Annotated in this window: 96 protein-coding genes, 2 pseudogenes and 1 riboswitch (2 of these 99 only partly in view); of the genes and pseudogenes, 30 read left to right on the top strand and 68 right to left on the bottom strand. The window is 67.0% G+C overall.

Annotated elements, in window-relative coordinates:
* A protein-coding gene (locus N5D20_RS06805; protein ID WP_197578108.1) for an RtcB family protein crosses the window boundary here: on the top strand, nt 1–687 show its 3' portion. It extends 534 nt beyond the left edge of the window; the window shows 687 of its 1,221 coding nt (coding positions 535–1,221); its start codon lies beyond the left edge, outside the window; it ends in the stop codon at nt 685–687.
* 43 nt (nt 688–730) lie between these two features.
* Here the strand turns inward: N5D20_RS06805 and N5D20_RS06800 are convergent, their stop codons facing one another.
* Nucleotides 731–1,636, bottom strand: a complete 906-nt coding sequence (locus N5D20_RS06800) for an NAD(P)/FAD-dependent oxidoreductase (protein ID WP_197578109.1) — start codon at nt 1,634–1,636, stop codon at nt 731–733.
* Nucleotides 1,626–2,081: an Rrf2 family transcriptional regulator gene (locus tag N5D20_RS06795; protein ID WP_134958883.1), complete on the bottom strand. Its 456-nt coding sequence runs from the start codon at nt 2,079–2,081 to the stop codon at nt 1,626–1,628. The genes N5D20_RS06800 and N5D20_RS06795 overlap by 11 nt, the downstream gene beginning before the upstream one ends.
* A gap of 183 nt (nt 2,082–2,264) precedes the next feature.
* Between N5D20_RS06795 and N5D20_RS06790 the strand changes: the two genes are divergently transcribed.
* Nucleotides 2,265–4,385 carry a methyl-accepting chemotaxis protein gene (locus N5D20_RS06790; RefSeq protein WP_197578110.1) on the top strand — a complete coding sequence of 707 codons (2,121 nt, stop codon included), beginning with the start codon at nt 2,265–2,267 and terminating at the stop codon, nt 4,383–4,385.
* A 102-nt stretch (nt 4,386–4,487) separates the two neighbouring features.
* Here the strand turns inward: N5D20_RS06790 and N5D20_RS06785 are convergent, their stop codons facing one another.
* Nucleotides 4,488–5,390 carry a LysR family transcriptional regulator gene (locus N5D20_RS06785; protein WP_049435966.1) on the bottom strand — a complete coding sequence of 301 codons (903 nt, stop codon included), beginning with the start codon at nt 5,388–5,390 and terminating at the stop codon, nt 4,488–4,490.
* Between the two features lie 105 nt (nt 5,391–5,495).
* Between N5D20_RS06785 and N5D20_RS06780 the strand changes: the two genes are divergently transcribed.
* Nucleotides 5,496–6,710 (top strand): MFS transporter, encoded by a 1,215-nt coding sequence (locus N5D20_RS06780; protein WP_197578111.1) that lies wholly within the window; start codon nt 5,496–5,498, stop codon nt 6,708–6,710.
* 85 nt (nt 6,711–6,795) lie between these two features.
* Complete coding sequence (dkgB, locus tag N5D20_RS06775; protein ID WP_197578112.1) at nt 6,796–7,605, top strand: 2,5-didehydrogluconate reductase DkgB; 810 nt, start codon at nt 6,796–6,798, stop codon at nt 7,603–7,605.
* A 68-nt stretch (nt 7,606–7,673) separates the two neighbouring features.
* Here the strand turns inward: dkgB and N5D20_RS06770 are convergent, their stop codons facing one another.
* On the bottom strand, nt 7,674–9,419 hold the full coding sequence (locus tag N5D20_RS06770) for an ATP-binding protein (protein ID WP_197578113.1): 1,746 nt from the start codon (nt 9,417–9,419) through the stop codon (nt 7,674–7,676).
* A gap of 12 nt (nt 9,420–9,431) precedes the next feature.
* Nucleotides 9,432–9,824, bottom strand: coding sequence for a hypothetical protein (locus N5D20_RS06765; RefSeq protein ID WP_279914246.1), 393 nt, complete (start codon nt 9,822–9,824; stop codon nt 9,432–9,434).
* Between the two features lie 309 nt (nt 9,825–10,133).
* On the opposite strand from N5D20_RS06765, the gene N5D20_RS06760 reads away from it, so the two are divergent.
* Nucleotides 10,134–10,910, top strand: a complete 777-nt coding sequence (locus N5D20_RS06760; protein WP_197578114.1) for a YdcF family protein — start codon at nt 10,134–10,136, stop codon at nt 10,908–10,910.
* Here N5D20_RS06760 and N5D20_RS06755 read toward each other — a convergent pair.
* The 5 genes from N5D20_RS06755 to N5D20_RS06735 all read right to left on the bottom strand — a co-directional run bounded on the left by N5D20_RS06755 (nt 10,873) and on the right by N5D20_RS06735 (nt 15,978).
* Nucleotides 10,873–11,574, bottom strand: a complete 702-nt coding sequence (locus tag N5D20_RS06755; protein ID WP_197578115.1) for an alpha/beta hydrolase — start codon at nt 11,572–11,574, stop codon at nt 10,873–10,875. The genes N5D20_RS06760 and N5D20_RS06755 overlap by 38 nt on opposite strands.
* Before the next feature lie 128 nt (nt 11,575–11,702).
* Nucleotides 11,703–13,829, bottom strand: a complete 2,127-nt coding sequence (locus tag N5D20_RS06750; protein ID WP_197578116.1) for a peptidase domain-containing ABC transporter — start codon at nt 13,827–13,829, stop codon at nt 11,703–11,705.
* A gap of 402 nt (nt 13,830–14,231) precedes the next feature.
* A complete protein-coding gene (locus tag N5D20_RS06745) occupies nt 14,232–14,420 on the bottom strand; it encodes a Blp family class II bacteriocin (protein WP_099473850.1) in 189 nt (62 codons plus the stop codon).
* A gap of 51 nt (nt 14,421–14,471) precedes the next feature.
* On the bottom strand, nt 14,472–14,648 hold the full coding sequence (locus N5D20_RS06740; RefSeq protein WP_165931253.1) for a hypothetical protein: 177 nt from the start codon (nt 14,646–14,648) through the stop codon (nt 14,472–14,474).
* An 82-nt stretch (nt 14,649–14,730) separates the two neighbouring features.
* Nucleotides 14,731–15,978: an HlyD family efflux transporter periplasmic adaptor subunit gene (locus N5D20_RS06735; RefSeq protein ID WP_197578117.1), complete on the bottom strand. Its 1,248-nt coding sequence runs from the start codon at nt 15,976–15,978 to the stop codon at nt 14,731–14,733.
* A gap of 227 nt (nt 15,979–16,205) precedes the next feature.
* Between N5D20_RS06735 and N5D20_RS06730 the strand changes: the two are divergent.
* Nucleotides 16,206–16,313, top strand: a pseudogene (locus tag N5D20_RS06730) (heavy metal-binding domain-containing protein); the annotation flags it as partial.
* Between the two features lie 42 nt (nt 16,314–16,355).
* On the opposite strand, the gene N5D20_RS06725 reads toward N5D20_RS06730, so the two are convergent.
* Together N5D20_RS06725 and mgtE are read right to left on the bottom strand one after the other, a co-directional pair.
* A complete protein-coding gene (locus N5D20_RS06725) occupies nt 16,356–19,082 on the bottom strand; it encodes a bifunctional acetate--CoA ligase family protein/GNAT family N-acetyltransferase (RefSeq protein ID WP_279914245.1) in 2,727 nt (908 codons plus the stop codon).
* Between the two features lie 85 nt (nt 19,083–19,167).
* Nucleotides 19,168–20,538 (bottom strand): magnesium transporter, encoded by a 1,371-nt coding sequence (gene mgtE, locus N5D20_RS06720; protein WP_197578119.1) that lies wholly within the window; start codon nt 20,536–20,538, stop codon nt 19,168–19,170.
* A gap of 346 nt (nt 20,539–20,884) precedes the next feature.
* Between mgtE and N5D20_RS06715 the strand changes: the two genes are divergently transcribed.
* On the top strand, nt 20,885–22,663 hold the full coding sequence (locus N5D20_RS06715; protein ID WP_197576863.1) for a monovalent cation:proton antiporter-2 (CPA2) family protein: 1,779 nt from the start codon (nt 20,885–20,887) through the stop codon (nt 22,661–22,663).
* 75 nt (nt 22,664–22,738) lie between these two features.
* Here N5D20_RS06715 and N5D20_RS06710 read toward each other — a convergent pair whose 3' ends face one another.
* The 27 genes and pseudogenes from N5D20_RS06710 to N5D20_RS06580 all read right to left on the bottom strand — a co-directional run bounded on the left by N5D20_RS06710 (nt 22,739) and on the right by N5D20_RS06580 (nt 49,997).
* Nucleotides 22,739–26,077, bottom strand: coding sequence for an ankyrin repeat domain-containing protein (locus tag N5D20_RS06710; protein ID WP_197578120.1), 3,339 nt, complete (start codon nt 26,075–26,077; stop codon nt 22,739–22,741).
* Entirely contained in the window at nt 26,070–26,330 is a 261-nt protein-coding gene (locus N5D20_RS06705) for a YcgL domain-containing protein (RefSeq protein ID WP_197578121.1), read from the bottom strand. The genes N5D20_RS06710 and N5D20_RS06705 overlap by 8 nt, the downstream gene beginning before the upstream one ends.
* Nucleotides 26,331–26,490: 160 nt before the next feature.
* The gene (locus N5D20_RS06700; protein WP_010482305.1) at nt 26,491–26,931 is read right to left on the bottom strand and encodes a hypothetical protein; all 441 of its coding nucleotides are present in this window, start codon (nt 26,929–26,931) and stop codon (nt 26,491–26,493) included.
* A 62-nt stretch (nt 26,932–26,993) separates the two neighbouring features.
* Complete coding sequence (locus tag N5D20_RS06695; protein ID WP_010482307.1) at nt 26,994–28,232, bottom strand: beta-ketoacyl-ACP synthase; 1,239 nt, start codon at nt 28,230–28,232, stop codon at nt 26,994–26,996.
* Nucleotides 28,232–28,963 carry a 3-ketoacyl-ACP reductase FabG2 gene (locus tag N5D20_RS06690; protein ID WP_006401885.1) on the bottom strand — a complete coding sequence of 244 codons (732 nt, stop codon included), beginning with the start codon at nt 28,961–28,963 and terminating at the stop codon, nt 28,232–28,234. Before N5D20_RS06690 ends, N5D20_RS06695 begins: the two co-directional genes overlap by 1 nt.
* A complete protein-coding gene (locus N5D20_RS06685; RefSeq protein WP_197578122.1) occupies nt 28,960–29,415 on the bottom strand; it encodes a hypothetical protein in 456 nt (151 codons plus the stop codon). The genes N5D20_RS06690 and N5D20_RS06685 overlap by 4 nt, the downstream gene beginning before the upstream one ends.
* Nucleotides 29,412–30,596: a beta-ketoacyl-ACP synthase gene (locus N5D20_RS06680; RefSeq protein WP_279914244.1), complete on the bottom strand. Its 1,185-nt coding sequence runs from the start codon at nt 30,594–30,596 to the stop codon at nt 29,412–29,414. Before N5D20_RS06680 ends, N5D20_RS06685 begins: the two co-directional genes overlap by 4 nt.
* On the bottom strand, nt 30,593–31,150 hold the full coding sequence (locus N5D20_RS06675) for a DUF3261 domain-containing protein (protein ID WP_197578124.1): 558 nt from the start codon (nt 31,148–31,150) through the stop codon (nt 30,593–30,595). The genes N5D20_RS06680 and N5D20_RS06675 overlap by 4 nt, the downstream gene beginning before the upstream one ends.
* Entirely contained in the window at nt 31,138–32,388 is a 1,251-nt protein-coding gene (locus N5D20_RS06670; RefSeq protein ID WP_197578125.1) for an NAD(P)/FAD-dependent oxidoreductase, read from the bottom strand. The genes N5D20_RS06675 and N5D20_RS06670 overlap by 13 nt, the downstream gene beginning before the upstream one ends.
* Before the next feature lie 53 nt (nt 32,389–32,441).
* Nucleotides 32,442–34,796, bottom strand: a complete 2,355-nt coding sequence (locus N5D20_RS06665; RefSeq protein ID WP_197578167.1) for an MMPL family transporter — start codon at nt 34,794–34,796, stop codon at nt 32,442–32,444.
* On the bottom strand, nt 34,789–35,412 hold the full coding sequence (locus N5D20_RS06660) for an outer membrane lipoprotein carrier protein LolA (protein WP_180836324.1): 624 nt from the start codon (nt 35,410–35,412) through the stop codon (nt 34,789–34,791). Before N5D20_RS06660 ends, N5D20_RS06665 begins: the two co-directional genes overlap by 8 nt.
* A gap of 2 nt (nt 35,413–35,414) precedes the next feature.
* On the bottom strand, nt 35,415–35,846 hold the full coding sequence (locus N5D20_RS06655; protein ID WP_180836318.1) for an acyl-CoA thioesterase: 432 nt from the start codon (nt 35,844–35,846) through the stop codon (nt 35,415–35,417).
* The gene (locus N5D20_RS06650; RefSeq protein WP_010482319.1) at nt 35,833–37,383 is read right to left on the bottom strand and encodes an aromatic amino acid ammonia-lyase; all 1,551 of its coding nucleotides are present in this window, start codon (nt 37,381–37,383) and stop codon (nt 35,833–35,835) included. Before N5D20_RS06650 ends, N5D20_RS06655 begins: the two co-directional genes overlap by 14 nt.
* A complete protein-coding gene (locus tag N5D20_RS06645; protein WP_197578126.1) occupies nt 37,373–38,314 on the bottom strand; it encodes an acyltransferase in 942 nt (313 codons plus the stop codon). The genes N5D20_RS06650 and N5D20_RS06645 overlap by 11 nt, the downstream gene beginning before the upstream one ends.
* A gap of 1 nt (nt 38,315) precedes the next feature.
* Complete coding sequence (locus tag N5D20_RS06640; RefSeq protein ID WP_197578127.1) at nt 38,316–39,086, bottom strand: glycosyltransferase family 2 protein; 771 nt, start codon at nt 39,084–39,086, stop codon at nt 38,316–38,318.
* Nucleotides 39,076–40,761 (bottom strand): AMP-binding protein, encoded by a 1,686-nt coding sequence (locus N5D20_RS06635; protein ID WP_197578128.1) that lies wholly within the window; start codon nt 40,759–40,761, stop codon nt 39,076–39,078. The genes N5D20_RS06640 and N5D20_RS06635 overlap by 11 nt, the downstream gene beginning before the upstream one ends.
* Nucleotides 40,754–41,305 (bottom strand): membrane protein, encoded by a 552-nt coding sequence (locus N5D20_RS06630; protein ID WP_049436063.1) that lies wholly within the window; start codon nt 41,303–41,305, stop codon nt 40,754–40,756. Before N5D20_RS06630 ends, N5D20_RS06635 begins: the two co-directional genes overlap by 8 nt.
* 22 nt (nt 41,306–41,327) lie before the next feature.
* Nucleotides 41,328–41,585, bottom strand: coding sequence for an acyl carrier protein (locus N5D20_RS06625; protein ID WP_006402206.1), 258 nt, complete (start codon nt 41,583–41,585; stop codon nt 41,328–41,330).
* Nucleotides 41,586–41,602: 17 nt separating this feature from the next.
* Complete coding sequence (locus N5D20_RS06620) at nt 41,603–41,860, bottom strand: phosphopantetheine-binding protein (RefSeq protein WP_005411610.1); 258 nt, start codon at nt 41,858–41,860, stop codon at nt 41,603–41,605.
* Nucleotides 41,847–42,644 (bottom strand): lysophospholipid acyltransferase family protein, encoded by a 798-nt coding sequence (locus tag N5D20_RS06615; RefSeq protein ID WP_049435993.1) that lies wholly within the window; start codon nt 42,642–42,644, stop codon nt 41,847–41,849. Before N5D20_RS06615 ends, N5D20_RS06620 begins: the two co-directional genes overlap by 14 nt.
* Nucleotides 42,637–43,380 carry a beta-ketoacyl synthase chain length factor gene (locus tag N5D20_RS06610; protein WP_049435994.1) on the bottom strand — a complete coding sequence of 248 codons (744 nt, stop codon included), beginning with the start codon at nt 43,378–43,380 and terminating at the stop codon, nt 42,637–42,639. Before N5D20_RS06610 ends, N5D20_RS06615 begins: the two co-directional genes overlap by 8 nt.
* Nucleotides 43,381–43,597: 217 nt before the next feature.
* Nucleotides 43,598–44,611: a cytochrome d ubiquinol oxidase subunit II gene (gene cydB, locus N5D20_RS06605; RefSeq protein ID WP_010482330.1), complete on the bottom strand. Its 1,014-nt coding sequence runs from the start codon at nt 44,609–44,611 to the stop codon at nt 43,598–43,600.
* Between the two features lies 1 nt (nt 44,612).
* Entirely contained in the window at nt 44,613–46,010 is a 1,398-nt protein-coding gene (locus N5D20_RS06600; RefSeq protein ID WP_197578129.1) for a cytochrome ubiquinol oxidase subunit I, read from the bottom strand.
* A 129-nt stretch (nt 46,011–46,139) separates the two neighbouring features.
* On the bottom strand, nt 46,140–47,339 hold the full coding sequence (locus tag N5D20_RS06595; protein WP_279914243.1) for an ABC transporter permease: 1,200 nt from the start codon (nt 47,337–47,339) through the stop codon (nt 46,140–46,142).
* A gap of 1 nt (nt 47,340) precedes the next feature.
* Entirely contained in the window at nt 47,341–48,639 is a 1,299-nt protein-coding gene (locus N5D20_RS06590) for an FtsX-like permease family protein (protein WP_019661721.1), read from the bottom strand.
* A gap of 559 nt (nt 48,640–49,198) precedes the next feature.
* A pseudogene (locus N5D20_RS06585) lies at nt 49,199–49,630 on the bottom strand (sigma-70 family RNA polymerase sigma factor); the annotation flags it as partial.
* A gap of 37 nt (nt 49,631–49,667) precedes the next feature.
* Nucleotides 49,668–49,997 carry a hypothetical protein gene (locus N5D20_RS06580; RefSeq protein WP_197578131.1) on the bottom strand — a complete coding sequence of 110 codons (330 nt, stop codon included), beginning with the start codon at nt 49,995–49,997 and terminating at the stop codon, nt 49,668–49,670.
* A 167-nt stretch (nt 49,998–50,164) separates the two neighbouring features.
* On the opposite strand from N5D20_RS06580, the gene N5D20_RS06575 reads away from it, so the two are divergent.
* The 7 genes from N5D20_RS06575 to N5D20_RS06545 all read left to right on the top strand — a co-directional run bounded on the left by N5D20_RS06575 (nt 50,165) and on the right by N5D20_RS06545 (nt 58,913).
* Nucleotides 50,165–52,534 (top strand): S9 family peptidase, encoded by a 2,370-nt coding sequence (locus N5D20_RS06575; RefSeq protein ID WP_197578132.1) that lies wholly within the window; start codon nt 50,165–50,167, stop codon nt 52,532–52,534.
* On the top strand, nt 52,531–52,950 hold the full coding sequence (locus tag N5D20_RS06570; RefSeq protein WP_049480320.1) for an NUDIX domain-containing protein: 420 nt from the start codon (nt 52,531–52,533) through the stop codon (nt 52,948–52,950). The genes N5D20_RS06575 and N5D20_RS06570 overlap by 4 nt, the downstream gene beginning before the upstream one ends.
* Nucleotides 52,951–52,980: 30 nt before the next feature.
* Nucleotides 52,981–53,538, top strand: a complete 558-nt coding sequence (locus N5D20_RS06565) for a hypothetical protein (RefSeq protein ID WP_197578133.1) — start codon at nt 52,981–52,983, stop codon at nt 53,536–53,538.
* 35 nt (nt 53,539–53,573) lie between these two features.
* The gene (locus tag N5D20_RS06560; protein ID WP_197578134.1) at nt 53,574–54,692 is read left to right on the top strand and encodes a hypothetical protein; all 1,119 of its coding nucleotides are present in this window, start codon (nt 53,574–53,576) and stop codon (nt 54,690–54,692) included.
* A gap of 37 nt (nt 54,693–54,729) precedes the next feature.
* Complete coding sequence (locus tag N5D20_RS06555) at nt 54,730–56,346, top strand: hypothetical protein (RefSeq protein ID WP_197578135.1); 1,617 nt, start codon at nt 54,730–54,732, stop codon at nt 56,344–56,346.
* A 54-nt stretch (nt 56,347–56,400) separates the two neighbouring features.
* Nucleotides 56,401–57,297: an oxygen-dependent coproporphyrinogen oxidase gene (hemF, locus tag N5D20_RS06550; protein WP_197578136.1), complete on the top strand. Its 897-nt coding sequence runs from the start codon at nt 56,401–56,403 to the stop codon at nt 57,295–57,297.
* Between the two features lie 95 nt (nt 57,298–57,392).
* Nucleotides 57,393–58,913: a hypothetical protein gene (locus N5D20_RS06545; protein ID WP_197578137.1), complete on the top strand. Its 1,521-nt coding sequence runs from the start codon at nt 57,393–57,395 to the stop codon at nt 58,911–58,913.
* Between the two features lie 78 nt (nt 58,914–58,991).
* Here the strand turns inward: N5D20_RS06545 and N5D20_RS06540 are convergent, their stop codons facing one another.
* Nucleotides 58,992–59,471: a YetF domain-containing protein gene (locus N5D20_RS06540; RefSeq protein WP_032129193.1), complete on the bottom strand. Its 480-nt coding sequence runs from the start codon at nt 59,469–59,471 to the stop codon at nt 58,992–58,994.
* A 328-nt stretch (nt 59,472–59,799) separates the two neighbouring features.
* Nucleotides 59,800–62,574, bottom strand: coding sequence for a DNA polymerase I (gene polA, locus N5D20_RS06535; protein WP_197578138.1), 2,775 nt, complete (start codon nt 62,572–62,574; stop codon nt 59,800–59,802).
* Between the two features lie 98 nt (nt 62,575–62,672).
* Between polA and N5D20_RS06530 the strand changes: the two genes are divergently transcribed.
* Nucleotides 62,673–62,957 carry a DUF2782 domain-containing protein gene (locus N5D20_RS06530; protein ID WP_005411628.1) on the top strand — a complete coding sequence of 95 codons (285 nt, stop codon included), beginning with the start codon at nt 62,673–62,675 and terminating at the stop codon, nt 62,955–62,957.
* Between the two features lie 132 nt (nt 62,958–63,089).
* Here the strand turns inward: N5D20_RS06530 and N5D20_RS06525 are convergent, their stop codons facing one another.
* Nucleotides 63,090–63,536, bottom strand: coding sequence for a universal stress protein (locus N5D20_RS06525; protein ID WP_005411629.1), 447 nt, complete (start codon nt 63,534–63,536; stop codon nt 63,090–63,092).
* 183 nt (nt 63,537–63,719) lie between these two features.
* Between N5D20_RS06525 and N5D20_RS06520 the strand changes: the two genes are divergently transcribed.
* Entirely contained in the window at nt 63,720–63,866 is a 147-nt protein-coding gene (locus tag N5D20_RS06520; protein ID WP_197578139.1) for a hypothetical protein, read from the top strand.
* 88 nt (nt 63,867–63,954) lie between these two features.
* Here N5D20_RS06520 and N5D20_RS06515 read toward each other — a convergent pair whose 3' ends face one another.
* Together N5D20_RS06515 and N5D20_RS06510 are read right to left on the bottom strand one after the other, a co-directional pair.
* Entirely contained in the window at nt 63,955–64,509 is a 555-nt protein-coding gene (locus N5D20_RS06515) for a hypothetical protein (RefSeq protein WP_197578140.1), read from the bottom strand.
* 106 nt (nt 64,510–64,615) lie between these two features.
* Nucleotides 64,616–64,942, bottom strand: a complete 327-nt coding sequence (locus tag N5D20_RS06510) for a low molecular weight protein tyrosine phosphatase family protein (RefSeq protein ID WP_197578141.1) — start codon at nt 64,940–64,942, stop codon at nt 64,616–64,618.
* Between the two features lie 138 nt (nt 64,943–65,080).
* Here N5D20_RS06510 and N5D20_RS06505 point away from each other — a divergent pair, with 138 nt between their 5' ends.
* A complete protein-coding gene (locus N5D20_RS06505) occupies nt 65,081–65,791 on the top strand; it encodes a hypothetical protein (protein ID WP_279914242.1) in 711 nt (236 codons plus the stop codon).
* Between the two features lie 108 nt (nt 65,792–65,899).
* Here N5D20_RS06505 and uvrD read toward each other — a convergent pair whose 3' ends face one another.
* From uvrD to rpmB, 5 genes are all read right to left on the bottom strand, one after another.
* Nucleotides 65,900–68,092: a DNA helicase II gene (gene uvrD / locus N5D20_RS06500; RefSeq protein ID WP_197578143.1), complete on the bottom strand. Its 2,193-nt coding sequence runs from the start codon at nt 68,090–68,092 to the stop codon at nt 65,900–65,902.
* A 10-nt stretch (nt 68,093–68,102) separates the two neighbouring features.
* The gene (locus N5D20_RS06495) at nt 68,103–69,527 is read right to left on the bottom strand and encodes an FAD/NAD(P)-binding protein (protein ID WP_197578144.1); all 1,425 of its coding nucleotides are present in this window, start codon (nt 69,525–69,527) and stop codon (nt 68,103–68,105) included.
* A gap of 45 nt (nt 69,528–69,572) precedes the next feature.
* A complete protein-coding gene (cls, locus tag N5D20_RS06490) occupies nt 69,573–70,991 on the bottom strand; it encodes a cardiolipin synthase (protein ID WP_197578168.1) in 1,419 nt (472 codons plus the stop codon).
* A gap of 332 nt (nt 70,992–71,323) precedes the next feature.
* Nucleotides 71,324–71,491: a 50S ribosomal protein L33 gene (gene rpmG / locus N5D20_RS06485; RefSeq protein WP_170272460.1), complete on the bottom strand. Its 168-nt coding sequence runs from the start codon at nt 71,489–71,491 to the stop codon at nt 71,324–71,326.
* Nucleotides 71,492–71,501: 10 nt separating this feature from the next.
* The gene (gene rpmB / locus N5D20_RS06480; protein WP_005411638.1) at nt 71,502–71,738 is read right to left on the bottom strand and encodes a 50S ribosomal protein L28; all 237 of its coding nucleotides are present in this window, start codon (nt 71,736–71,738) and stop codon (nt 71,502–71,504) included.
* Nucleotides 71,739–72,016: 278 nt separating this feature from the next.
* On the opposite strand from rpmB, the gene N5D20_RS06475 reads away from it, so the two are divergent.
* Complete coding sequence (locus tag N5D20_RS06475) at nt 72,017–73,231, top strand: glycosyltransferase (protein WP_197578145.1); 1,215 nt, start codon at nt 72,017–72,019, stop codon at nt 73,229–73,231.
* 12 nt (nt 73,232–73,243) lie between these two features.
* On the opposite strand, the gene dnaQ is transcribed toward N5D20_RS06475, so the two are convergent.
* Nucleotides 73,244–73,753, bottom strand: a complete 510-nt coding sequence (gene dnaQ / locus N5D20_RS06470) for a DNA polymerase III subunit epsilon (protein ID WP_180876330.1) — start codon at nt 73,751–73,753, stop codon at nt 73,244–73,246.
* 55 nt (nt 73,754–73,808) lie between these two features.
* A complete protein-coding gene (locus tag N5D20_RS06465) occupies nt 73,809–74,702 on the bottom strand; it encodes a LysR family transcriptional regulator (protein WP_197578146.1) in 894 nt (297 codons plus the stop codon).
* A 108-nt stretch (nt 74,703–74,810) separates the two neighbouring features.
* Between N5D20_RS06465 and N5D20_RS06460 the strand changes: the two genes are divergently transcribed.
* The 5 genes from N5D20_RS06460 to N5D20_RS06440 all read left to right on the top strand — a co-directional run bounded on the left by N5D20_RS06460 (nt 74,811) and on the right by N5D20_RS06440 (nt 81,451).
* On the top strand, nt 74,811–75,209 hold the full coding sequence (locus tag N5D20_RS06460; protein ID WP_019661743.1) for a RidA family protein: 399 nt from the start codon (nt 74,811–74,813) through the stop codon (nt 75,207–75,209).
* A gap of 171 nt (nt 75,210–75,380) precedes the next feature.
* A complete protein-coding gene (locus N5D20_RS06455; RefSeq protein ID WP_010482368.1) occupies nt 75,381–75,713 on the top strand; it encodes a hypothetical protein in 333 nt (110 codons plus the stop codon).
* A gap of 56 nt (nt 75,714–75,769) precedes the next feature.
* The gene (locus N5D20_RS06450; protein WP_197578147.1) at nt 75,770–77,023 is read left to right on the top strand and encodes a TolC family protein; all 1,254 of its coding nucleotides are present in this window, start codon (nt 75,770–75,772) and stop codon (nt 77,021–77,023) included.
* Nucleotides 77,020–78,225, top strand: a complete 1,206-nt coding sequence (locus N5D20_RS06445; RefSeq protein ID WP_197578148.1) for an efflux RND transporter periplasmic adaptor subunit — start codon at nt 77,020–77,022, stop codon at nt 78,223–78,225. Before N5D20_RS06450 ends, N5D20_RS06445 begins: the two co-directional genes overlap by 4 nt.
* Nucleotides 78,226–78,235: 10 nt before the next feature.
* Nucleotides 78,236–81,451, top strand: a complete 3,216-nt coding sequence (locus N5D20_RS06440) for a CusA/CzcA family heavy metal efflux RND transporter (RefSeq protein WP_197578149.1) — start codon at nt 78,236–78,238, stop codon at nt 81,449–81,451.
* Between the two features lie 54 nt (nt 81,452–81,505).
* On the opposite strand, the gene N5D20_RS06435 is transcribed toward N5D20_RS06440, so the two are convergent.
* From N5D20_RS06435 to N5D20_RS06395, 9 genes are all read right to left on the bottom strand, one after another.
* Entirely contained in the window at nt 81,506–83,278 is a 1,773-nt protein-coding gene (locus N5D20_RS06435) for a DUF885 family protein (RefSeq protein WP_197578150.1), read from the bottom strand.
* Between the two features lie 161 nt (nt 83,279–83,439).
* Nucleotides 83,440–83,787: a lipid-A-disaccharide synthase N-terminal domain-containing protein gene (locus tag N5D20_RS06430; RefSeq protein ID WP_008267433.1), complete on the bottom strand. Its 348-nt coding sequence runs from the start codon at nt 83,785–83,787 to the stop codon at nt 83,440–83,442.
* The gene (locus tag N5D20_RS06425) at nt 83,787–84,509 is read right to left on the bottom strand and encodes a glycosyltransferase family 2 protein (RefSeq protein WP_019338305.1); all 723 of its coding nucleotides are present in this window, start codon (nt 84,507–84,509) and stop codon (nt 83,787–83,789) included. The genes N5D20_RS06430 and N5D20_RS06425 overlap by 1 nt, the downstream gene beginning before the upstream one ends.
* An 89-nt stretch (nt 84,510–84,598) precedes the next feature.
* Nucleotides 84,599–85,564, bottom strand: a complete 966-nt coding sequence (locus N5D20_RS06420; RefSeq protein ID WP_197578151.1) for an NAD-dependent epimerase/dehydratase family protein — start codon at nt 85,562–85,564, stop codon at nt 84,599–84,601.
* Nucleotides 85,565–85,615: 51 nt separating this feature from the next.
* Entirely contained in the window at nt 85,616–86,347 is a 732-nt protein-coding gene (locus N5D20_RS06415; RefSeq protein ID WP_197578152.1) for a suppressor of fused domain protein, read from the bottom strand.
* Between the two features lie 126 nt (nt 86,348–86,473).
* Nucleotides 86,474–87,397, bottom strand: coding sequence for a ParB/RepB/Spo0J family partition protein (locus N5D20_RS06410; RefSeq protein ID WP_049413186.1), 924 nt, complete (start codon nt 87,395–87,397; stop codon nt 86,474–86,476).
* Nucleotides 87,397–88,194, bottom strand: a complete 798-nt coding sequence (locus N5D20_RS06405) for a ParA family protein (protein ID WP_010482381.1) — start codon at nt 88,192–88,194, stop codon at nt 87,397–87,399. The genes N5D20_RS06410 and N5D20_RS06405 overlap by 1 nt, the downstream gene beginning before the upstream one ends.
* A 112-nt stretch (nt 88,195–88,306) precedes the next feature.
* Nucleotides 88,307–88,945, bottom strand: a complete 639-nt coding sequence (gene rsmG, locus N5D20_RS06400) for a 16S rRNA (guanine(527)-N(7))-methyltransferase RsmG (protein WP_049480335.1) — start codon at nt 88,943–88,945, stop codon at nt 88,307–88,309.
* A gap of 39 nt (nt 88,946–88,984) precedes the next feature.
* Entirely contained in the window at nt 88,985–89,584 is a 600-nt protein-coding gene (locus tag N5D20_RS06395; protein ID WP_049413189.1) for a 4'-phosphopantetheinyl transferase superfamily protein, read from the bottom strand.
* 84 nt (nt 89,585–89,668) lie between these two features.
* Between N5D20_RS06395 and N5D20_RS06390 the strand changes: the two genes are divergently transcribed.
* A complete protein-coding gene (locus N5D20_RS06390; RefSeq protein WP_005411656.1) occupies nt 89,669–89,920 on the top strand; it encodes a GlsB/YeaQ/YmgE family stress response membrane protein in 252 nt (83 codons plus the stop codon).
* A 72-nt stretch (nt 89,921–89,992) separates the two neighbouring features.
* Here the strand turns inward: N5D20_RS06390 and xth are convergent, their stop codons facing one another.
* The 4 genes from xth to N5D20_RS06370 all read right to left on the bottom strand — a co-directional run bounded on the left by xth (nt 89,993) and on the right by N5D20_RS06370 (nt 95,695).
* Entirely contained in the window at nt 89,993–90,760 is a 768-nt protein-coding gene (gene xth, locus N5D20_RS06385) for an exodeoxyribonuclease III (RefSeq protein WP_049454215.1), read from the bottom strand.
* A 170-nt stretch (nt 90,761–90,930) separates the two neighbouring features.
* Complete coding sequence (locus N5D20_RS06380) at nt 90,931–92,340, bottom strand: coniferyl aldehyde dehydrogenase (RefSeq protein ID WP_197578153.1); 1,410 nt, start codon at nt 92,338–92,340, stop codon at nt 90,931–90,933.
* A 155-nt stretch (nt 92,341–92,495) separates the two neighbouring features.
* Nucleotides 92,496–94,157 carry an MFS transporter gene (locus tag N5D20_RS06375; RefSeq protein WP_180844893.1) on the bottom strand — a complete coding sequence of 554 codons (1,662 nt, stop codon included), beginning with the start codon at nt 94,155–94,157 and terminating at the stop codon, nt 92,496–92,498.
* 110 nt (nt 94,158–94,267) lie between these two features.
* Nucleotides 94,268–95,695, bottom strand: a complete 1,428-nt coding sequence (locus N5D20_RS06370) for a DcaP family trimeric outer membrane transporter (protein WP_197578154.1) — start codon at nt 95,693–95,695, stop codon at nt 94,268–94,270.
* A 245-nt stretch (nt 95,696–95,940) separates the two neighbouring features.
* Between N5D20_RS06370 and acs the strand changes: the two genes are divergently transcribed.
* From acs to N5D20_RS06355, 3 genes are all read left to right on the top strand, one after another.
* Nucleotides 95,941–97,884, top strand: a complete 1,944-nt coding sequence (acs, locus tag N5D20_RS06365) for an acetate--CoA ligase (protein ID WP_191850348.1) — start codon at nt 95,941–95,943, stop codon at nt 97,882–97,884.
* Nucleotides 97,885–98,005: 121 nt separating this feature from the next.
* Nucleotides 98,006–98,671: a response regulator transcription factor gene (locus tag N5D20_RS06360; protein ID WP_005420420.1), complete on the top strand. Its 666-nt coding sequence runs from the start codon at nt 98,006–98,008 to the stop codon at nt 98,669–98,671.
* A gap of 180 nt (nt 98,672–98,851) precedes the next feature.
* Nucleotides 98,852–99,020: riboswitch (yybP-ykoY riboswitch) on the top strand.
* A gap of 10 nt (nt 99,021–99,030) precedes the next feature.
* Nucleotides 99,031–99,606, top strand: coding sequence for a manganese efflux pump MntP family protein (locus N5D20_RS06355; RefSeq protein ID WP_191850350.1), 576 nt, complete (start codon nt 99,031–99,033; stop codon nt 99,604–99,606).
* A 79-nt stretch (nt 99,607–99,685) separates the two neighbouring features.
* Here N5D20_RS06355 and N5D20_RS06350 read toward each other — a convergent pair whose 3' ends face one another.
* Both N5D20_RS06350 and N5D20_RS06345 read right to left on the bottom strand, forming a co-directional pair.
* Nucleotides 99,686–103,132: a PAS domain-containing hybrid sensor histidine kinase/response regulator gene (locus N5D20_RS06350; RefSeq protein ID WP_197578155.1), complete on the bottom strand. Its 3,447-nt coding sequence runs from the start codon at nt 103,130–103,132 to the stop codon at nt 99,686–99,688.
* A gap of 207 nt (nt 103,133–103,339) precedes the next feature.
* Nucleotides 103,340–105,487, bottom strand: coding sequence for a S46 family peptidase (locus N5D20_RS06345; RefSeq protein WP_197578156.1), 2,148 nt, complete (start codon nt 105,485–105,487; stop codon nt 103,340–103,342).
* A 145-nt stretch (nt 105,488–105,632) separates the two neighbouring features.
* Between N5D20_RS06345 and N5D20_RS06340 the strand changes: the two genes are divergently transcribed.
* The 3 genes from N5D20_RS06340 to N5D20_RS06330 are packed head-to-tail and all read left to right on the top strand — an operon-like array spanning nt 105,633 to nt 110,049.
* Nucleotides 105,633–107,321: a molecular chaperone HscC gene (locus N5D20_RS06340; protein WP_197578157.1), complete on the top strand. Its 1,689-nt coding sequence runs from the start codon at nt 105,633–105,635 to the stop codon at nt 107,319–107,321.
* The gene (locus N5D20_RS06335) at nt 107,318–108,730 is read left to right on the top strand and encodes a hypothetical protein (protein WP_197578158.1); all 1,413 of its coding nucleotides are present in this window, start codon (nt 107,318–107,320) and stop codon (nt 108,728–108,730) included. Before N5D20_RS06340 ends, N5D20_RS06335 begins: the two co-directional genes overlap by 4 nt.
* Nucleotides 108,727–110,049 (top strand): hypothetical protein, encoded by a 1,323-nt coding sequence (locus tag N5D20_RS06330; protein ID WP_197578159.1) that lies wholly within the window; start codon nt 108,727–108,729, stop codon nt 110,047–110,049. Before N5D20_RS06335 ends, N5D20_RS06330 begins: the two co-directional genes overlap by 4 nt.
* Nucleotides 110,050–110,136: 87 nt before the next feature.
* Here N5D20_RS06330 and N5D20_RS06325 read toward each other — a convergent pair whose 3' ends face one another.
* Together N5D20_RS06325 and N5D20_RS06320 are read right to left on the bottom strand one after the other, a co-directional pair.
* The gene (locus N5D20_RS06325; protein WP_197578160.1) at nt 110,137–113,997 is read right to left on the bottom strand and encodes a translocation/assembly module TamB domain-containing protein; all 3,861 of its coding nucleotides are present in this window, start codon (nt 113,995–113,997) and stop codon (nt 110,137–110,139) included.
* Nucleotides 113,994–115,343, bottom strand: partial view of an autotransporter assembly complex family protein gene (locus tag N5D20_RS06320; protein ID WP_197578169.1) — the 3' portion only. It continues 447 nt past the right edge of the window; the window shows 1,350 of its 1,797 coding nt (coding positions 448–1,797); its start codon lies beyond the right edge, outside the window; it ends in the stop codon at nt 113,994–113,996. Before N5D20_RS06320 ends, N5D20_RS06325 begins: the two co-directional genes overlap by 4 nt.

The following is a 115,343-nucleotide window of genomic DNA, read 5'->3' as shown; positions in this document are numbered from 1 at the left end:
GATACGGTGTGGGTGATGCTGCACAGCGGCTCGCGCGGCACCGGCAACCTGATCGGCACCTACTTCATCGAGAAGGCGCGCGAGGAACTGGCCCGCCGCGTGCTCGGCTTCCACCTCCCGGACAAGGACCTGGCGTTCTTTATGGAAGGCGAGCCGCTGTTCGACGACTACGTTGAGGCGGTGTCGTGGGCGCAGGACTACGCGCGGCAGAACCGCGAGGCGATGATGTCGCGGGTGCTGGCCGAGATGCGCCACCGCTTGCCGAAGTTCCAGCTGGCCGCGATGGCGGTGAACTGCCACCACAACTACGTGCAGAGGGAAACGCATCACGGCCAGGAGCTGCTGGTGACACGCAAGGGCGCCGTCAGCGCGCGCGAGGGCGAACTGGGCATCATTCCCGGCAGCATGGGCACGCGCAGCTACATCGTGCGCGGCAAAGGCAACGCGGACAGCTTCCACAGCTGCAGCCACGGTGCCGGCCGGGTGATGAGCCGCGGTGCCGCACGCCAGCAGATCACGCTGGCACAGCATCGCGAGGCCACCGCACACGTTGAGTGCCGCAAGGACAGCGGCGTGCTGGACGAGTCACCGGCGGCGTACAAGTCGATCGATGATGTCATGGCCGCCCAGCTGGACCTGGTGGACGTGGTGCACACCTTGCGGCAGGTGCTGTGCGTGAAGGGGTAATGGAACGGTGCCGACCAAGGTCGGCATCTACCAGAGCAGGTGGTCAGCGCGGCACGCTGTCCTCGGCCACCAGCGCATGATGCACGCCAATGCCCGCGCGCACGCCCTCGGCAGCGGCCAGCGTGATGTTGCCAACCGTGGTTGCATCGCCCGCGGCATACACGTTCGGCACCGAGGTCTGCTTCATCATGTCAACCTCGATCAGCACGCCCAGCGGGCTCTCGACCAATGTGCAGCCCAGTTGCTGTACCAAAGGCGTGGCCATCGCCTGGGTGGCCGGCACGAACAACGCACGCTGGGCGATGCGGCGGCCGTCGGCCAGCTCCACTTCCAGCCAGGTCGGCTGGTCGCCCTGCACGCCCAGCACGGGTGACATCTCGATCTGCACGCCGCGCTGCTGCATGGCGGCCCGTTCCTCATCGGTGATCGGCAGGCCCTGGCTGAAGAACGTGACATTGCCCCAGTCGGCGAACAGCGGCGCCTTGCTGGCGGACATCGGATGGCCGCCGAGCAGGCCGATGGCACCACCACCCACTTCATAGCCATGGCAGTACGGGCAATGCAGCACGGTGCTGCCCCAGCGCTCGGCCAGGCCCGGCAACGCCGGCAACTGGTCGGCAATACCGCTGGCCAGCAGCAGCTTGCGCGCGGCCAGGACCTGGCCATCGGCGGTATGCACTTCCACGCCTTCGGCGCGGGCGGCAGCCTGCACGGCTTCGGCATGCAACCAACGCACTGTGGGATAGTCCAGCAGCTGCTGTCGCGCGGTCTTCAGCAGCTCGGCCCCGCTGATGCCATCCAGCCCCAGCACGCCGTGCGAATGGCCGGCGAAACGGTTGCGCGGCGAACCGGCATCGATGATCGTGACCGGCCGACGGGCGCGCGCCAGGATCAAGGCGGCGGCGATGCCGGCATAGCTGCCGCCGACGATGAGCACATCAGGATTCATGGTGACCTTCCAGGGAGCGGTGATGGGCGAGATGACGGGCGAAGTCGGCGCCGAGCTGGTCCAGCGTGGTCGCCTGCAGCCGCTGTTCGAGAAGGCGCTGTGCTTCGCGCGCCCCTTCGAGCAGGGCGCTGTTGACCAGCTGCTGGATCGGGCAGCCGCCGCCGGAATCGCGGGCGCCGACCTGCACCAGCGGTGGTGCGCCCACGGCCAGATAGATGTCATGCAGGGTGATCGTTGCGGCATCGCGTGCCAGCAGGCTGCCGCCGCCGTGGCCGCGGGTGCTGCGCACCAGGCCGGCCTTGTGCAGCTGTGCCAGCAGGCGACGGATCACCACCGGATGCGTCGGCAGGCACGACGCCAGCTGCTCGGACGTACGCGGGGCAGCGTGGCCCACCAGATGCGCCATCACGTGCAGGGCGTCGGAAAGCGGGTTTGCTGATTTCATGTAACAACAATAGTTACATTTAAACCACCTGTCGAGAGTCCGTATTCGTTCCATATGGACACATTTGTCCTGTGAAACATCTCCTTCACATCTCTAAACAGAACGCGAATGTGATCGTTGTCGCACTTCAGGCGCGCAGGGCACGGGTCGATACCGCATTGCCCCTTCCCGAGAGTCCCTTCCATGAAAGCGTCTGTCCGTGCTCCGCGCCTGCAGTCCAAGCTGCTCGGCGCGGTTTCCGTTGGTCTGGCCGTGGTCCTGCTCTGCGCACTGGCGGGCCTGGCCTCCGCCTGGTTGAAGCTGTCCACCGAGGTTCCACCCGAAGTCGCGCACAGCCGCGATGCAGAACGCCTGCAACGCGAGTTCCGCGGCCAGGTGCAGGAATGGAAGAACGTATTGCTGCGCGGCCGCGACGATGCGCTGCGCCAGCGCCATCTGGATGCCTTCGACAGCGAGGGCAGCCTGGTCGAGCAGCTGGCCAAGGGCCTGCTGGCCAGCCCGGACGCGCGCACGCGTGATCTGGCACAGGCCTTCATCGGCCTGCATGCGCAGCTGCAGAAGGACTATCACGCTGCCCTGCAGGCATTTGCAGAGGCCGGCTACGACCCCGCCGCCGGCGACAACCTCGTGCGCGGCAAGGATCGCCCCGTGGCGAGCGCGCTGGATGCGTTGAGCGCGCACGCCACCCAGGTGGCCGAAGCAGCGGTGGCCGCGCGTTCTCAGCAGGCACGCCAGACCCTGCTGCTGTGTGCAGCGCTGACCGTGCTGGCTGCCGTGCTGCTGTTGATGGGCCTGGCCTGGTGGCTGCGGCGCGCGGTGGTGCAGCCGGTACTGGCGGTGGAAGCCGCTGCACGTGCAGTGGCTGCCGGCGACCTGCAACACGTGGTGCAGGTGCGCAGCCGCGACGAAATTGGCCGCCTCGCGCAGGCCATGCAGGCCGTGCAGTCCACGCTGCGCGGCGTACTGGACGCACAGGCAACGATGGCGCAGGCGCATGACGCCGGCAGCATCAGCCACCGCATGGATGCCAGTGCCTTCCCCGGCGCGTTCGGCACGATGGTGGCCGACAGCAACGCGCTGGTCGATGCGCACATCCAGGTGAAGCTGCGCGCGATCGCGATCATGGGCCGCTATGCCGTCGGCGACCTCAGCCAGGACATGGAACGCCTGCCCGGCGAGAAGGCCGTGATCACCAACGCATTGGATACGGCCAAGGCCAATCTCGGTGTGATCAACGGCGAGATCCGCCGCCTGGCCGAAGCGGCGGCCGCCGGTGACTTCAGCCAGCGCGGCGACAGCGCACGTTTCGAGCATGATTTCCGCGCGATGGTCGACGGTTTGAACCGCCTGATGCAGACCACTGAACTGAACCTGGGCGAGGTCTCCAGCATGTTGCGTGCGATTGCCGATGGCCGTCTCGGCGCGCGCATGCACGGTGATTTCCAGGGCGTGTTCGCGCGTATCGCCGGTGACGCCAACACCACCGCCGCGCAGCTGGCGACCATCGTCACCGACATCAAGCACGCCTCCGGCAACATCCACACGGCGGCGGCGGAAATCGCCGCCGGCAACAACGACCTGTCGCGCCGTACCGAACAGCAGGCGGCGAATCTGGAAGAAACCGCTGCCTCGATGGAGGAGCTGACCTCCACCGTGCGCCAGAACGCCGAACACGCGCGCCAGGCCAACCAGCTGGCCATCGGCGCGCACACGGTCGCCTCGCAGGGCGGCAGCGTGGTCGGCCAGGTGGTGGCAACAATGGGCGCGATCGAGACCTCGTCGCGGCAGATCGCCGAGATCATCAGCGTGATCGATGGCATCGCGTTCCAGACCAACATCCTGGCGCTGAACGCAGCGGTTGAAGCGGCACGCGCCGGTGAGCAGGGTCGCGGCTTCGCCGTGGTGGCCAGCGAAGTGCGCACGCTAGCACAACGCTCGGCCGGTGCCGCCAAGGAGATCAAGGCACTGATCGAAGCCTCTGTGGAACAGGTCGGCCACGGCGCGCAGCGCGTGCGTGAGGCCGGTGACACCATGGCCGAGATCGTGGCCTCGGTGCAGCGCGTGACCGACATCATGGCCGAGATTTCCGCCGCCTCGCAGGAACAGAGCGCGGGCATCGAGCAGGTCAGCCAGACCGTGATCCAGATGGACGGCACCACCCAGCAGAATGCCGCGCTGGTGGAGGAAGCCAGCGCCGCGGCACGCAGCCTGGAACAGCAGGCGAACCGGTTGATCGAGGCGGTGGATGTGTTCGATCTGTCGACCACGGCGGATGCGAAGGGCGGGTTGGCGCGCGCGGCCTGATTGGTCCGGTTGCCGGCCAGCGTCAGATGGGTAGCGCCCGACCGTTGGTCGGGCGATGGCAGGAGCAGTGCGGACCAACGGTCCGCACCCACCCGAATCCGATCAGCGCAGGTAACCGCTCTGCGCCATCGCTTCACCCAGGTAATCCAGGAACGAGCTGATCCGCGCCGACACCGCCGTGTTGCGGTAATACACCGCGTGGATCGGCTGGTACACATCCAGCGTCTGCGCCGCCAGCACCGGCACCAGCGTGCCAGCAGCGCGGTCGCGATCGGTGACGAAGTCGGACAGGCAGGTGATGCCGACACCTTCCACCGCCAGGCGGCGCAGTGTCTCGCCACTGGACACCGCGATATCCGGATGCACCCGCAGCAGGCCATCGGAATCGCCCGGCAACGGCCAGCGGTTGAGTGACTCCGGCTCGTTGAAGCTGAGCAGCGTGTGCTGGCCCAGCGCGGCGACGCTGGCCGGTTCGCCGTGTGCAGCCAGGTAGGCCGGGCTGGCCACCAGCCGCAGCTGGCACCGCCCCAGCGGCCGCGCATGCAACGTGGAGTCGGCCAGTGGCCCGATCCGGATCGCCAGATCGGTGCGCCGCTCCAGCAGGTCGATGTAGCGGTCGGAGCTGTTCAACTCCAGCTGCACTTCCGGGTAGCGCGCACGATAGCCGCTCACCAGCGGCGCGATCACGTGCAGCACGAACGGCATCGCCGCATCCACGCGCAGGCGCCCTGCCGGACGCTCGCGGCGCGCCGCCATCTGTTCCTCGGCCGATTCCACCGCATCGATGATCGCCCGTGCATGGCGCAGGAACACCTCGCCCTCGGCAGTCAGGTGCAGGCGGCGGGTGGTGCGGGTCAGCAGGGTGATCCCCAGCTTGTCCTCCAGCCGCCCCAGCGCACGGCTCACGCCCGAGGGCGTCTGCCCCAGCTGCTCGGCAGCGGCACTGATCGACCCGCTGTCGATCACCGCGAGGAAGGCCTGCATTTCGTCGAGAGTGGTCTTCATCCCGCCATTATTGACTGAACGGCAATAGTGATTGGCGTGAAGACCGGTTTTTCGGCAAAGGTGCGCCGCGCACACTGCGCGCCTTCCTTCCCTCCGGAGCCGGCCATGATCCGTGGCATTCCCCTCGCCCTGCTGGCGTTGACCCTCGGTGCCTTCGCCATCGGCACCACCGAGTTCGTCATCGTCGGCCTGATTCCCACGATTGCCGCCGATCTGCAGGTCAGCCTGCCCTCCGCAGGCCTGCTGGTCTCGCTGTATGCCCTCGGGGTGGCCATCGGTGCGCCGGTGCTGACCGCGCTCACCGGCCGCGTGCCGCGCAAGACCCTGCTGGTGGCGCTGATGGTGCTGTTCACGCTTGGAAACGTCATCGCCTTCCTGGCGCCGGGCTATACCTCGCTGATCATCGCCCGCATCCTCACCGGCTTGGCCCACGGCGTGTTCTTCTCGATCGGTTCGATCATCGCCACCGCGGTGGTGCCGAAGGAGAAGGCCGCCAGTGCCATCGCCATCATGTTCACCGGCCTGACCGTGGCGCTGGTGACCGGTGTGCCGCTGGGCACTTTCATCGGCCAGCACCTGGGCTGGCGTGCCACCTTCCTGGCGGTAGCCGGCCTCGGCGTGATCGCCCTGCTCGGCGCGCTGCTGTTCGTGCCGCGCAGCGTGCCGCAGAGTGCGCCCGCCAGTTTCCGCCAGCAGCTGGCTGTGCTGGCCCAACCCCGCCTGCTGCTGGTCTATGCGATGACCGCACTTGGCTACGGCGGCACCTTCCTGGCCTTCACCTATCTGGCGCCGATCCTGCAGGACGTCACCGGTTTCTCCGCCAATGCGGTCAGCCTGGTGCTGCTTGTGTACGGCGTGTCGGTGGCGATCGGCAACCTGTGGGGCGGGCGCATGGCCGACCGCATGGGCCCGGTGCCCGCGCTGAAGCGCATCTTCGCCCTGCTGGCCGTCGTGCTGTTCGTGCTCACCTTCACCGCCTACAACACCTGGTTGATGCTGCTGACGGTGCTGGCACTGGGTGCGGTGGCCTTCGGCAACGTACCCGGCCTGCAGGTGTATGTGGTCAAGCAGGCGCAGCGCTATGCGCCGCAGGCCACTGATGTAGCCTCGGGGCTGAACATCGCCGCCTTCAACATCGGCATCGCGCTGGGCGCCTCGCTCGGCGGCCTGGTGGTGGAAAACATCGGCCTGATGCACACGCCGTGGCTGGGCGCGCTGGTGGTGCTGGGCGCGTATGCGCTGACCGTGCTCAGCGGCCGCCTGGACCGCCGCGACGGCATCGATGACCGCGCCGATGGCATCGCCGTGGCCGCGCATTGATTCATGCAATGCAGCGTTGCCGGCATGCATACGGCACCTGTCCTACCCTCTTTCCTTTGCGACTCCCTCCCCCTTGGAGCTTCCCATGACCGTTCCCGCTTTTGGCCTTGGTACCTTCCGCCTGAAGGACCAGACCGTGATCGACACGGTGCGCAATGCACTGGACGTCGGCTACCGCGCCGTTGATACCGCGCAGATCTATGGCAACGAAGCCGAAGTCGGCCAGGCCATCGCCGAGTCCGGCGTGCCGCGTGATGACCTGTACCTCACCACCAAGGTGTGGATCTCCGAGTTCAAGCGCGAAGCGCTGCTGGCCAGCCTGCGTACCAGTCTGGAGAAGCTGCGCACCGACCACGTCGACCTGGCACTGATCCACTGGCCGTCGCCGAACGACAAGGTCGACGTGCCGATGGAGGAGTACCTGACCGCACTGGCCGAGGCCAAGGCACTGGGGCTGACGAAGGCGATCGGCATCTCCAACTTCACCATCGCGCAGACCCGCAAGGCGATCGGCATCCTCGGTGCCGACGCCATCGCCACCAACCAGATCGAGATCCATCCGTACCTGCAGAACCGCCTGCTGGTGAAGTTCCTGCAGGACAACGGCATCCACATCACCGCCTACATGAGCCTGGCCTATGGCGAGGTGATCAAGGACCCGGTGATCCAGGCCATTGCCGGCCGTCACCAGGCCACCCCGGCGCAGATCGCACTGGCGTGGGCGCTGCAGCAGGGTTTCTCGGTGATCCCGTCGTCGACCAAGCGCGAGAATCTCTCGGGCAACCTGGAAGCGGCCGCGATCCGGCTGACCGACGAGGACATGGCGCAGATCGCCAAACTGGATCGGGGGCACCGCCTGGCCAATCCGGAAGGCATTGCGCCGGCCTGGGATTGAGGCCCTGTTGTTGTAGAGCCGAGCCCACGCTCGGCTGCCGTCTCCCTGGAGCCGAGCATGGCTCGGCTCTACAGACTGGATCCCCGGGGCGCCACCTCGTGCAGCATCCGCAGCACCTCGTGCACATCCAACGGTTTGCACAGGAAGCCGGCAGCGCCCATTGAACGCGCCCTCTCGATGACCTGCAGACGCGTGTCCGCACTCATCACCAGGATGGGCGGACCTTCCGTTCTGGAGCCGATCGCTTCAAGTACGTCCCAACCGCTGCAACCCGGCATATGAAGGTCCAGCAGCACCACGTCCGGCGCAAACGACGCCACCGCAGCCAGCGCATCACGCCCGTCGTGCCGGCAACTCAGTCGATGCCCTGCACATTCCATCAGCCGCTCGACCACCTGCCGGTTGGTTTCCACATCCTCGAACAGCAGGCAATGCAGGGATCCTACCGACGCCGCATGTGCATTGAACACCGCCTCAAGCGAAGGTGATGCTGCGTCGCCGATCACGGCAGGAGCGGTGAAACACCACTGGAACGAGGCGCCACCCCACGTGCTGCGGCCCACCTCGATCGTCGCGCCCATGGCATCGGAAATCAGTCGCACGATGTAGAGCCCAAGCCCAACCCCCTGCTCGCAACGGGCATCACCCTCGCTCACCTGGACGAAGGGGGAGAAGATCGCCTCCTGGTCGCTCTCGTCGATACCGCACCCGGAATCGGAAACGGTTACCCGCACCTGCCATTGCTCGCCGATGCGGGAGGCGTCAATGGACACGCGGGTCTCGCCCCCCACCGGGCTGAACTTGATCCCGTTGCAGACAAGATTGCTGATCACCTGTTCGACCCGGCCTGCGTCAACCAGCATCCACACTGCGGGATCGCAGTCCTGCACCGTCAGCAGTACACCTTTCTCCGCAGCAGCCGGTGCGCAGCTTTCCTGCATCGCATCGAGCGCGGACGCCAATGAACAGGGTTGAGGACGAAGCCGCAGCGTTCCACCCTCGATGCTGGCCACATCGAGGACATCATCAATGCGATGCCGCAGCGCTCTTGCCTGGCGGGCCACCATCGCAAACGAACTGCGCTGCGTCGACGTCGCGGCGTCCATGTCCAGCAACTGGATGCCATTGATGATGGCGTTCAACGGCGTCCTCAGCTCATGGCTCATCGTTCCGATGAACCGCCCCTGGGCCTCGCGCGACGCGACGGCACGGAGCGCGATATCGCGCATGGCCGCAACCATGGAGGCAACCACGGCCGGCAGCAGGATCGTCAGCGCCAGGGCATAGGCGAGGTAGGCAGGTCGCGAGATCCAGTAGCCCTCCGGCGCGGCCCACAGCAGGCCCAGCGCCGTTGCGGCGATGGCCGGTGCGATCGCCCTCCGCCCGTAGACAGCCGTCGCGGCGATCACCAGGAAAGGCAGCGTTGCATTGAGCGTCATCAGAAGAATGAAGGCTGCATCAACCTGCACCGTCACCATCACCAGGCTGAGGAACAGGCCCACCGCGTCGCGCCATGCCACACCGCGATCCTTATGGAGATTCACCCATGCGGCCCATGCCATGGACGCAACAAGCAGCGCAATCGACGCAGGCAGCACCTTCGCCGCCTCGTTGGCCAGCACGGATTGTGGTCCATCCATCCAGAGCCAGCACCACAGCACGGTCAGTGCCTGCAATACCACCCTTGACAGGCTGGCACGTGGTTCCTGCAGCCAGGACAGCAACAGCGCAAGTCGTTTCATTTCCAGTGAGCGGGCCGCCTGAAGCAGTGCATCGGGGCCAGCATCGAGCAGACCAGAGGGTGCATGGGGCATGGCCGGATTCCTTCACCTGTGAGAAACGATGGAACGTTGCAGAAGGCGCTGCGCAGCTACCGCCACGGCTTGGGAGCGGCGTCGTATGTGGTCTGTCGCCGCGCCCGATCGAAGGCACTCACCCAGGTCGTCGCACGCGCTGGCGATCATCCTGCTGCCCAGCGCCGACGTGATGCTCTTGAGCGCGTGCAGGCGCGCCAGTTCTGCATCCAGATCGCTGCAGGGCGTACACGCAGACTCGGCCGTCCACCGTGCAATCGCTTCGTCCAACGCAGCGACAAAGGACGGCAGCTCGCATGGTGACACCGCAGCAATCACCTTCAGCATTGAATGCTCGCCAAGCTCAGGGCGATCGGTGCCTGCCGCCTGCGTTCCCGCCATGCCACGTCGATCGATTGCGTGCATCTGTCTCCGCCATATGTCGCATGCGACCTGTTCGTGCGTGTCGCTCCCGGCCAGACACGATTTCGTGCAGGGTCATTCGCGACAACGCATCTGCCCGATTCGCTACTGCATCCGCTCATGAATGAGAGCGAAAAGACCCGGAAACCGTTCGGAAAACACGTATCCCAGCCCTAATCCAAGCAATACGCCGCCGAGAATGACGCCCGCTCTTGCGAAGGGTGACAGTCGCTTCAGATCCATGGCATCCAGCATCCACACAACGAAGGCTCCGCGCCATCGGAATTCATTCAAACTTTCCTGAGGTGCACTGTGCTGGCGTTTACCCTTCCTTTTCTGCTGGCATGTGCTGCACTGATCGCCACACGCCGATTCCGCACCGCGGCACTCCTGTCGGTGCTGCCCCTGATGGCCTTGTCCAGCGCAACGGGCCCGATCACGCAGTGGATGCTCGACCGCGCCCAGGCCGGCCCTGCATTCACGACACCTGCAGATCGGCCTAAGACAACGATCGTGCTGCTGGGCGGTGGCATCGAGCACCATGCCCAAGGCTCCAGCCCGGGTCTGGCGGGGTACAGCCGATTACTGGTTACGGCGCAGCGCTATCTGCTCTGCCAGCAGAAGCACGAGAGCTGCAGGGTGATCGTGAGCGGAGGTGCCTCACGAAACCGTAAGACCAGCGAGGCCAACGTCTACGCGCGCGAGCTGGCCCGTCTGGGTGTGCCGAGGGATCGCATCGAGCAGGAGGACGCCAGTGCCAACACCTGGGAGAACGCCCGGAACAGCAGCGCGATGCTCCGCCACGATCCATCGCGCGTGGTAATCGTGACCTCGGGTCTTCACCTCAGGAGAAGCCTGCTTTATTTCCAGCATTTCGGCGTGATTGCCGAAGGTCTGCCCAGCGACCGACTACGCGCCACGCCCGGCTGGCTCCCCTCGACCTTCAACCTGCTGCTGGCCGAGGTGATGTTGCACGAACGTATCGGCGTGCTTCGTTACCACGCCTACAACAGACTGGGGTGGAACGAACCGCCGATGCCACCGATCCCCTTCAATCCACAGACAGCCACCCACGCATCGCCGCACTGACCTCGTCCGGCTTTTCCATCGGGGCCAGGTGCCCGCAATCGGGCACCACCACCAGCTGCGAGTGCGGCACCAGGTCGTGCATTTCCTCGCTCACTGCCAGCGGCGTGATGCGGTCGTTGGCCCCGCAGACGATCAACAGCGGATCTTGGTAACCCGCCAGCACGTCATGGCCGTCGCGCCGCTCCAGCGCACTCTGGCGCAGGAATACCTCCGCCCCCAGGCGAGCGGTCATGTCGCGCACGCGTTGCACCAGCACGTAATCGTCCAGCCGCGAGGCATCGATGTAGCTGCGCATCAGCGCATCACCGAAGCCATGGAACTTACCGGGCAGGCGCACGCTGGCGCGCTGGCTGCGGCGCTGCTCGGCACGTTCCGGTGAATCGGCGTGGATCGAGGTGTCAACCAGCGCCAACTGCAATACGCGCTCCGGGGCGATGCGCAGGATCTGCTGGGCGACGAAGCCACCCAGCGAGAAGCCGGCCAGCGCGAAGCGCTTCGGTGCCTGTGCGAGCACGTCCTCGGCGACCGCCTGGAGGGTCTCGCCACGGGTCTGGTCGCCTACGGTGCAATCGGCAATGTCGGCCAGGTCGGCCAGCTGTGCGCGCCACAGTTCAGCATCGTTGAGCAGGCCGGGCAGCAGCAACAGGGGGATACGGTCGGTCATTGGGGTATTGTCGCGCTGGTGCGGTGACGGCGCCATGCCAGCGACCGCGCCAAGCGCGGGGACGTGCCCACGGAGGAGCCAGGCGCGCCGGACCCGCACCCGCTTCTGGATACCCTGTGAGACGCCAGTCAGACCGGTGCCGCGCCGCATTCCTCGGCGTCGGAAGCAGACGTCGTCCATGCCTCACGCTGGGGCCGCACCTCCTGGACAATCCGCCCCTGCTCCATCACCAGGACACGGTCGGCGCTGCTTATGGTCTCCGGCCTATGGGCCACGATCACCTTAGTCAGCTTCATACGCTGCACGGCTTCGTTGACCAAGCGCTCGCGCATGACATCAAGATGGCTGGTGGCCTCATCCAGAAACAGAATCTGAGGCCGGCGGTAGAGCGCACGGGCCAGAATCACGCGCTGTTTCTGACCGCCTGAAAGCGAGTTGCCCATGTCCCCGATAAGACCGTGATAACCCATCGGCAGCCCCGCGATATCGTCGTGCACGGCTGCCATCCGAGCAGCTTCCTCGATGCGCTGTTCATCGAAGCCGCTATCGAAGCCGCTGATGTTGTCGGCGATGCTTCCGGCAAACAACTGGTCATCCTGCATCACCGCTCCGACCATGGAGCGGATGCCACGTGGACCGTACTTCCGGATATCCACCCCGCCGACTCTTACGCTTCCTTCGCTCGGCTTGAGCAATCCGAGCAGCAGTTTCATCAGGGTCGACTTGCCGCAACCTGATCCGCCCACGATGGCCACTGCTTCCCCCTGTTCCACGCGGAACGAACAGTTTCGGACGATCCAAGGTTCACCTTCGGCGTAACGGAAGGAGAGATTCTCGACCTCAATGGAGGACGAAGTCGGTACCATTGTCTCGATTTGATCGAAATCCTGATCAGGTTCACTCAGAACAACATCCGCCAACCGCTCGCCATGCAGCCGAAGCATCCTGAACTCGACGGCCTTGTCGATCAGACCAGCCATTCGTAGTGCGAACTGGTCCTTGTACGCAAGATAGGCTACCAGCATGCCGACCGAGAACACGTTGTTCATGGTCAGCACCGCGCCAATCCAGATGACAGTAATCCTCTCGACTCCGAAGATCAGCTGACTGGTAACGGTGAAGCCGAGCGTCAGCTTCGAAAGCCTGACTTCCTCATTGACCGTGCCAACCATCAGGTTCTCGTAGGTTGCCCTCCGCATCGGCTCCTGGCCGGCGATCTTGATGCTCTGCATGCCTTGGATCGACTCGAGCAGATGCGATTGCTGCTTTGCACTGGCAACGAGCTGGCGCTCGGTACGATTGCGAACTGGCGCGTACGCGGTGGCGCGGACCAAGGTGTACAGCACCACCGCCGCCAGCGTCACCAACGCTAGCTTCCAGCTGTAGAGAACCATGACTCCTAGCGTGACGATCGCCATCAGGCCATCGATGAGCGCTTCGACGAAACTGGTCGTCAACGTCCTCTGGATGGATTGCACCGACGAGACCCGAGAGGTGATATCGCCCAGGTGTCGCTTCTCGAAGAAGTCCAACGGCAATCGCAGCAGATGCCCGATAACATTCCCCATCCATCTCAAGCCCAGAGTAGAGGAGAGATAGATGACAGACCAACCGCGCAACAGCCCGATAGCCACCTGCAACAGCATGGCAAGCCCGAAGCTTATTCCCAGTACCGTAAGGAGATCCCGATCTGCCGAAACCAGTGCCTGATCCACCACCCACTGGGTATAGAACGGGGCAAGGACCACGAAGATCTGGAGCGCGACCGAGAGAAGCAGGACTAACGCCAACGAGGGCCACAGGCCATTGATCTGTCCCGTCAGCTGCCGCAGTGAGATCGAAGCCGGCCGGGCCTCCTTCTGGAACTCCGACGTGGGAGCCAGCTCAAGCGCCACACCGGTGAAATGCTCGGACACCTCCTCCAGCGCAAGCACCCGCTCACCGATGGCGGGATCAAGAATCCTGACGCCGCTGCGGCCCACCTTTGCCAGCACCACATAGTGGTTCAGATCCCAATGTAGAATACAAGGCAGTTTGAGTTCGGAAAGGTGCTCCATCTCAAGCCGCAAGGGCCGCGAAGACAGTCCCAACTGATGTGCAATGTGGATGAGCTGGGCCAGCTTGGCACCCTTGAGCGATAACGGATAGCGCCGGCGGATCTCGCTTAGACCGATCTTCTTCCCATGAAAGTCGGCGATCATCGCGATCGACGCCAGCCCACATTCCGTTGCCTCCGACTGCAGTATCGCTTTCATTCCGATGACAAGCCCAAGATCCCAGTCAATCTGAAACAGACGCCTCTGGTGCAAACCTCAGTACCAATGGCCACTACCGAACACGCCGCATGATCACCTTCGGCAGCGTGAATTTTTCCCGCACAAGGGTTCAATTCGACGTATGTTCTCTCTGAATTCGCTTGCGTCTTGCATCAACGAATCTGGCGATAGCGACCACAATCGCACCAACGCACAGAAGTGACCAGATCCGGCGGTCTGAAGATGCCGCGACCACGGCCAGGCAGCACACACAGATGGCGAACGTCTTTTCGTCGATACCCGGAAACTTCATGATCTGCTCTCCTCCTGCCAACTTTTCCGGAAGCCAGTGCTTCCAAACAGATTGCGCAGGGGTGCGCCAACACCCCTGCGCCATGCCCATCACATCAGGTAGTGACCCACGATTGCACCGTGGATGCCACCGCTGACCGCGCCAGCGAATGCGCCCACCGGGCCCCCCACCAGGAACCCGACTCCCGCACCGGCGATCACGCCACCGACGAAGCCGTTCGAAGCACCTTCGCCTGCGCCGTCGACATTGGCAACTTCCGCATTATTGAGTTCACGCATGATAATTCCTCCTATATTGATATGATTGATTGAGTTTCAGAGAAGAAGGACTTACATCAGGTAAAGCGCAACGGCAATTCCCCCACCGATGAGCGCACCGGCAGCGGACCCGGCCGGGCCACCAGCGAGCGCACCTGCAAAGCCACCCGCACCTGCACCATTGATGAAGGCACCCATCGCACCTTCACCCTCAACTTCGAAAACTTCATCCATGGTCAGTTCACGCACAATCGATCTCCTGAAATTGGCACACGTCCAGTGTGCATGGGCTGGCTCGACCAGCAACACGCTGTCTCATCCAATGCTGCAGTCATTGTCCGAACACAGTTCCCTTGATTGAGTAGATCGGCTCAAGGACCCACTCAAAGAATGATCTCGTCTCACCCAGAACATCCGCATCGACGAGCATTCCGGGTTTGAGTGCCTCGGGCTTCCCGTATGCGCTTACCGTTTGCGCTGCAAGCGCGACGGTGATTCGGTACATCGGCTCTGTCGCGCTGCCATTCTGCGGGACGCCCAGTGTGCTTCGACTGATCCGCGAAACCCGCCCTTCATGATGTCCAAACTTCTGGTAGGGATATGCCTGGTATCTGAGCAGGACCTTGTCATCGGGCTCGATGAAACCCACCGCTCGGCTCGGAACCAGTAATTCCGCTTCCAGACGGCCATCCCCAGGCAGCACGCTCACGATCGGCTGACCGCTCTGGACGGCCTGGCCAGCCTTGATCTGCTGGGTGGCCACAATTCCAGAGACCGGCGCGACAATGGCCAAGCGCCCACGTGCGGTATTCTCCACGCGTTCCTGCTCAAGCAATGCCAGATCCTGCTGGAATGCCGCTTCTGCGGCCTCATTCTCTCCAGGCAGTTCATTGAGCGCCTGCGTGATCTGCTCGATCATCCTGCGCGTGGCGATGGACTGTCGCTGCAATGCCTGCATTTCGCCCTTCTGCGTGAGCGCTGCAGATTCCTGCTGCTTGATCTGGAGAACACTGACGTAACGATCATCCTCAAGGAGCCGGAGGCGTTCCAACGTTTCCTCTGCAATTCTGATCTGATCCCGCCTTGTCAGCACTTCCGTGTCAATCTGTGCAAGCTCCCGCTGTGCGTTGGAAAGTTGGCCACTCAATCCCTCACGCTGTGCGCTCAGGCGCATCCTTTTGGCAATCTGTGCGGCCTCAAGGCCGGACATCCTGCGCTCGAAGCGGGATTCCATCGCGGCCAGCGTATCCCCATCGGTGGTAGTGGCCCGCGGAACAGTCAAGACCGCGATCACTTCACCTGCTTCGACGTGCTCACCCTCGGAAACGCTGACTTCCGACATGAACCCATCAGCGGGCGCCATGACCTGCGCGATGCCATTAACTGGAACAAGCTGGCCACCCACATGCGAACGACGGGTATAGGTGCCAATTGAAAGCAGCAGCGCTACAGCAAGTGCGGTGACAGAAGCGGCGATCGCAAGAACCCAGAGTCTGATTGGCTGCGCGATGGAAATCGATCCCAACCAACCGGCACGTTTTCCTTGTAGAACTTCCTTGCGAAACAGATCTGTAGACACTCTTCGATAATAATTTAGCCCGCGTTCACCGAATGATAGCGACGTCTGTTCGCAGAGTTAAAGAGCGAAATGCGTCAGCGCTTATCCCATATGGTGACCTCGATTCGATAACCATTTCTTGAGAGACGCGCCAACTACTTGGTGCACTGGCATGCTCGGGCTGATCGCGCGCCGTCATGCAGGGCATAAGCCGTCGTCATAGTCCACGCTCAATCATTAGAACAACCGGCGCCAACGCGATCATCGGCATGCGCTACGACGCCACCGATGTGATGACCGGGCTGACCGAGCTGCTGTGCTATGGCACGGCGGTGGTGGTGGAACCGATGCGTTGAGGTGATCGCCGGGCATGGCTCGGCGCTACCGATGGGCGGCGATCACGCCACCGGGGGGACATCGGGCACTTCGACCTGCTGCACCGGCAGGGTCACCATCATCACCGTCGGGTCGTCCGGGTCGAGTTTCGTCTTGAACCCCAGGCTCTGGCACATCGCCAGCATGGTGCTGTTCTCGCGCAGCACCTGGCCTTCGACCACGTCCAGGCCCAGCCACTTGGCGTACTCGATCATGATCGCCATCAACCGCCAGCCGATGCCGTGGCCCTTCAGGTCCGAGCGGATCAGGATGCCGTACTCGCCGCGATGATAATCGGCATCGGCGTGCAGGCGTACCGCACCGAGCATCTCGCCACTGCGCGGTTCGATCGCCACCAGTGCGATCGAGCGTGCGTAATCGAGCTGGGTCAGGCGCGCGATGAATTCGTGGCTGAAGTGCTTCACCGACTGGAAGAAGCGCAGGCGCAGGTCCTCGTCACTGACCCGGGCGAAGAACGCACGGAACAGTGCATCGTCTTCCGGACGCACCGGACGCACGAAGGCGCGGCCGCCATCGGACAGTTCGATGGTGCGCTCCCACTCCTTCGGGTACGGGAACACCGAGAAGCGCGGATGACCGCGGCCCTTGTGCAGAATGCGCGACGGCGCCACCGCCACGCGTGCGTCGAGGGCAAGAATGCCCTTGCTGTCGACCAGCAGCGGGTTGATGTCCAGCGTGCGCACTTCGGGAATGTCTGCGGCCAGCTGTGCCAGCTTGACCAGCGCCAGCGCCAGTGCGCGCTCGTCGGCGGCGGGCACATCGCCATAGGCCTTGAGGATGCGCGAAGCCCGGGTCTGGCCGATCAACTCATGGGCCAGGCGTAGATCCAGCGGGGGCAGCGCCAGCGCCTTGTCGTTGATCACTTCGACCGCGGTGCCGCCGCGGCCGACCACGATCACCGGGCCGAACGTCGCGTCATCGGCAATACCGACAATGATCTCGCGTGCCTTCGGGCGGACGATGGTCGGCTGTACCAGCAGGCCATCGATGCGGGCATCCGGCCGCAGCTGGCGTGCGCGCGACAGGATCGCGTTGGCCGCGCTCTGCACCGCCGGCAACGTGGACAGGTTCAGGCGCACGCCGTCCACTTCCGACTTGTGCGGGATGTCCGGTGACAGGATCTTCAGCGCCACGCTGGCGCCACGTTCCAGCAACGGCTGCGCCAGGTCCATCGCCTCGTGCGCATCGCGCGCATGCATCACCGGTGCGGACGGAATGCCGTAGGCCTTGAGCAGTTCATGGGTGGCCAGCGGGTCCAGCCACTGCTGGCCGTTGGCCAGCGCGGCATCGACCAGCGCGCGTGCGGCCGCTGCATCGACACTGAAGTCCTGCGGCAGGCTGGGTGGCGTTTCCATCAGGGCGTTCTGCGCTTCACGGTAACGCACCAGGTGCTGGAAGCCGCGTACTGCCTCCGCCTCGGTCGGATAGGTCGGCACCCGTGCTGCGTTGAGCGTGGCGGTGGCCTGGTCATCGTTGCCCAGCCACACCGCGAACACCGGCTTGTCGCGATGATGGCGCGGACGCAGGCCGAGCGTGCGGGTGAGCGCCTGCGCAGCGTCTGCGGACGAGGTGAATGCAGTCGGCACGTTGACCACCATCACCGCGTCGTTCTCGTTGTCGGCCAGCAGCGCTTCGATGGCCGCGGCATAGCGGTCACCATCGGCGTCGACCACGATGTCGACCGGATTGCTGCGCGACCAGCCCTGCGGCAGCACGGCGTCCAGCTTTTCGACCGTGGTGTCGGACAGGTTGGCCAGGGTGCCACGCAATGCGATCAGCTGGTCCACGGCGAGGCGACCGACGCCGCCGCCGTTGCTGAGAATCGCCAGGCGGCGACCCGGGAAGGTGCCCAACCGCCCCAGCGATTCGGCAGCGGTGAACAGTTCATCCAGCGCACCCACGCGCAGCAGTCCGGCACGGTTGAACGCGGCGCCATACACGTCATCGGCACGCGCCAGTGCCTGCACGTGGGTATCACGGCTGCCCGGCTGCACGCGTTCGGCGCGGCCGGACTTCACCACCACCACCGGCTTCGCACGCGCAGCGGCACGCGCCGCCGACATGAACTTGCGCGCGTCCTTGATCTGCTCGACATACAGCAGGATGGCGCGGGTGCGGTAGTCGGTGGCGAAGTAATCGAGCAGGTCGCCGAAGTCGACGTCCATCGTGTCGCCCAGCGAGACCACGGCGGAGAAGCCGACCGAACGGGCCACGCCCCATTCCACCAGCGCCGCGGCAATGGCGGAGGACTCGGAGATCAACGCGAGGTCGCCAGCCTGCGGGAAATGTGCGGCGATACTGGCATTGAGTCGCGCGTGCGGCGCGATCACGCCCAGGCAGTGCGGCCCGAGGATGCGCAGGCCATGCTTGCGCGCCACCGCCTCTACCTGTGCGGACAACGAACCCGGGCCTTCGCCCAGGTGCGCGGTGAGGATGATCGCCGCCTGCACGCCGCGCTCGGCGGCGGTACGCACCACCTGCGGCACGATCGCCGCCGGTGCGGTGATCACCACCAGGTCGGGCACCCAGTCCAGGTCCTTCAGCCGCTTGATCGTGCGGATGCCATCGATCTCGGCATGCCGCGGGTTGATCCACGCCACCTTGCCGGGGAAGCCGGTGCCGCGCAGATTGCGCATCACCGCACGGCCGGCCGAACGCTCACGCGGACTGCCGCCGATCACCGCGACCGACTGCGGACGGAACACAGACTGCAGGTGGTAGGTACTCATGCGCCTACGGTACCCAAAAAAGGGGACGGAGGGGATTAAGTCGTTTGTGGCACAAACGACTTAATCCCCTCCGTTCCCTTTTTTGTTACAGCAGCGTGCCGTGCAGGATCATCGCGGCGATGCTGAAATAGATCACCAGGCCGGTGACATCCACCAGGGTGGCCACGAACGGGGCCGAGGCGCTGGCCGGGTCGAAGCCGAACCGCTTCAGGATGAAGGGCAGCATCGAGCCGGACAGCGAACCGAAGGTGACGATGCCGACCAGCGCGGCGCCGATGGTGATCGCCAGCAGGATCCAGTGCTCGCCGTAGTCATGCAGGCCGCCCAGCTGCCAGATCACGATGCGCACGATCGCCAGGCAGCCGAGGATGGCACCCAGCACCATGCCGGTCGGGATCTCGCGGATGGCCACCTTCCACCAGTCGCGCAGGCGCAGTTCACGCAGCGCCAGGCTGCGGATCAGCAGCGAGGTGGCCTGCGAACCGGAATTGCCGCCCGAACTCATGATCAGTGGGATGAACAGGGTCAGCACCACCGCGCGCGCCAGTTCGTCCTCGTAGTGCTGCATCGCGCTGGCGGTCAGCATCTCGCCCAGGAACAGCACGCTCAGCCAGCCGGCGCGCTTGCGCAGCATCTCGAAGAAGCCGATCTGCATGTAGGGCTTGTCCAGCGCTTCCATGCCGCCGAACTTGTGCGCGTCCTCGGTGGATTCCTCGATCAGCGCATCGAGCACGTCGTCCACGGTGACGATGCCCAGCATCTGCTGCTGGTCGTCGACCACCGGAATCGCCAGCAGGTCGTGGCGGCGGATCAGCCGCGCCACTTCTTCCTGGTCCATCAGCGCATCCACCGTCACCGGCGGATTGACCTGGGCCACGTCCAGGATCGATTCCTCGGGCAGGCCGGTGATCAGCCGGCGCATGGTCACCACCTGCTGCAGCTGCTGGCTGACCGGGTCCAGCACGTAGATCGCGTATACCGTCTCGCGGGTGCGCTCGACCTGGCGGATGTGCTGCAGGGTCTGCGCCACGGTCCAGCTGGCGGGTACCGCCACGTACTCGGTGGTCATCAGCGCGCCAGCGGTGTTCGGCGGGTAGCTGAGCAGCTTCTGGATGGCCTGGCGGGCGTCGGTGCCCAGCAGCGGGATCAGCCGCGCGCGTTCTTCCTCGTCCAGCTCGTGGACGATGTCGGTGGCACGGTCATCGGCCATCAGACCCAGCAGGGCGGCGGCGCGTGCCGGCGGCAGCGCGGCCACCAGTTCGCCGCTGCGGTGCAGTTCCGGTGCCTCCAGCATCTTCACCGCACGCGGCAACGGCAGCGCGGCCAGCGTTTCCGCAGCGCGCACGAGTTCCAGCGTGTTGAGGAATTCCACCGCATCGGCGGTGTTGTAGTTCGCCAATGGCGCGGCCAGTGCGGCGGCATCGGCCACCGGGCGCAGCAATTGCTTCTGGTTCATCGGGCTTGCCTTGTGGGGGTGCGACCTCGCGCAACGCCAACGCAGGCAAACCGTCCCGATGTCAGGCGGTGGCCATCGCTGGCGTCGAACGAGGTCGACTTCTACTGTCGCTGGACATGGGTTGGGAACTCCGGGATGCGTGTGCCGGCGGACGCGCCGCCAGCGGCGGGCAGTCTGGACCCGTGGGCCATGCAGGTCAACCCGGCCGCTGTGCGCAGGGCGCCTGCCCGGCAGGTTGTTCTCGTGCATACACAGGCCGGCGCGCATAATGACGCGGTGGTACTCGCCACCCCTTCCCCCACCCGAATGGACGCACTGCGGGCTTCCCCGATGACCAGGTATTCCCATGCATAGCGGTGGTCTGGAACTGGCCCTGGTGCTGCTGCTGGCGGCGGTCATCGCCGTGCCGGTGTTCAAGAAATTCGGCTTCGGTGCGGTGCTGGGCTACCTGGCGGCCGGTGTGGTGCTGGGCCCGGACGGGCTGGGGTTCGTGCAGGATGCCGACCGCATCCTTGGCGCCGCCGAGATCGGCGTGGTGATGCTGCTGTTCGTGATCGGCCTGGAGCTGTCGCCGGCACGCCTGAAGGTGATGCGGCGCTCGGTGTTCGGCGCAGGTGCGGCGCAGGTGGCGCTGTCCGGGCTGGTGCTGGGCGGCCTGCTGCTGCTTGACCATTTCCAGTGGAAAAGCGCGCTGGTGGTGGGCGTGGCACTGGCGCTGTCGTCCACGGCGGTCGGCCTGCAGCTGCTGTCCGAGCACAAGGCGATCAACAGCGACCATGGCCGGCTGGGCTTTGCCATCCTGCTGTTCCAGGACCTGATCGCGATCCCGCTGCTGGCAGCCATCCCGCTGCTGGGCGGGGCGAAGAACGAGACCCTGCGCATCGAGGATGCGATGGTGGCGCTGGGTGCGCTGGCGGTGGTGATCCTGTGCGGGCGCCCGGTGCTGCGCAAGGTGTTCAGCATCATCGCGCGCACCCGCAGCCCGGAAGTATTCACCGCCACCGCCCTGCTGGTGGTGCTCGGCACTGCCTGGTTCATGCAGGAGGCCGGCCTCAGCCCCAGCCTGGGCGCGTTCCTGGCCGGCGTGCTGCTGTCCGATTCGGAGTTCCGGCACGAACTGGAAGCGCAGATCGAGCCGTTCAAGGGGCTGCTGCTGGGCCTGTTCTTCATCGCGGTGGGCATGGGCATCGACCTCGACCGCATCGCCGCCGAGCCGTGGCTGATCGCGGCCGGGGTGGCGATCCTGCTGGTTGTGAAGTTCAGCCTGCTGTACGTGATCGGGCGTATCGCCAAACTCAGTTCGCGGCAGTCACTGCTGTTGGGCAGCGTGCTGTGGCTGGGCGGCGAGTTCGCCTTCGTCGTATTCAACGAGGCGCAGCGCGCGCACCTGCTGGGCAACGCCAACCACGACCGGCTGGTGGCGATCGTCGGCCTGTCGATGGCGATCACGCCGCTGCTGATGATCGCGCTGCTCAAGCTTCTGGGCCAGGAGAAGGCGGCGCCGCGCCAGGCCGCCGAGGCCGACAAGGTGGCGCCGGACAACCGGCCCAAGGTGCTGATCGCCGGCATGGGCCGCTTCGGCCAGGTGATCGCGCGCCTGCTGACCGCGCAGAAGGTGCCGTTCGTGGCGCTGGAAGCGAACCCGGACACCGTGGCCGACCTGCGCCGCTTCGGCAACCAGCTGTACTACGGCGACCCGACCCGGCCGGAGATGCTGCGCGCTGCGGGCGGCGAGCACATCGATGTGTTCGTGATCACCGTGGATGACCCCGAGACCAACCTGCGCGCGGTGCGTATGGTGCGCCGGCTGTACCCGGACGCGACGGTGCTGGCGCGTGCACGCAACCGCCAGCATGCGTGGCGCCTGATGGACATGTCGGCCGAGCCGTTCCGCGAAGTGTTCGGCACCAGCCTGGAGATGAGCGGCCGCGTGCTGACCGCGCTGGGCGTGGCACCGGACGTTGCCGAACGCCATGTGCAGCGCTTCCGCGAGCACGACGAACAGCTGCTGCGCGACCAGTATCTGGTGTACGACGACGAGGCGGCGGTGATCCAGACCTCGCGCGACGCACGCAACGACCTGATGCATCTGTTCGAGGCCGACGCGGAAAGCGACGGCAAGTAGGGGGCCGACCAACGGTCGGCACCCACCACAGATTGCGGTTGCCGGCCAGCGGCCGGCACGACCCTTTTCCAGGAATCAGCCGTTGTCGCGCAGGAACCGCGCCATCGACGAAACGCCCGGCACGCGCGGTTCGAACTCACCGGCCACGTCGATGAAGCCGCGCATCACCGCGATCTCGCGCGGGCTGCGGTTGAGGCTGTCGCGCACTTCCGGATCGGCACCGGCACGCAGCAGGCGCTGCACCAGCAACGGCAGGCCATGCAGCGCGGCCAGGTGCAGCGGACCGAAGCCGCGCGGATCGCGCACGTCCAGGCTGACATCCTCATCCAGCAGGCGCTCCACCGCCGCCATCACCACCTGCTCGTCGCAGGCAGTACCCGGCTCGGCACGCGCACCCAGCAGCAGCAGCAGCGGCGTGACTGAACCGGCGGCGGCCTGGTCCGGTTCGGCACCGGCCAGCAGCAGGGTGTCGAGCAGGGCCAGCAGGCGCGAGCGGTCGCGCGCACTGAAGCCGTACAGCGCGGCACAGTGCAGCGGGCCCAGCTGCTGCGCGTCACCGGCATGCACGTCGGCGCCGGCGGTGAGCAGGCGCGCGACGATGTCCGGCAGGCCCAGCGCCGAGGCCAGCATCAGCACGGTCACGCCGCCCGGCAGGCGGTGTTCCAGCTTGGCGCCGGCGTCGAGCAGGGCCGAAACGATATCCACCTGACGCATGCTGACCGCCGCCGACAACGGCGTCGCACCACTGGCAGCGGCATGCTGCGGATCGGCGCCACGCGCCAGCAGCAGGTCAGTCACCGCCAGATGGCCACCACCGGCGGCGCGCAGCAGCGCGGTGCAGCCCTGTGCGTCGACCGCATCAACGGCGAAGCCCAGGTCGATCAGGCGGCGCACGGCGTCCACATCACCGGCCATCGCGGCGGCCGGCAGATCGGCCTCGCGCAGGGTACGGCGCGGCAACGGCCACACCCGCCAGTCCAGCCAGTCAGCCAGATCGCGGCGACCGATCGACAGCGCCACGCCCAGTGGCGTCTGGCCGTCGGCGGCACGTGCTTCCGGCGATGCACCGTGCTGCACCAGCAGCTTCAGCGCACCTTCGCGGGCCAATGCGGTGGCCAGGTGCAATGCGGTCATGCCATGGCTGTCGCGCGCTTCGCGATCGACACCGGCCTTGAGCAGGGCCTGCTGCAGGCGCAGCCAGCCCAGGCGCACCGCGAGCGACAACGGCGGATCACCGGCCGGCGAAGCGGCGAACGGATCGGCGCCACGTTCCAGCAGTTCCAGTGCCAGCTGTTCCAGGCCACGGGCGGCCTGGTCGTGCTGCGCGCAGGCGGCGAGGAAGCGCGCCAGGCCACCGCGTCCGGCCGGCGACAGGCCACGCTGCAGCATGACCTGCAGCGCCGGCACCGCGTCGATGCCGCGCGACAACAGCGCGAACATCGGCGTGTCGGAACAGGCGTCACGCACGTAGGGATCGGCACCGTGGGCCAGCAGCCAATCGACCGCACGCGGCTCCAGCGCCAGTTCCGGATCGAGCAGCAGGCCACCCAGTTCTTCCGGCTGGCACAGCTTGGCCAGCGCGGCCATGCCTTCGGTGTTGCCGAAGCCCAGCGCTTCACGCAGCAGGGTCAACGGCGGACGGTCCGGCAGCAGGCCACTGGCACTGGCGGCTTCGCCGCGCTCGGCCAGGCCATCACTGACCGCGGCCGGCAACGGATAGGACGGGTCCAGCAGGGCCACGATCGCCCAGCGGCCGGCTTCGGCAGCGTAGTCCACCGCACGGCGACCGAGCGGATCGGCGGCATCGGCGGCGATGCCCAGTTCGACCAGGCGCTTGATCAGCAGCGGTGAGACATCCTCGGCCATCGCCGCCAGCTGCACCGCGTTGCGGCCTTCGCCGTCCACCGCGACCAGGTCCGGCTTGTGCGGCAGCAGATGCTCGACCACGGCGGCACGACCGGCACGGGCCGCTTCCAGCCATGGCGTACGGCCCAGCGCATCGCGCGCTTCCAGATTGGCACCGGCGCCGAGCAGCACGCCGATGATCTCCACGTGGCCGGCCAGCGCCGCCTCATGCAATGCACTGCGGCGCTGACGATCGCGGGCGTCGGCGCGCGCCTTGTGCTTGAGCAGCAGCTGCACCCCGGCCGGATCGTCATCTTCGGTGGCAGCGGCGGCCAGCAGCACCGGCGTGCCCTCGGCCGGTTCGCTGCGCGCACCGCGTTCGAGCAGGAAGCGGGCCAGGCGCCAGTTGCCGACCTGGCAGGCCACCGCCAGCGGCGACCAGCCCTCGTTGTTCAACGCATCGACTTCGGCGGCGGCATCGCGCAGCAGCGCGGCCACGCCCGGGTCGGAACTGCGCGCGGCATGGTGCAGCGGGGTGTTGCCATCGCTGTCGATGGCACGCGAGTCGGCGCCGTTGGCGAGCAGGGTCATCACCGCTTCGGGGCGGCCGTGCCAGCTGTCGCGGGTGGCGGCCAGCAGCGGGGTCATGCCCCGGTGCGGCGCATTCACATCGACGCCGCGGGCGATCAGTTCGCGCAGCAGGCGCAGGTCCGGCAGCACCGCCGCCAGCACCGCCAGGCTGCGCTGGTCGCGCCAGTTCGGGTCCGGCAGCGCATACGGATCGGCACCGGCCTGCAGCAGCTGCAGGCCCCGGTCGATGCGGCCATGGCGGGCGGCTTCATACAGTGCCGGGGTCAGTTCCTGCGGTGCCATCGCCTCCAGCGGCGCGGTTTCGGCCGCGGTGGCGAACATCGGTTCGTGCTCGTTGCTGGCGGTGGCCAACGGGCTCGCGCGCAGCGACACCAGCGGTGCCGGCGCGACCCGCTGCAGCAACAGGTGCAGCACTGGAGACAGCAGCATCACCGCCAGTGCGGCGGGCCAGCGTGCGCTTTCCGGCAGCAGGCCCGGCCAGGCCGGCAGCACCACCAGCGCGGCCAGCGCGATCACCAGCGCGGCCACGCCGAGACCGCGCCAGGCGGTCAGGTCGCGCCCGGCCAGCGCCTGCCAGTGCTGGGCCAGGCTGCCATCGAGGCGTTCGACATCGTTCCACAACGGCCAGGTGCGCCAGGCCGCCAGCAGGCCGGCACTGACCAGCACGCTCAGGCCCAGCACCGCGGCCAGGCTGCCGCTGTCACGCAGCGCCGCCAACGGCCAGGCCAGCAGCAGCGCCAGCAACAGCGGCGCGGCCGCCCACAACGCCAGCAGCGCCGGCAGGTCCTGGCGCGCAACCACCTTCAGCGGCAGCAGCGCGCGGCTGCGCCGCCACCACGACACCGCCAGCGCGAACGCCGGCTGCGCCAGTGCAGCAAGGATGGCACCTGGAACGCCGCCCACGGCGGCGCCCAGCGCCAGCACGGCGCCCACGGCGAAGGCGATCGACAGAGCGCGCGGACGGGACGTGTCAGTCATAGTGGCGCGGCATCAGGCTGGTCACCGACGGCGGCACCTGCAGGTAGAACCCGCGCTCGCTCATTTCGCTGCGGACCTTTTCCGGATCGGCCTGGGCCAGGCGGCGCTGGGCATCCAGGGCCACGTCCAGGACGAAGGCGAGCGTCCCCAGCGAGGTGAGCAGCGGCGCAGGCAGCGCGCTGAAATCATCGCGACGGGGAACGTAGACGTAGGTGTCCGGCTTGAGTTGGCTTTTATAGACGTAGGCGTGCATGTCCGCGGGACGATAACCCGGGAAGAGCCATGATTGTGTCGGAAAGCCGACACCGGGGAAAGCCGTCAGCCGACGATGACGGCGTGATCGACGGCGTTTCCCCGGCGGGGTTCAGCAATGTGGCGGCGGCGTTCAGCCACGACCGGCACCACGCAGGCGCTTACTTGACCTTGGCGTAGGTACCCTTCAGCGCGACGCCGGCGAGGATCGCACCGGCGTAGCATTCGTAGTTGGTGCTGCTCTTGAACTCGTTCTTCTTGTAGTAGCTGACGATGTCGACCACGGCGTTGGCGCCGCGCGACTTGGCGCCGTCCTGCAACGCGCGCAGCGCCGACAGTGCGACCCAGCGGCAGGCTTCGGCATCGCTCTTGTTGGCGGCGTTGGTCTTCTTGTTGGTCACGTCTTCGCCCAGGCGCTGCTGCACGCTGACCGGCTGGCCGGCCAGGTAGAAGCGGACGCTGCCGTCGATGCCGGCGTCCTTGGCAGCCTGCGAACTGACCAGTTCCTGCAGGGACTGTTCCACGCGGGTATCGCGGGCAGAAGCGGTGGAGGCCAGGGCCAGCAGTGCGGTGGCCGTGGCGATCATCAGGGTGCGGCGCATCGGAACATCTCCTTGTCGAGGGTGCGGGTAGGTTGCGGGAACAACGGCGGTGGGGCGGTGGATCACTCGCGCCAGCGGCGGAACACCAGCGAGGTGTTGATGCCGCCGAAGGCGAAGTTGTTGCTCATCACGTACTCGGCCTGCAGTTCGCGGCCTTGGCCGGTGATGAAGTCGAGCTGGCCACAGCGCGGGTCGACCTCGGCCAGGTTCAGGGTGGGCGCGAACCAGCCAGCGCGCATCATCTCGATGCTCATCCAGGCCTCGAACGCACCACAGGCGCCGAGCATGTGGCCGACATAGCTCTTCAGCGAGCTGATCGGCATGCGGCTGCCGAACACCTGCGCGGTGGCCTGGGTCTCGGCGATGTCGCCGTGATCGGTGGCGGTGCCGTGGGCGTTGACGTAGTCGATCTGCGCCGGCTCCAGGCCTGCATCCTCCAGCGCCAGGCGCATGGCCTGGGCCATGGTGTCGGCACTGGGCTGGGTGACGTGCTGGCCGTCGCTGTTGGTGCCGTAGCCGACCACCTCGGCAAGAATGGTGGCACCACGCGCCTGCGCGTGCTCCAGGTCTTCCAGGATCAGCGTACAGGCGCCCTCACCCAGCACCAGGCCATCGCGGCCGGCATCGAACGGGCGCGGCGTGGTCTGCGGCGCATCGTTGCGCACGCTGGTGGCGAACAGGGTGTCGAATACCGCCGCAGCGGTGGCATCGAGCTGCTCGGCACCGCCGGCCACCATCACCGTCTGCTTGCCGCTGCGGATCGCTTCGTAGGCCGCGCCCACGCCCTGGCTGCCCGAGGTGCAGGCGCTGGAGGTGGTGTAGACGCGCCCGGACAATCCAAAGAACACACCGATGTTGACCGGCGCGGTGTGGCTCATCATCTTCAGGTAGGTGGTGGCACTGATGCCTTCGGTGGTGAATTCGTTGAGCATGCGCCCGAATTCGCCGGTGGCCTCATGGCTGCCCGAGGACGAGCCGTAGGCCACGCCGGTACGGCCGCTGCGCAGTACCGGATGCTCGTGCAGGCCGGCTTCGCGCAGCGCCACCTCGGTGGCGCGCACCGACATGACCGCGACCTTGCCCATCGAGCGGGTGGTCTTGCGGTTGTAGTTCGGCGGCAGCTCGAAGTCCTGCGCCGGCGCGGCCAGCTTGGTGTTCAGGCCGGCATAGACATCCCATTCGGGCATCGTGCGCACGGCATTGCGGCAGCTGCGCAGGTGCGCTTCGATGGTGGGCCAGTCGTGGCCAAGCGGACTGATGGCCGCAGCACCGGTAACCACCACGCGACGATCGGCGGCCATCAGAGCATGCCCCCGTTCACCGAGATCACCTGGCGGGTGATGTAGCCGGCCGGCTCGGACAGCAGGAACGCCACCGTGGCCGCCACTTCGTCGGGGCGGCCGACACGGCCGGCGGGAATCAGCTTGAGCGCGTGTTCGATCACTTCATCGTTGAGCATTTCGGTCTCGATCAGGCCCGGAGCCACGCAGTTGACGGTGATCTGGCGGCTGGCCAGTTCGAGCGCCAGGGCCTTGGTGGCACCGATGATGCCGGCCTTGGCGGCACTGTAGTTGACCTGGCCGCGGTTGCCGGCCAGTCCGGACACCGACGACAGGGTGACGATGCGGCCGGGCTTGCGCCGCCGCACCATCGGCATGATCAGCGGATGCAGCACGTTGTAGAAGCCATCCAGGTTGGTGTGGATGACCTGGTCCCAATCCTCGGCCGACAGTGCCGGGAAAGCACCATCACGGGCGATGCCGGCGTTGCAGACCACGCCGTAGTACGCGCCATGCGCCTCGACATCGGCCTCCAGCGCGGCGCGTGCGGCCTCGCGGTCAGCCACGTCGAACGCCAGCACGCGGGCCTGCTGGCCCAGTGCATGGATCTCGGCCACCACGGCCTGTGCCTCTTCCAGGCGGCTGCGGCAATGCACCACCACGTCGAAGCCATCACGCGCGATGCGCAGCGCGATGGCCCGGCCGATGCCCCGGCTGGCGCCGGTCACCAGCACGCTTCGATTCCCTGTCATGCCTGTCCACTCTCCAGATAGGCCATCGCGTCGGCCGGTTCGAACACCGACACGTTGGCTGTCGCCCATTCGTCCTCACCTGCCAGGATGCGGCAGGCGAACATCCCCAATCCATTGTCACCCGACAGCTCGCAGCGCGCCTGTACGCGCAGCCGCGAACCGGCGGGGAAGCTGCTGCGCGCGCTGCTGTAGCGGCGGCTGCCGAGCAGGAAGCCCAGCTGCGGCGGCTTGCCGGCCGCACGCGCGCGGCAGCCGGCCCAGGCCGCGATGGCCTGCGCCATGTATTCGATGCCGACCCACGCCGGCACTTCGCCGTTCTCCACGAACAGGCCGGCCTCGGGCACCACCAGTTCGGCCTCGAGGGTGTCCTGGTCCCAATGCGTGATGCGCTGCAGCAGGCACATGTCCTGGCGGTGCGGCACCACCTCTTCGATTGCATACAGCGTGTTCATCGACGCTCCAGTGCCAGCACGGCGTTGCTGCCGCCGAAAGCGAACGAATTGCTCAGCACCCGTCGCGGCGGCTGCGCCAGGCGGGTGGCCGGTGCGACCAGCGGCAACACCGGCAGCGCTGGGTCGGCCACGCCGTCCCACCAGTGCGGCGGCAGCTGCTGCTGCGGGTTCTCGGCCAGCAGGATCCAGCACAGCGCGGCCTCGATCGCGCCCGAGACACCCAGCGTGTGCCCGGTCAGCGGCTTGGTCGAACTGGCTGGCACGCTGTTGCCCAGCACCTGCGAGACCGCCAGGCTTTCCATCGCATCGTTGTGGCCGGTGGCGGTGCCATGCAGGTTCACGTAGTCCACTTCGTCGGCGCCCCAGCCTGCGCGCAGCAGCGCCTGCTGCAGCGCGTCGATGGCACCCAGCCCCTGCGGGTCGGGAGCGGACATGTGGTGCGCGTCGGCCGATTCGCCCCACCCCGCCAGGCACACCGGGCCGGGCTCGCGGGTGAGCAGGAACAGCGCGGCGCCTTCGCCGATGTTGATGCCGGCGCGGTGCTGCGAGAACGGGTTGCAGCGTGCCGCCGACACCGATTCCAGCGCGCTGAAGCCAGCCACGGTGAAGCGGCACAGCGAATCGGCGCCACCGGCGATCACCGCATCGACGATGCCGGCGCGCAGCATGCGCGCGGCTGACATCAGTGCCTTGGCACTGGACGAACACGCCGTGGACAGGGTCCACGCCGGTCCCTGTGCGCCGCTGCGCTGGCGCACGAACTGCGCAGCGGTGCCCATTTCCTGCTGGGCGTAATCGAAGCCCTGCGGCCACTGGCCCTGTTCGGCGTGGCTGCGCAGGGCCTGCTCGGATTCACCGATGCCCGAGGTGCTGGTGCCCAGCACCACCGCCACGCGCTCGGCACCATGGCGGGCAATCGCCGCGGCCACCGCCGGTGCGATCTGCGCCAGCGCCACGTCCAGCAGGGCGTTGTTGCGCCCGCGCAGGGCCACCGGCAGGTCTTCCAGCGCCGGCAGCGGCGTGCGGACCTCTCCCAGCGCCAGGGTGCGCCCCGGCAGCAGGCTGTCGTTGTCGCTGAGCCCGCCCGGCACATCGGCGAACATCGCCGACGCGACCGCAGCGCGGCCATCGCCGAGCGCGCAGACCACGCCCAGGTCGTTCAGGTAGATCGGTGCACTCATGGGTCCTGCCCGGCCATATCGATCGATTCGATGCGCAGCGCATAGCCTTCGGCGCGGTTGTCCAGCTGCACGCTGCCATCGTCCAGGCGCTGCAGCAGCAGCCACACCGTGCCATCGCGCGACAGGCTGCGCTGCTGGCCGTCGTCGCTGACCTGCCAGTCGGCCGGCAGCGCGGCGGCGATGGCCGCGGTCGGCCACAGCGCGAACTGCAGGTCATCCAGCACACGCTCGGCACGTACCTGCGGCGGCAGCCACGGCGCACGCTGCTGGGTCAGCTGCTGGCCGTCCCACTGCAGGCGCACGCCGGTCTGGCCCATCGCCTGCACCGCCAGCTGCACCTGCTGCGCGTCGGCCTCCAGCAGCGCGTCGAGGTCGCGCTCATGGCTGCCGAAGCGGAAATGCAGCTGCTGCTGCAGGGCCAGCGGCGCCGGCAGGCTGGCCGGCGACAGGCGCAGCGGCGGCAGTTCCACCTGTGGCTTGGGCATGCGCCCGGCACAGGCGGCCAGCAGCAGGCACACCAGCAGGGCCGCAGTACGGAAGATCAGGCGCTGCACAGTTCCTCCAGCACGCGCATGCGACGGCCGCTTTCGTCGGCCACATACGGGTTGTTGGTGTCCCAGGCGTAGCCGGCCAGGATGGAGCTGATCATGTCGCGCACTTCGGGCTGCTGCTGCGGGTGGTAGATGATCTTCTGGAAGCCGCCTTCGTACCAGCTTTCGACGAAGCGGCGGAAGGTCTTCACGCCGGCGCGCAGCGGGATCGAGAATTCAGCTTCCCAGTCGACGGTGTCACCGGCATAGCGGCGCGCCAGGCATTCGCTGGCCAGCTGCGCGGACTTGAAGGCAATGGTCACACCGGACGAGAACACCGGGTCGAGGAACTCGCCGGCGTTGCCCAGCAGGGCATAGCCGGGCCCCCACAGCGAACGGACGTTGGCCGAGTAGCCGGTGATGCGGCGCACCGGCAGCACCGCCCATTCGGCGTTGGCCAGCAGGCGGGTCAGGTTGGGGTCCTCGCCGACGATGGCCTGCAGCTTCTGCAGGTCGTCACCCTCGTAGCGCTCGAAGAACGACGGCTCGGCGACCACGCCCAGCGAGCAGCAGCCGTTGGAGAACGGGATCGTCCAGTACCAGACGTCGACGTGCTCGGGGTGGGTGGTGATCAGGATCTTGTTGCGGTCGAAGTCCGCTTCGGCCGGAATGTTGTCGCGCACGTGGCAGAAGATCGCGCCGCGCACCGGGAAGTTGGATGGCGATTCCAGCTGCAGCAGGCGCGGCAGCAGGCGTGCGAAGCCGGAGGCATCGAGGATGAAGTCGGCTTCGATGCGGTATTCGCTGCCATCCGGGCGGCGCACGTTCACCGTGGGCTGTTCACCGGGTTCGACCGACAGCACTTCATCACCAAAACGCAGCGTGGTGCCCATGCGCTCGGCACCGCGTGCCAGCACGTTGTCGAAGTCGGCGCGCTGCACCTGGTAGGTGGTGCCCCAGCCTGGCGAGAACTTCTTCCGGAAGTCGAAGGCGGTACGCGCTTCGCCGTGCACGAAAGCGGCGCCGTTCTTGTACTGGAAGCCGGCCTCGACCACATCCTGCAGCAGCCCGGCGGCTTCAATGTATTCCATGCTCTGGGGCAGCAGGCTTTCGCCGATGGAGAAGCGCGGGAACTGCTGACGCTCCAGCATCAGCACCTGGCGGCCCTGCTGGCGCAGCATCGCCGCAGCCACGGAGCCGGCCGGGCCGGCACCGATGATCAGGATCTCAGTACGTTCGACAGCATCCACAGCAGTATTCATCGGTGCGTCCTTGTTGCTCGATCAGGTGGAAAGAAGGAAGTCGGAAGACAGGTTCAGGCTGGCGGCAGCTCATGCGGCGGCGGCCGGAACAACGGCGAGATCAACCAGACCAGGCCGATGCCGAACAGCAGGGTCAGGCCGAACGCGCGCAGCGCCGGGGTCTGCGACAGGCCCAGCAGACCGAACGACAGCCAGGTACTGGCCGCACCCACGCACACCGCCAGCCAGGCGCTGGCATCGCCACGGTGCTCGATCAGGAAGATGCCGTAGTCGATGCCCATGCCCAGCAGCAGCATCAACGCCAGCACGTTGAACAGCTGCAGCGGCTGGCCGAACAGGCCCAGCAGGCCCAGGGTCAGCGCGCCGGCGATCAGGGTCGGGGCGAACACGCGCCAGGCCTGGCGGCGGTAGCGCAGCCACAGCGCACCGAACACCAGTGCAATGCCGACCAGCAGCAGCCCACCCATCAGCTTGCGATAGTGGCCGAGCAGCTGCGAGAAATCGGCGGTGCGGTCGACCCAGCGCACGCCCGGCAGGCCCTCGGCCGCGCCACGCAGGGTCGTCAGTGCATCGGCGCGTGACAGGTCATCGACCATCACCACGCTGATCATCTGCCCACCCACCGCACCCACCCAAAGATGGCGGAACGGCTGCGACGCCGGCGAAGCGAGGAAGGCCTCGGCGGTAAGCGGTGCAGCCGCGAACTGCGGTCGCTGCAGCGGTTCACCCACGGCCTCGGACACGGCCGACAGCACGCCGGGTTCCACCTTTGCGGTAAGCGCGGCATCGGCTTGCTGGCGCGCCGGCGACGGCAGCCAATCGCTGATCGCGCGATAGCCACCAATGCGCTTGTCGTTGGCCAGTACACGCAGGCGCTCGGTCAGTGCTTCCTCGCGCTGCAGCAGCTGCGCGGCATCCGCGCCCTGCACCAGGTAGAACTGCGCCGGGCTGGGCATGCCCAGCAGCTGGCTCAGGCGGATCTGCTGCGCCATCAACGCTGGCGGTGATGACTGCAGGCTGCGCAGGTCGTCGTTGCTCTGCAGGCGTGCGATGCCGATTGCAGACAGTGCCAGCGTGATCACCACGAACATCGTCACCGCGCGACGGCCATGCAGGCGCGGGAAGCGCTCCAGCGTGTTGCCCAGCCACTGCGAGAAGCGGGTCTGGCGGATCTCGCCACCATCCAGCCACGGGAACCAGAAGATCACCGTGAGGAACGCAGCGGCCAGGCCCACCACCGAGAACAGCGCCATCTGGCGCAGGCCGGGGAACGGGGCCAGGCCCAACGCGAGGTAGGCCAGCGCACTGGTCAGCAGGGCCAGCCACAGGCCCGGCAGCAGATGCCGCAGCAGCTTCCAGCGGCGATCGGCCGGTTCGGCCTGGCGCGAGGCGAACCAGTGAATGCCGTAATCCTCGGCCACACCCACCAGCGACGCACCAAATACCAGGGTCAGCACGTGTACCTTGCCGAACACCAGCACGGTCACCGCCAGCGCCACGCCACAACCGATCAGCAGCGAGGCGGCGACCAGCAGGATCGGCCGCAGTGAGCGGAATGCCAGCCACACCAGCAGCAGCACCGCCGCCAGCGAACCCCACCCGATGGTGTTGATTTCCTGATTGGCCTGCACCGCGGCGGCCTCGGCATGCAGCGGCACGCCGGCATGCAGGATTTCCAGCTCCGGCGCTGCGGTCTTGGCCGCCTTTCCGGCCCGCTCCAGCAGGCCATCAAGATGGCGCTCGCCATCGAGCTGGAACGCCGAACCCGGCGTATCGAACTGCAGCGCCGCCCAATGCTTGCCTTCTGCTTCCAGCAGGCCGTCATCGCCCAACCGCAGGCCCGAACCCTGCGCCTGCTGCTGCCACCACTGCGGCCACAGCGACAGCGGGTCCTGTCGCCAGTCGGTCAGGCGCGGCGCGCCCATCGGGCCGTACAGTGCAGCCAGCGCCTGCTCGGCCAACGCGCCCGGTTCACTGCCCTGCAGCTGCTCGCGCTGGGCCGGGGTCAGCAGGCGGTCGCGGTACGGCGCGTAGAACGCGCGCGCCTCATCGAACCAGCCTTCGATCGAACCACTGGGCACCAACAAGGCGTGGTCGGCGTCCTTGGCCATGGCCGCCGCAAAGGCCGCCTGCGCGCGCTTGGCGGCCGCGCTGTCCTCGCTGCCGAGCAGCACCACCACCTGCCGCGAACTGCCATCGGCGATGCGCCGGGTGACATCGCTCAACAGGCGGTCATGCGCATCCTGCGGCAGCAGAGCGAGGATATCGGTGTCGATCCGCGACTCCTGGCTCCACAGGCGCCATTGCTGCGCGCCCATCACCAGCAGCACCAGCAGCCAGGCGATGCCCAGCCAATGCCACCAGCGCCGCAACCGGTCCGGTGCGTTCGATGCCACGGCCTCACTCAAAGCGGCGGGCCTCATCGGCGTTGAGCGTGGCCGGCGCCTCGCTCAACGCGCTGAACTGGATCTGCGTGCGGTCCTTGTTGGCCTCGACGATCTCGACCTGGCGCACGTAGCGATCGCCCTGCAGGGTCAGCGATTCGAAAGCCTTGGCCAGCATCGCCGACTTCGGCGTCAGGCGCAGCCGCCAGCCCTGCCCTTCGCGACTGGCAGCGACGTTGAACTGACTGGACAGCGCCTGCACGTCGCCGCTCATCAGCGCGAACATGATCGCGTTGACCGAGCGCATCGCCGGCTGCTGCCGCGCGTCGAGCTCGACGCGGGTGCTGCCATCGCGCTGGCGGCTGAGGATGCGGTCGGCGGTGACCACCACTTCAGAAGGGAACGGCTTGAGCGTGGTCCAGATCACGCCGTGCTGGCGCGCGACCACGAACCGGCCCTGCGAGCGCAGTGGGTTCTTGAAGCCGCTGACCTGTTTTTCCTGGCTGAACTGGCCACGCAGCACGTCGGGCCGCGCCACCGCCTGGGTGATCGCATCGACGGCGGGGTCGGCCGCCTGTACACGCGGTACGGCCGCCAGCAGCAGCGCGCACAGCAGCACGCTCGAAACACGGGCAAGCATCGTCACGGCGCAGGCACTCCCAGGCGTTCCCACAGTACCGGCGGGCACTGGTACAGCATTTCCTTGCTGGCCGCGTCCACCGCGACCTGGATGGTCATCGCGCGGGTCAGCACCTGGCCGCTTTCCGCATCGAGAATCTCGTACTCGATCTTCAGCCGGTTCTCCCATTCCGCGATGCGCGCGATCACGCGCAGGGCCTGGTTGAACAGCAGCGGGCGCACATATTTCACCCGTGCATCGACCACCGGCCACAGGTAGCCCGATTCGAGCATCTGCGGGTAGTCGTAGTCGTAGCGCCCGAGCAACGCGCAGCGCGCGATCTCGAAGTACTTGAAGTAGTTGCCATGCCAGACCACGTTCATCGGGTCGCAGTCATGGAAGGCGGGGGTCAACGCAATCTCGCCAACCCGTTCAATGGCCTCATTCACCGGCATACAGCTCCCAACGTTGCGCGCGGATCTCCACCAGCAGTTCCCGCAGTTCGCGATCCAGCGCGCGGTCTTCTTCAACCAGGGCGATGCGCTGCCCCAGGTCGGCGTACATGTCGGCCAGACTGCCATGCAGCTGCGCGTTCAGGCCAACCCGTTCGCGCAGCGCCAGGCCCTGGCGGGCGGCGATCAGCATCGCCGCCACCACCTGTTCGGTCAGTTCGATCACCCGCAGGCAGTCGCGCGCGGCGATGGTGCCCATGCTGACCTTGTCCTGGTTGTGGCATTCGGTGGAACGCGAGAACACGCTGGCCGGCATGGTCTGCTTCAGCGCTTCGGCGGTCCACGCCGAAACGCTGATCTGCAGCGCCTTCAGGCCATGGTTGATGGCCGCGCGCGGGCCGGTGGCCGCCGACAGGTTGGCCGGCAGGCCATGGTTGTAGCGGGCATCGACCACCAGTGCCAGCTGCCGGTCGAGCAGATCGGCAACATTGGCCACGGTGTTCTTCAGGGTGTCCATCGCCAGCGCGATGTGGCCGCCGTAGAAGTGGCCGCCATGCAGGATGCGCTCGCCGTCGGCGTCGATCAGCGGGTTGTCGTTGGCACTGTTCAGTTCGGTTTCGATCAGCTGGCGCAGGAACGGCAGGCTGTCTTCCAGCACGCCGATCACATGCGGCGCGCAGCGCAGCGAATAGCGGTCCTGCAGGCGCTGTTCATTGCGCGGCGGGCGCTCGCTGTGCAGGTCGCTGCGCAAGCGCGCGGCGATGCGGCCCTGGCCCGGGTGCGGCTTGGCCGCGAACAGGGTCTCGTCGAAGTGGTGCGCGTTGCCGTCGCTGGCCAGCACGTTGAACGCGGTCAGGCGCGTGGCCATGCGGGCCAGGTAATCGGCGCGCTGCCAGGCCAGGCAGGCCAGGCCGGTCATCACCGCGGTGCCGTTCATGATCGCCAGGCCTTCCTTCGGCCGCAGCTTCAGCGGGGTCATGCCGATCTTCGCCAGCACCTCGGCCGCCGGCTGCACGCGGCCGTCGAACAGCACCTCGCGTTCGCCGCACAGCACTGCCGCCACGTACGACAGCGGGGTCAGGTCGCCACTGGCACCGACCGAGCCTTCGGCCGGAATCATCGGCAGCACGTCGTGCTGCAGCAGCGTGGCCAGGCCTTCCAGCAGCGGCACGCTGACACCGGACATGCCGCGCACCAGCGACGCCAGGCGCGCAGCCAACACCGCACGGGTCTCGACCGGGTCCAGGTAACGACCCAGGCCACAACCATGGTAGGTGTAGAGGTGGTGCGGTAGTTCAGCCACCAGCGCCGGCGGGATGTTCACCGTGCATGAGTCGCCATAGCCGGTGGTCACACCGTAGATCACGCCGTCCTCGCGCAGCAGGCGGTCGAGGAAGTCGGCACCACGCTGGATGTGCGCACGGAATGCCGGCGCGTCGCTCAGTGCGGCCTCGCACTGGCGCTGGGCCAGGGCAACCACGTCTTCGATGGTCAACGGTGCATCGCCAAAGCGGCACACGGGTACGGCGTCAGTCGTCATGCGGAGCCTGATCCCAGAAGGGGAAGAAATTGAACCAGTCCAACGGGGACTGGATGAGCTGGAGTTCCAGCCAGCGCGCGAAGCGCTGTGCCTGTTCGGCCAGTGCCGCATCGCGTGAGCCACGCGGCAGCACGATGCGTTCGGCGAACTGTTCAAACGCCACGCGATAGCCTTCGCCCTGGTGCAGGCAGGCCATGGTGTAGACCGGGCAGCCCAGCGCGGCGGCGAGCACGTAGGCGCCGATCGGGAACGGCGCCCGGTGGCCGAGAAAATCGGCGGTGACGCTGCGACCGCCCTGCACCGGCGTGCGGTCGCCGACGATGGCGACAAAGCCACCGGCGGCCACGCGCTCGGCCAGCACCACCGCCGTGGCCGGGCCCATTTCGGTGACCTGCACCAGTTCCACCGCCGCCAGTGGGTCCAAGCGCTGCAGCAGGCGGTTGAAGCGCTGCGCGTGCGCGGTGTGCACCAGCACGGTGATGCGGAAACCCGGCACCTGTTCGGCCAGCACCTGGCACAGTTCCAGGCAGCCGATGTGCGCGGTGAGGATCAGCCCACCTTCGCGGCGCGCGATCTTCTCCAGCACCAGGTCGCGATGCAGGTGGATGCGTTCGGCCGGATAGCGCCCGCCCAGGCCGAGGATCTTGTCCAGCATCGTGTCGGCGAAGGCGAAGAAATGGCGCAGGCTGTCGCGCCGTGTCGGCGTGCGGCCGAGCGCGCCGCTGTGCGCCTGCAGGCGCTGCAGATATTGCATTGAAGCCTGGCGACCGACACGGTTGCCCAGCCAATGGCAGGCCACCACCGGCCACACGCACAGGCGGAACGGCCAGCGCCCGAACCAGCGGTGCACCCAGCACAGGAACAGCACGCCGGCCACCGACGTCGATTCGCCGATGTCGGCCCAGTGCGGGGCACCCTGCGCGGTCGCCATCTCAGTGCTGCCCCCGCAGGCGGCGCCACAGCAGGCGTGGTGCGCGCCAGAGCATGCCGAAGAACAGGCGGGTATGCATGCGGCTGATGCGCACGTTGTCGCGCCACACATCGAAGTGCGACACGCCATCGGCGGGATAGGTCACGCGCGTGGCCAGGTGCTCGACCGGCAGCTGCCGCCAGTACAGGCGCACCATCATCTCGGTATCGAAATCCATGCGGCGGCCGATGGTCTCTTCACCGATCAGTCGCAGCACCGGCGGCAGCGGATACACGCGGAAGCCGCACATGGTGTCGCGCAGGTGCAGCGACAGCGTGTTGATCCAGACCCAGATATGGGTCGCGTAGCGCCCGTACAGGCGCGCCTTCGGAACACTGGCGTCGTAGGCCGGAATGCCGCAGATCACCGCCTCGGGATGGGCGCGCGCCGCTTCGATGAAGCGTGGCAGGTCAGCGGTGTCGTGCTGGCCATCGGCATCGATCTGCAGCACGTGGCTGTAGCCACGCGCACCGGCTTCGGCGAAACCGGCCAGCATTGCCCCGCCCTTGCCCTGGTTGATGTCCAGGCGCAGCAGGTCGACGCCCTGGCGCTGTGCCAGCGAACGCAGTGCAATCGCGCACGCCTCATGCGAGCCATCGTCGACCAGCAGGCACGGCAGGCCGGCGGCCTGCACGCCGTCGACCACCGCCGCGATGGCGTGCTCGTGGTCGTAGACGGGAATCACCACCAGTGGCGCGAACGCGGCACCGGCAACGGCCGGATCAGTCCGCATCGGCGAAGACCACCTTGCCGCTGGCATGCACACCGTGGCTGGAGGTGTAGCGGAAGGCCAGCACGTTGCGTGCGGCATCCCAGTCCAGCTGCAGGGTCAGCTCATCGCCCGGGCGGGCCACATGCTGGAACTTCACTGCGTCCATGCGCAGGAAAGCAGCCGGCATCGCGAACACCTGGCGGCCGAAACGCACGGCCCAGTCCAGCTGTGCCACGCCGGGCAGGATCGCTGCCTGCGGGAAATGACCCTGGAATGGCCGCAGCGCCGGGTCGAGGGTCATGCGCAGGGTGGCGCTGGCGGCGTCGCGGCGGTCCCAGACCGGCACCGGCATCAGCGGCTGGAACAGCGCTGCCAGTGCCGCCTGGGTGACCTTGCCCTGTGCGTTGATCGGCAGCGTTGGCACCAGCCGCCAGCGGCGCGGCCGGGTGACTGCATCATGTGCCTGTGCCAGGCGCGCGCCCAGGCGCTGGCCCAGCGCGCGGCGCGCGGCGTCACCGCCCTCCAGCAGCGCCAGGTCGGCCGGCACCACCACGGCCGCCAGCTGCTCGCGCTGGCCGGGCAGGACCAGCACGCGCACGTCGTCCACTTCGGCGTCTTCGCGCAGCGCGCGTTCGAGCGCATCCAGCGAAACGCGGCGCTCTTCGATCTTGACGATGCGGTCGGCACGGCCCAGCAGGCGGAAGCGGCCGTCGGCCAACGCTTCGACGCGGTCCTGGGTACGCCACCAATCCGGGGTTTCCAGATGCGCGGAGGCCACCGCCAGGCAGCCATCCTCGATGCGCCACTGCACGCCCGGCAGCGGCTGCCACGGCGGCAGGTCGGTATCCCAGCAGCGCCAGGCGATACCGCCGGTCTCGCTGCTGCCATAGACCTCGGTCGGCGCCACGCCCAGCCACTGCCGTACCTGGCGTGCAGCTTCTTCCGGCAGTGGGCCACCGGAGGAGAACACCGCACGCAGGCGGCCATGCAGGCTGGCCCAGTCGAGCTGCTCGGGCAGGCGCTTGAGGTGAGCCGGGGTCGCCACCAGCACCGTGTCGGTACCGGCCAGCGCGCCTACCAGGTCTTCATGGAAGAACCGGCGTGGATGGATCAGGCGGCCGGCGGCCAGTGGCCACAGCACGCGGAACAGCAGGCCGTAGATGTGCTGGTGGGACACCGTGCCATGCACCTGCACGCCTTCCAGCTGCGCGCCGAACGCGGCCTGCAGCGCATCCACCTCGCGCGCCAGCTGGTCCATGCGCTTGCTGATCGCGCTCGGCTGGCCGGTGCTGCCGGAGGTGAACACGCACAGTTCGCAGGCGCGCTCGTCCAGCGCCTGCAGTTCGTCGTCCAGCGCGGCGTCCAGCGCCGCCAGCGGGCGGTAATCGGCGGACACGTCGCCTGCGAAACCGCTCACCTGCGGCTGCAGCGCCTGCAGCGTGGCCGGCAGGTTGTCGGCGGCCAGGAACACCCGCTTGCCGGCATGCCAGGCGCCGAACAGCGCCGCAGCAAAGGCCACGGCATCGTCGAAATACAGGGCCCAGTCATGGCCTTCGGCGGCCGCAAAGGCCGCGCGCCAGGCCAGCACGTGCTGGCGGAAGCGGGCGTGGTCGATCACCTCGCCATCGCAGACGCCAATGCTTCGATGCGGCCGCGCCTCCAGCAGCAGCCGGTCCAGGGCAATCCACTCAGCCATGCGCGTGCGCCGCCTTCACCCGCCGCCGCACCAGCCACTCACCTGCGAACAACACGCCCATCATCACGTACGCCAACAATCCGTTGTAGAGCATCCAGACCCGGTCCGACGCGTACAGCGCGGTCAGCAGGGCCAGGCTGCCGTTGAGAACGAAGAAGCCACACCACACCTGGGTGACGCGGCGGGTATAGGCCACCGCGAACGCTGGCAGGTCCGGTTCCTGCAGCCGTGCCAGGCGTTCCACCAGCGGCGGGCCGAAACGCAGGCTGGTGCCAAACACCGCCAGCATCACTGCATTGACCAGCGCCGGATACAGCTTCAGTGGCAGGGCCTGGTTGAGCACGGTAGCCAGTACCGCCAGCAAGCCGGTGCCCGCCGCTGCGGCCCACCACAGCGGCTGGCGCGAACTCAGCGCGCGCAGCAGGGCCAGGGTGAACAGCAGCAGCGACAGCCAGCGTGGCTCAAAGCGGCCCATCGCCAGGTACACCAGTACCGGGTAGGCCAGCGAGATCGCAGCCACCACGACCGTGCGTGCGCGTGCCATGGTGGAGCCGCCGGCGCTGCGGTCAGGCGGCTGCCTGGTCCGGCAGCAGCCTGTGCACCACATCAACGATGTCCTGCACGGTACGCACGGCCTTGAACGCTTCCGGCTGCAGGTTGCGGCCGAGCAGCGGCTTGAGCTGCACGATCAGGTCCACCGCATCAATGCTGTCGATGTCCAGGTCGTCGTACAGGCGGGCCTCGGGCGTGATCCGGGCGGTTTCGATCTCGAAGCTGTCGGTCAGGATGCTGACGATGCGTTCGAACAGTTCATTCTTGGTCATGGCAGGTCCTGGCACCGTTACGACTGGCGGGCGGCGACGAACTCGCCGAGCGCGCGCACGCTGGAGAAATGGCGACGGGTTTCTTCCGAATCGGCCGAGAGGCTCACACCGTACTTCTTCTGCAGCGCCAGGCCCAGCTCCAGCGCGTCGATCGAATCCAGGCCAAGGCCCTCGACGAACAGCGGCGCGGTCGGATCGATGTCCTCCGGCGTGATGTCCTCCAGCGAAAGGGAGGAAATGATCAATTCCTTGATCTCGTGCTCAAGTGCTTGCACGGTTCGGATCTCCAGACAGGTCGAAATAGCGAGAAAGGTGCTCGGTGACGCGACGGGCTGCCAAGGCATCCCCCCTTGGCGAGTCGTCTTCGGCCAGAAATGGCGCGATCGGGATATCTTCGCCGATCTGCAGCCGAACGTGAAAGCGACGTGAGGGGACACGATACCACTTCTGCCCCTTGGTCAGCGTTGGCGGGCTGCAGGTGATCCGCACCGGGGTGATGTCCAGGCGGCCGCGCACGGCGATGTTGGCCGCGCCCCGCTGCAGCCGCGGCGGCTGTCCGGGCACGCTGCGGGTGCCCTCCGGGAAGATGACCAGGGTGCCGCCGGCATGCACCGCGGCCACGCAGTCATCGACCAGGCCGGCGCCATCGTCATTGGCGATGTAGCCGGCGGCCCGCACCGGACCGCGCATGAACGGGTTGCAGGCCACGGCCCGCTTGACCACGCAGTCGGCGTTGGGAAGCAGCGAGATCAGGCAGACCACGTCGATCAGGGTCGGGTGGTTGGCCAGCACCAGCAGGCCGTCGCGCTGCAGGCGCTCACCGCCCTCGATCTCGTAGGTCATCACCCCCAGCCCGCGCATCAGCCGCAGGTGGCTGGCGAACGCGACCTGGACCACGCGCCGGGCGCGGCGGCGGCGCGCCACCGGGTCACGCATCAGCAGCAGTACCGGCATCACCAGAACGCCGAGCAGCACCCCGCCCAGGCCAAACGCGACGAAGCTGAGGCCGGTGCCAAACACCCGCCAAGCATGGTCGAGGCGGCGCAGCAGCTCAGCCACGGCGGCTCCAGCACCAGCGCTGGCCGTGGGCCACGTGTTCCAGTGCCGGCGCGCCGGACAACAGGAAGCGGTGCAGGTCCAGCGCATGCGGCAGCAGGCCGGGCGCAGTGCTGGCCTGGCCGTCGGCCGGCTGCCACTGCAGCGACAGCGTCGGCCGGCCCTCTGCCGGAGCGGTCAAACGCCAGCACCATGCAAAGAACGGATCGGGTTCGTCGGCGAACGTCGCGTAAATTTCAGGAAGTGGCGACTCGTAGACCACTACCCGTACCTCGCGGGCGCCATCGGCAAGCAGGCCGACGGCCTCCAGGCAGGCCGTCTCCACCGTGGCCTGGCCCGCCGCCAGCGCCAGGTAGTTGCCGCGGTGGCCGCGGGCGATGGAATACAGCGCGGCGATCGCGTTGTGCACGGACAGGCCGAATCCGGTCGGCGACAACGGCTGGTCGCCGACCAGCGCGCCCAGCAGGTCCATCGAGCGGGCCACGTCGCCGTGGCGGCTGGCGAACACCAGCGGCACGTCACTGTCGGCGCCCTGCCCGTCCTCGCACCAGCACGCGGCCTGGATCGCCATACGACCCAGCCGCTCGATGCGACGGCGCTGCATCGCCGGCACTTCGGCCAGCGCCGGCGTGTCCCCGCCATGCGGCAGGTACGGCGCATCGGCCCAGCCCAGCCACTGGCTGCGCTCACTCAGGCCGGGCGCCCAGGCGGCCCAGTCGACGATGGAAAATTCGATCATTTGGCGATGGTGCTTCAACGGGAGAACGATAGGCACGAGCCATTACGGCGACGCGCGGCGGCCCCCCGTTCCTGCAGCCGTGCGTCCGTCCAGGACGTCGCCGGCTGCCCCCCTGGCCGCCGGAAAGGAGCGCACGCTAGCACGTCCCGCGCGGGGTGTGCAGGTTTCACATTCCCCAACACGGGGCCCGGCAAGCGTAGGCCCCGTCTTCAATCGATCAGTGGTAACCGGTGTCGGCGTGCACCTTGCCGCGGAATACCCGGTAGGACCACGCCGTATAGCCGAGGATGACCGGCAGCAATATGACCAGCCCGACCAGCGTGAAGCCCAGCGACGACGCCGGCGCGGCGGCCTGCCACAGGGTCATCGACGGTGGCAGCAGATACGGCCACATGCCCAGCACCAGACCGAGGAAGCCGAGTACGAACAGGGCCAGGCTGAGCAGGAACGGCGGCAGGTCACGGCGCGGGTGGGTGGCACTGCGCCACAGCGCGGCGGCTACCGCCAGGGTCAGCAGCGGCACCGGCGACAGCCACCAGAAGTTGCCGTCGCTGAACCAGCGATCCATCAACCGCGAATCGAGGAACGGCAGCCAGCTGCTGACCAGGCCCATCGCCGCGATCACCGCCACCACCAGCGGCCGGGTCATCTGCCGCGCCAGCGCCTGCACGCGCCCTTCGGTCTTCAGGATCAGCCAGGTGCTGCCCAGCAGCGCGTAGCCGGCGACCAGCGCAGCGCCGGTCAGCATCGCGAACGGGCTGAACCAGGCGAACGGCCCGCCCTGATAGACACCGTCCACCAGCGGGATGCCCTGCACCAGGGTGCCGAGGATCACGCCCTGGGCGAAGGTCGCCAGCAGCGAACCGAGGCCGAACGCCACGCTCCACAGCCGGCGCGAACGATGCGCCTTGAAGCGGAACTCGAACGCCACGCCTCGGAACACCAGCGCCACCACCAGCAGCAGCACCGGCAGGTACAGCGCCGACAGCAGCACCGCATACGCCTTCGGGAACGCCGCCAGCAGGCCGGCGCCACCGAGCACCAGCCAGGTCTCGTTGCCGTCCCAGATCGGCGCGGCGGTGTTCATCATCAGGTCCAGCTGTTCCTCGTCCTCGGCGAACGGGGCGAGGATGCCGATGCCGAGCACGAAGCCGTCCAGCACCACGTACATCAGCACGCCGAAGCCGATCACCGCGAACCATGCCACCGGCAGCCAGGTCATCAGGTCCATGTCAGCGTTCCTCCAGCGGTTCGTCGGCGGCCGACAGCGGACGTGCCGGGGTATGGCTGCCGTGGTCCAGCGACGGCCCCTCGGCGTACGGCTGCGGCCCATGGCGCAGGATCTTCACCAGGTACCAGATGCCCCAGCCAAACACGAAGGCATAGCCAACAACGTAGACGCCCAGCGACAGCGCGGTCATCCACGCGCTCTGCGGGCCCACTGCATCAGCGGTGCGCAGCACGCCATACACCACCCACGGCTGGCGCCCCATCTCGGTAACGAACCAACCCGACAGCAGCGCGATGAAGCCACTGGGCAGCATCCAGTTCCAGCCGCGCAGCAGCCACGGCGAATCCAGCAGCTTCTTCCGCCACAACTGGAAGGCCGACACCCAGGCCAGCAACAGCATCAGCGTGCCCAGCCCGACCATGATGCGGAAGGCGAAGAACACCGGCGTCACCGGCGGCCGCTCGCTGGCGGGTACCGAGGTGAGAGGATCGAAAGTGCCATCCAGGCTGTGGGTGAGGATCACGCTGCCCAGCTTCGGGATGGCAACCTCGAAATCGTTGCGCTCTTCCTTCTCGTTCGGCAGCGCGAAGACCACCAGCGGCACGCCCTCGCCTTCCCTGGTTTCATGCCAGTGCGCTTCCATCGCCGCGATCTTCATCGGCTGGTGCTTGAGCGTGTTCAGGCCATGCATGTCGCCGACGAAGATCTGCACCGGCACGGTCAGTGCGGCGAACGCCACCGCCGCGATCAGCATGCGCCGACCCGCTTCCACGTGCGTTCCCTTTCGCAGGTACCACGCACCCACGCCACCGATCACGAAACAGGTGGTGATGAACGAGCCCAGCGCCATGTGCGCCAGGCGATAGGGGAACGAGGGGTTGAACACCACCTGCCACCAGTCGACCGGATGCACGATACCGTTGACCATCTCGTAACCGGCCGGCGTATGCAGCCAGCTGTTGGACGACAGGATCCAGAACGTGGAGAACAGCGTGCCCAGCGCCACCATGCAGGTGGAGAAGAAATGCAGGCGCGGTGAGACCCGGCCCCATCCGAACATCATCACGCCGAGGAAGCTGGCTTCCAGGAAGAACGCGGTCAACACCTCATAGGTCAGCAGAGGGCCGATGACCGTGCCGGCCACCTCGCTCAGCCGCGGCCAGTTGGTACCGAACTGGAAGGCCATGACGATGCCGCTGACCACGCCCATGCCGAACGACACCGCGAAGATCTTCTGCCAGAAGAAATACAGCTCGCGCCACACGGGCAACTTCGAGCGCAGCCAGCGCCATTCGATGAAGGCCAGCCAGCTGGCCGTGCCAATGGTGAAGGCGGGGAACAGCACGTGGAAACTGATGACGAATCCGAACTGGATCCGGGACAACAACAACGCGTCCAAGGGACGCCTCCTGCCTGTGACCGGTGGGATACCGGACCACTTTAGGAGGATTTCGTTAAGGTGGGATGCGACCGGGTGACGCGCTGCTTCACTTTGTCGCAGGTGGAGCTGGGCTCACGGGCGAACGAATCAGAACGGCTTCAACAACGCCAATGGCTCCTCCCGCACCGTTCGCCATGCACGGGGCAGCAGGGCGGCAAGACTCGACACCATCACCAGCATGAACGCCATCAACCCTGTCGGCCACGACCATATCGAGATTCCGTCCTCGGGCGACCAGAACAGGTACAGCGAACACGCGCCCAGCACGGCGCCAGGAATGGTGAAGATGCTGACTTCGAAGATGATCTCCGCGAAGATCACCGATGCGCGCGCCCCCAACGTTCGACGGATACCGATGGAGCGCCGCCTGCGCTCCAGCCATGCGCCTACCACGCCGGACACGCCGGCCATCAGCACACCCAGTACCACCGCTGCCATGAAAGCGAGCATGGCCGTCGTGAAGCGATCTGCACGAAGGTAGGCATCGCGATATCCGGCCAACGTGTCAACGCCTGTCGGATTCACGACGCGATAGGGCTGCCGCAGCGCCTCAACGGTGCGGTCAAGCAACACGCGATCCACCTCCGCGTGGGATCCGATCAGGTAATAGCGGCTCGCACCGGTTGGAAAACCGGGAAACAGCGCCCACTGCGAGTCCCGATCGTTTCCACCTGGCGCAGGCCCGACGATGGACGAGAACACACCCACGATCACCCTGCTGCTTCCCGGCCCGAAGTACAGCTGACGACCCACGGCGCTGTCCGAGCCAAACAGATGGACGGCCAATGCCTCGCTGATCAGCACGACCGGCGCGCCGTCGGTCGCCTCATGGTCTGCCGGCAAACGCCCCTTCACCACCTGTGCCCCCAGCATCGTCAACAGGCCTGGGCTGGCGGTTATCACGGGAATGCGATCACAGCCTGCCACGTCGCTGCTGCCAGCCGCCATGGCGTGTGCCATGGCTGCATCACTGGTGCATGCACCGTAATGATGAGCCCTGCCTCCGAACGGAACCGAATCGCTGGCGACCGCCTGCCGGACGCCAGGGAGCTGGATGGCGGAGAGGTCCGATCGCACCAACGAAGGCGCCCCCCTCTCTTCGATATCGGAGACCCGGATGACACCGATCGCCTGTGCTCCCTCGATGCCCCGCGTGTTCAATCGTGAGAAACCATCTGCGGCAGACTGCAGGGCAAAGGCGCAGGCCAGGCTGGCCAGTGCGGCCTGTAAAAACAGCAGCGACGCGCGGCCCAGGTGGTTGCGGACTTCCTGCATTGAATCCAACATTTCACGCCGCTCCCTTTGCAAACAACCGCGACAGCGATCCGCTCCGGCAGACTTCCAGCGCGGGGATGAACGCGCACAACAGCGCTGTCGCGAACCCAACCCCGGCTGCCATCAGTACGGACGCGGGGTCCAGCGTAGTGATGGCCGACGGAAGCACCTCCCCTGTCGCCACCAGCCGCATGCCCACCGCATACGCAATGGCCGCCAATGCAGCACTGGCCAATCCCGACGATGCGGATTCCCACATGAGCTGGGCAAAAACATCCCCCCGCCGGGCACCCAGCGCGCGACGTATCGCAAGCTCGCGACGGCGCGCGCCCAGGCTGAATCCCAGCAGCGCGGCTGCATTGACGATGCAGACCACCAGCAGAAGCAGTGCCAGATGAAGCTGTGTCCGGGTGCGTTCAGGGACCAGCCCCTGTCGGTCCAGCCACGCCATCAGCGGCCAGAGCCCGACCTGATCGCTGTCCGGGTCAACCTGCAGATCCCGGGCTTGCGCGTACGCGTTCAGCATCGCGCGGTATCCAGACACGTCATCCACTGTCGGTAACCATGTCCACAGTTGCAGCCAAGACGCCTGCGGGCCAGCAAGGTCCACTCCCTCCCCACCGCCCCAGACCGCCACGCCGTCGACCACGGTCAATCCGTCCGCAATGGCAGTTTCAACCGGTAGATAGATCTGATCGGGTTCCACGAAAGGACGACGGGTCACGTCTCCCTGGAACATCGGCACCGGATGCCAGTCCTCCGCCACGCCGACAACCGTGTATGTGCGCCCGCTCAGCTCCAGCGGATGACCGATGCATCCGGCCGGGCACTCGACCGCTGCGAGTGCCCGTGACAGCACAGCGATCCGACTTCCAGCCTGCCCTTCCTCCGCCGTCCACGATCGCCCTTGCACCAGAGTGATCCCGAGCACGCCGAACACTCCTGACGTTGCGTATCTGGCACGCAGCCGGGCGCTTGATTGCCCCGGTTTCAGCAGGGTCACGGCACCACCGGCCATGGCCGCCTGATTCCAGGCATACCCTTGGTCCAGCAGGGCTTTGGCATCAGGCCAGGTCAACCCCTGCCCAGGATCAGGTGCCGCCGCGTGCTGTGCTCCCGGGCGCACGTCCAGGTGTGGACGGAAGAGCGACCCGCTGCGTCCCGGGACCGGATCGGAGGATGCCTGCAGCACAATGGACAGCATCACCATGGCGGTTCCCACTCCCGCACCGAGCATGAGAGCGACGGCAATGTGCGTCCGGAGGCGCTGCCGAAAGCGCTTAAGTGACAGAGAAACGTAATAGAAGATCACACACCCTCCATAGCGTTGACCCTTCGCCTAGACCGACGCGATCGGCATCCCACGCAGGAGCAGATCCCTGCTTCTCACTGGATCGCCAGGAGTGGCCAGATACGGGCTGAAGGCACGGGCAGCACAGACTTGTCGATCTTCGACATGACGCATCTCCGTTGAAGTTGATGGAACGCGAACAGGTCCAAACCTCCCCGGCTATGACCTGCGTCAGCGATTGCCGACGACCGAGAGTTCCCCAGGACGCACATGAACCTCAATAGCGGAATGGAACTCTGCAACTATCCTCAAGATGGTTGAGAGCTCAGAATCATTGTCGGCAATATCAGCCTACGATTGGCGGCGCGATCACGACTCGTCATGGCGCTAATCACCACATCTTGATGAAGCTCGCGAATTTCACGAGTCCTCATTCCAGGTCATTGGTCCTGCAGACCACGCAGAATGCGTCTAACGCATCACCACGTCCTGTCAGCACCAGAAGTACCACACAGCCCCTGCCACCAACGCCCCCAGCAACACCACCTGCACCACCACATAGCCCACGCCACTGTCGCGCGCTCAGTTCAGCCGGCCCCGGCCCTTTATCGCCAATACCCAGTTCCTCGGGTACTTCCACCGCCACCATCCATTGCGCCTCCAGCCGTCGCCGGCGCAGGTGCTGCAACGCCGTGGTGTAAGCCACCCGTGAAACCCAGGTGCGCAGCGAGGATTCAAAGCGGAACCGGTGCAGCTGGCGGAACACGGCCAGGAAGGTTTCCTGCAGCAGGTCGGCCACCTGATCACGGTCGCCCACCATGCGCCCGATCACATGCGCGCAGGTGCGTTGATGGGTCTCCACCAGCTGCGAAAACGCCGCCTGCGAGCCGTCGATGATGGCCCGCACCAAGGCTTGGTCCGCATCCAGCGGTGCAGCGGGTGCCGCCGTCGCCGCTGCATCGTGGCGGCGACGGCCCCGCAGTGCCGACAGCGCTTCGCCGAGCAGGCTCATGCGCGGGGCGCCTCCTGTGCCCGTTGCATGTCCTGGCTCAGCCCTTGCGTGCGGCAGGACGGGTGAAGTGCCAGGCCAGCAGCTGGCCGAGGCCGGCACTGCCGACCATCGCGGCGGCGGCGCCGAAGGTCAGTTCGCGTGCACCGATCGCCTCCAGCAGGCCCATTGCCACGGCCAGGCAGACCAGGCTGATGCCCCAGCGCAGCGCGCCCTGGCGGCAGCGTTCTTCTTCCAGCACGGCCAATGATCGGATCACTTCCTCCGGCACGTGCGGGGCCACCAGCTTGCTGCGCGCGCGGGCATCGGCAATGGCGTGGATCGCGTAGGCGATGCAGATGAAGAGGGTGATCGGGATCAGTCCCTGCATGGTCGGGCTCCTGTTCGGTGGATGATGCGGGTTCAGGAGAATGGATGCGCGACCACGGCCACCGGTTGCAGGATTTTGCCGATTCCGCTGCCATGACCTGTGGCCCCTGCCCCGGGCCCTTGCGGCTGCTACGCTTGCCCGGTTTCCTCTTCTGGTGCCGTCCGCCCATGTCCCGAGTGCTGCCCCTGTCCCTCCTGCTGTCGGCCGTGCTGGCCGCACCGGCTGCGCATGCCGCGCCGACGCCGATCACCATCGAACAGGCCATGGCCGACCCGGACTGGATCGGTCCGCCGGTCGAGAAGGCCTGGTGGTCGTGGAACAGCCAGCAGGTGGAGTACCAGCTCAAGCGCAACGGCAGCCCGGTGCGCGATACCTTCCGCCAGCCGCTGGCCGGTGGCGTGGCCGCGCAGGTGGCCGATGACCAGCGCGGCACCCTGGACGTGGCCGAGCCGGTCTACGACCGCAGCCGCAGCCGCAGCGCCTTCGTGCGCAATGGCGATGTGTTCGTGCGCGACCTGCGCAGCGGCGCGCTGACCCAGCTGACCCGCAGCAACGAGCGCGCGGGCAACGTGAACTTCGCCGCCGACAACGGCGTGATCTGGCGGGTCGGCCAGAACTGGTTCCACTGGACCGCCGCCAGCGGCGTGCAGCAGGTGGCCAGCCTGAAGGCCGAGAAGGACCCGCGTACGGCACCGAAGGCCGACGTGCTGCGCGACCAGCAGCTGCGCACGCTGGAAACCCTGCGCCGCGACCGTGACCAGCGCGAAGCACTGAAGGACCAGGACCAGCGCTGGCGCCAGGCCGACCCGACCCGCGCGCCGGGCCCGGTGTACCTGGGCGCCGACGTGGAGATCGCCGACAGCGTGCTGTCGCCGGACCTGACCCACCTGATCGTGGTGACCAAGCCGAAGGACTTCGATGACGGCCGTGGCGGCAAGATGCCGCTGTACGTGACCGAGTCGGGCTACGAGGAAACCGAGGACACCCGCACCCGCGTCGGCCGCAACGGCTTCGAGCCGCACACGCTGTGGTACGTGAACGTGCGCACCGGCAAAGCCGAGAAGGTCTCGCTGGCTGGCCTGCCGGGCATCAGCACCGATCCGCTGGCCGAGCTGCGCCGCAAGGCCGGCAAGGACGCGCTGAAGGGCGAGCGCAGCCTGCAGGTGATGAGCGACTTCATGGGCGGTGGCATCCGCTGGAGCGCCGACGGCCAGCAGGCTGCGGTGATGCTGCGTGCCAACGACAACAAGGACCGCTGGATCATCAGCGTCAACGCTGCCGACGGCCGCGTGCAGAACCGCCACCGCCTGACCGACAACGCCTGGATCAACTGGGGCTTCAACGATTTCGGCTGGATGGCCGATGGCCGCACGCTGTGGCTGCTGTCGGAGGAATCGGGCTTCTCGCACCTGTACACCCAGGCCGGTACCGCAAAGCCGCAGGCGCTGACCAGCGGCAAGTGGGAAACCTCGGCGCCGGTGCCGTCGGCCGATGGCAAGGGCTTCTACTTCCTGTGCAACCAGCAGGCGCCACATGACTACGAAGTCTGCGCGGTCGACACCGGCAGCCGCCAGGTGCGCGAGCTGACCAGCCTCAACGGCGTGGAAGACTTCTCGCTGTCGCCGGACGGCCAGCAGCTGCTGGTGCGCTACTCCGGCGCCTACCTGCCGCCGCAGCTGGCCGTGCTGCCCAGTGCCGGTGGCCAGACACGCGTGCTGACCGACACCCGCACCGCCGACTACAAGGCGCGCCAGTGGATCCAGCCGAAGCTGGTGGCAGTGCCGTCCAAGCACGGTGCCGGCGTGGTCTGGGCCAAGTACTACGAACCGGAAAACAAGGAACCGGGGAAGAAGTACCCGATCGTGATGTTCGTGCACGGCGCCGGCTACCTGCAGAACGTGCACCAGCGCTACCCGGCCTACTTCCGCGAGCAGATGTTCCACAACCTGCTGGTGCAGAAGGGCTACATCGTGCTGGACATGGATTACCGCGGCAGCGAGGGCTACGGCCGCGACTGGCGCACGGCGATCTACCGCAACATGGGCCACCCGGAACTGGAAGACTACAAGGACGGCCTGGACTGGCTGGTCGACACCCAGCAGGGTGACCGCGACCACGCCGGCATCTACGGTGGTTCCTATGGCGGCTTCATGACCTTCATGGCGCTGTTCCGCTCGCCGGGCACCTTCAAGGCCGGCGCCGCGCTGCGCCCGGTGGTGGACTGGCACCAGTACAACCACGGCTACACCAGCAACATCCTCAACACCCCGGACATCGATCCGGAGGCGTACCGCGTGTCCTCGCCGATCGAGTACGCGCAGAACCTGCAGGACAACCTGCTGATCGCCCACGGCATGATGGATGACAACGTGTTCTTCCAGGACTCGGTGAACCTGACCCAGCGCCTGATCGAACTGCACAAGGACAACTGGTCGATCGCACCGTACCCGCTGGAACGCCACGGCTACACCCGTGCCGATTCCTGGCTGGACCAGTACAAGCGCATCCTCAAGCTGTTCGAGCAGAACCTGAAGTGAGCAACGCCGCGGCCACGATCCACATCGTGGCCGCGGTCATCCTGGATGACCGCGGCCAGGCGCTGGTGGTGCGCAAGCAGGGCGCCAGCCGCTTCATCCAGCCGGGCGGCAAGCCCGAACCCGGCGAAGCACCGCTGCAGGCACTGGCCCGCGAACTGGACGAGGAACTCGGTGTGCAGCTGCGCGCCGGGACCGCCAACGCGCTGGGCACGTTCGAGGACTGGGCGGTGAATGAGCCCGGCCACCGCGTACAGGCACAGGCCTGGTGGGTGCAGGTGGACGGTACGCCACAGGCGCGCGCCGAGATCGCCGAACTGGCCTGGGTACCGCTGCAGCCGCCGCATGGCCTGCCCTTGGCACCGCTGAGCGAACACCATATCCTGCCGGCCGTCGCCACCCGGGTGACGGCCCGCTGACCGCGTGGGCACCGATTGCAAGGACACCGGATGTCAGTGCCGCTCCCGCCGCCCTCGTTGCAGCCCTCGCCCTACCATGCGTGGATTCGACCGCTGGTCCAGGCCTCCTTCTGGCTGTCCGCGCTGCTGACCGGCTACTTCGTACTGCAGGGGCTGCTGGTGTGGCCGCTGCACGACGTTCCACTCTGGCAACTGCTGGCCGGTGAAGTACAGCATCGGCAGATGCACAGCCTGACCTGGCTGCTGGCGCACCCTGTGGGTGCCTCGATGATCACTGCACTGCTCTGCCTGGTCTCGGCCGTGGCCAGCTGGGGGCTGCTGCGAGAGCGCCGCTGGGGCCTGTGCAGCTTCGTGGTGATGCTGCTGTTGAGCGCGCTGGCAAACTTCGCGATCACCTGGTGGTTGGACGTGTTCATGCGCGACATGATCGTGCTGCTCGCCGACGAGCCAGGCATGGAGCAATCGCTGCAGCCGCGGCGCTGGATGATGACGTTGACCCTGCTCGGCACGTCGGTCCTGTTCCTCGGCCTGCAGGGCTGGCTGGCCTGGCGCCTGCTGCGGCCGGATATCCGCTCGCGCTTCCACTGAGCCCCATCCTCTTCTCGCACGACAAGGAACGTCGCATGCGCTTGCTGGCTCTTCTCCCTGCACTGCTGCTGTTCGCCGCGCTGCCAGCCGGCGCCGACGCGTTGCAGTGTGGCGAATACCGCAGCACCGATGGCGGCATGGCGCTGGTGTTCACTACCCCCAGCAGCGGCTACCACCACGATGACGGCAGCGAGCCGCAGCCGCTGTGGGTTGATCGCAGTGCGGCGCAGACGCGCCTGGTCATGCTCGACGATGGCGTGGCGGAGCCGATCCGGATCAGTGCCGATGGCCAGCGCATCGAGGACGACGGGGTGGTGACCTACACCCTGCGCCAGTCCCGTGCCTGCACCGTCGAGCCCAGCGCGATGGACGGCAGCTGTCGCGCCGCCGGCAGCCACTGCATTGCGCAGCTGCCCACGGCCTCTCCCGGCCAGGCCCAGCGCGCGTGCGGCGAAGGCGTTGGCGCGGGCTGCTCGGCGCTGTTGCGACAACTGCGCGATGGCAACGCCGCAGCCGCTGGTGAGACCGGCGCCGCCCTCTTCGAACGACCGTCCGCCTGCCGCGAACACACGCCCGGGCATGACCCGCAGGCCTGCGAGGCGCTGACCGGTGATGCGCTGGCCGCCGCGATGCAGCGGGTGGGTGAACGCCTGCAACAGGAAGACGAAGACACACTGGATTCACCGCTTCCGGCCGCTGCACGCGACCGTCTGCAGCAATTGTGCCTGCAGCACCGCAGTGGTCGCTTCTGCGTCGAAGTGGCCGAACAGCAGTTGATCGCGCTGGAACCCGCGTTGGCGGTGCAGGCCCTGCAGGTGGTCTGCGATGCAGGCCGCATCAGTGCCTGCGAACGCATCGCACCGCTGCGCGATCTCGGCGCGGATCTGCGCCTGGTGCCGGCCCTGCAGGTGCCCTGCGGTCGTTACCAGGCCGATGGAGGCGTGGTCGACACGCTCGACTTCGGCGATGGCACGCGTGGCCGCCTGCATGACGGCGCCATCCACATGCAGCAGAACGGTGAAACCCTTGTCCTGCGCCAGCTCGGCAATGGCGACCTGCTCGGCACGGATGAGCAGACCGGCTACCAGCGCTATCAACCCGTGCCCGGCACGGCACAATGCACGCCCCCGCGCGAGGGCCATGGTTCGCCGTAGCGCCTGGAGTTTTCCGTTCGATCGTCAAGGAGACGACATGCATTCACCCGCACCGCGCCGCCGCTGGCTGGCCTGGGCGCTGCTGCTGGCCGCGCCGATGGCCGCCGCACAGTCACCGCAATGCGGCATGTTCAAGGCCGACGAAGGCAGCGGTACGCTGCGCATCAGCTCGCCAAACCGCGGCGAGCAGAAACACTTCGGCAGTGCGCCCTCTCCGGTCGCGTTCCAGCAGATCGACGGAAAGCTGCAACTGGTGAACCTGGAGTACGGCCTACCCAGCGCGCTGCAGGTGCGCGATCGTGGCCGGACGGTCGAGGTGGATGGCACGGTCTACATCCTGCAGGCCCCTGCACAGTGCGCCGCAGCCGCCGCGCCGGCTGAAGGCAGCTGCCTGGCCGATGCGGCGGCGTGCCTGGACAACCGCCGTGAAGCGAGCCCGACCGCGCTGGAGGCAGGGTGCCGGGAAGGCGTGCCCGGCATGTGCCTGCAACTGGCTGATCGTTGGCACGAGGACGCCAAACCCACGGTCGCGGCCGATCCTGCCCTGGCAATGGCAGCGCTCGACGCCGCCCTGTCCGGCATCAAACTCCCCGCCGCCTGTGACGACGGTGGCTTCGAACAGGGAACCGCGGCGTGTGCCGCTGCGCTGGAGGCGGACCCCGCTGTGCAGGAGCAGCTGGTCAAGGCGGCGATGACGGCAGCCATGACCGAAGCCGTGGTGACGATGGCAGCGCCGACCGCGCCGGTGATCATTCCGGCTGAGCGGCGCCATAAGTTGTTGCAGCTGTGCCGCGAGGTATCCCATGGCGGCTTCTGCACCCGCGTGGCTGAACTGTCCTGGGAGGCGGGAGATCCCCAGCAGGCGGTGCAGGCCCTGGCTGCGGCCTGCACACCCGGCAACGACGCCGCCACCTGCGAACGCCTGCCTGCGCTGCAGGCGGTGGGTGCATCGTTGCAACCGCGGCCAGCAACGGCCCTGCCCTGTGGCAACTACCGGGCCGACGGCGGCCTGATGGACACGCTGGACTTCGGTGACAACGGCCTGGTCGGCGTTGGCTGGAGCAGCCATCTTCGCGCGCGCGTCGAAGAGGGCGACATCCGCATCCGCCACGACCGGGGCGGCGACTTCGTGCTGCGCCCGCTGCCCGGCGGCCAGTTGTTGGGCCTGGACACCTGGACCCGCTTCCAGGTGTTCACCCCTACCGGCGAGGGCCCGGCCCGCTGCAGCGCACCGAAGCAATACACGGTACTGCCGCTGCCGCAGGATTGCCCGCTGGCGCTGGCCAACGAGGACGGTGCCGAAGTCTGCTGTGCGCAGGGCAAGCTGCAGGGCTGCAACATTCTCGGCAACCGCCTTGCGCTGTCCGGGCACTGGCTGCAGGCCGCCGGGCACTACACCACCGTCTGCCGCGCTGGCGTCCGCGAAGGGTGCGAGAACCTGGTCACCGCGCAGGGCAACGGTGCGGACGTGGACGCCCGTCGCATCCTGGAACAGCTGTGCAAGGCCGACCGCAGCGGCCTGCATGTGGCCTGCGACGTACTCGGAACCCAGAACTGGGAGCTGATCACGCTGGGCGGCGCCCTGCAGAAGTCGGTTGACGAGGCGGCGGTGGACGACACTCCGGCACCGCGTAACTCCAACCGCAAGCGCTGAGCCGGCCAGGGCCTGTCCGCAGCTTCGGGCGGGCCCTGCGGTAAAGTACGCGCCATGAACGAATTCGAGCGCGTGCGCGCCTACCTCACCGACCTGCAGGACCGCATCTGTGCGGCGATCGAGGCCGCCGACGGCCAGGCCCGCTTCCAGGAAGACCTGTGGCAGCGGGCCGAGGGCGGTGGCGGGCGTACCCGCGTGCTGCGTGACGGTTCGGTGTTCGAGCAGGCCGGCATCGGCTTCTCCGACGTGGCCGGCAGCCGCCTGCCGCCGTCGGCCTCGGCCAACCGCCCGGAACTGGCCGGCGCCTCCTGGCGCGCCACCGGCGTGTCGCTGGTGTTCCACCCGCTCAACCCCTACGTGCCGACCACCCATGCCAACGTGCGCTTCTTCCAGGCGCAGCGCGACGGTGAAGTGGTGGCCAGCTGGTTCGGTGGCGGCTTCGACCTGACGCCGTTCTATCCGTTCGACGAAGACGTGCAGCACTGGCACCGGGTCGCACGCGACCTATGTGCGCCGTTCGGCGAGGAACGCTATGCCGCGCACAAGCGCTGGTGCGACGAGTATTTCTTCCTGCGCCACCGCAATGAAACGCGCGGTGTCGGCGGCCTGTTCTTCGACGACCTGCACGGCGACTTCGAGCGCGATTTCGATTACCTGCGGGCGGTCGGCGATGGCTTCCTTCAGGCCTACCTGCCGATCGTGCAGCAGCGCAAGGACACCGCGCATGGCGAACGCGAGCGCGAGTTCCAGCTGTACCGTCGCGGCCGCTATGTGGAATTCAACCTGGTCTATGACCGCGGCACGCTGTTCGGTCTGCAGAGCGGTGGCCGCAGCGAAAGCATCCTGATGAGCCTGCCGCCGCGGGTGCGCTGGGAATACGGCTTCAGCCCGGAGGCCGGCAGCGCCGAGGCGCGCTTGGCCGACTACCTGGTGCCGCGCGACTGGCTCTGATCTTCCGACGCCACGCCTGACGCGTGGCGCCTTCCCTGCCTGTGGTGCGCCCCGCACCGGACGGGCCCTGCCCCACTTTTTTCAAGGATGACCCCATGCCTGCTGCTGTTTCCCTTCGCCCCCGCGCCGCGGGTTGGCGCTCCCTGCTGTTGCTTGCATTGGCCTCGGCCAGCCTGCCGGCCGCCGCGCAGTCGATGGCCTGCGGCACCTACAAGGACAGCAGCGGCAACACCACGCTGACTCTCGAGAGCGAAGGCCACGGCTTCCTGTCCGGCCCCTACCAGGCCACCGAGGAGCTGCGCATCGCCCGCCAGGAGGACGTGCTGGGTACCGGCAACCTGTCCACGGGCCAGCTGGAAAATTGGTACTTCTCGGACAACGACCGCACGATCAGCACGCCCTATCGCGAGTTCACCCGTGAGCACGCCGCCGCCTGCAAGACGATGCCGGAGCCCATCGAAGACGGTTGCGTGATGAACACCTCCGAGTGCCTGGAGGCGCTGCCGGAGGCCGCACCCGTGAAACTGCACGCCTGGTGTGCCGAGGGCGTGGGCGCAGCCTGCATGCGGTTGCTGGAGACCTACCAGCAGCGGGCCAAGGACGCAGCCCCCGCGCCTGCACGAGCCGAGCCGCCGAAACCGGAGATCTGCAAGGAGGATTCCGCATCCTTCAACGCCGAGGGCTGCCGGGCGATCGCCGAGGTGATCGGGCTGGAGATGATCGGCAAGTCCCTGCTCGGGCTGCAGCATGCGATCGACCCTGCGTTGCCGTCGGCGCAGCTCGATGAGCTGGCCGCACTGTGCCGGCAGCAGCACGGCGAGACCTTCTGCGCCGACGTTGCCGAGGTGCTGTGGAGTGGTGGACGCCTTTCACAGGCCCACGAAGCACTGCAGCTGTCGTGCGCGCAGCGCGCGGACGGCGTGGCCTGCGGCCGCGCCAAGGCACTTGCCAGCCTGGCCACCGCACCGGCCGCTGCACTGGCCCCGGTGCCGGCCACCGCACTGCCCTGTGGCAGCTTTGAAGCCGAATACGGCGTGCTCTCGCAGCTGCGCTTCCTTGATGGCGGCCTGGTTGAGGCCGAGGGTCGCGACCAGCGCATGCGCGCGCGCCTGCAGGACGGCCGTATCTTCATCCGTCGCGATGTCGGCAGCGACTTCGTACTGGAGCCGCTGAAGAACGGAAACCTGGCCAGCGTCGACGGCGGCAACCGCTTCGCCTATTACGAGCGCAAGCCCGCCACAGGCAATGCCACCTGCACGCCGCCGGTGGCCTTCGTGGAGATCCCGCTGCCGCTGGATTGCCCGACCCTGGCCCGCAAGGACGGCGCAAAGGCCTGCTGTACCGATGGCAAGCTGCTGGGCTGCAAGGTTGCCGGCGAAGCGCTGTTCGAGTCCGAAAAATGGGCCGCGTCGCTGCCCTACTTCGAGACGCTGTGCGGCGCGGGCGTGCGTGAAGGCTGCTTGGCATTGGCATCGGTGTATTCGCACACCGCAGACCCGAAGATCCCGCAAGCCATGGCTGCGATCTGCGCCAAGGATGGCAAAGGCACGCACGTGGCCTGTGATGTGGACGCCACCCGCAACTGGCCGGCACTGAAGGCCGAAGCCGCGCCCTGAGGCTCATGCACCTGTAGAGCCGAGCCCATGCTCGGCTCCGGACGCAAGGCAGCCGGGCATGGGCTCGGCTCTACAAGGTCAGGTGCTCTTCCTCGGAATGATGGTGATGTGCCCGTTGATCTCCAGCAGGGCCAGCTCGACATCCTCCACGCCCAGGCAGCCCTGCTGGCGCATGGCGGCCTCGAAATCGGCACGTGTGACCTGCTCGCGGCGCAGAACGGCGTCGAACAGGCGCCCATCACGCGCGATCACCACGGGTTCTCCTTCAACCAAGCGCTCGATCCGCCGGCTGCGGGTACTCACCCAGCCTACCCCATAGTTGAGCAGGATCAGGGTCGCCGCCAGCAGCAGGCCGCCGCCCAGCGAGGTGTCGGTGCCCAGCAGTGCGTTCTGCACCGCATTGCCCAGCAGCACCACCAGCAGCACGTCGAACGGGGTGATCTGCCCCAGCGGGCGTTTGCCGCTGAGCCGGACCATGCCCAGCACCACCACGTAGACCACCACCGCGCGCAGGATGAACTCCCACCACGGCATTGCCAGTGCGAACAGGTCGGGCATTGTCTTCCCCTGCGGAGCGGTGGCCCAGCGTGGCGCAGGCCATGGCGTCTGGCAACGGCACAAATAAAAAGCCCCGCTGACCAGGGGGAGGTCAACGGGGCCGGGGAACGGGCACTTGGGGAGGAGTCCCCGTTCCGAGATCTGCTCCAGGGGATGGGAGAGATCCACAACAGGCGTTGCGCCTGTCGAGAGTTATAGAAGCACTCCGAACACTAACGGTTCGTGAAGGGGCCCAATTTAATGAACCTCGATCAGGGCAACATTCATGATCGAGTCAGAAACCTCTGACGAATGAACGAATTCACGTCGTTTTCGGCCTGAAACACCCTCAGTGCGCTTCGTCCCAGTTGTTGCCGATGCCGGTATCGACCACCAGCGGCACCCGCAGTTTGGCCGCTTGCGACATGCGCTCGACCACCTGCAAACGCAACTCCTCGACGAAACTGCTTTCGGTTTCGAACACCAGTTCATCGTGTACCTGCAGGATCATCCGCGCCGGTGCACCGCTGTCACGCAGCCACTGGTCCACGTCCACCATCGCGCGCTTGATGATGTCGGCGGCGGTGCCCTGCATCGGCGCGTTGATCGCAGCACGCTCGGCACCGGCGCGCAGGCCCTGGTTACGTGCATGAATGTCGTTCAGGTACAGGCGGCGGCCGAACAGGGTCTCTACATAGCCCTGGTCGCGGGCCTGCTGGCGCATCCGCTCCATGAAGTCGCGCACGCCCGGGTAGCGGCTGAAGTACAGCGCCACGTAGTCCTGCGCCTGGCCGCGGTCGATGCCCAGGTTGCGGGCCAGGCCGAAGGCGCTCATGCCGTACATCAGGCCGAAGTTGATCGCCTTGGCAGCGCGGCGCTCGTTCGGGGTCACCTCTTCCAGCGCACGCCCGAACACCTCGGCGGCGGTGGCACGGTGCACGTCGGCGCCCTGCTCGAAGGCACGCACCAGGCCCGGGTCCTCGGACAGGTGGGCCATGATCCGCAGCTCGATCTGCGAGTAGTCGGCGGCCAGCAGCTGGAAGCCCTCCGGGGCGATGAACGCGCGGCGGATGCGGCGGCCATCTTCGGTGCGGATCGGGATGTTCTGCAGGTTGGGGTCCGAAGAGGACAGGCGGCCGGTGGCTGCACCGGACTGGTGGTAGCTGGTGTGCACGCGGCCGGTGTCCGGGTTGACCATCTCCGGCAGCTTGTCGGTGTAGGTGCTGCGCAGCTTGGCCAGCCCGCGGTACTCCAGGATCACGCGCGGCAGCTCGTGCTGGTCGGCAATCGCCTCCAGTGCCTCTTCATTGGTGCTGGGCTGGCCCTTCGGGGTCTTCACCACCGCCGGCAGCTTCAGCTCGTCGAACAGCACCGCCTGCAGCTGCTTGGGCGAATCCAGGTTGAAGCTGCGCCCGGCCAGTTCGGTGGCCTTCTGCTGCGCCGCCAGCATGCGCGAGGACAGGTCCTGGCTCTGCCGGCGCAGTTCGTCGGTGTCGACCCGCACGCCGTTGGCTTCGATGCTGGTCAGCACCGGCACCAGCGGCATCTCGATGTCGCGGTACACGCTGTCCAGTGCCGGTTCGACCAGCAGCTGCGGTTGCAGCGCGCGGTGCAGGCGCAGGGTGATGTCGGCGTCCTCGGCCGCATAGCGGCTGGCTTCGTCGATGCCCACCTGCGAGAACGGAATCTGCTTGGCGCCCTTGCCAGCCACGTCCTCGAACTTGATGGTGTTGTAGCCCAGATAGCGCAGGGCCAGCGAATCCATGTCGTGGCGGGTGGCGGTGGAGTTGAGCACGAAGCTCTCGAGCATGGTGTCGTCGTGGTAGCCCTGCACCTGCACGCCGTGACGGCGCAGCACGTGCAGGTCGTACTTGCCGTGCTGGCCCAGCTTCTTCTTCGCCGGGTCCTGCAGCACCGGGCGCAGCGCATCCAGCACCTGCTGCATCGGCAGCTGGGCCGGCGCCCCCGGGTAATCGTGGCCAACCGGAATGTAGGCGGCCTTGCCCGGCTCGACCGCCAGGCTGATACCCACCAGGCGCGCACGCATCGCGTCCAGCGCATCGGTTTCGGTATCGAAACTGATCAGGTCAGCCTGCTGCAGGCGCTCGACCCAGGCCTGCAGCTGCTCGGCGGTCAGCACGGTCTCGTATTCACCTGGCGCGGCCAGCGCCGGATCCAGCGTGCCGGCAGCGGGCGCCTCGGCACTGCCACGCGCGAAACCGGCAGCGGTGCCGCGCAGGCTTGGAGTGGCCTCGCTGGCGGCAGTTGGCGCCGGCAGCGGCGCACCCAGCTCCTTCAGCGCCTGGGTGAAGCCGTAGCGCGCATACAGCTCGGTCAGCTCCGGCACGTCCTGCTCGCGCAGGGCCAGCGTGGTCGGGCTGGCGTCCAGCTCCACGTCGGTGCGGATGGTCACCAGCTCGCGGTTCAGCGGCAGCCGCTCCAGCGCGGCGCGCAGGTTCTCGCCGATCTTGCCCTTCATGGTCGGCGCGGCCGCCATCACCCCATCCAGGTGCTGATACTCGGCCAGCCACTTGGCGGCGGTCTTCGGCCCGCACTTCTCTACGCCCGGCACGTTGTCGACGGTGTCACCCATCAGCGCCAGCAGGTCGATGATCTGGTCGGCGCGCACGCCGAACTTCTCCATCACCGCCGCGTCCGAATCCATGCGGCTGCCGGTCATGGTGTTGACCAGCTCGATGCCCGGGCGCACCAGCTGGGCGAAGTCCTTGTCGCCGGTGGAGATGGTCACCTTCAGGTCCTGCGCCACGCCCTGCAGGGCCAGCGTGCCGATCACATCGTCGGCTTCCACGCCGGGGATGCGCAGGATGCTGATGCCCAGCGCCTCGACGATGCGGCACATCGGCTCGACCTGGCTGCGCAGCTCATCGGGCATCGGCGGGCGGTTGGCCTTGTACTGGTCGTACAGGTCATCGCGGAAGGTCTTGCCGGGCGCATCGACCACGAACGCCACGTAGGCTGGGCGCTCCTTCAGTGTCGAGCGCAGCATGTTGACCACGCCGAACAGCGCACCGGTGGGTTCGCCCTGTGCATTGGACAGGGGCGGCAGCGCGTGGAACGCGCGGTACAGGTAACTGGACCCGTCGATCAGGACTAATCTGCTCATGGGTCGATTCTACGCGCCCGTGCCTGCATCGCGGCGACACGGCAGGCGCCCGGCGATGGGGCATAATCAAGGCTCTTTCCAGGCAAAGGCCCCCGCCGATGAAGACCCTGATGCTGGCTTCCCTGCTCCTGCTCGCTGGCTGCGCCAGCATGGGTGGCGCAGGCGCTCCCCCGGTGGACGTCAAGGGCGCGGACGTGTCCAAGCGCACCATGGACAACGGCGATGTCATCGAGGAATACCGCGTGTCCGGCCAGCTGCGCATGGTCAAGGTGACTCCGTCGCGCGGTGCTCCGTTCTACATGTACGACAAGAACGGCGACGGCCGTTTCGACAACGACAAGGATGGCGTCTCGCCGGTGTACTGGAAGCTGTACAGCTGGTGAGGTGACCGGGGTCGGATCCCTGCGATCCAGTAGATCCACGCCATGCGTGGATTCACACCTGCCTCCCACAAAAAACAACGCCGGCGCGCATCCTGCGGCCGGCGTCGGGTCCCCTCCCCGGGAACGCTTGAATCAGCGGATGACCAGCACCGGCAACGTGCTGCGTGCCAGCACCTCAGCGGTCTGGCTGCCCAGCAGCACGCGGGTCACGCCACGGCGGCCATGCGAGGTCATCACGATCAAATCACTGTTGCGCTCGCCCGCCGTCTCGATGATGCCGTCGGCCGCGTAGCGGTCCAGCACATGCACCGGATTGGCGGTAATGCCCTGCTCGGCGGCCTTGGCCAGCGCCGGCTGCAGCACCTTCTGCGCGCCTTCCTCGCGGTCGGCCTTGTACTCCGGGCTGTTCATGTAGCCCACGCTCCAGCCCATGGCGTCGTACATGCCGACGGCCCACGGCTCGGACACAGTCACGATATCGACCTCGGCATTGAGGTCCTTGGCCAGCTCCAGGCCCTTGGCCAGGCCCTTGTCGGCCAGCTCGGACCCGTCGGTGGCAATCAGGATGCGCTTGTACATGGTGGGGCTCCGTGGCGATCTGCCAGATGGGAACGACACCATTACACACCGGATGTGCAGGCTGCGCCTTGAGCAGGATCAATCCGGCGCCGCGCAGTGGCGTGTGCGCACCGCCGGCTTGCGCGCCCGATCACTGCGGCGCAAGCTGGGTAGGCGGCGCCGCGCCGCCTTGGGAGAACCCGCATGCAGAACGGCAAGCCGACATCACGCTCCCCGCTCAGGATCATCCTGTGGAGTCTCATCGCCGCCTTCGTGCTGTTCTGCGGCGGTTATTACCTGGGCAAGGATCTTGCCCAGCGCGACAACGCCCAGCAGTCAGCCGGCCGATAGCCTGCTTCTGTAGAGCCGAGCCCATGCTCGGCTGCTACTGGCGGGAAAAGCAGCCGAGCATGGGCTCGGCTCTACATCAGGCCCGCCTTCAGGCGATCTGCACCACGCGTGCGTTCTGGCACAGCGGATAGCTGGCCACGAATCCGGCGATCGCATCACGCATCGCCTCGAACGACTCGCCATACATGTACAGCGCGGTTTCGGTCGGGCCCTGCCACCAGCTGCAGATCTCGCCAAGGCCGTCGATGCTTTCCGACAGCTGTTCGAACACGTGGTTGGAATCGCACTGTTCGTAGACTTCATCCGGCAGGGTCAGGCCATCCAGGTAGATGCCCAGGCCCTCGGTCACGCCGAAGCTGCGATCGGCCTCGCCCGCACCCTGCAGCTGCGAACCCTTCGGCGCGCCCAGCTGTTCCAGCAGATCGATCAGCTTCGGTACGCCGCTCGCATCGATCAGCGCCACTTCGATATCGCCGTACTCGACCTCACCCAGGTCCGACATCGCGGTGCCGCCGCCAGTCAGCTCGCCCACCTGGGCGGCCTGCAGCAGCGCGTCGAGCGGATCCTCGAACAGTTCGTGGCGATGCTCCGGCTGCAGCCGGGCGTTCAACTTCACGGTGACGTGCAGCGTGGGTTCGGTCATGGGGACGTTCCTGGAAGATGTGGAGCCCATTGTAGAGCCGGGACCATGCTCGGCTGCTTTTCCCGCCAAGAGCAGCCGAGCATGGGCTCGGCTCTACAACAGCCCGTCAACGCAGAAACGGTGGCACTTTCCGCTTCAGCAGTTCCACCAGCACCGGGTCCATGTAGTCGTAATCGTCCGGGATATCCAGGCAGATCACCCGCTTGCCGTTCAACCAGGCCTTGTAGCGGCTGGACAGCCGGTTGCGGTGGGCGCGTTCCATCACGAACACCAGGTCGGCCCACTGCAGCAGCTCGGGGCTGAGCACTTCCTCGGCGTCCGCCAGCAGCCCGGCCGAGGCGGTCTCGATGCCCGGCCAATCGGCGAATACCTGCTCGGCCGTCGGGCTGCGCAGGCGGTTCTGGCTGCAGAGGAAGAGCACGTTGCGGGTCATGAGCGCAGCCTAATCGGGGTCGGATCCCTTTTCCAACGGAAATGGGCTCTGACACCAACAGGGTGCTTTCAGACAAGTTGCATGGTCGGATGACCGTTCAAGGGGCCACCATGTGCTTTTGCCACCGTCCAGATGCCCATGATCACCAAGGATGACCTGTTAACGTCGTTCGGAGAGGTGGCCGAAGTCCACGGCTGCTACTTCAGCAAGTACGTAGTCGCGACGTACGTACTCTATTGCTGCGTGAGGAATGCCAAGGGACATGACCTCGCGATCGCTTCCAGGAATGTCGATGATCCGGAATTCGCCACCAGCGTTGTGCTGAACGCACCGCACCATCTTTCACATGATGGGCCAACGATCTTCGAGATTCCTTCCAACGCCTATGGGTTCACTCATGCGATGGCGGTTCCCAGCACCTATCACGGGCTTCTGAATCGGATCGAGAAGCGCACGGGGCTGTTCCTATGCCTGCCGATCTTCCGGTGTGAGTTCAACGGCAACGAATCAGCAGAGGATTTCAGGTGGTCCACACATCACATCGTTGACGTCAACAACTGGCATAGGACCAGGCAGCCGAAGATAAGCCTGTACTTCGACAATCCCCGCACTGGCGGCGGAACGGACAAGGACGGCGCCATTGTCAGCCTGGAGACACTAATAGCCGAGATCGACAGCCTTAGCGGAGTGAGCGATGGCTTCATAGAGATCACCAACTACCGTGGCGAGGTGATCGAGGTACTGTCGCCGGCGGAAGGCCACTATGTGTTGATCCGCAACCGCCAGGATGAAGAAGCGATGGACCGCGCCGGGTTGGCGGCAGCCGTGGAGACATTCACCATCGGCTGATAGCCGACCGCTGTTGTAGAGCCGAGCCCATGCTCGGCTGCTCTTTCCCGCCAGAGGCAGCCGAGCATGGGCTCGGCTCTACAGGAATTCCTGCCCCCCCGACGGTGATCAGATCACCGTCAGGTTGGCGTAGGCCATCACCAGCCACTTGCTGCCGGCGTCGGCGAACTCGACCTGCACGCGGGCGTGAGCGCCGTTGCCTTCGTAGTCGGTCACCATGCCTTCGCCGAACTTGGGATGGGTGACCAGCGCGCCGAGCTTGATCGGCGGTGCTTCGATCGAGGCATGGCCCATCACCCGGCTGGCGCCCATCGAGGCCGGCCGCGAGACCTGCACCTTCGGGCGCACTTCGTGCAGCAGCTCGCGCGGAATCTCGCGCAGGAAGCGCGAGGGCAGGCTGTAGTTGTCCTGGCCGTGGATGCGGCGCGATTCGGCATAGCTCAGCACCAGCTTCTGGCGCGCGCGGGTGATGCCGACGTAGGCCAGGCGGCGCTCTTCTTCCAGCCGCCCGCTTTCTTCCAGCGAACGTGCGCTGGGGAACAGGCCGTCTTCCATGCCCGCCAGGAACACCAGCGGGAATTCCAGGCCCTTGGCCGAATGCAGGGTCATCAACTGCACACCGTCCTCGCCGGCCTGCGCCTGGCCTTCACCGGCCTCCAGCGCGGCATAGGCCAGGAACGCGACCAGCTCGTCCATGTCCTCGCCTACTTCCTCGATGTCGTCGGCGCGACGCACGAAGCGCGAGGCCACCGAGACCAGTTCGTCGAGGTTGTCGGTACGCGACTCCGAGTCCAGCGCGTTGCGGCTTTCCTTGCTCCAGTGCTCGCGCAGCTGCGAGCGGGCCAGCACGTGGTCCACCCGCTCGGCCAGGGTCATGTGCAGGGTCTGTGCCTGCAGCTCGTTGACCAGCACCAGGAAGCCGGCCAGCGCATTGCGCGCACGTGCGGCCAGCGCGCTGCCCTGGGTGACCAGCATGGTCGCTTCCCACAGCGAAATACCCTGTGCGCGCGCCTCGCGGCGCACTTCGTCCAGCGTGCGGTCACCGATGCCACGCGTGGGGGTGTTCACCGCGCGCTCGAACGCCGCTTCATCGTTGCGGTTGGACAGCAGGCGCAGGTAGGCCAGCGCGTCCTTGATTTCAGCACGCTCGAAGAAGCGCATGCCGCCATACACGCGGTACGGCACCTGTTCGCTCAGCAGCGCTTCTTCCAGCGCGCGCGACTGCGCGTTGCTGCGGTAGAGCACGGCCACTTCGGTGTAGCTGCCACCATCACGCACCCACTGGCGCGCACGCTCGACGATGTAGCGCGCCTCGTCCATCTCGTTGTACGCGGCATACAGATCGATCGGCTCGCCGTCACCGCTGTCGGTCCACAGCTGCTTGCCGATGCGGTCGGGGTTGTGCGCGATCACCGCGTTGGCGGCGCCGAGGATGTTGGCGGTGGAGCGGTAGTTCTGCTCCAGGCGGATGGTCTGCGCGCCGGGGAAATCGCGCAGGAAGCCCTGCACGTTCTCGACCTTGGCACCGCGCCAGCCGTAGATGGCCTGGTCATCGTCGCCGACCACGAACACGTGGCCGGAATCGCCGGCCAGCACGCGCACGAAGGCGTACTGGATGGCGTTGGTGTCCTGGAACTCGTCCACCAGGATCTCGCGGAAGCGGGCGCGGTAATGCGACAGCAGCGCCGGGTTGTCGCGCAGCAGTTCGTGCGCGCGCAGCAGCAGCTCGGCGAAGTCGACCAGGCCGGCGCGGTCGCAGCGCGCCTGGTACTCGATGTAGGCCTGGCGCATGGTTTCCAGCCACGCATCGTGCGGCTCGGGCTGGATGTGCTGCGGGCGGCGGCCCTCATCCTTCTGCGCGTTGATCCACCACGCGATCTGCTTGGCCGGGTACTTGCCGTCGTCCAGTTCCAGCGCCTGCACCACGCGCTTGACCAGCCGCAGCTGGTCGTCCGAATCCATCACCTGGAAGCCTTCAGGCAGCTTCGCGTCCTGCCAGTGCAGGCGCAGCAGGCGGTTGGCCAGGCCGTGGAAGGTGCCGATCCACATGCCGCGGCTGCCATGGGGCAGCTGGGCGTCGATGCGGTGGCGCATCTCGCCGGCCGCCTTGTTGGTGAAAGTCACCGCGAAAATGCCGTGGGTCGGCACGCCATTGACTTCATGCAGCCAGGCGATGCGGTGGGTGAGTACGCGGGTCTTGCCGGAACCGGCACCGGCCAGCACCAGGTGGTGGCCGGGAGGAGCGGAGACGGCTTCGCGCTGGGCCGGGTTCAGGCCATCAAGCAGGTGGGAGACATCCATGCCCCCCATTTTACGGCATCGCCGTCGCGGCTCCTGCGACCACCTGGGTGGCCAGTGCCTGGGCCTGCTGACGCAGTTCAGGCACCGCCAGGCTTTCCCACAGGTTGCCGATGCGCAGGCTGCCGAGCACACCCAGCCGTGCCTGCGGCTGGCCACCGGCAGCACGCAGGCGGTCGCCCGGCACGGTGCTGTCCAGGCCCAGCCCATGCGGACCCGGACGGGCCAGTCCATCGGCCTGCAGCTGCTGCAGCAACGGATTGCGCAACGCGTTGGCGCGGGTCTCTACGCCGGTGGCGTTGATCACCCCGCCAATCATCGTCCACTGCTGTTCATTGCCGGTGGCATCGCGGCCAGACAACCGCAGGGCATCGCCTTCGCGGCAGACGCGCTGCAGGCGCGACCGATGGATGCGCAGTTGGCCACTGTCCTGCAGAGACTGCAGCTGCGCATCCACCTCTTCGGCGATGCGGTGGCGATGTACGTCCCAGTAGCGCACCACATGGCGCAGGAAGCGGCGCTGGTCGGCCTCGTCGAGGCTGCACCACAGCGCCTGCCCGTGCGGACGGATGCGGTCCATCACGCCCTGCCACGGCAGGCCATCGGCCTGCGCTTGGCGGGCGAAGCCACGCAGCGCACGCAGGCGCTGGCGCAGGTTCATCGGCAGCAGCGTGGCCGGGTCGAACGTGGGCAGGCCGCCGTGTGCGTGCGGCAGCGGCAGCAGGCCGTGACGCGAGATCACATGCAGAGGGCCGGTGTGACCGGCAGCAACCAGCGCCAGCACGGTGTCGGCCATGCTCAGGCCGGAGCCGACAATGGCCACGGCCTGTTCGCCGGCCAGGGTACGCACACCGTCGTAGTCCCAGGCCTCGATCACATCATCGGCAGGCAGCGCGTCGGCACCGGCCACGGGCAACGGGCGCATGCTGTTGCCGGTGGCCAGCACCGCCTGCGCAGCGTGCAGCGTGCTGCCATCGCCGAGTGTCAGCTGGTAGCCGTGGTCATCCGGCTGCAGGCCCAGTACCGGCTGCGTGATCACCTGCAGCTGTGCGGGGCTGGCGGCCACGGCCTCCTGCAGGCGCTGCTGCAGGTAGGCAGCAAAGTAATGGCGACACACGTAACGCTCGCCCAGCACCTCGCGCGCCTCGCCCGGGTAGGCGTTGGCTGCCACCAGATAGTCGAGGAAATCACCAGGCTGGTCGGCAAACGCACTCATCTTTGCCGCCGGTACGTTCAGCAGGTGCTCCGGCCATGGTGTGGCATAGGCGATGCCCTGGGCCAGCTGCGAGGCGGGTTCGAAGATGGCCAGCGCCAGCGGCGCGTGGGCCTGGCGCAGTACCTGGATCGCCACCAGCACCCCGGCTGCACCACCACCGATGATCGCCAGGTCCAGTTCGCCATTACGCGGTGAATCAGTCATGTGCCGATTGTAGGCCATCGGCGATGACAGGCCGGATTGCCGAAGCGGGCGGTTACCGCCGCCTCACATCAACGCATCGGCCAAGCGTGCGATGCCCTCGCGGCTGCGCCGCCAGGCAGGACGCTTGCGCCATTGCTGCAGATCCAGCTGCCGCGATTCACGCAGGTAGCCATCCTCGATCCCGCACAACTGCTTCACCAGCGCATGGTCGTAGCAGATCAGGCCGATCTCGGCATTCAGCGCGAACGAGCGGATATCCATGTTGATCGAGCCGAGCACGGCGATGTCCTCGTCCACGCTCATGTGCTTGGCGTGCAGGAACTGCGGTTCGTACAGGGCGATGCGCACGCCGCAACGCAGCAGTTCGTCGTAGTACGCCTCCTGCGCCCACGAGGTCAGCCGCTGGTTGTTGCTGGCAGAGAGGATCAGCTGCACCTGCACGCCGGACAATGCGGCGATACGCAGTGCGCTCAATGTGGCCTCGTCGGGCACGAAGTACGGGGTCACCATCACCAGCCGGCGCCGCGCCAGATGAATCAGCGCCGCAACCGCATCGCGCGCGTTGCTGTACGGGTAGGCCGGGCCGCTGGGCAGCAGCTGGGTAGCGATGTCATCACTGCACTCGGGCACGTCGGCAATCACGTCCAGGCGCTGGCCGGTTTCCATGTACCAGTCACTGGCGAACACCGCCTCCAGGTGCGCCACCGCCGGGCCACGCACGCGCGCCACCAGCTCGCGGTTCGGGTGGCCGGGCACGAACTGCGGGCCTGCCAGGTTCTGCGAACCGACATAGGCCACTTCGTTGTCGATCACCGCGATCTTGCGGTGGTTGCGCAGGTCCATGCGTCCGCTGCGGCGCCAACGCAGGCCGCCGGGCAGCATCGCGCGTACTTCAACGTCACGTGACCGCAGTCGCTTGCTGTACGCGCGCAGTCCCCGTTTGGCGCCCACCGCGTCAAGCAGCACGCGGCACTGCACGCCACGTGCGGCGGCACGCTGCAGTGCTTCGACAATGGCCTCGCCGACCGCGTCGTCGAACATCAGGTAGTACAGCAGGTGCACGCGGTCTTCGGCCTGGTCGATGTCGGCAATCAGCGTGTGCAGCGATTCGTCGTAGTCGGTCAGCAGGTCGACCGCGTTGCCGTGCACCGGCATGAAATCGCCCTGGCGCTGCACCAGCGGCACGATCTCAGCGCTGGCGGTGTCCGGCTGCGGGGTCCAGCGCAGGCGATGCTGCAGCGCCTGTTCCTCGCGGATGACCTGCGAGGCCTCGGCCTGGCGGCGGATGCGCTCGCGCGACAGCCATGGGTGGCCGAACAGCAGGTACAGCGGCAGGCCCAGCAGCGGCACGAAGCCGACCAGCAGCAGCCAGCTGCGCGCCGCACCCGGCGTGGTGCGGGTGGGAATCCAGCACAGCGCGACCAGCCGGATCAGCCAGTCGATCAGCAGCAGGTACGAACCCAGCAACCACTCGAACAGCATCGCGTCGCCCGTCGGGAGGTGATGGGCCATTCTGCCCAGCGGCCTTTGTAGAGTCGAGCCGCGCCCCATGACCGGCGGGCGCCATTGGGATGAACGCATCGCCATGCGCGGGGAACGGTCCGCGCAGCACGGGGGAAGAATGTCGCTCGACTGCCTTTCGATCCGATGGCAGAGATCCAGCGTGTCGACCAAGGTCGACACCTAGCGGGCGTGGGGTCAGCGTGCCGACCAACGGTCGGCACCCACCATGGGACCACCGGGCATGAACACCGGGCATGAAAAAACCCGCCACAAGGGCGGGTTTCTTCGGGGGGATCAGCAATCCTTGCGGATTACTTGATCTTGCCTTCCTTGTACGGGACGTGCTTACGCACGACCGGATCGTACTTGGAGAATTCCATCTTCCCCGGGGTGTTCTTCTTGTTCTTGTCGGTCGTGTAGAAGTGACCGGTACCAGCGGTCGAAATCATACGGACCTTATCGCGCTTGCCTGCCATGATCGTCTACTCCTCAGACCTTTTCGCCGCGCGCACGCAGCTCAGCCAGAACGGAATCGATACCGTTCTTGTCGATGGTGCGCAGTGCATGCGCGGAAACACGAAGCTTCACCCAGCGGTTTTCGCTGGCAACCCAGAAGCGGCGTTCGTGCAGATTCGGCAGGAAACGACGACGGGTCTTGTTGTTGGCGTGCGAGACGTTGTTACCCGTCTGCACTCGCTTGCCGGAAACCTGGCATACGCGGGACATTGCGCACCTCGATAGTAAGTTGTGTCAGCCCGTAGCCCGGGAGACGGCGGCCTCGATGGTTGCCCACCACACGTCAAGAGAATCAAAGGGTTACGCTGGCGTTGGGCGGCCGGGGACATGCTCCCGGGGGCGCCGCCCGGTAGAAAACCGGACACAGCGAGCCGCGCATTATGCACGGGTTCAAGCACTTGCGCAAGTTACCCAGAGGCTGGGGCTGAATGCGCCGGGGCTGCAGCCCGCCAACCGGCATACTGCCTCGGATCACTGCGGAGCTTTCCATGCGGCTGCTGGCCCTGACCTACGGAACCGAAGGCGATACGCGCCCGCTGGCCATGCTCTGCCATGGGCTGATCGGCGCAGGCCATGAGGTGACACTGCTGGCCGATGGCGGCACCTTGGGCAGCGCGCAGGCGCTGAAGGTGCCCCATGCGGCTCTTGAAGGTGACATCCATGACGAAGTGGTCGCGCTGGTCTCGCGTGGCAACGGTGTTGCCGCCGCCAGTAACGGACTGGCACGGATGGCGCTGCAGCATGTCAGCGGCTGGATGCGCCAGGCCGATGCCGCTGCCGAAGGCTGCGATGCGATTCTGACCGGTGGCCTGGCGGCCTTTGTCGGTATGAGCGTGGGCGAACGCCGGGGGCTGCCGGTCATCGGCACCGGCATGATTCCGCTGACCCCGACGCGGGCCTTCCGCTCCCCGTTCCTGCCGCCCGGACGCTCGCCAGGCTGGTTGAACCGCGCCAGCTACGGGCTGGTCAACGGCCTGATCTGGCGCCAGTTCCGCGGGCCGATCAACGCGGCCCGCAAGCAGCTGGGGCAATCGCCGCGTCGCTCGCTGTGGTCCGGCCTGCCGATGCTCTATGGCATCTCGCCGCAGCTGCTGCCGCCACCGGCGGACTGGCCGGCCGACCACATCGTCTGTGGTCAATGGCGGCTTCCTGATGCGCCCTGGACGGCGCCGGCCGATCTGCAGGCCTTCCTCGATGCCGGCCCGCCGCCGGTCTACCTCGGCTTTGGCAGCATGACCGGCTTTGATCGCGAGCGCGTGTTGCCGGCCCTGCTGCAGGCGCTGGCACCGCGCCGTGTCCTGCTGTTTCCCGGCTGGGTGGGACTGCCTGCGATGCGCTTGCCCGATTCTGTCTTCGTACTGGGCCCGACCCCACACGAAGCACTGTTCCCGCGTTGCGCACTCGTCATCCACCATGGCGGCAGCGGCACCACCCATTCGGCCTGCCGCGCCGGCATTCCCTCGCTGGTGATGCCGTTCGCCGCAGATCAGTTCTTCTGGGCCGATCGCCTGTATCGGTTGCGGGTGGCACCGGCGCCGCTGTCAGCGAAGCGGCTGGACGCAGCAACGCTTGCAGCGGCCATCACTTTTGCTGAGAACGACGCAACACGTGCACGCGCTGCTGCCTTGGGTGCGGCGATGCGCAATGAAGATGGGGTGGCACGCGGCGTGACAATGATCGAGCGCTGGTTGCGGCCGGTGTAACAGCGCCCAGCCTCAGCGCAGGTGCGGAATCACCTGCGCCAGCAGGTGTGCATCCTTCAGCGCGCCGTGCAGGCCGCGCTGGCTTGGGATACGCAGGCGCTGCAGCACGTCGTCCAGCTTGTTACCCTGGCCCGGCCAACGCCCCCGCGCCAGCTTCAGGCTGCAGGTGATGCGGCAATGCTGGGCCAGCGTGCCGGGGATGCCAGCCAGGCGCAGCTCGTTGTCCAGGAAACCCACGTCGAAGGTGGCGTTGTGCGCGACCATCTCGCTGCCGCGCAGGAAGTCGAGCAGTTCGGCGGCCTTGCTGGAGAACAGTGGCTTGCCCACCAGCATCGCATCGCTGATGCCATGCACGCGCTGTGCGCCCCAATCGACCCTGCGCTGCGGCTGCAGGTAGGTGTGGAACTGGCGGCCGGTGAGCTGGCCATCGATCAGTTCGACGGCACCGATTTCGATCACCCGGTGCCCCAGGCGGTGGGAGATGCCGGTGGTTTCGGTATCCAGTGCGACGATGCGACTCATGCGTGAGGCTGTTTCCTGTTGCGTGCTGTGGTGATTTTCGCACGCCCGGTGTGTGTCACCCCAGCGCTTCCATCACCCAATCAATGAACACCCGCAGCCGCTGGCTCATGTGCCGGTTCGGCGGGAACATCACGTGCATAGGCATCGGCGGCAGCTGCCAGTCCTGCAGCAGCGGCAGCAGTTCGCCACGCGCCACATGAGGCTTGGCCATGTAGCTGGGCAGCGCGACCACACCCAGTCCCGCCAACGCGGCCGCCAGATAGGCGTTGCCGTCGTCGAAGCCGACCGCATACCGGCCCTGCACTTCTACGCGCTCCTCGCCGCGCTGCGCGCTGAACACTCTCGCCCGGCCACTACGCGGGCTGAGGAAGCCGACCATGTGATGATCAGGCCCTTCCAGCGCGCGCGGGTCGGTCGGCATGCCGAAGCGCTGCACATAGCCTGGACTGGCGTGGAAGCCGATCGGCAGTGCAGTCAGCGGCCGCGCCACCAGCGCCGGGTCGGCCGGCGTGCCACCACGGATCACGCAATCGACGTTGTCGGCGATGACATCGACCTCGCGATCACTCACGCCGACGTCGAGCTGGATCTCCGGGTAGCGCGCTTGGAAATCCGGCAGCACCGGTACCAGCCGCAGCCGCGCGTAGGGCCCGGGCACATCCACGCGCAGGCGGCCACGCGGCTGGGCGGCCGCGTCGCCCAGCCCGCCTTCGACCTCGTCCAGTTCGGCCAGCAGGCGGGCGATGCGCGGGTAATAGGCCGCGCCGTCGGGGGTGACGCTGACCCGCCGGGTGGTGCGGTTGAGCAGGCGCAGCCTTAGGTGCGCCTCCAGCTGCTGCACCAGCTGGGTAACCGTGGTGCGGCTGATCTGCAGGGTGTGCGCGGCGCGGGTGAAGCTGCCGGTTTCCACTACCCGGGCAAAGGCCCGCATCGCCTCGAAACGGTCCATGGCCGGCCGTGATTATTTGGGATTGGCAATCAATCTAGGCCGATCATCGCGGTTTATCCAGACAGCGCTCGCGAGGAGGATGGCGTTGTCTCCCACGGGATCTTCCCCATGTCACAGCGTGATGTCGTTTTCCCCGCCGGGCGCCAGGCCCTGTACGAGCGCAACCGCTACTCGCCGGCGATCCGGTCCGATGGCTTCCTGTTCGTTTCCGGCCAGGTCGGCAGCCGCGAGGACGGTTCGCCCGAGCCGGACTTCGAGACGCAGGTGCGCCGCGCCTTCGAGAATCTCAATGCGGTGTTGGCTGCTGCGGGCTGCACGTTCGATGACGTGATCGACGTGACCGTGTTCCTGGTCGATCCGGAAACCAACTTCGAGAAGGCCTGGGCGATCGTGCCCGAGTACTGGGGCGAGGCGCCGCACCCTACCCTGACCGGTATCGGCGTGACCTGGCTGTATGGGTTCCAGTTCGAGATCAAGGTGATCGCGAAGCTGCCCGCAGACCGGTAGTGCCGGCCGCTGGCCGGCAATGTGTCGGGGATCGAAAGGCGTGTCGACCAAGGTCGACACCCACCAGGGCAGAAGGCCCCAGGCCGCCCACCTGAACGGGAGATTCCGACGTATTCCCGAAGCGGCCATTGATATTGTATCCGGCGAAAACCGCTTGCTAGCCTGCCCTTCATGCGCTGGATCACCCGCCACCTCCGTTCGACCCTGCTGATGCTGCTGATGGCGGCATTCGTGGTCGTGCCGGTGGCCGACGCCCTGGCGTGCACGGTGGAACCGCATGCCAGCACGGTGCATGTGGAATCCGCACCGGATGCCGATGGCGATACCGACGGCAAGCATGTCGGTGCCTGTGGCCACAACCACTGCCACCACTCCAACCTGAGCCTGCCGGCGCACACGATCGCCGCCTTCGGGGCGCCACTGCCGGCGCGCTGGATGAGTGCGGGCGATGCGGCGGCCTATACGGTCGCCCAGGATGAATTGACGCGTCCACCCCGGGCGTGAGTTGAGCGCGTCCCGCGATTGCGGGCTCCCGTTTCACTCACAACCGGAATCCCCCTATGTCGATCCTGACACCTCGGTCGCCGCGTGCGGCCGGGCTGGTCGTCGCCGTGTTGCTGGGCCTGGCCCCGGCGGCATCGGTGATGGCGCAAGCCGCCCCCTCCTACGACACCCTGCTTGAACGCCTGGACCAGCTGCCCGGCACTCGTGTGGGCACGGCACTGGCCGAGGCCGCCGATGCGCGCGCCGACCAGGCCCGTGCGCTGCCCAATCCCTCCCTTTCCTGGTCGGCCGAAAACGCCTGGGGCTCCGGCACCTACCGTGGCATGGGCAAGGCCGACACCGTGCTCACCCTGTCCCAGCCGCTGGAGGTCTGGGGCCAGCGTGGCGCGCGCGTCCGCGCCGCCCGTGCCGAGGCCCAGGCGGCCAACCTGCGTGGCGCGCAGAGTCGCAGCGACGTGGCCAGCCAGCTGGCGGTGGTCTATGCACAGGCGGAAAGTGCACTGCGCCGCTACACCCTGGCCGAGGAAGCACTGTCACTGACCCGCGATGACGCCAACGCCGTCAACGCCATGGTCAAGCAGGGCCGCGAACCACAGCTGCGCGCGGTGCAAGCGCAGAGCGAAGTAGCCAATGCCATGGCGTCGCTGGATGAAGCACAGGCGTTCCGCGATGCCGCGCTGGCCCGCCTGGCCGGCACCGCGCTGCTGGATGCGCCGGTGCAGTCGATCGACGACAGCCTGATCGACCGCGCCCCGCCGCTGCCGCGCGGCGCCACCGACGTGGCGCTGGCGGTGCGCATCGCCGAAGCCGAAGCCGATGCGGCGGGCAAGCTGGTGGACGTGGAGCGCAAACGCGCCCTGCCCGACCTCAGTGTCACCGCCGCGCAGACCCGCTTCCGCGAAGGCGGCGAGCGCGCCTACAACCTCGGGCTCAGCCTCAGCATCCCGCTGTTCGACCGCAACCGTGGCGGCATCCGCGCCGCCAATGCCGACCAGCGCGCGGCCGAAGCGCGCCTGGACCAGCAGCGCCGCGACAGCGAGGCCGAGCGCCTGTCCGCCGTGGCCGGTCTGAAGGCCGCCGGCAGCCGCACCCGCGCCGCCGATGAGAGCGTGGTCGCCGCCGAAGAGGCGTATCGCCTTGCGCGCGTCGGCTTCGACGCTGGACGCATCTCGCAGCTGGAACTGCGCAGCACCCGCAGCGCCCTCATCGCCGCCCGCGGCACCGCCGTGGATGCGCGCCTGTCGCGCGTCGCCGCGGAAATCGATCTTGCCCGCCTGGAAGGGCGCGCACCCTTTGTGGAGGCCCCATGACTCTCTCCCGTACTTTCCCGCTGATCGGCGGCGTGCTGCTGACCGTGCTGCTGGCCGGCTGCGCCGGCAACGCGCAGACGCCTGCCAATGAAGACCCCGCTGCGGCCAAGGCCGGCACCGATGATGGCCACGGCCATGCCGCCGACAGCAAGGAAGCCAAGGCAGAAACCGCTAAGGCGCCCGCCGATGCGGATGAAGGTGTCGTGCAGTTGACCCCTGAGCAGATCAAGGCCTCCGGTATCGAAGTGGTCGCGATCGGTCGCGGTGGCGGTGGCTCCACGCGCCTGTCCGGCCGGGTCGAACCCTCGGTCGGTGCACGTGCCTCGGTGGCGTCGACCGTGACCGGCCGCGTCGAGCGCGTGCTGGTCGCTCCGGGCACGGCGGTGAAGCAGAACCAAGCGCTGGCCATCGTGGTCAGTGGCGAGGCGGCGGTGTTCCGCGCCAATGCGCTGGCCGCGTCCGCCGAAGCCGAGGCCGCACGCCTGGCCTATGGCCGCGACAAAGCCCTGGTCGACCAGGGCGTGGTCGCCCGCCAGGAAATGGAAGCCTCGCGCGCACGTTCGCTGGCGGCACAGGCCCAGGCTGCGGCCGCGCAGGCGCAGGCCGCCGCCAACGGTGCGCCCGATGCCAGTGGCCGCGTGCGCATCACCAGCCCGGTGGCCGGCATCGTCGGCAACGTGCAGGTCACCCCGGGTGGCGTGGTCGCCGCCGGTAGCGCCGTGGCCGACGTCGCCGATCCGGCGATGAACGAGCTGGTGTTCACCGCACCGCCGGCGCTGGCCGCGCAGGTCACGCCGGGCATGAAGCTGGAAGTGAGTGTGCCGGGTGGCAGCTTCACCGCCACCGTCACCGGCTCGGCCGCCGATGTGCGCCAGCAGGGCGGCGTCGCGGTGATCCGTGCCACGCCGGTGGATGCGTCGCTGCCGCCGGCCGGTTCGCCGGTATCGGCCGTGGTGGTCACCGAAGGCCAGGACGGCTCGCTCAGCGTGCCGGCCGATGCGGTGCAGAACGTCGATGGCAGCAGTGCGGTATTCGTCGCCGTCGAAGGCGGCTTCAAGGTACAGCCGGTGCTGGCTGGCCGTCGCGCCGGTGACCGCATCGAGATCCTTGGTGGGCTGACCGGCAGCGAGCGCATCGTCGGTGCCAACGCCTTCCTGCTCAAGGCCGAACTGGCCAAGGGCGAAGCCGAGCACGGCCACTGAGGAGGCGACCATGTTCAAGCTGATCATTGAAACAGCGGTGCGCCACCGCTGGCTGGTGGTGTTCATGGCCGCGCTGATCGCCGCTGTGGGCCTGTTCCAGCTGGGCAAGCTGCCAATCGACGCGGTGCCGGACATCACCAATCGCCAGGTACAGATCAACACGGTGGCGCCAGCACTGACCCCGGAGCAGATCGAGCGGCAGGTGACCTACCCGCTGGAAACCGCGCTGGCCGGCATTCCCGGCCTGACCACCACCCGTTCGCTGTCGCGCAATGGCTTCTCGCAGGTCACCGCGATCTTCACCGATGCCACGGACATCTACTTCGCCCGCCAGCAGGTAGCCGAGCGCATGCGCGAAGCGTCGGAAGACCTGCCCGATGGTGCATCACCGATGCTGTCGCCGGTCACCACCGGCCTCGGTGAAGTGCTGATGTGGACGGTGGACTTCACCACGTTCGACCCAGCCAAGCTGGCCAAGCCCGGTGAAGCCGGCTGGCAGGCCGGTGAGGTCTACCGCACACCGGAAGGCAACCTGCTGCGCACGCCGGAGGAACGCGCGACCTACCTGCGCACCGTGCAGGACTGGATCATCGCGCCGCAGATGCGTTCCAGTCCGGGGCTGGCCGGCGTCGATACGGTCGGTGGCTACGTCAAGGAATACGGCGTGCATCCGGACAGTGCCAAGCTGGCCGCGCACGGCCTCGGCCTGGCCGACCTGGTCACTGCCCTGCAGCGTTCCAACGTGCAGGCCGGTGCCGGTTTCGTGCAGCGTGCCGGCGAGGGCCTGGTGGTACGTGCCGACGGCCTGGCGCTGACCACCGACGACCTGGCGCAGGCGCCGGTGGCCACCCGCAATGGCGTGGTGGTGCGCGTGGCCGATGTGGCCGACGTCGACCTGAGCCGCGCGCCGCGCCTGGGTGCGGCCAGCCGCAATGGCCATGAAGCCGTGCTGGGTACCGCGCTGATGATCGCCGGTGGCAACAGCCGCACCGTGGCGCAGGCAGCTGCGGCGCGCCTGGAACAAGTGAACAAATCGCTGCCGGCCGACATCGTGGCGGCACCGGTGCTGGACCGCAGCGTGCTGGTCAATTCCACCATCAAGACCGTGGCCAGGAACCTCACCGAGGGCGCACTGCTGGTGGTGGTGGTGCTGTTCCTGCTGCTGGGCAACCTGCGTGCGGCGACGATCACCGCGCTGGTGATCCCGCTGTCGTTCCTGTTCGCAGTGATCGGCATGAACCGCTTCGGCATCAGCGGCAACCTGATGAGCCTGGGTGCGCTGGACTTCGGCATCCTGGTGGACGGTGCGGTGATCGTGGTCGAGTCGACCCTGCTGATGCTGGGCCAGCGCCGCGCCGAACTGGGCCGTGCGCTGACCGCGATGGAACGCCTGCGCGTGGCCGCCGATTCGGCGCTGAAGATGGCGCGCCCGGCGGCGTTCGGCCAGCTGATCATCCTGCTGGTGTTCGCGCCGATCCTCACCCTGGAAGGCGTGGAGGGCAAGACGTTCCACCCGATGGCGGCGACCTTCATGCTGGCCCTGGTCGGTGCCTTCCTCTTCTCTTTCACCTTCGTGCCGGCGATGGCCGCACTGCTGGTGCGCGAGCCGAAGCTGAAGGACGGCGAGGCACACAGCGATGATGGCGAGCACGAAACCAGGCTGATCCGTGTACTGCGTGCGCGCATCGAGCCGGTGATCCGCAAGGCCGTGGCGCATCCGCGCACGGTGGTGGCCGGTGCGGTGATGATGGTGGTGGTGGGCATCGGCTCGTTCTCGCTGCTGGGCCGTGAGTTCATGCCGACGCTGGACGAAGGCAACGTGGCGATGCAGGCCCTGCGCGTGCCATCGACGTCGCTGGAGCAGTCACTGGCCATGCAACTGGCGTTGGAGAAGGTGATTGCCAAGCAGCCGGAAGTGGAGACGGTGTTCTCGCGTACCGGTACCGCCGAGGCGGCGATCGATCCGATGCCGACCAACATCTCCGACAGCGTGATCGTGCTGAAGCCGCGCAAGGACTGGCCCGATCCGAAGCTGGACAAGGAAGCACTGGTGGCACGCTTCGAGAAACTGGCCGGGCAGCAGCTGGGCAACAGCTTCGAGTTCAGCCAGCCGATCGAACTGCGCTTCAACGAGCTGATCTCCGGCGTGCGTACCGACCTGGCGGTGATGATCTTCGGCGACGACTTCAGCCAGCTGCAGAAGGTGGCCGACCAGGTGGCGCTGAAGCTGCGTGCGGTGAACGGCGCGGCCGACGTGCGGGTGGAACAGATCTCCGGCCTGCCTACGCTCAACGTGGCGATCGACCACGTGGCGGCGGCTCAGTACGGCCTGACCGCTGCGGACGTGAGTGATGCGCTGTCCACCGGCATTGGCGGCACTGCGGCCGGCAAGGTCTTCGAAGGTGATCGCCGCTTCAACGTGGTGGTGCGCCTGGACGATGCCTCGCGCAACGATCCGGACCAGCTCGCGTCACTGCCGATCGCCACGCCGTCAGGGCTGGTGATTCCGCTGTCGTCGGTGGCGCGCATCGCGGTGAGCGAAGGGCCGAACCAGATCAGCCGCAACAATGGCAGCCGCCGCGTGGTGGTGCAGGCCAATGTGCGTGGCCGCGACCTGGGCGGCTTCGTCGGCGAGGCACAGGCCGCAGTGGCCGACGTGGCACTGCCGCCAGGTGCCTACCTGACCTGGGGCGGTCAGTTCGAGAACCTGCAGCGCGCGGAGAAGCGGCTGGCGACGGTAGTGCCGGTGGTGTTCCTGCTGATCGGCAGCCTGCTGTTCATGGCCCTGCGCAGCGGCAAGGAAGCCATTCTGGTGTTCAGCTGCGTGCCGCTGGCGCTGGTCGGCGGCATCCTCGCGCTGCTGCTGCGTGGCATGCCGTTCTCGGTGTCGGCGGCGGTCGGCTTCATCGCCGTCTCCGGCGTGGCCACCTTGAACGGCCTGGTGCTGATGCAGGCGATCCGCGAACGCCTGGATGCCGGCGACCTGTCGCTGCAGGCGGCGATCAACGGTGCCTCCAGCCGCATCCGCGCGGTGTTGACCACGGCGCTGGTGGCGATCGTCGGCTTCATTCCGATGGCGATTGCCAGTGGTTCCGGCGCGGAGGTGCAGAAGCCGCTGGCGACGGTGGTGATCGGTGGCCTGATCACCGCCACCGTGCTGACCCTGCTGGTGCTGCCGACGTTTGCCGCGCGCGTGGCCAAGCCGCGGGCGGTGGGGGTGAGGTGAGAGGGGGTCGGAGCCCCGCCCTTCGGGCGGGGCTCTGACCCGATCACACGACGGTCAGGCCTTCTTGCGTTCGGCGATGTAGGCCTGGATCTGCTGTTCCAGCACCGGCAGCGGCACCGAGCCCTGCTTGAGCAGGGTGTCGTGGAAACCCTTGATGTCGAACTTGTCGCCCAGCTCCTTCTCGGCCTGCGCACGCAGGCGCACGATGGCGATCTCGCCCAGCTTGTAGCTCAGCGCCTGGCCCGGCCAGGAAATGTAGCGGTCCACTTCGGTGGTCACTTCATGCTCGCTCAGCGCGGTGTGGTCACGCAGGTAGGCCAACGCCTGCTCGCGGGTCCAGCCCTTGCTGTGCACGCCGGTGTCGATCACCAGGCGCGCAGCACGCCACATCTCGTAGGTCAGACGGCCGAAATCATCGTACGGGGTTTCATAGATACCCATTTCCACGCCCAGCTTCTCGCAGTACAGCGCCCAGCCTTCGCCATAGGCGGAGATGTAGGCGTTGCGGCGGAACTCGGGCAGGTTCTTCTGCTCGGCGGCGATGGCGCCCTGCAACGCGTGGCCCGGATCGGACTCATGCAGGGTCAGTGCCGGCAGGTTGTACAGCGGGCGCGACGGCAGGTTGTAGGTGTTGAGCCAGTAGGTGCCCATGCCACCGCGGCCGGCGGTCCAGAACGGCGCAATGTCCGGCGGCACCGGCACGATGGTGAAGCGGGCGCGTGGCAGCGTCATGTACTTGCCAAGCTGGCCATCGGCGCGCTTGGAGATCCACGCGGCACGCGACAGCAGCTCTTCCGGCGTCTTGGCGTAGAACTGCGGGTCGGTACGCAGGAAGGTCAGGAATTCGGCGAAGCTGCCCTTGAACTTCACCTGCTTGATGATGTCGTTCATTTCCTTCTGGATGCGTGCGACTTCATCCAGGCCGATGCGGTGGATCTCGTCCGGCGACAGGTCCAGCGTGGTGTATTCGTGGATCTGCTGCTTGTAGTACGCCTTGCCGTCGGGCATCGCTTCGGCGGCCAGGGTGGTACGCGCCTGCGGCACGTATTCGCTGACGAAGAAGGTGCGCAGCTGCTGGAACGCGGGCACCACCTTGCCACTGATCGCTTCACGCGCCTGCGCCTGCAGTTTGGCCTGTTCGGCCGCCGGAACGGTGTTGGGCAGCTTCTTGAACGGCGCGTACAGCGGCGATTCGGTCGGGTCCTTCAATTCGGCGACGGTGGCGATGGAGACCTCGCGGCCATCGAGCACCGCACGCGGCACGCTGAAGCCACGCTTCAGGCCAGCGCGCATGTTGTCGGTCTGCTGGCCGAAGTAGCGCGGCACATCGTTCAGCCGTGCGATGTAGTTCTGGTAGTCCTGCACGGTCTTCATCTCGCGCCGGGCCATGAAGGACAGGTTGGACCAGAACGAGGAGTCGGCGTTGAACGGCATCTCGTAGCCACGCAGGCGCGTCTCTTCGGCCAGGTTGAACACCTGGTCGTGGTAGATCGCGTAGTTGACCTGGTTGTCGGGCGACAGGGTCTTCGGATCGATCTTCTTCAGCGCGGCGAGGGTCTCGTCCCACACCTTCAGGCGCGCCTGCTGCGCGGCCGGGCCGACGTCGGGCATGCGGGTGGCGTTGGCCGGAGCGTCTTCGTCCTCGCTGGCCTCGCCGCCGCCATCCTGGCGCCACTTCCATTCCTTCTCGTACAGCGCGCGGAAGGCGGCATCGGCGGGCGATTCGGTGGCCACGCTGGCCGGTGCGGCGGTGGCGGGCGGCGCGGCCAGGGCCACGGCAGGGGCGGACAGGGCGATCAGCAGGGCAACGGCAAGACGGGTTTTCACGAGCACAGGTTCCCGGGAAGGCAGACCCCGATCATGGCACCGCTCACCGTCCGTGGCATGGGACGAAGGTCCTGCCTGCGCAGCGGACCGGGGCCCCGGTAGCGGCCAACCTTGGTTGGCCCCAAACCCAGCGCCGACCAAGGTCGGCATCTACCGGAGACCTAGTGGCTGGCCCTGTCCCGCTTCCAGCCCCGGTGCTTGATGTCCAGCTGCAGGCTGTACAGCGCGGTGAACGCCGGGAACAGGTTCTGCAGCACGCCCACCGAGTCCTGCTTGGCCGAGAACAGGAAGTAGCTCAGCGTCATCAGGCTGCCGACCACGCTCATGTACCAGAACAGCCGCGGGATCACCGGCTTGCCCGCACGCTTGGACGCGATGAACTGGACCAGCCAGCGGCCACCGAACATCAGCGCGCCGGTATAGCCGATCAGCTTCCAGCCGGTCACATGCAGGCCGGTCCAGTACAGCCAGGTCAGCGGCTGGTCGAGCCAGTGCAGTTCCAGCCCCATCACCGCTCTTCCACCGCAGTGCGCTTGCTGCGGGTGATTAGCCAGGCCACGCCGCGCAGATCACGAATGCCGACCAGCGCGCGGCCCAGGTTGTTGTACTTGGACACGCCGGCGGTACGGTGGCGGTGGTTGACCGGCACGCTGGTGGTCTTCCAGCCAGCACGCTGCATCAGCGCCGGCAGGTAGCGGTGCATGTGGTCGAAGTACGGCAGGTCGAGGAACGCGCTGCGCTCGAACAGCTTGATGCCGCAGCCGGTATCGGGCGTATCGTCGCGCAGCATGCGTGCACGGATGGCGTTGGCCCACTTGCTGGCCCAGCGCTTGCTGCCGCTGTCCTGGCGGTTGACACGCCAGCCGGCGAACAGCTTCACCTGTGCCTCGGCTGCATCGCGCGCGGCCAGCAGCTTGGGAATGTCGGCCGGATCATTCTGCCCGTCGCCATCCAGGGTCGCGATCCACGGCGCACGTGCGTGCTTGACGCCAGTGCGCACGGCGGTGCTCTGCCCGCTCTGGTTCACGTGGTGCAGCACCCGCAGTTCCGGCGTGGTCGCCTTCAGGCCCTGCAGCACCGACAGGGTGTCATCGCGCGAGTGATCGTCGATGTAGACGATCTCGAACGGCAGCCGCCCGCGCAGTGCAGCGGTGATTTCGGCAACCAGCGGGGCGACATTGTCGCGCTCGTTGAATACCGGGACGACAACGGAAAGCTCGGGTTGGCTCATAAGGCACTCGGCCAAAGGGGGACAAAGACCGCGCATTCTCCGAAGCCGAGGTTATCCGAAGATGAATCCGGCTGTGTGAGGATCTCTCCTCAGGCGCGATCACCAAAGTACTCGCGGCACCACTGCACGACGGGGGGCAACCCTTCTTCGATCGGGGTCACCGCATCGAAGCCGAATGCGTCATGGGCGCGCCGGGTGTCGGCCATCGTGCGTACCATGTCGCCGGGCTGCATGGGCTTGTAGACCTTCTGCGCGGGGCGGCCGGCCGCCTGCTCGATCACGCTGATGAAGCGCTCCAGCTCGACCGGCGTATGGTTGCCGAGGTTGAACACCCGGTGCGGTACCGGACCATCGGCCGGATGCGCGAGCGCGCCGAGAATACCCGACACGATGTCGGAGACATGTGTGAAATCGCGCTGCATGCGGCCTTCGTTGAACACGTCGATCGGCCGCCCCGCCAGCACCGCGCGCGAGAACAGCAGCGGCGCCATGTCCGGCCGGCCCCACGGGCCATATACGGTGAAGAAGCGCAGGCCGGTGGCATGCAGGCCATAAAGCTGCGCGTAGGTGTAGGCCATCAGCTCGTTGGCCGCCTTGGTCGCCGCGTACAGCGAGCGCGGCTGGTCCACGCGCTGGTCCTCGGAGAACGGCGGCGTGGCTGAATCGCCGTAGACCGAACTGCTGGAGGCATAGACCAGGTGTTGCACGCCACGGTGGCGACACAGCTCGAGCATGTTGGCGAAGCCGACCAGGTTGCTGTCGACGTAGGCATGCGGGTTTTCCAGCGAATAGCGCACGCCGGCCTGCGCGGCCAGATGGATCACCGCGGTCGGCTTCACTTCGTCGAACAGTGCCGCCAAGCCCTGCTGGTCGGTCAGGTCCAGGGTGCGCAGGTCCAGCGCCGGGCACAGCGCTGCCACGCGGTCGCGCTTGATCTGCGGGTCGTAGTAGTCGTTGAAGTTGTCCAGGCCTACCACCGGCTGGCCCGCCTCCAGCAGCGCGCGGGCGGTGTAGGCACCGATGAAGCCGGCAGCGCCGGTGAGCAGGATGGTCATGGCAGTTGCCTGGAAATCAATGAGTACAGGTGCAGAGGATACGCTGCGGGCTCAGAACAGCCCGAAACGCTTCTTGGCCACATTGGCGCGGCCGGGTTCGATCACGTCCTGGATCTTCTTCGCATTGAAGCGGTCGAGCAGCGCCTCGGCGCCCTTCTTCAGCTTCAGGTCCATCTCTTCCGGATACAGCGGGACCAGGCTCATGAAGCTGATGGTCTTGCCGTCGTCCAGTTCCAGCGTGGCGAAGTCCTCCGGGGTCGTCACCGGCGGCAGCACGATGGCACCGTCGAAGCCCACGCCCGGCGCGTAGGGCTCGCTGGGATGGCCGTTGGGAATGGTGTGGCCGAAGCCCAGCCAGGTGTCGTACTCGTGCGGCAGCCGCGCCATGCCCTTCAGCAGGCGCACCGGCCAGTAATTGCGTTCGTCCTCGAAGGCATCCTGCGAGATCGGCCAGTCAGCCGGCAGGGTCACCATCAGTTCCATGTAGCGGGGCACATCCGCGTCCACCTCGGCGGGCACGGTCATCGGCAGGTCGCTCATGCCGGAGGTGACCAGTCGCAGGTACGGACACTGGTCAGTGGCCGGTACCACGTGCACGTCGATGTGCACCAGGTCGGAGATGATCTCGTGGAAGACACCGGACACCGGACCCAGATGGCGCTCGATGTGCGCGCCGATCGCCTCGGTGTGTTCTTCGCCCTGTGGCGGGGTGAAGTCCTTCTGACGGCTGTGCACCATGATCGGGCTGCCGCCCGGGCTGACGTCGTCGAATGTGTTGCTCATGTCCTGCTCCCTGGATGAGGCCACGGACCGGAGAGCGATGCATCCCCCGGCGCGCGCGGCGGTGCGTTCCCTGTCACCTGCAGGACGCGGCAGGAACAGGCCGCATCCCCTGGCGCTGCGCCGGGCTCAGCCCTGGCGCGTACGCAGCTTTTCCAGCACGCCGTCCAGGGTATCCAGGTCGGTGTAGTGGATGATCAGCTTGCCCTTGCCACCCCGGCCGTGGCTGATCGCCACCTTGGCGCCCAGCGTTTCGGACAGTTCGGTTTCCAGCGAGGCGATGTCGGCCTGCTGCACCTTCGGCGTGGCGACCGGGCGATTGCTCGGCACCTTGCCGGCGGCGAAGGCCTGCGCACGGCGCTCGACCTCGCGCACCGACCAGCCTTCATCGGCCGCTTCCTGCGCCAGCTTGCCGGCCAGCTCGGGGGCCAGGGTCAGCAGCGCGCGGGCGTGGCCCATTTCCAGGCGGCGGGTTTCCAGCAGCAGGCGGATCGCCACCGGCAGCTCCAGCAGGCGCAACAGGTTGGACACCGCCGCGCGCGAGCGGCCGACGGCCTCGGCGGCCTCGGCATGGGTCAGGGTGAATTCGCTGATCAGGCGCTGCAGCGCCTCGGCTTCTTCCAGCGGGTTGAGGTCTTCGCGCTGGATGTTCTCGATCAGCGCCATCGCGATGACGGTGCGGTCTTCCAGCTCGCGCACCACCACCGGCACTTCGTCCAGGCCGGCCAGCTGCGATGCGCGCCAGCGGCGCTCACCGGCGACGATTTCGTAGTTGCCGGCGGGCAGCTGGCGCACCAGGATCGGCTGGATCACGCCCTGCGACTTGATCGAGTCGGCCAGCTCGGACAGCTTGCCCTCGTCCATCTCGCGGCGCGGCTGGTACTTGCCCGGCTGCAACTGGCCCACGGCCAGCTTGCGCAGCACTTCACCCGGCAGCGGCTCGATCACCGCGGTGGTGGCCTGCACCTGACTGACCGCGCCTTTCGGGCCCAGCAGCGCATCCAGGCCACGGCCGAGGCCTCGCTTCTTGGCTGCCGGCTTGCTGCTGGTCATCAGACGGTCTCCACGGCCTTGGTGGCCTTGTTGCGTTCGTTGTTGCGGCGGATGATCTCGCCGGCCAGGCCCAGGTAGGCCACGCCACCGCGCGAGGCGCGGTCGTAGCCGACGATGCTCTGGCCATGGCTGGGCGCCTCGGCCAGGCGCACGTTGCGCGGCACGATGGTGCGGAACACGCGGTCGCCGAAGTGCTCGGTGAGCTCGGCCGAGACCGCGTTGGCCAGGTTGTTGCGCACGTCGAACATGGTGCGCAGCACGCCTTCGATCTCCAGCGCCGGGTTAAGGTTGGCACGCAGCGCATCGATGGTTTCCACCAGCGCGCTCAGGCCTTCCAGCGCGTAGTACTCACACTGCATCGGCACGATCACCGAATCGGCGGCGGCCAGCGCGTTGAGCGTCAGCAGCGACAGCGCCGGCGGGCAGTCGATCAGGATGTAGTCGTACTCGTCGCGGATTGGTGCCAGCGCGCGCTTCAGCCGCTGCTCGCGCTCGCTCTGCGCCATCAGCTGGATCTCGGCGGCGGTCAGGTCGATGTTGCCGGGCAGCAGGTCGTAGCCTTCGGCGGTCTGCACGCGCACGTCGGCGGCGCTGGACTCGCCCAGCAGCAGATCGTAGGTGGAAGCGGCCAGCTCACGCTTGTCCACGCCACTGCCCATGGTCGCGTTGCCCTGCGAATCCAGGTCGACCAACAGCACGCGCTTGGGTGCGTTGGCCAGGGAAGCGGCCAGGTTGACGGCGGTCGTGGTCTTGCCGACGCCACCCTTCTGGTTGGCGATGGCGATGATGCGGGCCATGCGGGTGTGCCTCGTCGACGTGTGCTGGGACCGGTCATTATGCGTACAACCGGCCCCTTGCGGAAATCGTGAATCGCCAACCCGTTGTTCCACAAAGGGCTGGCGGCGGGAATCAGGGGCCTGTAACCGTGACCAGGTGGCGTTCGCCGGCCAGGCCGGCCACGCTCAACGGGGTCACCTCACGCACCTGCCAGCCAGCCGGCAGGTCCGCGATCTCCTCATGCGGGTAGACGCCCTTCATGGCCAGCAGTACGCCGCCGGGGCGCAGCAGGTGGCCACCAACGCGGACGATGCCGGCCAGGGTGTCCATCGCGCGCGCGGTCAGCTGGTCGTAGCGGCCGGCCTCGTCCAGCGCCTCGGCGCGCGATTCGGCCACGCGGGCATTGTCCAGGCCGAGCTGGCGCACGGCCTCGCGCATGAAGCGCGCCTTCTTGCCGTTGCTCTCGACCAGCGTGACCTGCAGGCCCGGGCAGGCGATCGCCAGCGGGATGCCGGGCAGCCCGGGGCCGGTGCCGAGATCAGCCAGGCTGCCATCGGCCACGAACGGCTGCATTGCCAGCGAGTCGAGCAGGTGGCGCGTGACCATCTCCTGCGGGTCGCGGATGGCGGTGAGGTTGTAGGTGCCGTTCCAGCGGTGCAGCAGGGCCAGGTAGCGCAGCAGCGGCGGCGCCAGTGCGGCGTCCAGGCCCATGCTGGCCAGGCCCTGTTCCAGCGTGGCGGCCACGCTGGCGGGAAGTGGGTGTTCGCTCATGCCGGCATTATCGCCGGTTTTGCGCGCTGATTCCCCGCCTCAGTGCGGATACCAGGCCAACGCCGCCCGGAACTGACCGGTGGCCTGCCATTCGTGCAGGTGCCAGCGCGCGGCCTCGCCCAGTTCCGGGTCGCACCAGCGCAGGTGCAGGGCGCCATCGGCCCCCGGCGCCAGCTGCAGGCGGTGCAGGCCGAACGAGATGCCCTGGCCGTGCGCCTTCAGGATGGCTTCCTTGGCGCACCACACGCGGAAGAACCAGTGCTCGCGGCCGGCCTGGTCCAGACTTTCCAGCCAGGCCACCTCCTCGGGGTGGAAGAAGCGCTGCACGATCTCCAGCAGGCGGGCCCGCGGCCGCAGCAGTTCCAGATCCACACCCAGCCGCACGCCTTCGCCCAGCGCCACCAGCAGCACCTCGCCACTGTGGCTCCAGCCGGTGCCGTAGTGGGCCAGCGCGCCGCTCAGTTCCGGACGGCCCTTGTCATCGCGGACCAGCGGCAGCGTCTCCGGGTCGGCACCCAATGCCTGTGCCAGCACCTGCCGCGCCTGCGGTTCACCGCGCTGGCCCGGCACGTGCGGACGCCGCCAGACCGTCACCGGACCGAAGCGCCACGGGCCATCGAGGGTGGCTGGCAGGCTCATCCGCACGCGCCCGTCACGCAATTCCACGACGGGTTCACAGCCCTGCGCGTCAACTGGTCACAGTTCCCCACCGGAGGTTCGATCATGGGCATCATCATCTGGCTGATCGTCGGCGGCATCGTAGGCTGGCTGGCCAGCATCATCATGAAGCGCGATGCCCAGCAGGGCATCATCCTCAACATCGTGGTCGGCATCGTCGGCGCGCTGATTTCCGGCTGGCTGTTCGGCGGCGGCATCAACGAAGCGATCACCATCCGCACCTTCCTGTTCTCGCTGATCGGTGCGGTGATCCTGCTGGCGATCGTCAACCTGTTCACCCGCAAGAGCATACGGTGATCTGAGGGTAGTGTCGGCCGCCGGCCGGCAGACCTTCCAGAACGGGCCCGGCAATCGTCGGGCCCCGTTCGTTCAACCCAACTGCACCCACGCCGGCGCATGGTCGCTCGGGCGTTCCCAGGTACGCGGTTCGCGGTCGATGCCCGAGGCCACCGCACTGCCCTTCAGCGCGTCGGAGACCAGGGTCAGGTCGATGCGCAGGCCCAGGTTGCGGCGGAAACCGGCGGCGCGGTAATCCCACCAGCTGAAGGTGCCCGCCTCGTCATTGTGCAGGCGGAAGCCATCGTGCAGGCCCAGCTGCAGCAGCTTGTTCAATGCGCCGCGCTCGGCGGTGGAGGTCAGGATGTGGTTTTCGTTCCACACCTCCGGGTCGTGCACATCGCGCGCGTCCGGGGCGATGTTGAAGTCGCCCATCACGATCAGCTTCGGGTGCCGCTGCAGTTCTTCGGCGATCCAGGCATGCACCGCTTCCAGCCAGCGCAGCTTGTAGTCGTACTTGTCGGTGCCGATATCCTGGCCGTTGACCACGTACAGGTTGATCACCCGCAGGTCGCCGAAGGTACCGGCGATGACGCGCTTCTGCTCGTCCTCGAAACCGGGAATGCCGATCTGCACGTCCTGCGCCGGCTCACGCGACAGCAGCGCCACGCCGTTGTAGGTCTTCTGGCCGGCGAACACGCTGCGGTAACCCGCGGCGATCAGCGCCGAATCGGGGAACTTGTGGTCCTCCAGCTTGGTTTCCTGGATACCGACGATGTCCGGGCCGAAATCCTTTAGCCACTGCTCCAGGTGCGGCAGGCGGACATTGAGCGAATTGACGTTCCACGAGGCGATCTTCATGGGGGCATTCTACCCGGGTGGCCGGGATGGGGGTCGGCCCGGATTCCCGTGTAGAGCCGAGCCCACGCTCGGCTGCATTGATCGGGCACCCAGCCAAGAGCAGCCGAGCGTGGGCTCGGCTCTACAGAAGAATCGGGCCCTGATTCAGTAGAGCCACGCCCTGCCTGGGTTCACCGCAGCAGCAGCTTCAACAACCCCGCAATCTTCGAATATGGCGGCCGCAGCCGGTCGCTGGCGGCCCAGCGCGACTGCCACAGCACCGGCAGCGGCTTGCTCATGGCATCGAACCCGGCCCGGCCGTGGTACGCGCCCATGCCGCTGGCCCCCACCCCGCCAAACGGCAGGCCATCGGCGGCGAAGTGCAGCAGCGTGTCATTCACTGTCACCCCGCCGGCCACCACCTGACCGAGGATGCGCTCCACCGTCGCCGTGTCGTGGCTGAAGGGATACAGCGCCAGGGGCCGGTCACGCGACAGCACGTCGGCCAGCGCAGCATCCAGATCCGGGTAGGCCCGCACCGGCAGGATCGGCCCGAAGATCTCCTCGCGCATCAGGTCCAGGTCGTCCGGCGGGTCCAGCACCACGGTCGGCACCAGCAGGCGCTCACGGTCAGCACGCGCATCATCCACCTGCGCCAGCGGAATCACTGGCACACCGCGTTCGCGCGCCTGCGCCAGATAGCCCTGCAGGCGCCGGTACTGGCCTTCGTTGATGATGCGCGTGTAGTCGTCGGCGAGGTTGAAATCACCATAACGTTCGCGTACCTGCTGCTGCAGCGCCTGCACGAACTCGCGCTGGCGCGCGGTGTCGATCAGCACGTAATCCGGCGCGATGCAGGTCTGGCCGGCGTTGAACCACTTGCCGGTGGCCAGCCGCGCGGCGGCTTTGTCCAGCGGGAAATCGCGGCAGACGATGGCCGGCGACTTGCCGCCCAGTTCCAGCGTCACCGGCACCAGGTGCTCGGCAGCGGCAGCCATCACCTTGCGGCCCACGGCTGTCGAGCCGGTGAACAGCAGATGGTCCAGCGGCAGCGAGGACACCGCCGCGGCTACGTCCGCGCCACCCTGCACCACCGCCACGCGATCGGGCTGGAACACACTGGCCAGCAGATCGGCCAGGAACGCGCTGGTGCGCGGCGTGTGTTCCGAAGGCTTCAGCAGTACGTGGTTGCCCGCCGCGATGGCCGTGGCCAGCGGCACCAGGGCCAGCGTGACCGGGTAGTTCCAGGGCGAGATCACCCCGACCACGCCCAGTGGCATCGGCCGCAGTTGCGCGCGCGCCGGCCACAGTCGCCAGCCGGCGCCCACCCGCTGCGGTTTCGACCAGCCCCGCAGGTGGCGGCGCAGGTGGTCGATCGCCGACAGCACGCTCATGCCATCGGCCAGCTTCGATTCAACGTGGGCGCGGTGGCCGAAGTCTTCGGCGATGGCCTGGGCCATCTCGTCCAGGCGCAGTTTCAGCGCCTCGCGCAGGCGGCGCAGGTCAGCTTCGCGCTGGTCCAGCGACGGGCGCTGCGACTGCCAGGCGCTGCGCAGGGTGTGCAGGATGGCGGGGAGCTCGGCCGGGACGGTGGTGGTCATGGGCCGACTATACGGGGTGCGGCACGTCTCGATGGGGTCAGATCCCTTTCGCAAGCGAAAGGGATCTGACCCCAAAAACAGGGAAACGAAAAGGCCGTGGTCTGCACCACGGCCCCTGAAACCCGGTGGGTGCCGACCGTTGGTCGGCACACCGGTTACTTGGTGATATCCACGTCCTTGGTTTCGCGCAGGAACAGGCCGCCGATCACCACCGACATCAGCGCGATGATGATGGGGTACCACAGGCCGTAGTACAGGTTGCCGGTACCGGCCACCAGCGCGAACGAGATCGCCGGCAGGAAGCCACCGAACCAGCCGTTGCCGATGTGGTACGGCAGCGACATCGAGGTGTAGCGGATGCGGGTCGGGAACAGTTCAACCAGGTAGGCGGCGATCGGGCCGTAGACCATGGTCACGTACAGCACCAGCAGCCACAGCATGAAGATGGTGCCGGCGATGTTGATGCGTGCGCCATCGGCCTTGGCCGGGTAGCCGGCGGTGGTCAGGGCGGTCTTCAGTTCCGCGCCGAACGCATCGGCCTTGGCCTTGCCGTCTTCCTTGGTCAGGCCGGCAGCTTCATACGAGGTGACGCTGGCGCTGCCCACGTTCACCATCGCCAGCGAACCGGCGGCGGCGGGCTGCACGTCGTACGGCACACCAGCCTTGGTCAGCGCGGCGGTCGCCACGTCGCAGGAGCTGGTGAACTTGCGCAGGCCCACCGGATCGAACTGGAACGAGCAGGTGTTCGGATCGGCCACGACCAGCGCCGGCGAGCTGCTGCGGGCTTCTTCGATGGCCGGGTTGGCGAAGTGGGTCAGGCCCTTGAAGATCGGGATGTAGGTGACGGCGGCCAGCAGGCAGCCGGCCAGGATGATCTTCTTGCGGCCGATGCGGTCGGACAGCCAGCCAAAGAAGATGAAGAACGGCACACCCAGCGCCAGCGCGGCCGCGATCAGCAGGTAGGAGGTGGTGGCATCGACCTTCAGCATGCTGCTGAGGAAGAACAGCGCGTAGAACTGGCCGCCATACCAGACCACCGCCTGACCCGCCGCCGCACCGAGCAGGACCAGCAGCATCAGCTTCAGGTTGCCGCCCTTCAGGCTGTCACGGAACGGGGTCTTGGAACCCTTGCCCTCGGACTTCATCTGCTGGAACAGCGGCGACTCGCTCAGCTGCAGGCGGATCCACACTGAGACACCCAGCAGCAGGATCGAGACCAGGAACGGAATGCGCCAGCCCCAGGCTTCGAAGGCTTCATTGCCCAGGAAGTAACGGCAGGCCAGGATGATCAGCAGCGACATGAACAGGCCGAGCGTGGCCGTGCACTGGATGAAGCTGGTGTACAGGCCACGTTTGTCGTCCGGCGCGTGCTCGGCCACGTAGGTGGCGGCACCGCCGTACTCGCCGCCCATCGCCAGGCCCTGGGCCAGGCGCAGGATGATCAGGATCACCGGCGCGGCGAAACCGATCGAGGCGTAGTTGGGCAGCACGCCGACCAGGAAGGTCGAGATGCCCATGATCAGGATGGTGACCAGGAAGGTGTACTTGCGGCCGATGCGGTCGCCGAGGCTGCCGAAGAAGGCCGCGCCGAACGGACGCACGAAGAAGCCGGCGGCAAACGCCAACAGGGCGAAGATCATGCCTGTGGTTTCATTGACGCCACTGAAGAACTGCTTGGCGATGATGGCCGCGAGCGAGCCGTACAGGAAGAAGTCGTACCACTCGAACACCGTGCCGAGGCTCGAGGCGAAGATGACCTTCTTGTGACCCTTGGTCAGGGTGCCCGCTTTGTGTGCGGTACTGGGTGTGCTGGACATGGGGCGTTTTCCCTCGGTAGATGCCGACCTTGGTCGGTACTCAATTCGGTAGGTACCGGCCGCGGGCCGGCACGCAATCTCTATAGGTGCCGACCTTGGTCGGCACTCCTCTAGAAGCTGTACTTGGTGGTGAACTGCAATCGGGTGATGTCACCCTTGTTGCCGTTCTCCACTTCGCGACGGCCGTACATCAGCTCCGCACCGATATCGACCTTGGGCAGCGGCGAGTAGAAGATGTTGCCGCGGATGCTCTGCACGCTCTTGGTTACCAGCGGGCCGAGGATGCTGTCGTTGTCGTAGTCGCTGCGCGCGTAGATCAGGTTGGTGCGCAACTTCGGCGAGAACGCATGCCGCCAGCCCACGTAGCCGGCAAGCACGCCGGTCGGGTTGAGTTCGTCGCGGGCCACGTCATAGGCACTGTCGGCGGTGATGCCCAGGCCGATGTAGCGGGCGATGCCTTCGCCGCCGGTCAGCTGGTAGTGCAGCGAATCGCTGTCACCCATCACCCATTTGCCGCCCAGGGTCAGGCCGCCAGCCACCTTGTCGGCCTTGGCGCCGGTGGCCTGGTTGTCGACCTTCAGCTGACGGACGATGCCGCCGACACCGAAGGTGCCCCAATCACCCTTCCAGCCATAGCGCATGGTCAGATCGGGCAGGCTGCCACGGTCGGAGTTGGCGCTGGCGTTGGTCCATGCCCCGGTGACCGGGTTGCGGGTACCGGTGAGGGTGGTGGTTTCCGGGTTTTCCAGCGCGACGCTGAAGCCACCCTGGGTGTAACGCACCTGGGCCTGGCGCACGAAGATCACGCCATCGGTGGGGCCGACGAAGTCGACCGCCTCGGGCAGTGCGGCCGCGTCCATGAAGTTGGACCAGGTCTGGCCGGCCATCCAGTTGTTCCAGTACATGTAGGCGTGGCGCAGGGTCACACCGTAGGTATTGGTGGCGGTCTGGTTGCCCAGTGAATTGCCGAAGAAGTCCATCTCGAAGAACGCACCGGCCTTGTTGCCCGATTCGCTCACGTTGTCGATGCCCAGGTTGAAGCGCGAGAACTTGGCGTGGGCATTGAAGTCGGTGCCCGAACGCTTGCCGCTGCCGCCAGCGCCTTCCACCGGGGTCTGGCCCGGCAGGTACAGCGAGCGGCCGGTGGCGTCGTCGGCCAGCTGGCCATCGCTGGTCTGGGTGGCCAGGAAGTCGGCCTTGATGAAGCCGCCGATCTTGACCGTGGTGCCCGGCGCCGCGCCCGGGGTGATGGTGGTGACCTGGATGGGCTGCTTGCCGGCCGGCACCTGTGCGACCGGCTTCTGCTCGGCCTGCAGCGTGCGGACTTCGGTTACGGCCTGCTGGGTCTGGCTGATCTGGGTCTGTTGTTGTTGCTGCGAAGACAGCAGCAGCTGGACCTGGCGTTCCAGTTCGGCAACGCGTGCTTCCAGCGCCTTCTCTTTGGCGGTCTCTGCGAACGCCATGCCCGGTGCGACCAGGGCGACCAACAGGCAGGCCGCCAAAGGTGTGCGCACGGCTTTCAACGTACGGTGGCTCATGTTGCCCTCTCTCCCAAGTGGCAAGGTGATGCCGCGCGTGGGGCACGGTCGAGCCGAGACTGCGGGGCGATTATGTATAGCGGCTATTCGCCATTGGTCGAACCCGGCCCTGCTGGGCGCTCACTTTCGACCATGGTCTAACCAAGGTGGTGACGCGGCCGGGGGTGGATGGGGCAAACTGAGGGGGATCGGTCGCTGCGATGCTGCGACCGCACATACAAAGTCAACGTGCAAGTGAGGGTGCCATGGCTGATATCTACCCCGTCGATCCGCAGTTCGCCGCCAAGGCACGCATCGACAAGAAGACTTATGAACAGCAGTACCAGGCGTCGGTGACCGATCCGGATGGATTCTGGGGCAAGGCCGCCGAGCGCCTGCAATGGATGCGCGCGCCGACGAAGATCAAGAACGTCAGCTACGACCTGTCCGACTTCCACATCAAGTGGTTCGAGGATGGCGAGCTCAATGCCAGCGTGAACTGCCTGGATCGCCAGCTGGAAACGCGCGGCGACAAGACCGCCCTGCTGTTCGAGCCGGACGGCCCGGATGCACCGGCCCAGCACGTGACCTATCGCGAGCTGTACGAGCGCACCTGCCGCCTCGGCAACGCGCTGCGCAACCTGGGCGTCAAGAAGGGCGACCGGGTCACCATCTACCTGCCAATGATTGTCGACGCTGCGGTGGCCATGCTGGCCTGCGCGCGCATCGGTGCGATCCACTCGGTGGTGTTCGGTGGCTTCGCGCCGAACTCGATTGCCGACCGCGTCAGCGACTGCCAGAGCAAGCTGATCATCACCGCCGACGAGGGCCTGCGCGGTGGCCGCAGGATTCCGCTGAAGGCCAACGTCGATGCCGCGCTGAAGCTGCCGGGCACGAACACGGTTGAAACCGTGCTGGTGGTGCGCCATACCGGCGGCGCGGTGGACATGCAGGCGCCGCGCGACCGCTGGTTCCACGATGTGGTGGACAGCCAGCCGGCCAGCTGCGAGCCGGAACGCATGAACGCCGAAGACCCGCTGTTCATCCTCTACACCTCCGGTTCCACCGGCAAGCCAAAGGGCGTGCTGCACACCACCGGCGGTTACCTGCTGTACGCGGCCTACACCCATGAAGCGGTGTTCGACCTGCGCGAGGACGACATCTACTGGTGCACCGCCGACGTCGGCTGGGTCACCGGCCACAGCTACATCGTGTACGGTCCGCTGGCCAACGGCGCGACCTCGCTGATGTTCGAAGGCGTGCCGAACTACCCGGACACCTCGCGTTTCTGGAATGTCATCGACAAGCACAAGGTGAGCATCTTCTACACCGCCCCGACCGCCATCCGTGCGCTGATGCGCGAGGGCGAGGAGCCGGTGAAGAAGACCTCCCGCGCGTCGCTGCGCCTGCTCGGTAGCGTGGGCGAACCCATCAATCCGGAAGCCTGGCGCTGGTACTACGAGGTGGTCGGCGACAGCCGCTGCCCGATCGTCGATACCTGGTGGCAGACCGAAACCGGCGGCATCCTGATCTCGCCGCTGGCCGGTGCGATGGACCTCAAGCCGGGTTCGGCCACCCTGCCCTTCTTCGGCGTGCAGCCGGCGCTGGTCAATGCCGATGGCGAGATCCAGGAAGGCCCGACCGAGGGCAACCTGATCATCCGTGATTCCTGGCCAGGCCAGATGCGTACGGTGTACGGCGACCACCAGCGTTTCATCGATACGTATTTCCGCACCTACCCGGGCAGCTACTTCACCGGTGACGGTTGCCGCCGCGACGAGGACGGCTATTACTGGATCACCGGCCGCGTTGACGACGTGATCAATGTGTCCGGCCACCGCATCGGCACCGCCGAAGTGGAAAGCGCGCTGGTCTCGCATCCGAAGGTGGCCGAAGCCGCCGTGGTCGGCTTCCCGCACGACGTGAAGGGCCAGGGCATCTATGCCTACGTGACCCTGGTGGCCGAAGAAGCGCCGAGCGACGAACTGCAGAAGGAACTGGTCGCCTGGGTACGCAAGGAAATCGGCCCGATCGCCACGCCGGACCACCTGCAGTGGGCGCCGGGCCTGCCGAAGACCCGCTCGGGCAAGATCATGCGCCGCATCCTGCGCAAGATCGCCGAGAACGCACCGGACCAGCTCGGCGACACCTCGACCCTGGCCGATCCGTCGGTGGTGGCGTCGCTGGTGGACGAGCGCAAGGTGCGCTGATGCCGTGACTGCAGGCGCAGGACGCGCCAGGGACGTGGCCGGGAGGAGGGACCCGGCCGTGTCCGACCCGTCCTGCACCTGCCATCACGTCGCTCTTTTTCCTGATCGATAAGCTCGACCCATGACCACCCTCCTGATTGCCGATGACCACCCGCTGTTCCGCGAAGCCCTGCGTGGGGCGGTGCAGCGGGTCATCCCGGGCGTACAACTGTTCGAGGCCGACAGCGTGGAAGCACTGTACGCGCTGGCCGATCAGCACAACGACGCCGACCTGGTCCTGATGGACCTCAACATGCCGGGTGCGCAGGGCTTCAACGCACTCGTGCACATGCGCTCACTGCACCCCCAGCTGCCGGTGGTGGTGGTGTCCGCGCGCGAAGAGGCCACGGTGATGCGCCGCGCGCTCGACCACGGTGCGCTCGGCTTCATTCCCAAATCGGCCGACTCGGACACCATCGGCCATGCACTCGGCACCATCCTCGATGGCGAGACCTGGGCACCGCCGGAAGCGCACAACGTGCCGCCCACCGGCAGCGAAGAACGCGAAGTCGGCCAGCGCCTGCGCGAGCTGACCCCGCAGCAGTTCCGCGTCCTGCAGATGCTCGGCGCCGGCCGCTTGAACAAGCAGATCGCCTACGACCTCAACGTCTCCGAAGCAACGATCAAGGCCCACGTCACCGCCATCCTGCGCAAGCTGGGCGTGACCAACCGCACCCAGGCCGTGCTGATGGCCGGCAAGCTGGCCATCGACGACGACGCCATCGTGCTGCCGCCGGAAGAAGACTGAGGTAGTGCCGGCCGCTGGCCGGCAATCGCCTGAAACGCCTGAAACCGCCTTGGTAGGTGCCAAGCTTGCTTGGCACGCCTTTGCTTCGCCCATGTTATAGCCATCGCTATAAAAACCAGCCCTGCCTGCGCGTTTCGCTGCAAATGCGCCACGCGCGGATCGCGGTGCTAAGCTTCGCGTCCCCTTGGGGAGTAGCCGGATTCCTACGCAGGAATCGTCCACGTCAACATACTCGGCCACTGCGCCGTGGCGTGGACAACCATGATGGTTGGCGAGACCAGCGGCCCGCGCGCGCAACGTCAGGTTGGGCGCGAGCGCGAGCCGTGCGTCCGTCCTTGCCCGACCTTCAGCAGCCGCCAATGTCCCCCATTTCGATCCTCCTGATCGGCTTTGCCATGTCCACCGATGCCTTCGCCGCGGCGATCGGCAAGGGTGCGGCCATGCGCAAGCCGGTGTTCCGCGATGCACTACGTGCAGGCATCATCTTCGGCGTCATCGAGGCGATCACGCCCATCATCGGTTGGCTGCTCGGCCGCGCCGCGCTGCGGTACGTGGAAGCCTTCGACCACTGGATCGCCTTCGGCCTGCTCGGCGCGCTGGGCATCCACATGATCTACAACGGCCTACGCCCCGACAGTACCGAGGAAGACGACGACCCTTCGCAGCACCACGGCTTCTGGAAGCTGGCGCTGACCGGGTTCGCCACCAGTATCGACGCGATGGCGGTGGGCATCGGCCTGGCCTTCATGGACGTGCATATCGGCGTGATGGCAGCGGTCATCGGCCTGTGCACGCTGACCATGGTCACCGTCGGCATCATGCTCGGCCGCGTGCTGGGCAGCATGGTGGGCAAGCGCGCCGAGATCATCGGTGGCGTGATCCTGGTGATCATCGGCGCGACGATCCTGTACGAGCACCTACACGGCGCGGGGTAACGCGTCGGAAGTGAGCGATTGCGTGGTTGCCGGCTAGCGGCCGGCACTACCTGGCATCGCATCCACGCATGGCGTGGATCTACTGCGCATCGCGCAGCGCGCCCAGGAAGGCGCGCAGCGAGGCCGGCTTGATCGGCTTGGTCAGCACGCGGTAGCCGCGTTCGCGCGCCATCCGCTTCAACTCGTCGCGACCATCGGCGGTCAGCAGCGCGCCGGGCAACGGGTAGCCCGCAGCCTCGCGAAGTGCCACCAGCGCATCCAGGCCATCCATGCGGTCGTGCAGGTGGTAGTCCACCAGCATCACCTGCGGGCGCTCGGCAATCTTCTCCAGCGCCTGGTCGACGGTGGCAGCGGTGATCACCTGCACCTGCCAACGGCCAAGCAATGCGCGCATGCCGTCCAGGATCTCTTCGTCGTTGTCCACGCACAGTACGCGCAGGCCGGCCAGCGAATCGCTGCGCACCGGTGCGGCCACCGCCTGTACCGGCGTGGCCAGCTCGGTGTAACCCGGCAACGGCGCCACACGCGGCAGGATGATCGAGAACATCGAGCCGCTACCGACGCGGCTGCGCGCATTGAGGCGATGGTCAAGCAGGCGCGAGATGCGCTGGCAGATCGACAAGCCCAGCCCCAGACCCTGCTCGCCCCAGTCGAACGGCTGCTGGTAGCGGTGGAACTCGTCGAAGATCTGCCGCATATGGTGCTCGGGAATGCCGGGTCCGGTATCCCATACCTGCAGCTCCACCTCATCGCCACGATGGCGCACCGCCAGCACGATGCGCCCCTGACGGGTGTAGCGCAACGCGTTGGCCAGGAAATTCTGCAGCACGCGGCGCAGCAGGCGGCGGTCACTGCGTACCCACGCCGGGCGCGCGAACAGGTCCAGGCGCAGGCCACGACCTGCAGCCACCGGCGTGTACTGCGCCGCCAGTTCGCGCATCAACGCACTCACGTCGAACTCGCCGATGACCGGGTGCAGGCCACCGGCATCCAGCCGCGACACGTCCAGCAGGCCATCCAGCAGTTCTTCGGCCGCGCGCAGCGACGCATCCACGCGTTCGGCCAGGTGCTTCTGTTCGTCGCTCACGTGGTCGCTGTCGCGCAGCGCCGAAGCGAACAGGCGCGCGGCGTTCAACGGCTGCAGCACGTCGTGGCTGATCGCCGCCAGGAACCGCGTCTTCGACTGCTGCGCGACCTCGGCCTCGTGCGAGCGCTCGGCCACGCGCTGTTCCAGCGTCTCGTTGGCTTCCAGCAGTGCTTTTTCCGCGTGCTTGTAGTCGGTGATGTCGTTGTAGCTGGTCACGTAACCGCCGCCGGGCAGCGCCTGCCCACGCATCTCGATCACCTTGCCGTCGCTGCGGGTGCGCTCGAACACGTGCGGTGAACCGGCGCGCATGTAGCCGATGCGACGGTTGATCTGCACTTCGATGTCACCCTCGCCCAGCTCGCCACGCTCGGCGTTGTAGCGGATCAGATCGGCGACCGGGCGGCCCACGTAGAGCATGCCGTCGGGGTAGCCGAACATATCCTGGTAGCGGCGGTTCCATGCGGTCAGGCGCATGTCTGGATCGACCACGCTGACACCGGCGCTGATGTTCTCCAGCGTGGTCGAGAGGATCTCGCGGTTGAAGCGCAGCTCCTGCCCCGCTTCGTCCAGCACTGCCACCACTTCACCCAGGTCCATGCCCGAGCCACGCAGCAGGCTGGTCAGCAGCAGGCGCGCCGAGGCCGCGCCAATCGACGCGGCCAGCAGGCGCTCAGTGAACTGCACCCACGGGCGGTCTGCAGGCGCCGAGGATTGCAGTTCACGGCCCAGTGACTGTGCCTGCTCGAAGAACGAACGGCGCGCATGGCGTTCGCCGACCACGCGCGAAGCCAGCGCCAGCAGGTCACCCACATGCACATGACCGGGCCAGCCACCGGCCACCGACGGGCGCTCGGCATAGGGGTCGAGGAACGGTGCCGCACGCAGCCGCTCGTCCACGCCGGGGCGCCAGCGTGCGGACACCAGCATCATCGTCGCCGCGTTGACCAGCAGCGACCAGAACGTGCCATGGGTCAACGGGTCCCAGCCGGTCATGCCGAACAGCTGTTGCGGGCGCAGCCACTCGATGCCGAACGGGCCGTGCTGCACCCAGCCAGCATCAACCCAGCCAGCCATGGTCATCGCCGGCAGCAGCAGGGTGTACAGCCAGGTGGCGAAGCCCAGCAGCATGCCTACCTCGACGCCGCGACGGCTGGCACCGCGCCAGTACAGGCCGCCGATCAGGCCCGGTGCGAACTGCGCCACTGCAGCGAACGCCATCAGGCCGTACGACGCCAGCGTGCTGTCGTTGCTGCTGGTGCGGTAGTAGCTGTAGGCCATCAGCGCCAGCAGCAGGATCGCCAGGCGACGGATCCACAGCACGCGCGAGGCGACATCGGCCGCTTCCTGGTGGTCGCCACTGCGGCGCAGCAGCACCGGCATCACCAGGTCGTTGCTGACCATGGTCGCCAGTGCGATGGAGGACACGATGACCATGCCGGTGGCGGCCGAGAAGCCGCCCACATAGGCGATCAGCGCCAGCGCGTTGCGGCCTTCGGCCAGCGGCAGCGCCAGCACCATCGAATCGTCGGCAACGCTGCCGCCGGTGCCGAACAGGGTGACGCCGGCGGTGGCGATCGGCAGCACCATGCCCGAGATCAGCACCAGATAGCCACCGAACATCCAGCGCGCGCGGCGCACATCGCGCACGTCACCGCACTCGACCACCGCCACATGGAACTGGCGCGGCAAGCAGATGATGGCCAGGAAACTCAGCAGGGTCTGCGAAATGAATCCCACCGGCGGCAGGCCGGTGAACAGCGTATGCACCGACTCGACCACCGCGTCGGTGCGGTTACTCAGCCACAGGTAGGCGAACACGCCCACTGCCACCATCGCCAGCAGCTTGATCACCGATTCGAAGGCGATCGCCAGCATCATGCCGTGGTGGTGCTCGGTGGCATCGACCTGGCGGGTGCCGAACAGGGTGGCGAACAGCGCCATCAGCAGCGCCACGTACAGCGCCGGATCGGTGAAGAAGCCGGTCGGGCCGGTGTTGCCGGTCAGCACCTGCAGGCTCATCGCCACGGCTTTGTACTGCAGCGCCAGGTACGGAATGATGCCGATCAGCGCGATGATCGCTACCAGCGCCGCCAGCCGCCGCGAGCGGCCAAAGCGCGAGGAGATGAAATCGGCGATGGAGACCACGTTCTGGCTGCGCGCGATCAGCGCCAGGCGCTCGATGATGCGCCAGCCGAACAGCAGCAGCAGCAACGGGCCGATGTAGATGGGCAGGTAGCCCACGCCGTTGCGCACGGCGGTGCCGACCGCGCCGTAGAAGGTCCACGACGAGCAGTACACGGCCAGCGCCAGGCTGTAGACCACCGGCCGCAGCCACGGCCGGTCGGGATACATCGGTCGACGGTCACCCCACCACGCCACGCCGAACAGCAGTGCGGCATAGGCAACCGAGACCAGCAGCAGGATCCAGCTGGAGACCACGCGTGCGTTTCCCTCAGGGCAGGGGCCAGTAGATCACGACCGTTGGTCGTGAGGGTAGGTCATGGCGGTGGGGCACGACCGTTGGTCCGTCTGGTAGGTCACGACCGTTGGTCGTGACGGGGACATCCGTGCCCACTAACAGTGGGCACCTACCGGGAATCAATGGGCACCCACCAGGCAAAGGTGGGCACCCACCAGCAACCGGCCTTATTCCGCCGGCACGCCCATTTCCTTCAGCAGTTCCGGCGCCGGGTAGACCTTGGCCAGCAGCCAGCGCAGGTAGCGCATGTCCACGTGCACGGCGCGCTTGTAGCGCGGGTCGAACCACCAGCTGGCGCTGACCGATTCCCAGTTGCTGTCGAAGTTCAGGCCGATCAGTTCGCCTTTGGCGTTGAGCACCGGCGAGCCGGAGTTGCCGCCGGTGGTGTCCAGGTTGGTCAGGAAGTTGACCGTCTGGGTCTTCAGTGCCGGGTCGGCGGTGCTGCCGAAGTCACCCTTGGCGATGGCGGCCAGCAGCGGCTTGGGTGCATCGAACGGGTAGGCGTTGGTGTTCTTCTCGACGATGCCGGCCACGGTGGTCACCGGCGAATAGGTCACGCCATCACGCGGGTGCAGCGCCTCGACCTTGCCGTAGCTGATGCGCAGGGTGCGGTTGGCGTCCGGGTACACCGCACGGCCCTGCTTGGCACGCCAGGCGAACAGCGCCTGCATGTACGCCGGGCGCAGGCGCAGCTGCTCGCCTTCGCGGGTCTTGCTCTCGTTCTCGATGCGCAGCTGCGCGGCCACCAGCGGGCCGGCCACGGCGATCAGCGGATCGGCGGCAAGTGCCTTGCCCTCGCGTGCGGCAGTGAAGCGCGACAGGCGCTGCGCCTCGTCACCCAGCTGGGTGCCGGCATAGAGGGTGTCCAGCGCCTTGGCCAGCTGCTCCGGGGTACGGCCGAAGGCCGCGTCGAACTCGGCCACGCGCTGCGCGTCCGGCAGCTGCTGGTAGCGGGTCAGCAAGGTGGTCAGCAGGGCCTTCTCGACCTCCGGTGCGTAGCGGCGCTGGACCTGCTTGAGCACGCCTTCGATCATCGCCTGGTCGCGCTGCTGGTAACCGCTCTCGCGCTGCGCGTCCGGCTTCGCCGATTCGATGCGCAGGCGCTCCAGCAGCAGTGCCGAGCGCAGCAACTGGCTCTGCGCAGCCATCTGGTCCAGCAGCAGGTCACGCTCGCCCACCGCCGCACCCTGCGACAGGTTGGCCAGCAGCGCCTTGATGTCGCCCTGGTACTTGCGGTCGGTGGCAGCCAGCATCGCCGTCTCATCGGCGGCACGCTGGGCCTTGGCATCGCTGCGCAGCAGGCCTTCCAGCTCACCCGCGGCGCGCTTGCGGTTGTTCTTCAGCGACTGCAGCTGCGAGGCGTAGCGGGTGCGCGCCTGCGCGTCCTTGGCACTGGCGGCCTCGATGGTGTCGATCATCTGCTGGAACACCGACACGCGGCGCGGCAGCACGGTATCGATCTGGCCGGCGAACTCGGCGGCGGTACGGTGGCGGTAGGTGATCCCCGGGTAACCGGCCAGCATCGCGTAGTCGCCTTCCTTCGGGCCTTCCACCGACATCTGCAGGTGCGCCGGCGCCTGGTAGGGCACGTTGTCCTTGCTGTAGGCGGCCGGCTTGCCGTCCTTGCCCACGTAGGCGCGCAGCAGGGTGAAGTCGCCGGTGTGGCGCGGCCACATGAAGTTGTCGATCTCATCGCCGTAGTTGCCGATCGCACGCGGCGGCGCATACACCAGGCGCACGTCGCTCAGTTCCAGCTGGGCGATGCGGTAGAAGTCGGTGCCGTAGTACATGTTGGCCACCGAGCAGCGCACGCTGCCGTCCTTCTCGCACTCGGCCACGATCTGCTTGCTGGCCGCATCGACGGCATCGAAGTAGGCGCGGCCGGTCTTGCCACGCGCCTGCGCCAGCACCTGGTCGGTCACCTTGTCGAAGCCGACGGTGACCAGCACGCGGAAGTCCGGGTTGGCCGGGCGCTCGTCGGCACGGTCCTTGGCGATGAAGCCACCATTGATCAGGTCGTGCTCGGGCGAGCTGTTGTACTGGATCACGCCCATCGCCACGTGGTGGTTGGTCAGCAGCAGGCCGTCGGCGGACACGAACGAACCGGTGCCGCCACCGGCACGCACCACCGCGCTTAGCGGCGGCGCAGTGACATTGGCCAGGTCGGCCGGATTGCCCTTGAAACCTGCGGCCTGCAGCGGCTTGGCCAGTTCCGGCAGCTGGGTCGGCATCCACATGCCTTCGTCGGCGTGGGCACCGGCGGCGAGGGTCAGGCCCAGGGCCAGGGCGGTGGGAAGGGCTTTGCGTGGTGACATGAGGCAATCCGGTACGACAGAACAGCCCGGGACCATAGCCGCTGGGGCCGGATGGGGCAACGGCCGATGGTTGGGAGTGGTGCGTTCATCGGCCAGGTTACCGGCCTACAATCGGTGCTCCATCACATGCAGTCAGGGAAGCAGCATGATCGTCGGTATCGACCTTGGCACCACCCATTCGCTGGTGGGCATCTACGAGGCGGGAGGCGGTCGACTGTTCCCCAATGCGCACGGGGAGCTGCTGACGCCCTCGGTGGTCAGCCTGGCCGATGGCGCGGTGCTGGTCGGGCAGCCGGCACGGGACCGCCTGGTCAGCCATCCGGCGCACAGCGTGGCGAACTTCAAGCGCTGGATGGGCACCGACCGCCAGACCCGCCTGGGCGACCGCAGCTTTCGCCCCGAGGAACTGTCGGCACTGGTGCTGCGCTCGCTGCTGGCCGACGCCGAGGCCGCCCTGGGGCAGAAGGTGGAAGAGGCGGTGATCAGCGTGCCGGCGTACTTCTCCGATGCGCAGCGCAAGGCCACGCGCTCGGCCGGCGAACTGGCCGGCATCCGCGTGGAGCGCCTGATCAACGAGCCCACCGCAGCCGCGCTGGCCTATGGCCTGCAGCAGCGCGAGGGCGAAGGCCGGGTGCTGGTGCTGGACCTGGGCGGCGGCACCTTCGACGTGTCGATCCTGGAACTGTTCGACGGCGTGATCGAAGTGCATGCCAGTGCCGGTGACAACTTCCTGGGAGGCGAGGATTTCTCACGCGTGCTGCTGGACGCCCTGCTGGCCGACCAGCGCCTGGACCTGGGCACGCTGGCCGACAGTGAAAGGGCACAGCTGCTGCGCCATCTGGAATTCTTCAAGCGTGAACTGAGCAACAGCGGCAGCAGCACACTGGAGCTCTCCCTGGGTGAACGACAGCTGCGCTGGGAACTGGATGAGGCTGGATTTGCCCGGCTCTGCGATCCACTGCTGCAGCGCATGCGCGGGCCGATCGAGCGCGCCATCCGCGATGCACGGCTGCAGCCAGACGCGCTGGACGACATCGTTCTGGTGGGCGGTGCGGTACGCATGCCGATGGTCAGCCGCCTGGTCACCCGCATGTTCGGCCGCCTGCCGCTGCGCCATATCCACCCGGACCATGCCATCGCTCTGGGTGCCACCGTCGCCGCCGGCCTGAAGGGACGCAACGAGGCCCTGCGCGAAGTGGTGCTGACCGATGTCTGCCCCTACACGCTGGGTACCCAGGTGTCGCGCCTCGGCGCCGATGGGCAGTCGCGCAGCGGCTATTTCCATCCCATCATCCAGCGCAACAGCGTGGTGCCGGTCAGCCGCGAGGATCGGTTCTTCCCCATCCAGGAGAACCAGCGCGAAGTCATGATCGACATCTACCAGGGCGAAAGCCCGACCGTGGACCGCAACATCAAGCTGGGTGAGCTGCGCGTGCCGCTGACCCATCGCGGGCCAATGGAGGAGCGCGGCGTCACCACCCGTTTCACCTACGACATCAACGGCCTGCTGCAGGTGGAAGTCACCGAAGAGGCCAGTGGCCTGCGTCATGAGCTGATCCTGGAACAGAACCCGGGCCTGCTGTCGCCCGACGAGATCCAGCAGCGCCTGGCCGCCCTGCAGAGCCTGAAGATCCATCCGCGCGACACCCAGCAGAACCTGGCCGTGGTGGCGCGCGCCGAGCGCCTGTACGAGGAGTTCATTCATCACCGTGACACGCTGCAGGGCTGGCTGATGCAGTTCCGCCACGCGCTGGACGGCCAGGACCTGCACCACATCGAGCAGCAGCGCCGCGAACTGTCCCAGGCGCTGGACATGCTGGAGCGCGATGCATGAGCTGGGGCCTGGAGCTGCTGGAGCTGGACGCGGATGCCGACGAACGCGCGATCAAGCGGGCCTACGCGCAGCGCCTGCGGGTGACGCGCCCGGAGGACGATCCGGTCGCCTTCCAGCACCTGCACGAGGCCTACCAGGACGCACTGGCGTGGGCGAAGGATCGCGACCCCGTGGACGCAGCTTGGTCCAGCAGCACACCGGACACGCCGCTGCAACCCCACGCGCCGGTGTTCGAGGCAGCGGCCCCAGCGCCACCACCGGTGGCCGGTTCACACCCGCACGACCGCGTGCAGGCCACCCCGATACTGGACGTGGAGGCCATCGCCGATCGTATCCTGGCTGAGGCCATACGGCAGGAACCGGAAGCGCTGCAGGCCTGGTTGGCGCAGCAGCCGGAACTGTGGTCGCTGCAGTGGAAGATGCGGATCGGTGACGCTCTGCTGGAGGCACTGTTTTCCAGCGAGGAGTCTGTGCAGGCCGACAACCTCGATCTGCTGGCCGAAGTGTTCGGCTGGGACGAGATCGGCAGCAACGTGGACCCCTACGCCCTGGACGCACAGCGCATGCAGATGCACCGCCGCTGGGTAGTGCAGCCGGGCAATCACCCTCGCCTGGCCGAACTGCTGCAGCGCTGCGGACAGCCCAACCCGCCCGCAGCGGCCCGCGATCACATGGCCTGGCTGTCGCGTCCCTGGAATCACTGGCAGTCACTGCTCACCTCCTTGTCGCCCCAGCGCGGGCGCGACCTCAACCGGACCCTGGATGCACTGGGCATCGATTACGCCACACCGGTCCCAGCACCGCTGCTGGTGCGCCAGGTCGTGTTCTGGCGCGAAATCGGTGCGATACACCGCTTGAACCGCGAGCGGTTCCTGCAGGGCCTGCTGCGCGGTGCCGCGTGCGCGGTGATCGCCGCGCTGCTGGTGCTGGCGGTAGGCCTGTCGGGCCAGATGGCCACCGGTGACGGCGTTGCAGGCATCCATCCGTTGGCCACCTATGCACGCGTTGCGCTGTACGCCGCACTGGGGATGGTACTGCTGGGCGCTGTCGCACCCGCTGTGCAGACCTTCCTGCACTGGCAGGTCCAGGACGAGCAACCGTATCGATCACCACTCGCGGCACTGCTGCCGATTCCGCTGTTGGCGATCGTTGCCATCGTGCTCATCCACGGGCTGGATCTGCGCACCGCCGGCACCCTGCTGGCCTGGCCGGTGCTGGGCCTGGCGGTGTGGCGCTGGTGGCGGCGCAGCCACCTGCAGATCCATTTCAACGGCTGGCTGCTGCTGTCGGTGGTGCCGTTCCTGAAGCTGCTCGTTCTGGCCATGACCTACGCCGAACTGCCCGTGATCGCCGCGCTGGCGTTGTGGGCACGCGATGCTTGGACCCAGGTGTGGCGCCGCCAGCCATGACTGATTGGATGGAGCTGCTCGGCCTGGATGCCGGCGCCGACGAGCGCGCCATCAAGCGCGCGTATGCAAGGCAGCTGCGGGTCACCCGGCCCGAGGATGATCCGGTGGCGTTCCAGCGGCTGCACGAAGCCTATCAGTCCGCGTTGGCGCAGCTGGCCGGGGATGCAGCACTGCCTGCGGCAGACAGCCCGACGCATGCGTCCATGGACGGGGTGGACCATGATGCCGTCGCCGCACAGCTGCTGGCAGTGGCCGGCCAGGACGATGCGGCGTTGCTGCAGCAGGCGCTTCAGCAGCAACCCCATCTGTGGTCACTGCAGGGCAAGCAGCACATCGGCCACGCCATGCTGCAGCAGCTGGTCACGCACGAACCGGCCCTGCCGCGCCCCACCTTCGACACGCTCAGCGAGTGTTTCGGCTGGGATGACCCGTTACTGGGCATGGATATGCACTGGCTGGATGCGGTGGCACGCCGCTGCGAGCAACATTGGCTGCTGTCACCCGCAGGAGCGCAGGTGCTGGCGGCCCGCTACCTGGGCATCAGCGAAACACTGCTGGTCCCCGGCAGCGATGTGCTTCCCAGCCTGCGCGAGCATCGCCCGGCATGGCGCAACCTGCTGAGCACCCTGCAGCCGTCGCGCGGGCACCAGGCGATCAGCCTGCTGGCGGCGCTGGGTTACTGGCACGACCTGCGCCTGCCACCCGGCCTGGACGCAGGACAGGTGGCGTTCTGGTCGCGCTTCGGGCGTGAGGGCGACGCCATCCACTGGCAGGCCAGCGGCCTGCGCGCGCTATTGATCGCGTTGGTCCTCGGTCTGATCTGCACTTGGGGTGTGGTCGCCAGCTGGCCATTGCCCGCCTCGGCCAATGGCTCGCTGGACGGTGGCCAGCGCGCGGTGCTGATCATCGCCATTGCCGTGCTGCTGGCCCCCGGCCTGTGGCTGACGTCCAGTGCGATGCGCGCAATCATCCGTTGGCAGTCACTGCCGGAGCACGCGGCAACCGTCCTGCCGGGGTTGCGCATCCTGACCATTCCGCTGGCAGTCGCGACGGTGATGGGTGCGTTCCACCTTGTGCTGCGCGCGACAAGCGGGATTCCGTTCACAGCGCTGATCCTGCTGCTCGTGGCCAGCGCCGTGGTGCTGCGCATGGCCCGCCAGCGCTTCGTGCAGCGTTGTGCGCCGGCCGGGGTGGACGCCGCCGGCGCAGGCCTGATGATCGCCATCCTGCTGATCGTGCCCGCGTTGGTGGTGGCACTGGTCTACTGGGGCAAGGACCTGCACGCGCACCGCGGCCAGCTGCGCTGGTCCAATCAGTGATGGCGTGTGCATGGCTTGCATCGGCCGGGGTGCCAACCGAGGTTGGCAACTACCCGGACCGGAACCGCAGCCACGCATGGCGTGGCTCTACTTCTCCCGCCGCCAGTTGATCGACCCACGGTTTTCCACCGTGCTCGATTCCACTTCCACGTCGAAGCCGCGACGCAGCAGGTACTTCAGCGTGATCACCGAACCGGCACCGACCAGCGACACGCCGTAGCCGACGTACAGCTTGGGCGAGATGTACTTGCCGACACCGATCACCGAGCCGCCCAGCGCGCGCGACTGGCTCACACCGGCGTCGTCCAGGCCCAGCTTGGCGCCCAGCTGCGAAGCCAGCAGGCCGCTGCCGGCCGAGAGCGCCGCGGAAGCCGCGTTGACCTGCTGGGTCTGGTCGCTGCTGGCACCGGTCAGGCTGCGGCCCAGCACCAGGTAGGCCAGTGCTTCGGACTGCGACATCGCCGGCTCGGACCACACATCCGCACGCGGCTGCTGCGCACGCCCGGTCACGTCGATGCCGGCGGTGACATCACCGATCCGGCGCTCGGCACGGATGTTGATGCGCGGGTCGGACACCGCGTTGTAGTTCCAGGTGAGGTTGCCACGGGTGATGGTCAGGTCCTGCCCATACGCCTTGTAGCGGCCACTGACTTCCAGCCCGCCATTGGCGGTCATTTCGCGGCCAGGCTTGGCCCAGACCTGCATCTTGCCGGTCAGCGCACCCTTCAGGCCGAAGCCGGTCATCTTCACCTTGTCGCCGAGGCTGACCGTCAGGTCCATGTCCAGCGGCGAGGTGCGCGACTCTTCCGGATCGGCCGGGTCGAGCACTACCACGTCTTCGGACACCGAGGTGCCGCGGTCCAGGCGCTCGAGGTCGATGTCGGCCTCGGGCACGTGCACGGTACCGCGCAGCTCCATCGCCGCCTTGGCCAGGGTGAAGTCGAGGTTGGGGTTGGCGACGATGCGCAGTTCGCTGGTGTTGGACAGCAGCACGTTCTCGCCGTGGATCTTCAGCTGCAACGGCTGTGCATCGCCAAACCAGGACAGGCCACCATCCACGTACAGCGTGCCCTGACCAGAGTTGGCCTGCGCGGTGATCTTGGCCGAACCGTCGGGCTGCGCCACGAAGCTGCCCTTGCCCTGGTCGAAGGTCAGGCCCAGCGCGGGGAATTCACCCTTGAAGTTGCTCAGCTGCGCGTCGCCACCCAGCGACGGCTGGCCACGCGTACCACGCAGGCTGACGTGGCCCTCGATCAGGCCGGTCGGTCGCACGATGTCCGGCGAGAACAGCTCCAGCCAGTACAGCCGCGACATGTTGAGGTAGAGCTCGCCGTTCAGCGGTGCACTGGCTTCCCAGCCGGTCTGCATCCTGGCATCGACGAAGCCGTTGCCCTGGAAGCCCATGCCCAGATAGCCCTTGATGCTGGCCGGGGTCATGTCGAGCTTGAGCGAGAACTGGTCATAGCGCACCAGCTCGCCGCGGGTGGTATCGCCCACGGTGTTGCGGTTCTCACCCAGACGCACGCCGCCTTCCTTCGAGCGCACTTCCACATGGCCTTCCCATGCATTGCCGCGCGGGCGGATCTGCGCGTCCAGGCTGACATCGCCACGCAGGTAGATGCGACGGCCGGACTGCGGTGGCAACCACGGCTGCACCAATGCAAGCGGCAGTGCATCACTGCGCACCACCAGGCCCTCGCGCGGCCAGTTGGCCTGTGCGCACAGTGTGCCGCTGCTGGTCGCGCCCAGGCAGGCCTCGCCCAGGGTGTAGGTGCTGCCGTTGATCGCGAACGCCGCCGGTGCACGCAGCGACCAGGCATCGCCCTTCACCGGTGCGATGCGCAGCGCGGCCAGCTCGCCACGCCACTGCGCGCCCTGCTGGCGGACGCTGCCCTGCAGCTCGATCGCGCCCATCTCGTTGCGGGTCTGCGCCGCCAGGCGCAGGTTGGAGACACTGCCCTGCGCATCCACGTTCAAGCGTTCCAGCAGCATGCCGGCATTGACCTGCTGGCCCTGGATCGCCAGCGTGCCGCTGTCGCCGCGCCAGGGCAGATGGCCCTTGATGCTCACGCTCTCGGCGCCGTAGCCATCCCAGTTGAGGTTGTTGCCGACCAGGTCGGCGGTGATGTCCGGCGCATCGCGCGGCCCCTTCACCTGCACCTGGCCGCGCAGGCCGCCGTCGGCGCCCGGCAGCAGGTCGCTCAACTGCAGCGGCTCGAAACGTGCATCGATGTCGAGGCGATCACCGACCTTGCCCGACGCGGTCACCCGGCTGCTGCCCAGCGACAGCTTCAGGTCACCCTGGCCCTGCGCGCCCTGCAGCGCGAACTTGCCCTGCGCGTCGAGGTTGCGCTGGCGCAGCACGCCCTTCAACGACGGCAGATCGACCGTGGCTTCCAGCGTGCCGGCGGTACCCGGCGGTGCGTTTGCCGGCGGCGGCAGCTGGCGGCCCTTGGAGGCCAGGTTGCCGGACAGGCGGCCATTCCAGCCCGGCACGAAATAGCCGGGGTCGAAATCCTTCAGCGTGGCCTTGGCATCCCAGTTCAGCTGCGGTGCCCACGCCACCTGGCCTTCCACCTGCAGCTGGCCACCCGGGGTCTGCGCCTGCAGTTGATGGATCGACGCGGCCTGATCGTTGCCGCGCACATCGAAGTGCAGCTGCGCCTTCTGCGCATCGCGCTCGACCTCGGCGCGGCCGATCGCGGCCCAGGCCTTCAGGGTTCCGGCCAGGCCGAAGCGTGCTTCCTTCAAGGTGACCGGCACCGGTGCGCTGCCGGCGGTGTTCGGGTCCGCCGCTGGCACGTAGGTCAGATCATGGGCGACCACCGAGAAGTTGAGCTTCTGCTGGTCTTCCTGGCTGAAATCGGCGGTACCTTCCAGTCGCACCTCACCGCCAAGCCCCTTCACCAGCAGTGGTGAAACCTTCAGCACCTGGTCCTGCAGCGACACCACCGACGGTGCCAGCTCCAGTTCCTGATCGCCCTGCTTCACCTTGCCATGCAGGTTGGCGTTGCCGCCCTTGCCGGCCGCGGTGAAATCCAGTGCCAGCGGTGCGATCGCCGAGCTGGCCAGTGCCGGCGACAGCAGCGCCAGATCCAGCTCGTCGCTGCGGATGCTGGCGCTCCAGCTCGGATCGGTGCGGCCATCGAACACCAGCATCGCGTGCAGCGGCTTCGGCGCGCGCCCGGCTACGGCCACTTCCATGTGCGACAGGTCGCCACGGGCGACCAGGCCGACGGTGGCGGCCGTGCGGCCACGCGGCGCCGGCAGCACGGCAGTGACGGTCACGTCGGTGTCGTAGTCCTTGGCCGGGATATAGCGGCCCTGGGCAGTGAAGTTGCCCATGTCGCTGTCCACCACCAGTTTGTGCGCCTGGAACTCGCCGTTGGCGATCTCGATGCCGCCACGCACGCGGCTGATGTCGATCACCGGCTCGTTGGCCTGGCTGATGCGGAAGCCATCGATGGCGATGGCATCGGCCTGGATCGCCAACGGCATCTCGATCTGCGGCAGCGAATCCGGCCACGACGGCAGCTTGAACGGCTCGTCACTCTTGGCCAGGTTCAGCGTCGCGTTGGTCAGCTCCAGCTTGTCCAGCAGCAGCTTGCGGCCCAGCAGCGGGCGCAGGTCCGGCTCCAGGTGCGCACGCTCGGCGTGGAAATGGATGTCGTCATAGCGGAAGTCGACGTTGTACAGGGTCAGCGGGCCGGCCACCGGGCCGTCCACCTTGTCCCAGGTGAAGCTGGCGCCCACCGGCAGGCGCGCCACCACCTGTGCCAGCAGCACATCGCGGCCGGCCACGGTCTGCAGCAACCAGTACACCGCCAGCAGGGCCAGCAGCACCAGGCCCAGCACGCCCACACCCGACCAGGCCCAGAAGCGGCGGCGGCGGTAGAAGCGCACGCGCGGCGGCGTGGTCGGGTTCGGAGTGGGTGCGGGCGTACTCACAGGTCCGCTCCGATGTTGAGGTACAGCTGGAACTGCGAATCGGGGTTGTTCAGGCCATGCGCCACGTCGATGCGCACCGGGCCCACCGGCGATTTCCAGCGCACGCCGAAGCCGACGCCGGTGTGCAGATCAATGGTGTTGTCGAAGGCGCTGCCGGTATCGACGAACACCGCCGCACCCCAGGGACCACCATTGAAGTAGTGCTCGTACTCGGCCGAGCCGATCACCAGGTTCTTGGCACCCAGCGCGTATTTGTCCGGTGCAGGGGTCCGCGGGCCCACCTCGCGGTAGGCATAGCCGCGGATGCTGCGGTCACCACCGGCGAAGTAGCGCAGGCTCGGCGGCATCGCCACCAGATCGCTGGTCCAGGTGGTGCCACCCTCGCCGCGCAGGATCAGGCGGTTGCTTTCGCCCACCGGGATGTACCAGCGCAGCACGGCGTTGGCCTGCACGAAGCTGGTGTCCGAGCCGGCACCTTCAACGCCGGCACGCATGGTCGCGGTACCGCTGATGCCCTTGCGCGGGAACAGTTCGTCATCGACGTTGACGTAGTCAGCGACCAGCTGCGGGTAGACCAGCGTCGAGGTGTTGTAGACCGCGTCGGTGAATTCGGTGCCGGAGGCATAGCGCCAGCGCTCGCGCAGCGCGTTGATCGAGGCGATCGCGGTCCAGTGTTCGTTGATCTCGCCGCTGCGGCTGGCGATCAGCTTGAAGTTGCGCAGGTCGATGTAGTCGGTCTGCTCGTCGTAGGCGCTGGCAGCGAAGGTGTACCAGCCATCAAGCCAGTTGAAGGCCGGAATGCGGTAGCTGGTGACCAGGCTCTTGCGCTTCTGCGCATAGTCCAGCTGCGTGTTCATCTTGTGGCCGCGGTTGTTCAGCCACCGCCGTTCGATGCCACCGCGCACACCCGGGCCACTCTCGCTGCCGTAGCTCAGACCCGCGGTGTAGATGGTGCGCTTGGCACGGGTCAGCTTCACATCCACTGGCACTTCGCCATTCGCATCGGCCTGGTCGGGCCGCGGCTGGATGTCGATCACGCTGAAATAGTCCAGCTTGGTCAGCGACTCGCGCAGCCGGTCCAGCTTGCCCTCATGGAAATAGCTGCCCTGGTCCCAGTACACCAGCGGGTCGAACAGCTTGTCGACGAAGTAATCCTGCTCGAAACGCACCGGCCCCATGTTGTAGCGGCGACCGCTGTCCCAGGTCAGGTCGATGTCGGCGGCGTTGTCGGCACGGGTGATCTGCACCTGGCGCTGGGTGTAGTCGGCATCGAAATAACCACGCTCCGCCAGGCGACGGGTGACGGTGATCTTGCTGGCTTCGTACTGCGTGTGCTCGAAACGCTG

The organism is Stenotrophomonas sp. GD03877 (assembly GCF_029840555.1).
GTDB classification, from domain to species: domain Bacteria; phylum Pseudomonadota; class Gammaproteobacteria; order Xanthomonadales; family Xanthomonadaceae; genus Stenotrophomonas; species Stenotrophomonas geniculata.
The sequence above is the reverse complement of the archived record's forward strand: the minus strand, read 5'-3'. Positions and strand labels throughout refer to the sequence as shown.

Excerpts from the sequence above, each read along its gene's own strand:
- N5D20_RS06460 (WP_019661743.1), top strand. The coding sequence starts at position 74,811 with ATGTCACAGCGTGATGTCGTTTTCCCCGCCGGGCGCCAGGCCCTGTAC.
- polA (WP_197578138.1), bottom strand. The coding sequence starts at position 62,574 with ATGAGCAGATTAGTCCTGATCGACGGGTCCAGTTACCTGTACCGCGCG.
- acs (WP_191850348.1), top strand. The coding sequence starts at position 95,941 with ATGGCTGATATCTACCCCGTCGATCCGCAGTTCGCCGCCAAGGCACGC.
- rsmG (WP_049480335.1), bottom strand. The coding sequence starts at position 88,945 with ATGAGCGAACACCCACTTCCCGCCAGCGTGGCCGCCACGCTGGAACAG.
- N5D20_RS06410 (WP_049413186.1), bottom strand. The coding sequence starts at position 87,397 with ATGACCAGCAGCAAGCCGGCAGCCAAGAAGCGAGGCCTCGGCCGTGGC.
- N5D20_RS06635 (WP_197578128.1), bottom strand. The coding sequence starts at position 40,761 with ATGGCTGAGTGGATTGCCCTGGACCGGCTGCTGCTGGAGGCGCGGCCG.
- N5D20_RS06335 (WP_197578158.1), top strand. The coding sequence starts at position 107,318 with ATGAGCTGGGGCCTGGAGCTGCTGGAGCTGGACGCGGATGCCGACGAA.
- N5D20_RS06405 (WP_010482381.1), bottom strand. The coding sequence starts at position 88,194 with ATGGCCCGCATCATCGCCATCGCCAACCAGAAGGGTGGCGTCGGCAAG.
- N5D20_RS06785 (WP_049435966.1), bottom strand. The coding sequence starts at position 5,390 with ATGAAGACCACTCTCGACGAAATGCAGGCCTTCCTCGCGGTGATCGAC.
- N5D20_RS06595 (WP_279914243.1), bottom strand. The coding sequence starts at position 47,339 with ATGTTGGATTCAATGCAGGAAGTCCGCAACCACCTGGGCCGCGCGTCG.
- N5D20_RS06790 (WP_197578110.1), top strand. The coding sequence starts at position 2,265 with ATGAAAGCGTCTGTCCGTGCTCCGCGCCTGCAGTCCAAGCTGCTCGGC.
- N5D20_RS06495 (WP_197578144.1), bottom strand. The coding sequence starts at position 69,527 with ATGGCCTACAATCGGCACATGACTGATTCACCGCGTAATGGCGAACTG.
- N5D20_RS06340 (WP_197578157.1), top strand. The coding sequence starts at position 105,633 with ATGATCGTCGGTATCGACCTTGGCACCACCCATTCGCTGGTGGGCATC.
- N5D20_RS06710 (WP_197578120.1), bottom strand. The coding sequence starts at position 26,077 with ATGACTGACACGTCCCGTCCGCGCGCTCTGTCGATCGCCTTCGCCGTG.
- N5D20_RS06715 (WP_197576863.1), top strand. The coding sequence starts at position 20,885 with ATGCATAGCGGTGGTCTGGAACTGGCCCTGGTGCTGCTGCTGGCGGCG.
- N5D20_RS06330 (WP_197578159.1), top strand. The coding sequence starts at position 108,727 with ATGACTGATTGGATGGAGCTGCTCGGCCTGGATGCCGGCGCCGACGAG.
- N5D20_RS06520 (WP_197578139.1), top strand. The coding sequence starts at position 63,720 with ATGCAGAACGGCAAGCCGACATCACGCTCCCCGCTCAGGATCATCCTG.
- N5D20_RS06510 (WP_197578141.1), bottom strand. The coding sequence starts at position 64,942 with ATGACCCGCAACGTGCTCTTCCTCTGCAGCCAGAACCGCCTGCGCAGC.
- N5D20_RS06345 (WP_197578156.1), bottom strand. The coding sequence starts at position 105,487 with ATGTCACCACGCAAAGCCCTTCCCACCGCCCTGGCCCTGGGCCTGACC.
- N5D20_RS06575 (WP_197578132.1), top strand. The coding sequence starts at position 50,165 with ATGTCCCGAGTGCTGCCCCTGTCCCTCCTGCTGTCGGCCGTGCTGGCC.
- N5D20_RS06390 (WP_005411656.1), top strand. The coding sequence starts at position 89,669 with ATGGGCATCATCATCTGGCTGATCGTCGGCGGCATCGTAGGCTGGCTG.
- N5D20_RS06525 (WP_005411629.1), bottom strand. The coding sequence starts at position 63,536 with ATGTACAAGCGCATCCTGATTGCCACCGACGGGTCCGAGCTGGCCGAC.
- N5D20_RS06750 (WP_197578116.1), bottom strand. The coding sequence starts at position 13,829 with ATGAAAGCGATACTGCAGTCGGAGGCAACGGAATGTGGGCTGGCGTCG.
- N5D20_RS06655 (WP_180836318.1), bottom strand. The coding sequence starts at position 35,846 with ATGCCGGTGAATGAGGCCATTGAACGGGTTGGCGAGATTGCGTTGACC.
- N5D20_RS06555 (WP_197578135.1), top strand. The coding sequence starts at position 54,730 with ATGCATTCACCCGCACCGCGCCGCCGCTGGCTGGCCTGGGCGCTGCTG.
- N5D20_RS06450 (WP_197578147.1), top strand. The coding sequence starts at position 75,770 with ATGTCGATCCTGACACCTCGGTCGCCGCGTGCGGCCGGGCTGGTCGTC.
- N5D20_RS06395 (WP_049413189.1), bottom strand. The coding sequence starts at position 89,584 with ATGAGCCTGCCAGCCACCCTCGATGGCCCGTGGCGCTTCGGTCCGGTG.
- N5D20_RS06690 (WP_006401885.1), bottom strand. The coding sequence starts at position 28,963 with ATGACAGGGAATCGAAGCGTGCTGGTGACCGGCGCCAGCCGGGGCATC.
- N5D20_RS06650 (WP_010482319.1), bottom strand. The coding sequence starts at position 37,383 with ATGACGACTGACGCCGTACCCGTGTGCCGCTTTGGCGATGCACCGTTG.
- mgtE (WP_197578119.1), bottom strand. The coding sequence starts at position 20,538 with ATGAACCAGAAGCAATTGCTGCGCCCGGTGGCCGATGCCGCCGCACTG.
- N5D20_RS06780 (WP_197578111.1), top strand. The coding sequence starts at position 5,496 with ATGATCCGTGGCATTCCCCTCGCCCTGCTGGCGTTGACCCTCGGTGCC.
- N5D20_RS06610 (WP_049435994.1), bottom strand. The coding sequence starts at position 43,380 with ATGATCGAATTTTCCATCGTCGACTGGGCCGCCTGGGCGCCCGGCCTG.
- N5D20_RS06725 (WP_279914245.1), bottom strand. The coding sequence starts at position 19,082 with ATGAGTACCTACCACCTGCAGTCTGTGTTCCGTCCGCAGTCGGTCGCG.
- N5D20_RS06380 (WP_197578153.1), bottom strand. The coding sequence starts at position 92,340 with ATGACCACCACCGTCCCGGCCGAGCTCCCCGCCATCCTGCACACCCTG.
- N5D20_RS06530 (WP_005411628.1), top strand. The coding sequence starts at position 62,673 with ATGAAGACCCTGATGCTGGCTTCCCTGCTCCTGCTCGCTGGCTGCGCC.
- N5D20_RS06370 (WP_197578154.1), bottom strand. The coding sequence starts at position 95,695 with ATGAGCCACCGTACGTTGAAAGCCGTGCGCACACCTTTGGCGGCCTGC.
- N5D20_RS06745 (WP_099473850.1), bottom strand. The coding sequence starts at position 14,420 with ATGCGTGAACTCAATAATGCGGAAGTTGCCAATGTCGACGGCGCAGGC.
- N5D20_RS06425 (WP_019338305.1), bottom strand. The coding sequence starts at position 84,509 with ATGAGCCAACCCGAGCTTTCCGTTGTCGTCCCGGTATTCAACGAGCGC.
- N5D20_RS06680 (WP_279914244.1), bottom strand. The coding sequence starts at position 30,596 with ATGAGTGCACCGATCTACCTGAACGACCTGGGCGTGGTCTGCGCGCTC.
- N5D20_RS06560 (WP_197578134.1), top strand. The coding sequence starts at position 53,574 with ATGCGCTTGCTGGCTCTTCTCCCTGCACTGCTGCTGTTCGCCGCGCTG.
- N5D20_RS06580 (WP_197578131.1), bottom strand. The coding sequence starts at position 49,997 with ATGCAGGGACTGATCCCGATCACCCTCTTCATCTGCATCGCCTACGCG.
- N5D20_RS06430 (WP_008267433.1), bottom strand. The coding sequence starts at position 83,787 with ATGGGGCTGGAACTGCACTGGCTCGACCAGCCGCTGACCTGGCTGTAC.
- N5D20_RS06440 (WP_197578149.1), top strand. The coding sequence starts at position 78,236 with ATGTTCAAGCTGATCATTGAAACAGCGGTGCGCCACCGCTGGCTGGTG.
- N5D20_RS06545 (WP_197578137.1), top strand. The coding sequence starts at position 57,393 with ATGCCTGCTGCTGTTTCCCTTCGCCCCCGCGCCGCGGGTTGGCGCTCC.
- N5D20_RS06770 (WP_197578113.1), bottom strand. The coding sequence starts at position 9,419 with ATGCCCCATGCACCCTCTGGTCTGCTCGATGCTGGCCCCGATGCACTG.
- N5D20_RS06695 (WP_010482307.1), bottom strand. The coding sequence starts at position 28,232 with ATGGCCGCCGATCGTCGCGTGGTGGTTACCGGTGCTGCGGCCATCAGT.
- dnaQ (WP_180876330.1), bottom strand. The coding sequence starts at position 73,753 with ATGAGTCGCATCGTCGCACTGGATACCGAAACCACCGGCATCTCCCAC.
- rpmB (WP_005411638.1), bottom strand. The coding sequence starts at position 71,738 with ATGTCCCGCGTATGCCAGGTTTCCGGCAAGCGAGTGCAGACGGGTAAC.
- N5D20_RS06445 (WP_197578148.1), top strand. The coding sequence starts at position 77,020 with ATGACTCTCTCCCGTACTTTCCCGCTGATCGGCGGCGTGCTGCTGACC.
- N5D20_RS06515 (WP_197578140.1), bottom strand. The coding sequence starts at position 64,509 with ATGACCGAACCCACGCTGCACGTCACCGTGAAGTTGAACGCCCGGCTG.
- N5D20_RS06465 (WP_197578146.1), bottom strand. The coding sequence starts at position 74,702 with ATGGACCGTTTCGAGGCGATGCGGGCCTTTGCCCGGGTAGTGGAAACC.
- N5D20_RS06685 (WP_197578122.1), bottom strand. The coding sequence starts at position 29,415 with ATGAACACGCTGTATGCAATCGAAGAGGTGGTGCCGCACCGCCAGGAC.
- N5D20_RS06800 (WP_197578109.1), bottom strand. The coding sequence starts at position 1,636 with ATGAATCCTGATGTGCTCATCGTCGGCGGCAGCTATGCCGGCATCGCC.
- N5D20_RS06415 (WP_197578152.1), bottom strand. The coding sequence starts at position 86,347 with ATGAGCAACACATTCGACGACGTCAGCCCGGGCGGCAGCCCGATCATG.
- N5D20_RS06565 (WP_197578133.1), top strand. The coding sequence starts at position 52,981 with ATGTCAGTGCCGCTCCCGCCGCCCTCGTTGCAGCCCTCGCCCTACCAT.
- cydB (WP_010482330.1), bottom strand. The coding sequence starts at position 44,611 with ATGGACCTGATGACCTGGCTGCCGGTGGCATGGTTCGCGGTGATCGGC.
- dkgB (WP_197578112.1), top strand. The coding sequence starts at position 6,796 with ATGACCGTTCCCGCTTTTGGCCTTGGTACCTTCCGCCTGAAGGACCAG.
- N5D20_RS06455 (WP_010482368.1), top strand. The coding sequence starts at position 75,381 with ATGCGCTGGATCACCCGCCACCTCCGTTCGACCCTGCTGATGCTGCTG.
- N5D20_RS06705 (WP_197578121.1), bottom strand. The coding sequence starts at position 26,330 with ATGCACGCCTACGTCTATAAAAGCCAACTCAAGCCGGACACCTACGTC.
- N5D20_RS06670 (WP_197578125.1), bottom strand. The coding sequence starts at position 32,388 with ATGAATACTGCTGTGGATGCTGTCGAACGTACTGAGATCCTGATCATC.
- N5D20_RS06540 (WP_032129193.1), bottom strand. The coding sequence starts at position 59,471 with ATGCCCGACCTGTTCGCACTGGCAATGCCGTGGTGGGAGTTCATCCTG.
- N5D20_RS06625 (WP_006402206.1), bottom strand. The coding sequence starts at position 41,585 with ATGACCAAGAATGAACTGTTCGAACGCATCGTCAGCATCCTGACCGAC.
- N5D20_RS06420 (WP_197578151.1), bottom strand. The coding sequence starts at position 85,564 with ATGACCATCCTGCTCACCGGCGCTGCCGGCTTCATCGGTGCCTACACC.
- N5D20_RS06795 (WP_134958883.1), bottom strand. The coding sequence starts at position 2,081 with ATGAAATCAGCAAACCCGCTTTCCGACGCCCTGCACGTGATGGCGCAT.
- N5D20_RS06505 (WP_279914242.1), top strand. The coding sequence starts at position 65,081 with ATGATCACCAAGGATGACCTGTTAACGTCGTTCGGAGAGGTGGCCGAA.
- N5D20_RS06765 (WP_279914246.1), bottom strand. The coding sequence starts at position 9,824 with ATGCACGCAATCGATCGACGTGGCATGGCGGGAACGCAGGCGGCAGGC.
- N5D20_RS06700 (WP_010482305.1), bottom strand. The coding sequence starts at position 26,931 with ATGCGCCGCACCCTGATGATCGCCACGGCCACCGCACTGCTGGCCCTG.
- N5D20_RS06355 (WP_191850350.1), top strand. The coding sequence starts at position 99,031 with ATGTCCCCCATTTCGATCCTCCTGATCGGCTTTGCCATGTCCACCGAT.
- N5D20_RS06660 (WP_180836324.1), bottom strand. The coding sequence starts at position 35,412 with ATGCTTGCCCGTGTTTCGAGCGTGCTGCTGTGCGCGCTGCTGCTGGCG.
- N5D20_RS06375 (WP_180844893.1), bottom strand. The coding sequence starts at position 94,157 with ATGTCCAGCACACCCAGTACCGCACACAAAGCGGGCACCCTGACCAAG.
- cls (WP_197578168.1), bottom strand. The coding sequence starts at position 70,991 with ATGCTGTTCGAGTGGTTGCTGGGTTCGTACCTGCTGCTGATCGACTGG.
- uvrD (WP_197578143.1), bottom strand. The coding sequence starts at position 68,092 with ATGGATGTCTCCCACCTGCTTGATGGCCTGAACCCGGCCCAGCGCGAA.
- N5D20_RS06360 (WP_005420420.1), top strand. The coding sequence starts at position 98,006 with ATGACCACCCTCCTGATTGCCGATGACCACCCGCTGTTCCGCGAAGCC.
- N5D20_RS06475 (WP_197578145.1), top strand. The coding sequence starts at position 72,017 with ATGCGGCTGCTGGCCCTGACCTACGGAACCGAAGGCGATACGCGCCCG.
- N5D20_RS06645 (WP_197578126.1), bottom strand. The coding sequence starts at position 38,314 with ATGGCGACCGCGCAGGGTGCCCCGCACTGGGCCGACATCGGCGAATCG.
- hemF (WP_197578136.1), top strand. The coding sequence starts at position 56,401 with ATGAACGAATTCGAGCGCGTGCGCGCCTACCTCACCGACCTGCAGGAC.
- N5D20_RS06640 (WP_197578127.1), bottom strand. The coding sequence starts at position 39,086 with ATGCGGACTGATCCGGCCGTTGCCGGTGCCGCGTTCGCGCCACTGGTG.
- xth (WP_049454215.1), bottom strand. The coding sequence starts at position 90,760 with ATGAAGATCGCCTCGTGGAACGTCAATTCGCTCAATGTCCGCCTGCCG.
- N5D20_RS06755 (WP_197578115.1), bottom strand. The coding sequence starts at position 11,574 with ATGACCGACCGTATCCCCCTGTTGCTGCTGCCCGGCCTGCTCAACGAT.
- N5D20_RS06630 (WP_049436063.1), bottom strand. The coding sequence starts at position 41,305 with ATGGCACGCGCACGCACGGTCGTGGTGGCTGCGATCTCGCTGGCCTAC.